The sequence below is a fragment of the Microbispora sitophila genome, assembly GCF_014892245.1.
Lineage (GTDB): Bacteria > Actinomycetota > Actinomycetes > Streptosporangiales > Streptosporangiaceae > Microbispora > Microbispora siamensis.
Map to the genome: position 1 here is coordinate 54,440 of NZ_JADBGC010000024.1, position 111,223 is coordinate 165,662.

At 69.4% G+C, this 111,223-nt stretch carries 120 protein-coding genes, 2 tRNA genes and 1 pseudogene (1 of these 123 only partly in view); 64 read left to right on the forward strand and 59 right to left on the reverse strand.

What is annotated here, in order from left to right:
- Window positions 1-87: 87 nt before the first annotated feature.
- Window positions 88-735: a copper chaperone PCu(A)C gene (locus IL992_RS34715; protein ID WP_193207551.1), complete on the reverse strand. Its 648-nt coding sequence runs from the start codon at window positions 733-735 to the stop codon at window positions 88-90.
- A gap of 257 nt (window positions 736-992) precedes the next feature.
- On the opposite strand from IL992_RS34715, the gene IL992_RS34720 reads away from it, so the two are divergent.
- From IL992_RS34720 to IL992_RS34730, 3 genes are all read left to right on the forward strand, one after another.
- Complete coding sequence (locus tag IL992_RS34720; RefSeq protein ID WP_030510364.1) at window positions 993-1,475, forward strand: CarD family transcriptional regulator; 483 nt, start codon at window positions 993-995, stop codon at window positions 1,473-1,475.
- 17 nt (window positions 1,476-1,492) lie between these two features.
- Window positions 1,493-1,954 (forward strand): 2-C-methyl-D-erythritol 2,4-cyclodiphosphate synthase, encoded by a 462-nt coding sequence (ispF, locus tag IL992_RS34725; RefSeq protein WP_079316180.1) that lies wholly within the window; start codon window positions 1,493-1,495, stop codon window positions 1,952-1,954.
- A 192-nt stretch (window positions 1,955-2,146) separates the two neighbouring features.
- On the forward strand, window positions 2,147-2,416 hold the full coding sequence (locus IL992_RS34730) for a GlsB/YeaQ/YmgE family stress response membrane protein (RefSeq protein ID WP_193207552.1): 270 nt from the start codon (window positions 2,147-2,149) through the stop codon (window positions 2,414-2,416).
- Between the two features lie 126 nt (window positions 2,417-2,542).
- Here IL992_RS34730 and IL992_RS34735 read toward each other — a convergent pair whose 3' ends face one another.
- The gene (locus IL992_RS34735) at window positions 2,543-4,057 is read right to left on the reverse strand and encodes a DUF2637 domain-containing protein (RefSeq protein WP_193207553.1); all 1,515 of its coding nucleotides are present in this window, start codon (window positions 4,055-4,057) and stop codon (window positions 2,543-2,545) included.
- A gap of 306 nt (window positions 4,058-4,363) precedes the next feature.
- On the opposite strand from IL992_RS34735, the gene cysS reads away from it, so the two are divergent.
- The 3 genes from cysS to IL992_RS34750 all read left to right on the forward strand — a co-directional run bounded on the left by cysS (window position 4,364) and on the right by IL992_RS34750 (window position 6,862).
- On the forward strand, window positions 4,364-5,758 hold the full coding sequence (gene cysS / locus IL992_RS34740) for a cysteine--tRNA ligase (RefSeq protein ID WP_193207554.1): 1,395 nt from the start codon (window positions 4,364-4,366) through the stop codon (window positions 5,756-5,758).
- Between the two features lie 22 nt (window positions 5,759-5,780).
- Window positions 5,781-6,740 carry a 23S rRNA (guanosine(2251)-2'-O)-methyltransferase RlmB gene (gene rlmB / locus IL992_RS34745; RefSeq protein ID WP_193207555.1) on the forward strand — a complete coding sequence of 320 codons (960 nt, stop codon included), beginning with the start codon at window positions 5,781-5,783 and terminating at the stop codon, window positions 6,738-6,740.
- Window positions 6,741-6,789: 49 nt separating this feature from the next.
- A tRNA-Thr gene (locus IL992_RS34750) sits at window positions 6,790-6,862 on the forward strand.
- Between the two features lie 77 nt (window positions 6,863-6,939).
- Here IL992_RS34750 and IL992_RS34755 read toward each other — a convergent pair.
- The 17 genes from IL992_RS34755 to IL992_RS34825 all read right to left on the reverse strand — a co-directional run bounded on the left by IL992_RS34755 (window position 6,940) and on the right by IL992_RS34825 (window position 15,707).
- On the reverse strand, window positions 6,940-8,175 hold the full coding sequence (locus tag IL992_RS34755) for a site-specific integrase (protein ID WP_226874291.1): 1,236 nt from the start codon (window positions 8,173-8,175) through the stop codon (window positions 6,940-6,942).
- A complete protein-coding gene (locus IL992_RS34760; RefSeq protein WP_193207556.1) occupies window positions 8,175-8,357 on the reverse strand; it encodes a helix-turn-helix domain-containing protein in 183 nt (60 codons plus the stop codon). Before IL992_RS34760 ends, IL992_RS34755 begins: the two co-directional genes overlap by 1 nt.
- Complete coding sequence (locus IL992_RS34765) at window positions 8,347-9,747, reverse strand: replication initiator (protein ID WP_193207557.1); 1,401 nt, start codon at window positions 9,745-9,747, stop codon at window positions 8,347-8,349. The genes IL992_RS34760 and IL992_RS34765 overlap by 11 nt, the downstream gene beginning before the upstream one ends.
- On the reverse strand, window positions 9,744-9,980 hold the full coding sequence (locus tag IL992_RS34770) for a hypothetical protein (RefSeq protein ID WP_193207558.1): 237 nt from the start codon (window positions 9,978-9,980) through the stop codon (window positions 9,744-9,746). The genes IL992_RS34765 and IL992_RS34770 overlap by 4 nt, the downstream gene beginning before the upstream one ends.
- A gap of 127 nt (window positions 9,981-10,107) precedes the next feature.
- Entirely contained in the window at window positions 10,108-10,248 is a 141-nt protein-coding gene (locus IL992_RS34775; RefSeq protein ID WP_193207559.1) for a hypothetical protein, read from the reverse strand.
- 100 nt (window positions 10,249-10,348) lie between these two features.
- On the reverse strand, window positions 10,349-10,474 hold the full coding sequence (locus tag IL992_RS47940; protein ID WP_264295152.1) for a hypothetical protein: 126 nt from the start codon (window positions 10,472-10,474) through the stop codon (window positions 10,349-10,351).
- 1 nt (window position 10,475) lies between these two features.
- Complete coding sequence (locus IL992_RS34780) at window positions 10,476-10,676, reverse strand: hypothetical protein (RefSeq protein ID WP_193207560.1); 201 nt, start codon at window positions 10,674-10,676, stop codon at window positions 10,476-10,478.
- 119 nt (window positions 10,677-10,795) lie between these two features.
- Complete coding sequence (locus tag IL992_RS34785) at window positions 10,796-10,969, reverse strand: hypothetical protein (RefSeq protein WP_226874292.1); 174 nt, start codon at window positions 10,967-10,969, stop codon at window positions 10,796-10,798.
- Entirely contained in the window at window positions 10,966-11,109 is a 144-nt protein-coding gene (locus IL992_RS34790; RefSeq protein ID WP_193207561.1) for a hypothetical protein, read from the reverse strand. Before IL992_RS34790 ends, IL992_RS34785 begins: the two co-directional genes overlap by 4 nt.
- A 200-nt stretch (window positions 11,110-11,309) precedes the next feature.
- The gene (locus tag IL992_RS48635; RefSeq protein WP_193207562.1) at window positions 11,310-11,816 is read right to left on the reverse strand and encodes a Pycsar system effector family protein; all 507 of its coding nucleotides are present in this window, start codon (window positions 11,814-11,816) and stop codon (window positions 11,310-11,312) included.
- The gene (locus tag IL992_RS34800) at window positions 11,813-12,511 is read right to left on the reverse strand and encodes an NUDIX domain-containing protein (RefSeq protein ID WP_193207563.1); all 699 of its coding nucleotides are present in this window, start codon (window positions 12,509-12,511) and stop codon (window positions 11,813-11,815) included. The genes IL992_RS48635 and IL992_RS34800 overlap by 4 nt, the downstream gene beginning before the upstream one ends.
- A gap of 15 nt (window positions 12,512-12,526) precedes the next feature.
- Window positions 12,527-12,685 (reverse strand): hypothetical protein, encoded by a 159-nt coding sequence (locus IL992_RS34805; RefSeq protein ID WP_193207564.1) that lies wholly within the window; start codon window positions 12,683-12,685, stop codon window positions 12,527-12,529.
- Between the two features lie 9 nt (window positions 12,686-12,694).
- Window positions 12,695-13,012 carry a hypothetical protein gene (locus IL992_RS34810; RefSeq protein WP_193207565.1) on the reverse strand — a complete coding sequence of 106 codons (318 nt, stop codon included), beginning with the start codon at window positions 13,010-13,012 and terminating at the stop codon, window positions 12,695-12,697.
- A 20-nt stretch (window positions 13,013-13,032) separates the two neighbouring features.
- Window positions 13,033-13,740 carry a DUF2637 domain-containing protein gene (locus IL992_RS34815; RefSeq protein ID WP_193207566.1) on the reverse strand — a complete coding sequence of 236 codons (708 nt, stop codon included), beginning with the start codon at window positions 13,738-13,740 and terminating at the stop codon, window positions 13,033-13,035.
- Between the two features lie 112 nt (window positions 13,741-13,852).
- The gene (locus IL992_RS34820) at window positions 13,853-15,022 is read right to left on the reverse strand and encodes an FtsK/SpoIIIE domain-containing protein (protein ID WP_226874293.1); all 1,170 of its coding nucleotides are present in this window, start codon (window positions 15,020-15,022) and stop codon (window positions 13,853-13,855) included.
- A gap of 4 nt (window positions 15,023-15,026) precedes the next feature.
- A complete protein-coding gene (locus IL992_RS46870; RefSeq protein ID WP_226874294.1) occupies window positions 15,027-15,254 on the reverse strand; it encodes a hypothetical protein in 228 nt (75 codons plus the stop codon).
- 99 nt (window positions 15,255-15,353) lie between these two features.
- Window positions 15,354-15,707: an SCO3933 family regulatory protein gene (locus tag IL992_RS34825; protein ID WP_193207567.1), complete on the reverse strand. Its 354-nt coding sequence runs from the start codon at window positions 15,705-15,707 to the stop codon at window positions 15,354-15,356.
- A gap of 145 nt (window positions 15,708-15,852) precedes the next feature.
- Here IL992_RS34825 and IL992_RS34830 point away from each other — a divergent pair, with 145 nt between their 5' ends.
- The 3 genes from IL992_RS34830 (at window position 15,853) to IL992_RS34840 (ending at window position 22,261) form a co-directional block, all read left to right on the forward strand.
- Window positions 15,853-16,617 (forward strand): GntR family transcriptional regulator, encoded by a 765-nt coding sequence (locus IL992_RS34830; RefSeq protein ID WP_193207568.1) that lies wholly within the window; start codon window positions 15,853-15,855, stop codon window positions 16,615-16,617.
- 22 nt (window positions 16,618-16,639) lie between these two features.
- A complete protein-coding gene (locus tag IL992_RS34835) occupies window positions 16,640-17,293 on the forward strand; it encodes a YdcF family protein (RefSeq protein ID WP_193207569.1) in 654 nt (217 codons plus the stop codon).
- Window positions 17,294-18,409: 1,116 nt separating this feature from the next.
- Window positions 18,410-22,261: an NACHT domain-containing protein gene (locus IL992_RS34840; protein WP_193207570.1), complete on the forward strand. Its 3,852-nt coding sequence runs from the start codon at window positions 18,410-18,412 to the stop codon at window positions 22,259-22,261.
- 28 nt (window positions 22,262-22,289) lie between these two features.
- On the opposite strand, the gene IL992_RS48640 is transcribed toward IL992_RS34840, so the two are convergent.
- From IL992_RS48640 to IL992_RS34855, 3 genes are all read right to left on the reverse strand, one after another.
- On the reverse strand, window positions 22,290-23,756 hold the full coding sequence (locus tag IL992_RS48640) for an HNH endonuclease (RefSeq protein WP_193207571.1): 1,467 nt from the start codon (window positions 23,754-23,756) through the stop codon (window positions 22,290-22,292).
- A gap of 185 nt (window positions 23,757-23,941) precedes the next feature.
- Complete coding sequence (locus tag IL992_RS34850) at window positions 23,942-24,487, reverse strand: GIY-YIG nuclease family protein (RefSeq protein ID WP_193207572.1); 546 nt, start codon at window positions 24,485-24,487, stop codon at window positions 23,942-23,944.
- Window positions 24,488-24,863: 376 nt separating this feature from the next.
- Window positions 24,864-25,346, reverse strand: coding sequence for a hypothetical protein (locus tag IL992_RS34855; protein WP_193207573.1), 483 nt, complete (start codon window positions 25,344-25,346; stop codon window positions 24,864-24,866).
- 932 nt (window positions 25,347-26,278) lie between these two features.
- Here IL992_RS34855 and IL992_RS34860 point away from each other — a divergent pair.
- The gene (locus IL992_RS34860) at window positions 26,279-26,503 is read left to right on the forward strand and encodes a DUF2283 domain-containing protein (protein ID WP_193207574.1); all 225 of its coding nucleotides are present in this window, start codon (window positions 26,279-26,281) and stop codon (window positions 26,501-26,503) included.
- 254 nt (window positions 26,504-26,757) lie between these two features.
- On the opposite strand, the gene IL992_RS34865 is transcribed toward IL992_RS34860, so the two are convergent.
- The gene (locus tag IL992_RS34865) at window positions 26,758-27,300 is read right to left on the reverse strand and encodes a hypothetical protein (RefSeq protein WP_193207575.1); all 543 of its coding nucleotides are present in this window, start codon (window positions 27,298-27,300) and stop codon (window positions 26,758-26,760) included.
- A 516-nt stretch (window positions 27,301-27,816) separates the two neighbouring features.
- Here IL992_RS34865 and IL992_RS34870 point away from each other — a divergent pair.
- Window positions 27,817-28,728 (forward strand): P-type ATPase, encoded by a 912-nt coding sequence (locus IL992_RS34870; RefSeq protein ID WP_319019019.1) that lies wholly within the window; start codon window positions 27,817-27,819, stop codon window positions 28,726-28,728.
- Window positions 28,729-29,014: 286 nt separating this feature from the next.
- On the opposite strand, the gene IL992_RS34875 is transcribed toward IL992_RS34870, so the two are convergent.
- The 6 genes from IL992_RS34875 to IL992_RS48650 form a co-directional block, all read right to left on the reverse strand.
- Entirely contained in the window at window positions 29,015-29,665 is a 651-nt protein-coding gene (locus IL992_RS34875) for a hypothetical protein (protein WP_193207576.1), read from the reverse strand.
- A gap of 556 nt (window positions 29,666-30,221) precedes the next feature.
- Window positions 30,222-30,659 (reverse strand): hypothetical protein, encoded by a 438-nt coding sequence (locus IL992_RS34880; protein ID WP_193207577.1) that lies wholly within the window; start codon window positions 30,657-30,659, stop codon window positions 30,222-30,224.
- 240 nt (window positions 30,660-30,899) lie between these two features.
- On the reverse strand, window positions 30,900-31,631 hold the full coding sequence (locus tag IL992_RS34885) for an rRNA methyltransferase (RefSeq protein WP_193207578.1): 732 nt from the start codon (window positions 31,629-31,631) through the stop codon (window positions 30,900-30,902).
- The gene (locus IL992_RS48645) at window positions 31,628-31,828 is read right to left on the reverse strand and encodes a hypothetical protein (protein ID WP_193207579.1); all 201 of its coding nucleotides are present in this window, start codon (window positions 31,826-31,828) and stop codon (window positions 31,628-31,630) included. Before IL992_RS48645 ends, IL992_RS34885 begins: the two co-directional genes overlap by 4 nt.
- 76 nt (window positions 31,829-31,904) lie before the next feature.
- Complete coding sequence (locus tag IL992_RS34895) at window positions 31,905-32,537, reverse strand: DUF1707 SHOCT-like domain-containing protein (protein ID WP_193207580.1); 633 nt, start codon at window positions 32,535-32,537, stop codon at window positions 31,905-31,907.
- Window positions 32,538-32,554: 17 nt separating this feature from the next.
- The gene (locus IL992_RS48650) at window positions 32,555-33,043 is read right to left on the reverse strand and encodes a sigma factor (RefSeq protein ID WP_404804810.1); all 489 of its coding nucleotides are present in this window, start codon (window positions 33,041-33,043) and stop codon (window positions 32,555-32,557) included.
- Window positions 33,044-33,078: 35 nt separating this feature from the next.
- On the opposite strand from IL992_RS48650, the gene IL992_RS34905 reads away from it, so the two are divergent.
- Window positions 33,079-33,459: a nuclear transport factor 2 family protein gene (locus IL992_RS34905; RefSeq protein WP_193207650.1), complete on the forward strand. Its 381-nt coding sequence runs from the start codon at window positions 33,079-33,081 to the stop codon at window positions 33,457-33,459.
- Window positions 33,460-33,532: 73 nt separating this feature from the next.
- Complete coding sequence (locus IL992_RS34910; protein WP_319019020.1) at window positions 33,533-35,050, forward strand: alpha/beta hydrolase domain-containing protein; 1,518 nt, start codon at window positions 33,533-33,535, stop codon at window positions 35,048-35,050.
- Between the two features lie 101 nt (window positions 35,051-35,151).
- Here IL992_RS34910 and IL992_RS34915 read toward each other — a convergent pair whose 3' ends face one another.
- The gene (locus IL992_RS34915) at window positions 35,152-35,796 is read right to left on the reverse strand and encodes an FMN-dependent NADH-azoreductase (RefSeq protein ID WP_193207581.1); all 645 of its coding nucleotides are present in this window, start codon (window positions 35,794-35,796) and stop codon (window positions 35,152-35,154) included.
- A gap of 83 nt (window positions 35,797-35,879) precedes the next feature.
- Here IL992_RS34915 and IL992_RS34920 point away from each other — a divergent pair, with 83 nt between their 5' ends.
- The 3 genes from IL992_RS34920 to IL992_RS34930 all read left to right on the forward strand — a co-directional run bounded on the left by IL992_RS34920 (window position 35,880) and on the right by IL992_RS34930 (window position 37,393).
- Window positions 35,880-36,368, forward strand: a complete 489-nt coding sequence (locus IL992_RS34920; RefSeq protein ID WP_193207582.1) for a MarR family winged helix-turn-helix transcriptional regulator — start codon at window positions 35,880-35,882, stop codon at window positions 36,366-36,368.
- A gap of 72 nt (window positions 36,369-36,440) precedes the next feature.
- Entirely contained in the window at window positions 36,441-37,016 is a 576-nt protein-coding gene (locus IL992_RS34925; protein ID WP_193207583.1) for a MarR family winged helix-turn-helix transcriptional regulator, read from the forward strand.
- On the forward strand, window positions 37,013-37,393 hold the full coding sequence (locus IL992_RS34930) for a hypothetical protein (RefSeq protein ID WP_226874295.1): 381 nt from the start codon (window positions 37,013-37,015) through the stop codon (window positions 37,391-37,393). Before IL992_RS34925 ends, IL992_RS34930 begins: the two co-directional genes overlap by 4 nt.
- 66 nt (window positions 37,394-37,459) lie before the next feature.
- On the opposite strand, the gene IL992_RS34935 is transcribed toward IL992_RS34930, so the two are convergent.
- Window positions 37,460-39,307 carry an FAD-dependent oxidoreductase gene (locus IL992_RS34935; RefSeq protein ID WP_319019021.1) on the reverse strand — a complete coding sequence of 616 codons (1,848 nt, stop codon included), beginning with the start codon at window positions 39,305-39,307 and terminating at the stop codon, window positions 37,460-37,462.
- 105 nt (window positions 39,308-39,412) lie between these two features.
- Window positions 39,413-39,952: a GNAT family N-acetyltransferase gene (locus IL992_RS34940; protein ID WP_193207584.1), complete on the reverse strand. Its 540-nt coding sequence runs from the start codon at window positions 39,950-39,952 to the stop codon at window positions 39,413-39,415.
- Between the two features lie 124 nt (window positions 39,953-40,076).
- Here IL992_RS34940 and IL992_RS34945 point away from each other — a divergent pair, with 124 nt between their 5' ends.
- From IL992_RS34945 to IL992_RS34960, 4 genes are read left to right on the forward strand one after another with little or no spacing between them, the layout of a single operon-like run.
- A complete protein-coding gene (locus tag IL992_RS34945; RefSeq protein WP_193207585.1) occupies window positions 40,077-43,373 on the forward strand; it encodes a BTAD domain-containing putative transcriptional regulator in 3,297 nt (1,098 codons plus the stop codon).
- A gap of 42 nt (window positions 43,374-43,415) precedes the next feature.
- The gene (locus tag IL992_RS34950) at window positions 43,416-44,060 is read left to right on the forward strand and encodes a hemerythrin domain-containing protein (protein ID WP_193207586.1); all 645 of its coding nucleotides are present in this window, start codon (window positions 43,416-43,418) and stop codon (window positions 44,058-44,060) included.
- The gene (locus IL992_RS34955; RefSeq protein WP_226874296.1) at window positions 44,060-45,046 is read left to right on the forward strand and encodes a pyridoxamine 5'-phosphate oxidase family protein; all 987 of its coding nucleotides are present in this window, start codon (window positions 44,060-44,062) and stop codon (window positions 45,044-45,046) included. Before IL992_RS34950 ends, IL992_RS34955 begins: the two co-directional genes overlap by 1 nt.
- A gap of 23 nt (window positions 45,047-45,069) precedes the next feature.
- Window positions 45,070-46,305 (forward strand): MFS transporter, encoded by a 1,236-nt coding sequence (locus IL992_RS34960; RefSeq protein WP_319019022.1) that lies wholly within the window; start codon window positions 45,070-45,072, stop codon window positions 46,303-46,305.
- 4 nt (window positions 46,306-46,309) lie between these two features.
- On the opposite strand, the gene IL992_RS34965 is transcribed toward IL992_RS34960, so the two are convergent.
- Window positions 46,310-46,753, reverse strand: a complete 444-nt coding sequence (locus IL992_RS34965) for a MarR family winged helix-turn-helix transcriptional regulator (protein ID WP_193207588.1) — start codon at window positions 46,751-46,753, stop codon at window positions 46,310-46,312.
- Window positions 46,754-46,842: 89 nt separating this feature from the next.
- Here IL992_RS34965 and IL992_RS34970 point away from each other — a divergent pair, with 89 nt between their 5' ends.
- Entirely contained in the window at window positions 46,843-47,412 is a 570-nt protein-coding gene (locus tag IL992_RS34970) for an isochorismatase family protein (protein WP_193207589.1), read from the forward strand.
- A gap of 27 nt (window positions 47,413-47,439) precedes the next feature.
- Here the strand turns inward: IL992_RS34970 and IL992_RS34975 are convergent, their stop codons facing one another.
- The 4 genes from IL992_RS34975 to IL992_RS47945 form a co-directional block, all read right to left on the reverse strand.
- A complete protein-coding gene (locus tag IL992_RS34975) occupies window positions 47,440-48,978 on the reverse strand; it encodes an FAD-dependent monooxygenase (RefSeq protein ID WP_193207590.1) in 1,539 nt (512 codons plus the stop codon).
- Window positions 48,979-49,187: 209 nt separating this feature from the next.
- Complete coding sequence (locus IL992_RS34980; protein WP_193207591.1) at window positions 49,188-49,811, reverse strand: acyl-CoA-like ligand-binding transcription factor; 624 nt, start codon at window positions 49,809-49,811, stop codon at window positions 49,188-49,190.
- 93 nt (window positions 49,812-49,904) lie between these two features.
- On the reverse strand, window positions 49,905-50,126 hold the full coding sequence (locus IL992_RS34985) for an EF-hand domain-containing protein (RefSeq protein ID WP_193207592.1): 222 nt from the start codon (window positions 50,124-50,126) through the stop codon (window positions 49,905-49,907).
- Window positions 50,127-50,227: 101 nt separating this feature from the next.
- The gene (locus IL992_RS47945; protein WP_264295153.1) at window positions 50,228-50,587 is read right to left on the reverse strand and encodes a hypothetical protein; all 360 of its coding nucleotides are present in this window, start codon (window positions 50,585-50,587) and stop codon (window positions 50,228-50,230) included.
- On the opposite strand from IL992_RS47945, the gene IL992_RS34990 reads away from it, so the two are divergent.
- Entirely contained in the window at window positions 50,552-51,166 is a 615-nt protein-coding gene (locus tag IL992_RS34990) for an SDR family NAD(P)-dependent oxidoreductase (protein WP_264295154.1), read from the forward strand. The genes IL992_RS47945 and IL992_RS34990 overlap by 36 nt on opposite strands.
- A gap of 26 nt (window positions 51,167-51,192) precedes the next feature.
- Here IL992_RS34990 and IL992_RS48655 read toward each other — a convergent pair whose 3' ends face one another.
- Complete coding sequence (locus IL992_RS48655) at window positions 51,193-53,547, reverse strand: GH1 family beta-glucosidase (protein WP_193207594.1); 2,355 nt, start codon at window positions 53,545-53,547, stop codon at window positions 51,193-51,195.
- Window positions 53,548-53,608: 61 nt separating this feature from the next.
- The gene (locus tag IL992_RS35000) at window positions 53,609-54,253 is read right to left on the reverse strand and encodes a TetR/AcrR family transcriptional regulator (RefSeq protein WP_193207595.1); all 645 of its coding nucleotides are present in this window, start codon (window positions 54,251-54,253) and stop codon (window positions 53,609-53,611) included.
- Window positions 54,254-54,339: 86 nt separating this feature from the next.
- Here IL992_RS35000 and IL992_RS49110 point away from each other — a divergent pair.
- The 9 genes and pseudogenes from IL992_RS49110 to IL992_RS47950 form a co-directional block, all read left to right on the forward strand.
- A pseudogene (locus tag IL992_RS49110) lies at window positions 54,340-54,507 on the forward strand (STAS domain-containing protein); the annotation flags it as partial.
- 59 nt (window positions 54,508-54,566) lie between these two features.
- Entirely contained in the window at window positions 54,567-56,396 is a 1,830-nt protein-coding gene (locus IL992_RS35005) for a glycosyltransferase family 2 protein (RefSeq protein WP_193207596.1), read from the forward strand.
- A gap of 75 nt (window positions 56,397-56,471) precedes the next feature.
- Window positions 56,472-57,533: an energy-coupling factor ABC transporter permease gene (locus tag IL992_RS48660; RefSeq protein ID WP_193207597.1), complete on the forward strand. Its 1,062-nt coding sequence runs from the start codon at window positions 56,472-56,474 to the stop codon at window positions 57,531-57,533.
- A 98-nt stretch (window positions 57,534-57,631) separates the two neighbouring features.
- Window positions 57,632-58,396, forward strand: coding sequence for a cobalt ECF transporter T component CbiQ (gene cbiQ / locus IL992_RS35015; protein WP_193207598.1), 765 nt, complete (start codon window positions 57,632-57,634; stop codon window positions 58,394-58,396).
- On the forward strand, window positions 58,393-59,145 hold the full coding sequence (locus tag IL992_RS35020) for an energy-coupling factor ABC transporter ATP-binding protein (RefSeq protein ID WP_193207599.1): 753 nt from the start codon (window positions 58,393-58,395) through the stop codon (window positions 59,143-59,145). The genes cbiQ and IL992_RS35020 overlap by 4 nt, the downstream gene beginning before the upstream one ends.
- 40 nt (window positions 59,146-59,185) lie before the next feature.
- A complete protein-coding gene (locus tag IL992_RS35025; RefSeq protein ID WP_193207600.1) occupies window positions 59,186-59,530 on the forward strand; it encodes an STAS domain-containing protein in 345 nt (114 codons plus the stop codon).
- 33 nt (window positions 59,531-59,563) lie between these two features.
- Window positions 59,564-60,343, forward strand: a complete 780-nt coding sequence (locus tag IL992_RS35030) for an SDR family NAD(P)-dependent oxidoreductase (protein ID WP_193207601.1) — start codon at window positions 59,564-59,566, stop codon at window positions 60,341-60,343.
- A gap of 15 nt (window positions 60,344-60,358) precedes the next feature.
- A complete protein-coding gene (locus IL992_RS35035) occupies window positions 60,359-61,156 on the forward strand; it encodes a crotonase/enoyl-CoA hydratase family protein (protein WP_319019023.1) in 798 nt (265 codons plus the stop codon).
- Window positions 61,157-61,508: 352 nt separating this feature from the next.
- Window positions 61,509-61,637: a hypothetical protein gene (locus tag IL992_RS47950; RefSeq protein WP_264295155.1), complete on the forward strand. Its 129-nt coding sequence runs from the start codon at window positions 61,509-61,511 to the stop codon at window positions 61,635-61,637.
- A 101-nt stretch (window positions 61,638-61,738) separates the two neighbouring features.
- Here the strand turns inward: IL992_RS47950 and IL992_RS35040 are convergent, their stop codons facing one another.
- A complete protein-coding gene (locus IL992_RS35040) occupies window positions 61,739-62,650 on the reverse strand; it encodes an SDR family oxidoreductase (protein ID WP_193207602.1) in 912 nt (303 codons plus the stop codon).
- Entirely contained in the window at window positions 62,647-63,249 is a 603-nt protein-coding gene (locus tag IL992_RS35045) for a TetR/AcrR family transcriptional regulator (protein WP_193207603.1), read from the reverse strand. The genes IL992_RS35040 and IL992_RS35045 overlap by 4 nt, the downstream gene beginning before the upstream one ends.
- A gap of 135 nt (window positions 63,250-63,384) precedes the next feature.
- On the opposite strand from IL992_RS35045, the gene IL992_RS35050 reads away from it, so the two are divergent.
- Window positions 63,385-64,002, forward strand: coding sequence for a rhomboid family intramembrane serine protease (locus IL992_RS35050; RefSeq protein ID WP_193207604.1), 618 nt, complete (start codon window positions 63,385-63,387; stop codon window positions 64,000-64,002).
- A gap of 12 nt (window positions 64,003-64,014) precedes the next feature.
- Here IL992_RS35050 and IL992_RS35055 read toward each other — a convergent pair whose 3' ends face one another.
- The 3 genes from IL992_RS35055 to serC all read right to left on the reverse strand — a co-directional run bounded on the left by IL992_RS35055 (window position 64,015) and on the right by serC (window position 66,530).
- Window positions 64,015-64,692 carry a hypothetical protein gene (locus tag IL992_RS35055; protein WP_193207605.1) on the reverse strand — a complete coding sequence of 226 codons (678 nt, stop codon included), beginning with the start codon at window positions 64,690-64,692 and terminating at the stop codon, window positions 64,015-64,017.
- Entirely contained in the window at window positions 64,689-65,255 is a 567-nt protein-coding gene (locus IL992_RS35060) for an RNA polymerase sigma factor (RefSeq protein ID WP_319019024.1), read from the reverse strand. Before IL992_RS35060 ends, IL992_RS35055 begins: the two co-directional genes overlap by 4 nt.
- A 150-nt stretch (window positions 65,256-65,405) precedes the next feature.
- Window positions 65,406-66,530, reverse strand: a complete 1,125-nt coding sequence (gene serC, locus IL992_RS35065) for a phosphoserine transaminase (RefSeq protein WP_193207607.1) — start codon at window positions 66,528-66,530, stop codon at window positions 65,406-65,408.
- A 122-nt stretch (window positions 66,531-66,652) separates the two neighbouring features.
- Here serC and IL992_RS35070 point away from each other — a divergent pair, with 122 nt between their 5' ends.
- Window positions 66,653-69,385 carry an ABC transporter substrate-binding protein gene (locus IL992_RS35070; RefSeq protein ID WP_193207608.1) on the forward strand — a complete coding sequence of 911 codons (2,733 nt, stop codon included), beginning with the start codon at window positions 66,653-66,655 and terminating at the stop codon, window positions 69,383-69,385.
- A gap of 130 nt (window positions 69,386-69,515) precedes the next feature.
- On the opposite strand, the gene IL992_RS35075 is transcribed toward IL992_RS35070, so the two are convergent.
- Window positions 69,516-70,622 carry a citrate synthase 2 gene (locus IL992_RS35075; protein ID WP_193207609.1) on the reverse strand — a complete coding sequence of 369 codons (1,107 nt, stop codon included), beginning with the start codon at window positions 70,620-70,622 and terminating at the stop codon, window positions 69,516-69,518.
- A gap of 143 nt (window positions 70,623-70,765) precedes the next feature.
- On the opposite strand from IL992_RS35075, the gene pdxH reads away from it, so the two are divergent.
- A complete protein-coding gene (gene pdxH / locus IL992_RS35080; protein ID WP_193207610.1) occupies window positions 70,766-71,437 on the forward strand; it encodes a pyridoxamine 5'-phosphate oxidase in 672 nt (223 codons plus the stop codon).
- A gap of 20 nt (window positions 71,438-71,457) precedes the next feature.
- Here the strand turns inward: pdxH and IL992_RS35085 are convergent, their stop codons facing one another.
- A complete protein-coding gene (locus IL992_RS35085) occupies window positions 71,458-72,069 on the reverse strand; it encodes a UdgX family uracil-DNA binding protein (RefSeq protein ID WP_193207611.1) in 612 nt (203 codons plus the stop codon).
- A 78-nt stretch (window positions 72,070-72,147) separates the two neighbouring features.
- Between IL992_RS35085 and IL992_RS35090 the strand changes: the two genes are divergently transcribed.
- Together IL992_RS35090 and IL992_RS35095 are read left to right on the forward strand one after the other, a co-directional pair.
- Complete coding sequence (locus tag IL992_RS35090; RefSeq protein ID WP_139580490.1) at window positions 72,148-72,852, forward strand: metal-dependent transcriptional regulator; 705 nt, start codon at window positions 72,148-72,150, stop codon at window positions 72,850-72,852.
- Between the two features lie 120 nt (window positions 72,853-72,972).
- On the forward strand, window positions 72,973-75,201 hold the full coding sequence (locus IL992_RS35095) for an ATP-binding SpoIIE family protein phosphatase (RefSeq protein ID WP_193207612.1): 2,229 nt from the start codon (window positions 72,973-72,975) through the stop codon (window positions 75,199-75,201).
- A gap of 38 nt (window positions 75,202-75,239) precedes the next feature.
- Here the strand turns inward: IL992_RS35095 and IL992_RS35100 are convergent, their stop codons facing one another.
- Complete coding sequence (locus IL992_RS35100; RefSeq protein WP_193207613.1) at window positions 75,240-76,130, reverse strand: hypothetical protein; 891 nt, start codon at window positions 76,128-76,130, stop codon at window positions 75,240-75,242.
- 186 nt (window positions 76,131-76,316) lie between these two features.
- Window positions 76,317-77,501: an RNA-guided endonuclease InsQ/TnpB family protein gene (locus tag IL992_RS35105; protein WP_319019026.1), complete on the reverse strand. Its 1,185-nt coding sequence runs from the start codon at window positions 77,499-77,501 to the stop codon at window positions 76,317-76,319.
- Between the two features lie 176 nt (window positions 77,502-77,677).
- Here IL992_RS35105 and IL992_RS35110 point away from each other — a divergent pair, with 176 nt between their 5' ends.
- Both IL992_RS35110 and IL992_RS35115 read left to right on the forward strand, forming a co-directional pair.
- Window positions 77,678-78,469 (forward strand): alpha/beta fold hydrolase, encoded by a 792-nt coding sequence (locus tag IL992_RS35110; protein ID WP_193207615.1) that lies wholly within the window; start codon window positions 77,678-77,680, stop codon window positions 78,467-78,469.
- Window positions 78,470-78,534: 65 nt separating this feature from the next.
- Entirely contained in the window at window positions 78,535-78,696 is a 162-nt protein-coding gene (locus IL992_RS35115; RefSeq protein ID WP_167538831.1) for a hypothetical protein, read from the forward strand.
- 9 nt (window positions 78,697-78,705) lie between these two features.
- Here IL992_RS35115 and IL992_RS35120 read toward each other — a convergent pair whose 3' ends face one another.
- Window positions 78,706-79,851 carry an acyl-CoA dehydrogenase family protein gene (locus tag IL992_RS35120; protein WP_193207616.1) on the reverse strand — a complete coding sequence of 382 codons (1,146 nt, stop codon included), beginning with the start codon at window positions 79,849-79,851 and terminating at the stop codon, window positions 78,706-78,708.
- 238 nt (window positions 79,852-80,089) lie between these two features.
- Between IL992_RS35120 and IL992_RS35125 the strand changes: the two genes are divergently transcribed.
- Entirely contained in the window at window positions 80,090-81,517 is a 1,428-nt protein-coding gene (locus tag IL992_RS35125; RefSeq protein ID WP_193207617.1) for a hypothetical protein, read from the forward strand.
- A gap of 11 nt (window positions 81,518-81,528) precedes the next feature.
- Window positions 81,529-82,422, forward strand: a complete 894-nt coding sequence (locus IL992_RS35130) for a class F sortase (RefSeq protein ID WP_193207618.1) — start codon at window positions 81,529-81,531, stop codon at window positions 82,420-82,422.
- An 11-nt stretch (window positions 82,423-82,433) separates the two neighbouring features.
- Here IL992_RS35130 and IL992_RS35135 read toward each other — a convergent pair whose 3' ends face one another.
- Window positions 82,434-83,186 carry a hypothetical protein gene (locus IL992_RS35135; protein ID WP_193207619.1) on the reverse strand — a complete coding sequence of 251 codons (753 nt, stop codon included), beginning with the start codon at window positions 83,184-83,186 and terminating at the stop codon, window positions 82,434-82,436.
- A gap of 148 nt (window positions 83,187-83,334) precedes the next feature.
- Here IL992_RS35135 and IL992_RS35140 point away from each other — a divergent pair, with 148 nt between their 5' ends.
- The 5 genes from IL992_RS35140 to IL992_RS35160 all read left to right on the forward strand — a co-directional run bounded on the left by IL992_RS35140 (window position 83,335) and on the right by IL992_RS35160 (window position 88,951).
- Window positions 83,335-84,612: a hypothetical protein gene (locus IL992_RS35140; RefSeq protein ID WP_193207620.1), complete on the forward strand. Its 1,278-nt coding sequence runs from the start codon at window positions 83,335-83,337 to the stop codon at window positions 84,610-84,612.
- Between the two features lie 273 nt (window positions 84,613-84,885).
- Window positions 84,886-85,701 carry a hypothetical protein gene (locus tag IL992_RS35145; RefSeq protein WP_193207621.1) on the forward strand — a complete coding sequence of 272 codons (816 nt, stop codon included), beginning with the start codon at window positions 84,886-84,888 and terminating at the stop codon, window positions 85,699-85,701.
- 9 nt (window positions 85,702-85,710) lie between these two features.
- Entirely contained in the window at window positions 85,711-86,625 is a 915-nt protein-coding gene (locus tag IL992_RS35150; protein WP_193207622.1) for a class F sortase, read from the forward strand.
- 80 nt (window positions 86,626-86,705) lie between these two features.
- Window positions 86,706-87,704 carry a hypothetical protein gene (locus IL992_RS35155; protein ID WP_193207623.1) on the forward strand — a complete coding sequence of 333 codons (999 nt, stop codon included), beginning with the start codon at window positions 86,706-86,708 and terminating at the stop codon, window positions 87,702-87,704.
- 101 nt (window positions 87,705-87,805) lie between these two features.
- A complete protein-coding gene (locus tag IL992_RS35160; protein WP_193207624.1) occupies window positions 87,806-88,951 on the forward strand; it encodes an acetyl-CoA C-acetyltransferase in 1,146 nt (381 codons plus the stop codon).
- Window positions 88,952-89,034: 83 nt separating this feature from the next.
- Here IL992_RS35160 and IL992_RS35165 read toward each other — a convergent pair whose 3' ends face one another.
- The gene (locus tag IL992_RS35165; RefSeq protein ID WP_193207625.1) at window positions 89,035-89,802 is read right to left on the reverse strand and encodes an SDR family oxidoreductase; all 768 of its coding nucleotides are present in this window, start codon (window positions 89,800-89,802) and stop codon (window positions 89,035-89,037) included.
- Window positions 89,803-89,907: 105 nt separating this feature from the next.
- Here IL992_RS35165 and IL992_RS35170 point away from each other — a divergent pair, with 105 nt between their 5' ends.
- The 3 genes from IL992_RS35170 (at window position 89,908) to IL992_RS35180 (ending at window position 91,383) form a co-directional block, all read left to right on the forward strand.
- Window positions 89,908-90,642: a TetR/AcrR family transcriptional regulator gene (locus IL992_RS35170; RefSeq protein ID WP_319019027.1), complete on the forward strand. Its 735-nt coding sequence runs from the start codon at window positions 89,908-89,910 to the stop codon at window positions 90,640-90,642.
- Window positions 90,643-90,783: 141 nt separating this feature from the next.
- Window positions 90,784-90,996, forward strand: coding sequence for a PDDEXK family nuclease (locus tag IL992_RS35175; protein ID WP_193207626.1), 213 nt, complete (start codon window positions 90,784-90,786; stop codon window positions 90,994-90,996).
- Window positions 90,997-91,383 carry a Uma2 family endonuclease gene (locus IL992_RS35180; protein WP_193207627.1) on the forward strand — a complete coding sequence of 129 codons (387 nt, stop codon included), beginning with the start codon at window positions 90,997-90,999 and terminating at the stop codon, window positions 91,381-91,383.
- Between the two features lie 100 nt (window positions 91,384-91,483).
- On the opposite strand, the gene IL992_RS35185 is transcribed toward IL992_RS35180, so the two are convergent.
- The 5 genes from IL992_RS35185 to IL992_RS35205 all read right to left on the reverse strand — a co-directional run bounded on the left by IL992_RS35185 (window position 91,484) and on the right by IL992_RS35205 (window position 96,679).
- Window positions 91,484-91,630: a hypothetical protein gene (locus tag IL992_RS35185; RefSeq protein ID WP_193207628.1), complete on the reverse strand. Its 147-nt coding sequence runs from the start codon at window positions 91,628-91,630 to the stop codon at window positions 91,484-91,486.
- Between the two features lie 226 nt (window positions 91,631-91,856).
- Window positions 91,857-93,734: an acyl-CoA dehydrogenase family protein gene (locus IL992_RS35190; protein WP_193207629.1), complete on the reverse strand. Its 1,878-nt coding sequence runs from the start codon at window positions 93,732-93,734 to the stop codon at window positions 91,857-91,859.
- Window positions 93,735-93,774: 40 nt separating this feature from the next.
- The gene (locus IL992_RS35195; protein WP_193207630.1) at window positions 93,775-95,160 is read right to left on the reverse strand and encodes a sensor histidine kinase; all 1,386 of its coding nucleotides are present in this window, start codon (window positions 95,158-95,160) and stop codon (window positions 93,775-93,777) included.
- Between the two features lie 10 nt (window positions 95,161-95,170).
- Window positions 95,171-95,869, reverse strand: a complete 699-nt coding sequence (locus IL992_RS35200; protein ID WP_193207631.1) for a response regulator transcription factor — start codon at window positions 95,867-95,869, stop codon at window positions 95,171-95,173.
- A 78-nt stretch (window positions 95,870-95,947) separates the two neighbouring features.
- Entirely contained in the window at window positions 95,948-96,679 is a 732-nt protein-coding gene (locus IL992_RS35205) for a class I SAM-dependent methyltransferase (protein WP_193207632.1), read from the reverse strand.
- 257 nt (window positions 96,680-96,936) lie between these two features.
- On the opposite strand from IL992_RS35205, the gene IL992_RS35210 reads away from it, so the two are divergent.
- Window positions 96,937-97,479, forward strand: a complete 543-nt coding sequence (locus IL992_RS35210) for an RNA polymerase sigma factor (RefSeq protein ID WP_193207633.1) — start codon at window positions 96,937-96,939, stop codon at window positions 97,477-97,479.
- Window positions 97,463-98,230, forward strand: a complete 768-nt coding sequence (locus IL992_RS35215; RefSeq protein WP_226874297.1) for a hypothetical protein — start codon at window positions 97,463-97,465, stop codon at window positions 98,228-98,230. The genes IL992_RS35210 and IL992_RS35215 overlap by 17 nt, the downstream gene beginning before the upstream one ends.
- 9 nt (window positions 98,231-98,239) lie before the next feature.
- Here IL992_RS35215 and IL992_RS35220 read toward each other — a convergent pair whose 3' ends face one another.
- Entirely contained in the window at window positions 98,240-99,259 is a 1,020-nt protein-coding gene (locus tag IL992_RS35220; RefSeq protein ID WP_193207634.1) for an adenosine deaminase, read from the reverse strand.
- A gap of 74 nt (window positions 99,260-99,333) precedes the next feature.
- On the opposite strand from IL992_RS35220, the gene IL992_RS35225 reads away from it, so the two are divergent.
- The 3 genes from IL992_RS35225 (at window position 99,334) to IL992_RS35235 (ending at window position 102,015) form a co-directional block, all read left to right on the forward strand.
- A complete protein-coding gene (locus IL992_RS35225; RefSeq protein WP_079319144.1) occupies window positions 99,334-99,834 on the forward strand; it encodes a SigE family RNA polymerase sigma factor in 501 nt (166 codons plus the stop codon).
- Window positions 99,831-100,841, forward strand: a complete 1,011-nt coding sequence (locus tag IL992_RS35230; protein ID WP_193207635.1) for a PASTA domain-containing protein — start codon at window positions 99,831-99,833, stop codon at window positions 100,839-100,841. The genes IL992_RS35225 and IL992_RS35230 overlap by 4 nt, the downstream gene beginning before the upstream one ends.
- 313 nt (window positions 100,842-101,154) lie before the next feature.
- Window positions 101,155-102,015: an ATP-binding protein gene (locus tag IL992_RS35235; protein WP_193207636.1), complete on the forward strand. Its 861-nt coding sequence runs from the start codon at window positions 101,155-101,157 to the stop codon at window positions 102,013-102,015.
- A 167-nt stretch (window positions 102,016-102,182) separates the two neighbouring features.
- On the opposite strand, the gene IL992_RS35240 is transcribed toward IL992_RS35235, so the two are convergent.
- The gene (locus IL992_RS35240) at window positions 102,183-103,388 is read right to left on the reverse strand and encodes a pyridoxal phosphate-dependent aminotransferase (RefSeq protein ID WP_193207637.1); all 1,206 of its coding nucleotides are present in this window, start codon (window positions 103,386-103,388) and stop codon (window positions 102,183-102,185) included.
- A 235-nt stretch (window positions 103,389-103,623) separates the two neighbouring features.
- On the opposite strand from IL992_RS35240, the gene IL992_RS35245 reads away from it, so the two are divergent.
- From IL992_RS35245 to IL992_RS35270, 6 genes are all read left to right on the forward strand, one after another.
- Window positions 103,624-103,696, forward strand: a tRNA-Trp gene (locus IL992_RS35245).
- Between the two features lie 75 nt (window positions 103,697-103,771).
- Entirely contained in the window at window positions 103,772-104,029 is a 258-nt protein-coding gene (gene secE, locus IL992_RS35250; protein WP_030510284.1) for a preprotein translocase subunit SecE, read from the forward strand.
- Between the two features lie 55 nt (window positions 104,030-104,084).
- Window positions 104,085-104,858 carry a transcription termination/antitermination protein NusG gene (nusG, locus tag IL992_RS35255; RefSeq protein ID WP_319019028.1) on the forward strand — a complete coding sequence of 258 codons (774 nt, stop codon included), beginning with the start codon at window positions 104,085-104,087 and terminating at the stop codon, window positions 104,856-104,858.
- 94 nt (window positions 104,859-104,952) lie between these two features.
- Window positions 104,953-105,384 carry a 50S ribosomal protein L11 gene (gene rplK, locus IL992_RS35260; RefSeq protein WP_193207638.1) on the forward strand — a complete coding sequence of 144 codons (432 nt, stop codon included), beginning with the start codon at window positions 104,953-104,955 and terminating at the stop codon, window positions 105,382-105,384.
- A 122-nt stretch (window positions 105,385-105,506) separates the two neighbouring features.
- Window positions 105,507-106,220 (forward strand): 50S ribosomal protein L1, encoded by a 714-nt coding sequence (gene rplA / locus IL992_RS35265; protein WP_079319151.1) that lies wholly within the window; start codon window positions 105,507-105,509, stop codon window positions 106,218-106,220.
- A 129-nt stretch (window positions 106,221-106,349) separates the two neighbouring features.
- Complete coding sequence (locus tag IL992_RS35270) at window positions 106,350-106,847, forward strand: MarR family winged helix-turn-helix transcriptional regulator (protein ID WP_193207639.1); 498 nt, start codon at window positions 106,350-106,352, stop codon at window positions 106,845-106,847.
- A gap of 7 nt (window positions 106,848-106,854) precedes the next feature.
- Here the strand turns inward: IL992_RS35270 and IL992_RS35275 are convergent, their stop codons facing one another.
- The gene (locus tag IL992_RS35275; protein ID WP_193207640.1) at window positions 106,855-108,072 is read right to left on the reverse strand and encodes an amidohydrolase family protein; all 1,218 of its coding nucleotides are present in this window, start codon (window positions 108,070-108,072) and stop codon (window positions 106,855-106,857) included.
- A gap of 179 nt (window positions 108,073-108,251) precedes the next feature.
- Between IL992_RS35275 and IL992_RS35280 the strand changes: the two genes are divergently transcribed.
- From IL992_RS35280 to IL992_RS35300, 5 genes are all read left to right on the forward strand, one after another.
- Entirely contained in the window at window positions 108,252-109,097 is an 846-nt protein-coding gene (locus tag IL992_RS35280; protein WP_193207641.1) for a LolA-like protein, read from the forward strand.
- Window positions 109,098-109,320: 223 nt separating this feature from the next.
- A complete protein-coding gene (gene rplJ / locus IL992_RS35285; protein ID WP_193207642.1) occupies window positions 109,321-109,845 on the forward strand; it encodes a 50S ribosomal protein L10 in 525 nt (174 codons plus the stop codon).
- A gap of 78 nt (window positions 109,846-109,923) precedes the next feature.
- Window positions 109,924-110,319, forward strand: coding sequence for a 50S ribosomal protein L7/L12 (gene rplL / locus IL992_RS35290; RefSeq protein WP_079319156.1), 396 nt, complete (start codon window positions 109,924-109,926; stop codon window positions 110,317-110,319).
- Window positions 110,320-110,516: 197 nt separating this feature from the next.
- The gene (locus tag IL992_RS35295; RefSeq protein ID WP_193207643.1) at window positions 110,517-111,005 is read left to right on the forward strand and encodes a hypothetical protein; all 489 of its coding nucleotides are present in this window, start codon (window positions 110,517-110,519) and stop codon (window positions 111,003-111,005) included.
- Window positions 111,002-111,223, forward strand: the beginning of a protein-coding gene (locus tag IL992_RS35300; RefSeq protein WP_319019029.1) for a hypothetical protein. 285 nt of this gene lie beyond the right edge of the window; only the first 222 of its 507 coding nucleotides appear in the window; the start codon lies at window positions 111,002-111,004; the stop codon falls past the right edge of the window. The genes IL992_RS35295 and IL992_RS35300 overlap by 4 nt, the downstream gene beginning before the upstream one ends.

Consider the following 111,223-nt stretch of genomic DNA (forward strand, 5'->3'; position numbering starts at 1 on the left):
TACGGCCTCGTACGGCTCGCGCGGACGTACGCATGAAAGGAGCCCCTGTCCGGCCGGACAGGGGCTCCTGGGCGTCTACGCGGCCCGCTACTGGGCGTCCGCGGCGGGCGACTCGGACGCGGCGCCGGTGGTCTCCGGGGTCGCGACGTCCGACGGCGCCGGGCTCCCGGTGGCGAGCGGCGAGGCCGCGGGCGCGGCCGTCGGCGCGGGCGGCAGCGTCGCGAACTCGCGGCTGCGGGCGACGACCGGCACGGTGAGCGCGACGTCGCCGGCGTTCTTGAACTGGAGCGTGAGCTTGATGCTCTCGCCGCCGCGCAGCGCCGTCTTCAGGCCCTCGACCGTGACGCCGGGGGTCTTGGCAAGCGTGCCCGGCTGAAGGTCGATGGGGCTCTGCACCTTGACCGAGGTGGCCTTCTGCTCCTCGGGGACGATGCTGGTGAGCTGGTCGGCGGTCCCCGTGCTGTTCAGGAGAGTCAGGTAGAGCGGCGCCGACCCGCCGGCGGCGAGCTGCTGGCCGGAGTCCGGCCCGAGGATGAACGCCTGCGGGATCATGACGCCGTTCTTGCCGTAGGCCTTGCCGGCGCCGTCGCCGTCGTAGAGGACACCCGCCTCGTTCGGGGCGTACGGCACATTGGTGTTGGCGTCGAAACCGGCGCCACACGCGGCCAGTGCAGGGATGGCGGCGGCGAGGAGCGCGGCAATGGCGATCGCCCTGCGACGGCTGCTGCTGGTCACGGTTCGAGGTCTCCTTGGTACGCACGTGTATGGGCAGCAATCACCTTATCCGCGCCGGTCACCGGTCCGGCGTCGGCTCCCGGTCCACGCGCCGCAGCAGTGCAGGTCACCTGCTATGTCCCATATGCCCATTCACAGAGTGAGTGGCTTGTCAAGCCCCAAAACGAGGCTTTGACCTGCAGTTATGTTCCTTTCACTGTTCCGGGAGGCGGTAACCGCGTGGTACCCTGGAGTACAGCGGAAGGGGTACTCGTCACATGACTTTCCAGGTCGGCGACACTGTCGTCTACCCCCACCATGGGGCTGCTCGGATCGAGGCCATCACGACCCGAACCATCAAGGGTGAGGAAAAGACCTACCTGGTGCTGAAGGTCGACAAGGGCGACCTGACCGTACAGGTACCAGCGGAAAATGCCGAGCTCGTCGGTGTGCGCGACGTCGTCGGCCAGGAGGGACTCGAGCGGGTGTTCGACGTGCTGCGTATGCCGCACACGGAGGAGCCCACCAACTGGTCCCGCCGCTACAAGGCCAACCTTGAGAAGCTGGCGTCGGGGGACGTCAACAAGGTGGCCGAGGTGGTGCGCGACCTGTGGCGGCGCGACAAGGAGCGCGGCCTGTCCGCCGGTGAGAAGCGCATGCTCGCCAAGGCACGCCAGATCCTCGTCAGCGAACTCGCGCTGGCCGAGAAGACCAACGAGGACAAGGCGGAGGCCCTGCTCGACGAGGTGCTGAACTCCTGAACATCACATCGCCAAGGGTGGGCGTCGGTGTCGACGTCCACCCTTTCGCATCTGGCAGGGAGCTTCACCTCGCCGGACTGTTCTGGCCGGGGGAGACCGGGCTGGCCGGTCACTCCGACGGCGACGCGGCGGCGCACGCCTGCTGTGACGCGCTGCTGTCGGCGGCCGGGCTCGGAGACGTGGGCGCGCTCTTCGGCACCTCCGATCCCCGCTGGGCGGGCGCCGCGGGCGTGACCCTCCTGGAGGAGGCGGCCCGTCAGGTGCGGGCGGCCGGATTCGAGATCGGCAATCTGGCCGTACAGATCATCGGGAACCGGCCGAAGGTCGCGCCTCGCCGCGCGGAGGCGGAGAAGGCCCTCGGGGCCGCCGCAGGGGCGCCGGTGAGCGTCAGCGCGACCACGACCGACGGCCTCGGGCTCACCGGTCGCGGCGAGGGCGTGGCGGCCATCGCGACCGCCCTGATCCTCCCGGCGGCGTGAATGGTCCGTTCCAATCGGACATGCCAACCTGAATGAGACCCGGAGCGTCTCACTAACACGTGGGCGGCGGCTCGAACCAAGGCGCGGAATCGAGCCGCCGCCCTCTTTTTTCTTTCATGGGACGCATATTTCCGTTCCGTGGGGTATCCGACAGTCCGAGGATGAAAGGGTCACCCTCATCGGGAGGTCGATATGACAATCGAGTCCATTCTCGGCGCCATCGTCATCGGTGCGGTCATCGGCGCTCTGGGCCGCCTGTTCCTGCCGGGCCGGCAGCCGATCGGCTGGCTGCTGACGATCGTCGTCGGCATCGTCGCGGCGCTCATCGGTACCGCGATCGCCCAGGTCATGGGCGTGGCCACGACGGATGGCATCGACTGGATCGAACTGGTCATGCAGGTCGTACTGGCCGTCGTGGGTGTCGGCATCGTCGCCGGCATCAAGCGAGGGTCGCGGGTGTAAGGCACTCGCTCGGTGGGGCGGCCCCCGCCCTCACCCCCTAGCGCGCAGGCCCGTCCGGCTCCCCAGCCGGGCGGGCCTTGCGCGCTGTACGGCCGGCGGCCTCACGGGTGGCTCGCAAGGGCGCTGTCAGGCGGGCGGGCGGGGCGTGCTGCGCATCCGGCCTGACGGAGGCGCCATCGGCACAGTGCTCTCCATCGGCACAGTGCTCTCCCCGGCGCTCTCCGTGCCATCCTCGGCGTTGCCGGCTTCCGGCGCGTCCTGATGGCCGCTTTCCGGGGCGTTCGGCTCGTGCCTTCCGTCCTGCTCGGCCGGGTCGGCACAGTCCTGCGCGTGGGCGGGATCCGGCACGTCTCTGATCTGGCGGAGCGGCTGGGTGTCGACGCCCGCCTCGTCCTCGGGCCGCTCCGGCTCGGCGCCGGCGGGCTCTTCCGGCTTGGGACGGGGGTGTACGAGGACGTCGCCGGTGTGCGGCCGTACGAGATCGCCCCAGCGCACGGGACGGTTCCGGCGGGGCTGCGCCGGGCGGTCAGCCGTTTCAGCGGGAGGAGGCCCCTCTGGGGCTACGGCGGGCTGTGCGGGCGTCTCGGCGGCGACGTGCTCCGCGTCGCGGGCGTGCTCGTCCGCGGCCGTCTCGACGGGCGGCTCCGTGACGGGCGGTTCTGTGGTGTGCGGCTCTGTGGTGTGTGCCTCTGGGGTGACGGGCGGGGTGCGGGGCGCCGCCGTCGGAGGTACGACAGGCAGGACCTCGGGCTCGTCCGGCTCCTGGCCCGGCGTCGTCTCCGACTCGGCCTCGGGGACGGTTTCGGGGATCGCTTCGAGAGGCAGCCGTACGCCGTCCTCGTCGGTGTCGGGGGTGAAGGCGCGCGGTCCGGCCTCGTCCTCGGCCTGCGGAGGGGTGACGGGCAGCGGCGGGGCGTACTCGGGTGGCGCCACGGTCTCGGAGACCGGGCTGACCGGCAGCGGAGGGACGTAGCCGGGAGGCGCCACGGCCTCGGGAACCGGCTGCAGAGGCGGCGCGCCGTGCTCCTCGCTGACGGCGTGCACGGGCGCGGGGCGTTCCCGCACGGCCATCGGATAGGGGGCGGTGACGGCGGCCCGGGGTTCGCGCACGCCGTCGAAGGGCACCAGGTCGTCGTCGGAGTCGTCGTCGCCGTCCAGGTCGGCCCGATTGGTGCGCACGTGCTTCAGCAGGAGCAGCAGCAGCCACAGCCCGATGGCGAGCATCACCCAGGGCAACAGCGCGACGACGAGAGCGGAGGCGTCGGGGTCGAAGGAGACGCCGACGGCGGTCGCGGCGTTCGCGGCGGCGGCCGCCGCCAGGAGCAGGAGCAGGACGAAGCCCGCCTGTAACCGGACCAGGAACCGCGCGCCCCGCAGCAACGGCACGCCGACCAGGGCGACGACCAGCAGAACGTCGAACGCCGCGGGATACAGGTAGGCGAGCCGAGGCTCGGCACGCCCGGAGACGGCCAGAGCCCGCAGGTCGTCGAAGGACAGCGCGCAGGCGACCCCCGCGAGCACCGCGAGGGCGGCGCCCGCGAGGCCGATGGCCAGGCGGCGCAGCACCAGCGGGATTCCGGAGGGGGTGTTTCGGGACGGGCGGGAGGCCGTGCCTGCCGCGCCGGGGGGAGTCACGTCCATGGCGTTTCGAGCCTACAGAATCGGAGTGACGATCGATCGCACCCGCGTGATCACCCGTTTCGTGTCGGAACCGGGGACTCCGCCGGGAACCTCCGGCGCGGTCCCGGCCCGGCGACGCTGCGTGTCCGGCCGGGCCCTGGGGGAGTCATGCGAAGGTCCCGCGGACTGCCGTACAGATCGTTACCCGTTTTGTTTGGGGTCATATCGGGACTTATGTGTCGGAAGTTTCCATGATCGACCACACCAAGCCGTTCACGGGCGCCCAAGTAGCCCTGTGCTGCGCCGTCAGGCGTTAGCCTTTCCTTCGTGAGCCTGCACCTCTACGACACCAGCACGCGTACGGTCCGTGAATTCGTACCGGTCGAGCCCGGCCGGGTCTCGATATATCTGTGTGGTGCGACCGTTCAGGCTCCGCCGCACATCGGGCACATCAGGTCGGGCGTGAACTTCGACGTTCTGCGCCGGTGGCTGACGCGGCAGGGCTACGACGTGACCTTCTGCCGCAACGTCACCGATCTCGACGACAAGATCATCAGGGTCGCCGATCAGGAGGGCGTGCCCTGGTTCGTCGTCTCCGAGCGCAACCAGCGCGCCTTCACCTGGGCGTACGACCAGCTCGGCTGCCTGCCGCCGACCGTCGAGCCCCGCGCGATGGGCCACGTGCCGGAGATGATCGAGCTGATGCGGCGGCTGATCGACAAGGGTCACGCGTACGCCGCGGGCGGTGACGTGTACTTCGACGTGGTGTCCTACGCCGACCGCTACGGCAAGCTCTCCAACCAGAAGCTGGAGAACATGCGGGCGGCCGCCGACACCGACACCGACTCGCTCAAGCGCGACCCGCGCGACTTCGCGCTGTGGAAGGGCGCCAAGCCCGGCGAGCCGACCTGGCCGACGCCGTGGGGCCGGGGCCGTCCCGGCTGGCACCTGGAGTGCTCGGCCATGGCGACCAAGTATCTCGGCGGCACCTTCGACATCCACGGCGGGGGGGTCGACCTGATCTTCCCGCACCACGAGAACGAGATCGCCCAGTCGCAGGCGGCGGGCGACGGCTTCGCGCGCTACTGGCTGCACAACGGGCTGCTGACGCTCGGCGGCGAGAAGATGGCCAAGTCGCTCGGCAACTCGCTGCTGATCCCGGACATGCTGCGCAAGGTGCGCGCGGTCGAGCTGCGCTACTACCTGGTCGCGGCCCACTACCGCTCCGTGATCGACTACTCGGACGAGGCGCTCCAGGAGGCGGCGGCCGGATACCGCCGAATCGAGGGGTTCGTCACGCGGGCGGCCGAGGTGATCCACGACGTGGATGCCGCCGCGCCGCTGCCCCAGGCGTTCGTGGACGCCATGGACGACGACCTGAACGTCTCGCAGGCGCTCGCCGTGATCCACGAGGTGGTCCGCGAGGGCAACGTCGCGCTGGCCCAGGGCAACAAGGAACAGGTCGCCCGGCTGCTCGCCGAGACGCAGAACATGCTCGACGTGCTCGGCCTCGACCCCAGGTCGGAGCAGTGGCGTACGACCGGCGACTCGGGGCTCCGGGAGGTCGTGGACGCGCTCGTGACCGTGGCGCTGGAGCAGCGGCAGGCCGCGCGTGCCCGCAAGGACTACGCGGCCGCCGACGCGATCCGCGACCAGCTCGCGGCGGCCGGGATCGTGGTGGAGGACACCCCGCAGGGTCCGCGATGGGAGCTGGCACAGTAGGCGTGGCCCTACGCTAGAGACCATGGCGGGAAGGGCTTCTGGGAAGCCGTCGAAGAAGCAGGGGCCGGCGAAGGGCTCGGGTGGCAAGGTCAGGCGCTCCCTGGAGGGCAAGGGAGCGACGCCGCCCGCGCACATGCGGCACTGGTACAAGGACAAGGCCCGGGCCGAGCGGATCGAGCGCGAGGCCCGGGGCGGCGGGGGTTCCTCCTCACGCGCGCCGAGCCGTACGCGCCGGGAGGACGCCCCGGAGGTCATCGGCGGCCGGAACCCCGTGATCGAAGCGCTGCGCGCGGGAGTCCCCGCGAACGCGCTGTACGTGGCACAGCGGGTCGACAACGACGACCGCGTCCGCGAGGCCATCAAGATCGCAGCTGACCGCGGCATCGCCCTGCTGGAGGTCAGCCGGGACAAGCTCGACCGGCTGACCGAGAGCACCGTCCACCAGGGCCTCGGCCTGCAGGTCCCGGCGTACGACTACGCGCATCCCGAGCAGCTCGTGGAGCGGGCCAGGGACGCCGCCGAAGTACCGTTGATCGTCGCCCTGGACGGCGTGACCGACCCGCGCAACCTCGGCGCCATCGCACGCTCGGCGACCGCCTTCGGCGCGCATGGGCTGCTCGTTCCGTCCCGCCGTTCGGCGGGCGTCACCGCCGGCGCCTGGAAGACCTCGGCCGGCACTCTCGCGACCCTCCCCGTCGCCCGCGCGTCGAACCTCACCCAGACCCTCCAGGCGTACCGGGAGGAGGGCCTGTTCGTGGTCGGCCTCGACGGCACCGCCACAGTGGACATCGCCGACGTCGAACTCGCGACAGAACCGCTCGTCGTGGTCGTCGGCTCGGAGGGCAAGGGACTGTCCCGCCTGGTCAGGGAGGCGTGCGACCAGATCGCCCGCATCCCCATGAACGCCGCCGCCGAGTCGCTGAACGCCGGTGTGGCCGCCGGGATCGCCCTCTACGAGGTCGCCCGCCACCGTCGCCGGTGATTCCACCGTGACGGTACGGCCCCCGGCCCACTAAACTCGTCTGCAGCAGGCCGCCTTAGCTCAATCGGCAGAGCATCTGTCTTGTAAACAGAAGGTCTGGGGTTCGATTCCCCAAGGCGGCTCGCACGTCAAAGGCCCCTCGCGATCATCGCGGGGGGCCTTTGCGATCTCTGTACAGCAGCGAAATACAGCAACGCCCTCAGGCGCCACCGTCGAGACTCTCACTGAGCCGGTCGAGAGCCTTGCGTGTGGCTGGCGAGGGAATCTGTGTGTAGACGTTCATGGTCAGCGAGATCTGCGAGTGACGCAGGATGCGCATCGCCACGCGCGGGTGAACGTCGAGCGCGGCCAGGAGCGAGGCGCACGTGTGCCGGGTGTCATGGACGCGGATCCGAGGGACGTCGGCACCTGCACAGTGGAGATCAAACGAGCGGTTGAAGTTCCGCGGCTCGATCGGCGTGCCGAATTTCGTGGTAAAGACGAGATCGGAGCCCTTCCACTTCTCGCCTGCCTGATGCCGTGCGTCCTCCTGGACGCGTTGCCGGTGTTGCAACGCCGACACGCACAAGCCGATGAGCGGGAGAGAGTTTTCGGAATCCTCCGTCTTCGTGGTGTCGCGGTGCAGCAGTTGACCGCTGACCCGAGTGAGCTGGTGGTTGATCCACAGTTCAGAGTTCTCGAAATCGACGCTGTCCCACACCAGTCCGAGCACTTCACCGCGCCGCAGGCCCAGCGCGAGGATCAGTACGTACGCGGCATAGAGCGGATCGTCCTTGCCCTTCACGTACTCCAGGAATCGCCGGGCCTCATCAACGCTCCAGACGGCATGACGCTTCTTGCGCTTGCTCTTGGCCTTCGTCGGCAGCGTGGCCAACGTCGCGACGTTCTTCAAGATCAGCTCTTCACGTATGGCATTGCCTAGCGCAGCACGCAGGACACTCCGGATGCCGGCGATCGTGCTGCGGGACGGGTAGCTCTTGCAGCACTGCCCCTTGGAGCAGCACCGTCGCTTGGACTCCGGGCGCTTGTGATCCTTCTTCTGATCACAGCAGGTGCAGAGGGTCGTCAGGCTGTTAAGCCACGTCTGTACGTCGCGGACGGTGAGCTTGTCGAGCCGTTTCTTCCCGATGCCAGGGATGATGTAAAGCCGTACAAGCGGCTCATAGGCGACATAAGTTGTGGGCTCGCGGTTGGGCTTCACGACCTCGGCTAGCCATTGCGTCAGGTACGCCGACACAGTGGGATGCTTCGTCGGCACCGGCCCCTTGCCCGCCAGCTCGTGAAGCTTGAGCCACTTCTCGTGGGTCTCCTCGCGGGTCTTTCCGTACGCCCATTTGCGGGTCCTCTTGCCCTCCGGGGTCGTGACCCAGACGTAGCCCGCCCAGCCGTCTTTGTATGGGAAGACGGAACCCTCTCCGTTGGCACGCTTGCCCATCAGGCGGCCTCCTCGCACAAGCGGGTCACGTACTCCTCCAGCGCGGCAACAGGAATGCGGCGACAGCGAGTGCGGACGACGACCGAGCGAAGCTCACCAGACCGAATCAGGCTGTAGATCGTCCACCGGCTGACCTTAAGCACGGCCATCGCTTCGGGGACGGTCAGCAGATCAGGGGCCATCGCGGTCCTCCCTACTCATCGAGACGGCCAATGCGGACTCGCCGGGGGTGTAGCCCTGGCCGGCGAAGGCCCAGTGCGCGAGTACGAGGGTGGTGTCGGGGTCGTAGGCCCAGCCGGTTTCGCGGAGCTGGGCGTGGCGATAGTCGGCACGTTCCTGCCGGATCTTGCCGAGGGTGGTGGCGTAGGCGCGGGAGCGGGTGGAGAAGTGGCCGCGGAAGCCGAGCATGTGTGCCCACTTGCGCAGCTTGAGATCGAGCAGTTCGGGGTGCGTGATGGGGTCGCCGAGGGTCCAGGCGGTGCGGATCAGTCGGGCGGCGTGTTCGCTGGCGCCCTTGTCGCGCAGGTGGATCAGGTCGTGGGAGCGGATGCGCCGGTCCAGGGTGCCGGCGGATTCGGCGGCTTTGGTGGCGTACTTGGCGACGTAGCCGGCGACCTTCTGCTCGGTGAGCTGGTCGGTCTCCCCGTCGGGGTCGAGGTCGGCGGGGTTGATGAGCTTGACGTCTACCTGATCGCCCCAGCGCAGGTCGAGGGTGGGTTGGCCGAGGTCGGGGGCGTCTATGTGGACCGCGGCGGCGGCCGAGCGGATCGCGCCGTCGAGGAGTTGCACGCTGGCCCAATCCGGCGGCGGGATGGGGGTGGTGTCGTCGGGGTCGTCGGGTCGGCCGTCGAGGCGGATGATGGCGTGGAAGTGGACGACGCCGCGGGCTTGGTATTCGGCAACCTTGGCGAAGGACACTTTGACCTGTCTGTTAAACGCTGCCTGGCTCATGCCGGCCGCTGCGGCGAGGTGGCGGCGTAGGTAGATGGTGAATCGGCGCCACAGATCCCCAGCATGGGCGTTCCACAGCACGTGCGCGACGTAGTCATAGCTGTCGGGGTCAAGCGGTTGCCCGATGCGCGGATCATCGGCGACGTGGCGTTCGAAGCAGGCCGGCCCCGTCCGGCGCGGGTGGCAGACCTGCGGGGCGCCGCTCTTGCCCGGGCCGCGGTGCACAGGACCGAAGGACGGGGCGGTCAGCGTGGCGAAGACCCGCGGATGGGTGCGGACGGTTTCGGGAACGCCCTTGGTGCCGCCGATCAGGCCGGCGCGGATCAGGTGGAAGGTGTCGGCGCGGTAGAGCTCGGCGCAGGAGGGGCAGCGGGAGGCGCGGCGGTTGCCGCAGCGGACGAGGAGCTGCCCGTGCGGCTCGCTGCTGGTGGTGTAGGTGTGCAGGACCTCACCCGTGCCCGCATCCACGGTGAGGGCTTCGCCGGTGAGGCGGATGGGTTCGGTGCAGCCGCGCAGGCGGGCGACCTGGTCGAGCCAGCGGGTGAGGTCTTTGCCCGAGCAGCGGGCCAGGTCACGGATGACCGGCCCGACCAGCTCGGCGAGCGGCGTAGGCGCGCTCAAGCGGTGATCCTCCTTACCTCGGTGACGACGATGCGGGGGCAGCAGTTGCGGCACTGTTTGTCGAGCGGGAGACGGCGCCCGCAGGCGATACGGGTGCGCAGACGGCCAAGCCGGACGAGAACCGGCGCGAGGCACGGCCCGGACTCCACGGCCAGGACCCGGTTTGTGACTGACCAGGGGCGCTCAGCGCCGGGGGCGTAGGTCTCGGTGACCTGCACCTGGTAGCGGCTCATTTGCGGCCCCGAACGTAGATGCGCCCGGTGGCGTTGCACGTGCGGCAGGGGATTGGGCGCCGGTTGGGGTCGAGGCCGGTGGAGCAGAAGCCGTTGCAGGTGGGGCAGGTGCGGTAGTGGCCGGTGCTCATTGGCCGCACCTGCCGCAGGTGGTCGAGGTGCGGGGGTTGATCCCGCCGCAGCGGCAGACCCAGGTGGAGGCGGTGCCGGGCGGCAGCCAGGGCCCGCCGGAGCGGAGTACGGGCGTGACGGGGCGAAGGTGGCGCATACTGGTGTCTCCTTGCTGTGAGGCGAGGGAGACGCCCCGCGGGACGGCGGTGCCGGCAAGCTCGTGCCGCCCCGTGGAGGCGTCGCATCCGGGATGCGGTTCAGTCGTGGTTGTCGATGCCGGTGCCGTCGCAGTCGAGGCACCGCTGGTTGTCGGCGTCGATTCCGGTGCCGTTGCAGGTGCAGCAGCGGTAGGCGTAGGCGGGGAACTGTTCGCGCGAGGTCATGTCAGCGGCCCCCCTGCTGCATCGCGGCGATGTCTTCGGGGCTGAGCTGCTCGTCTGCTTCGACCCGGTTCCGCAGTGCCTTGCGGTACGCCTTGCCGGGGGCCGAGGGGCCGTCGAACTCTCCGCGGCGTGATGCCTTGCGCTCCTCCTTGAGGTACCTCCTCTGCGCCGCGCGCCAGATGTTGATCTCCTTGTCACCCATGGCTGGGGTCTCCTTCCTGATGTCGCGAAATTGGTAGGGGGACAGCGGGTTTGCTGCGTGCCCGCCCGAGGCTCAAACTCGGGTGACCGCCTGACGGTCGGGCTGATGACTGATCACGGTCATTCGGTGCGGGGGTGGGTTCCGGTGCCGTCGCAGGTGAGGCAGGCGGCGTACTGCTCGACGGTGCGGCGGCGCAGGCCACGGCCGAGCACCATCGCGGTCAGGACTTGGCGCTCGCCGTCGCAGTCGGGGCAGGTCTCGGGCGCCTTGGGCGTGCTGGCGGTGGGGGTCACAGTTCGCCCCGTCCGGCACAGGTGGGGCAGGTCTGGCGGGTCTCGATGATGACGGTCTGGCCGCCGCGCTTGACGGACTTGAGGACACCAACGGTGCGGTAGCCGCGGCAGGTGCCGCAGGTGCGACGCTGAGACTTCACAGGGGAACTCCTTGTCACAGGTGGGCGGGATCGCAGGTCAGCAGTGCGGGACGCCGCCGGGGCAGTCGCACACGGTGTCAGCGGGGTCATCGGTGGACCATCCGCACAGCACGCACCAGGCAATGACCTGGTAGTCCTCGTGTTCACCTCGTGCCATTGCGGGGCTTCCTTTCTGCATGACTGATCGAGATCGAGGGGAGCTAAGCGGCGAGCAGCGCGGCGGCCAGGACCAGCAGCGCGACCATGAGCAGGTCCACGGCCAGGCGCAGGCGCCGGTACTTGGTCACGGCCAGGCGGGACAGCAGCCACACGTCCGCGGCCACGTCGCCGGCGGGATCGGTGGTGGTGAGGGTGTGCAGGAGCGCGGCCGGAGAGGCGGCGCGGGCGTGGACGACGAAGCCGGTGCCGCCGATTCGGGGAATGCGGGGGCGGACGGCCAGCAGCAGCACCGCGACTGCCAGCCCGAGCAGGCCGGCCGCAGCCCATAAGCCGGCCAGCGCTACGGTGGGCACACGATTGGTGGAGGTCGCCGCGGTGGTCACGCTGATGACGACGGCGAGCGCGGCGCCAGTCCACCCCAGGAGCAGACCCGCTTTCGCGTCCACCCGGGCCAGCTCAGCGCGTACCAGCGCCGCTTGCTCGTGCAGGTCGGCCAGCGTGGACGAATCGACACCCTGCGGCGTGATCAGCGGCCGGAACCTGTTCACCGCTGCCCCCTGCTGATCGAAGCCGCAGCGCTGGGGGTCAGGGCCTCAGCGAGCATGCCGCGATGGGCCGGGAAGACCTCCCCGCCGAACTTGCGGGCAAGGTAGGTGACGAGGTCGTTGTAGGCGTCGGCCAGGACCCACGCGGCGCGGGCGGCGTCATCGGCGCCGACCACGGTGGGCAGGTGGTCGCGGTGGCGGGTGCCCAGGTGAGTGCGGACCGGCACGGTGACCATCCATGCCTCGTCGCTGGCGCGGGGATCGGGCACATACCGCGGCGGCAGCGCCTCCCAGGTCGAGGTGATGCCGGTCAGTCCGGTCTCTTCGTGCAGTTCGCGGATTGCGGCGTGCGTCGGGTCTTCGCCGGGATCCACGTGCCCGCCGGGCAGCGCCCAGCCGTGGCCGTCGCGGCGCTCCACCATTACCAGCCAGCGGTGGCCGTCCTGGTCGGTGGCGGTGACGATGGCGTCAGCGGCGAGGGCCTCGCCCCAGTGGCCGAGCTCGTTGCGGCCGTAGCGGATGCCGGTGCGCTCACACGGGTTGACCGGGCGGCCGTCGATCACCCGAAACGGGATCGCAGCCTTGGCTTGACGAGGCGCCCAGTCGATCCGTGTCGGGTCGGTTTCCGGGTCGGCCCACCCCTGGCGGACGCCGATGGTCAGCACGTCGGGATGGGTGTAGGTGACTTGGTCACTCACGGGTCTCTCCTCCGGTCAGTTCAGGTGGGTGAGGAAGCCGGCGACGTTGTCCGCGGCGACATGCAGCACACGGACGGAGGCGTTGACGAGGTCGGCGGCCGAGACGGGGCGGGTGAACAGGTAGAACAGGGCGAACAGCAGCAGGGCGCGGGCGGTCAGCTTGCGCAGCATCACGAGGCCACCTCAGACGGAGACGGTGCCGTGGTAGCTCATGAGCGCGTCCCAGTCGCGGGAGGTCTGCTCCCACACCGCGACCGCGCGGTAGTTGATCGGCCCGAAGTCCCGGGCGGTGGTGTAGTTGAGTCCCTCGGAGGTGGGGGCGCCGATCAGGTCGGCGATGCGGTCGATGGTGGCTCGCTGCTGGGCGTCGGTGCCGTCCACGTGGATGGAGATGTCGGCGCCGTAGTCGGGGACGGGGACCTTGGGGTTGTCGGCCAGGAACGCGGCCAGGCGGCGCAGTCCGGCGATGAACTCAGCGCGGGCGGTGGGGTCGGTGGTCATGATGGTTCGGCTCCTTCGGTTCAGGCGGTTCCAGTGGTTGGGGTGAGCTGGTCGAGCAGCTCACGGGCGAGGTCGGGAGTGATTCGCATGCGGCGGACCAGCTCGTCAGCCGGGATCGGCGCGTTGTGCAGGCGGGCGTACTCGCCGGCGAAGTACCGGGCGTCATCGAGCACGGCCGGGTTGATCTCCGGGCGCGCCGGTGATGACGGCACAGGTGCGGGGTTGAGCTCGGCCGGTGCCTCGTGCGCGGTCGGCAGTTCCGCGCGGTCGTCGCCGGAGGTGGCCGGGGTCGAGGGGATTTGGTCGGCGACAAGCTCGCCATCCACGACCGCCGGGGCGGGGGCGTGGCCGGCCCGACGTTCCAGCATCGACATGGCGATCAGGAACGCCCCCGCGGGGGTTGCGGCGACGATCCATCCCCACGCGGAGGGTTCGGCTTCGGCGAGGTTGGCCGCCAGGGTCAGGACGATCCCGCCGGCCAGCACCAGCGACGGCCACGACACCAGACCGCGGCGGCGCCGGCCGGTGCGTTTGTCTCGTTGGATTTCGCGGGCGGCCATGACGCACATCAGGTCGATGCAGACCGCGACTGCCCACGAGCGCCAATCGCTCTGGCCGTGCTTGGCGGCCAGTTTGCTGATGTGGTCGAAGGAGCCCACGGCCGCGATCCCCGCGAGCACGACCACCGGCCCGGAATCGGCCAGCAGCGAGCGCAGACGACGCAACATCACAGGACTCCCAGCAGGTGAGAAGAAGGCGGGTTTTGACATGAGTCGGGTAGGGACCTGGCGTGATTGAGGGCTCACGCCAAGCCCGAGAAGCACTCGAAAGCGAGTGGGGTTAGACGGGGAGGTCTTCCAGGTCCGGTTCGGTGAACTCCTCCACCTCGGAGGGGTCGAGGTCACTGGTCGCGGCGGCGCCGCGGGTGAGCTGGGCCCAGGTGGGGGTCAGGTGGGCGTGCGCTGCGGCGGCGGCTTCGGCCTGTTCCTCGGTCACGTGCACGCTGCGCATGCGGTGCCAGCGGCCTTCGGAGCCGATCACGATGGCGGTTCCCGGCTTGTTCGGGGAGATCTGCCGGGCGGCGACCAGCGCGCCGGGGTCCATGTCGCCGAGCGCCATCTTGGCGGTTTCCTCGTCGTTGACCATGTGGCAGATCCGCCCGGTGAGCTGGGCACGCAGCGCGGTCACCCCCGAGCCGAGGTCGGAGCCAACTCGCTGCCCGCACACCACCAGGTAGATCCCGAAGGCGCGGCCGAGCTGGGCCACCCGCAGCAACCTGGTGGCGACCGCGGACACCTCGTCTTGTTCCTTCTTCTTGTCGGCCATGAGGAACAGTTCGGCGACCTCGTCCACCAGCACGACGATCGGGACCGGCCGCTCGGCCTCGGGCAGGCGGGGGTGCCAGATGTTCTTGACCCGGTGCCGGCGGCACAAGGCCATGCGGTCTTTGATGATGCCGACCAGGTCGGCCAGCAGTTCGGCGCACTCGGCCCGCTCGGTCGCCAGGGCGGACATGCGCGCCTCGTACGGGGTGAACTCCACCCCGCCCTTGAGGTCGAACCCGACCAGCGCGACCGGCTGCGGTGCCAGCCCGACGACGAGGTCGTTGGCGAGGTTGGATTTGCCGGACTGTGTCGCGCCGACGTTCAGCCAGTGCGGCACGGTGCGGAAGTCGACCACGAACGGCGCCCCGGTGTCGAGCAGCCCGACGCGGACCCGCAGCAGCCCATCCGACAGGACCGGGATCGTCACCGAGTCGAGGGGATCGACCAGCGTCGCGACCAGGGTGACTTTGCCGGGCTTCCAGCCGGCCAGCCGCACCGAGTGCACTTTCCAGGCGTGGGCGAGCTTGTCCAGCACCCGCGTATAGTCCTCCGGCGTCTGCCCATCATGCAGGCGGACCGTCACGCGGAAGCCCAGCGAGGTCGGGCGGATCAGCCCGAGCCGCGGAGCCCGCTCCACCTCCACCCGGCGAAGCTTGCGGCGCTGGCCCGTGAGCATCATGACCATCGGGTCAGCCCCCCAGGTAGGGGAAGCCGGGGAAGGTCCAGCGCAACCGCCGGCGACGCCGCGCCAGCCCGCACCCCGAGGCCACCGCCCGCCAAGTGCCGTAGACCATCAGCGCCTTCACCGGGAAACCCAGCACCAGCCAAAACGACACCCGGTGCAGCCGACGCCACACCAGCAGCGCCACCACCACAACCGCGGCGACCAGCGTCGCGCGGATCAGGAAGTCAGCCATACTGGAGTCCTCCTTTCCATCAGTTGATGAGCGGATCGGAGACCCCGGGACGGTCGAAGCCGCCAAGCACAGCCGTCCCGGGACCTACCTTCTGACCGTTCAGACCGCCGGCGCGGGAGCCGGGGCGGGGGCGGGCTCGTTGGCCGGGCGGATCGCCTCGCAGCGAAACCCCAGCCCTGAACGGCCGTTCATCTGCCAGTAGAAGGCCGACAGCCCCACCGGCCGCACCTGCACCCCCTCCGGGATGCGCGGGAAGTCGAGCGAGGGGAACGTGACGTTGATGACCGGGTTACGCCGGTCGTCGTTCGGCTTCGGCAGCAGCGGAATCACGTACAGGTCCCGCCCCTCCGCGTCCTTCTTCACCTCACCCGTCGCCCGATCCACGATCTTCGGCTCCGGCTCACCCGCGACCGTGAACGACAGGCCCGAGATGTCTACAGGAATGTTGCGCACTGTGCCTCCGTTGGACGTTGAATAGAGCTAGCTCTATTAGGCCCTACGGTAGCGGTCGTGCCAATAGAACCGGCTCTATTCGCTACAGGTGTCGTGTTGACGCAGGTAGCGCTAGCCTTATTACGCAAGATCGAGGAGGACCGCCGTGGGAATCGGTTACCGGGAGCTAGCTGCGCTTCTACGCTCCGCTATCGCACGGGGCGACTACCCCCCAGAGAGCACGCTCCCCAAACAAGACGAGATCGCCACCGAGCACGGCGTGAACATCAAGACCGTCCGCCAGGCGATCCAGCTCTTGGAGAGCGAAGGACTTGTAACCGCTATCCGGCGCCGTGGCACCGTCGTACGCAGCCGGCCGCCCATGAAGCGCCTCGGCATCGAGCGCTACGCCAAGAGCAAGTGGAAGTTCGGACTTGTTGCGTTTGCCGCCGACCGGGAAGCATCAGGACGGAGCTGGCAGCCAACCGACCAGACTCAGACCGTTCGGAAAGTTCAGGCAGACGCCGACGTTGCACAAGCCTTGGGCCTTTCCGAAGGCGCTCCCGTGTACGAGCGTGCGCGCCTGGTCAAGGACGGCACGACGCCGACGCACACGCTCACCAGCTACTACCGGCCCGAAGACGTCGAGGGCACGCCCATTGTCGATCCGACACCAGGCCCAGCCGGACGAGGAGGCGGCTTCGCCGTCCTAACCCTGCAAGGACTCGAACCCGACTCCATGACTGAAACCCTCTGCGCACGGATGCCCAGCCCCGAAGAAGCAGAGCAATTGCAGCTACCTACAGGCGAACCCGTCATGGTCCTCACCCGTACGACTAGCACCAGAGAAGGTCGGGTAGTCGAGTTCGCACGAGGAGTCCACGCCGCCTCACACTTCGAGTGGTCCTACTCCTTCAAGATCCCGGACTAGGCAACCGTCCTCGGGAGGACTCATGACCACTGCCATCCCCGACGATCTGCGGGCTGACGTCGAGACCCTGTGGGACTACCACGACATGCACCACGAACGAAGGCCCTGCGATGTGGGGATCGGACTGGGCAGCCACGACCTTGGCGTAGCCACGTTCACCGCCGAACTCTTTCGCGCCGAGATGTTCCCCCTCATCGTGTTCACCGGCGCCAATGCACCCACTACCATCGAGCGCTTTCCCCGAGGTGAAGCCGTCCATTATCGAGAGCAAGCCATCTCGCTCGGAGTGCCGGCCGAGGCGATCCTCATCGAGCCAGCGGCCACAAACACCGGTGAGAACATCGAACTCACTCGACGGCTTCTGACCGAGAACGGCATTCACCCGTCCTCCGTCATGTTGATCTCACGCCCCTACCAGCAGCGCCGGGCATACGCGACGTGCCGCAAGCTATGGCCTGAAGTGGACGTCATCTGCGCATCCAGGCCCCTCCCGCTTGACGAGTACGTGAAGGACATCGGCGACGCCGACCGAGTGATCAACATGATCGTTGGCGACACACAGCGGATCACCGAGTACGCGAAACGAGGCTTCGCCATTCCGCAGGACGTCTCACCAGATGTCGAGATCGCCTTCAAGCGGTTGGTCAAGGCCGGATATACGAGCAGGCTGGTCTAGCAACGCGGGCACCTGTTACAGGTTTCCCTACGTCTTCAAGCCGCCTTCGGCGGGACAGCCCGCACCAGCCTCAGGGAGGGAGAGGGGAGGGGGTGGGAGTCTCAAGAGGGTTCGCGATGGACGATTCAGAGATAGGCGGTGTCCAGAGGAGGGCACCGCCGGGAAGTGAGATCGACACTACGGGGAGCCGCGGAGGTGGGCGACGCTTGCCGGCCCCTGACAGCACCTGGTGAAGGGGCGCGGAGGGGAAAGAGGCACAACGCAGCCCCGAGAAGCCAGTCACGGCCCGCACTTCCAGAACTGCACGCGAACCACATAGCGATCCACTGGGCCGCGCGCCTCGCCTTCTCCGGCGGGCGTGCGGCCTCTTCGGGCCGACCCGCCGTCGAGGCAGGCGCGCACCGCGCCGGCAAGCGGCGCAGCGGTGTGATGGCGGCATAGACGCTAGTGCCGATGAAGAGCCCGCCCCGAGATGCGGTGAGAGTTGGGGAGATGCAGGAAGACCACGAGCAGGCAGCCCAACAAGCAGAGACAAGCCCGGAGACCAGGGGCGACGCTGGCGACAAATGGTGGGGAAGACGGAAGAAGTAGCAGGCGAAGGAGACAGTGGACCACCTTGGGGCTCCGCCCCAAACCCCGGGGCGCTCAGGCTCCGGGATGATCGACTCTGCGAGCAGGAAGCCCGTAGAGGGCTGAGGTGAGTGCCCTGATCGTCCCGCCCGCCATCGACCCGGGCAAGCCCAGCAGACCAGCTCCTACAGGTCAAGCCCGGCTGTGCACGCAGGACAACCAGCGAACGAGGAAGCTCACCGGGAGCATGTACACGCGAAGCCGAGCTTGACCCTCCGTCGCCGGCCCGCTGCCCCTGCGGGGCGGGTCGAAGGCAGACGGGAAGATCAGTAGGAACCGCTGAACTTGTCGCTCCGCTCCTACCCCGGTGGTCAGAACCTCGCCCCCATCTGCCGAGAAGGGCTGCTTGCCATAGTTCTGGAGTAGAGGACATTGCCGACTTGCCTGTAACAAGCCGTATCACTCCTCTAGGATGGGGCCTCTGGCTTTACCGTACCGCGGGCACTGTTCAGAGCTGCACATAGCTTTGCCGGACGGAGCATTAGTTTGAACTACGACCTTCAGCGACTTAGCCCCGGAGATTTCGAGGATTTGGCGCAGTCTCTGGCTATTAATTTTCTCGGTCCGCAGCTAGGTATATTTGGGAGCGGGCCCGATGGTGGTCGGGAAGCAACTTTTGATGGTCCAGTTCCTATCGAAACAGCCTGTGGCCAATGGAATGGCTATGGGGTGCTGCAGGTTAAAGCAAAGGAGGAGTTGACAACTCCTGCCGCGGACGCAGACTGGCTGATAACGGAACTGAAGAAGGAATTTCGACGCTGGAATAAGCCCACGAAATCTCGGATTCCCGAGTATTATATCATAATAACTAACATCAAGCTAAGTGCAGTCGAATTTGCTGGCGGCTTAGACAAAGTGGAACGCGCCTTGGAGTCGCTGGGAGAACCTCTCGGCCTGCGAGGGTATCAAGTTTGGCACTTCGAAAAAATCTGCCGCCTTCTGGACAACGCTGAAAGTGTGCGAAAAACTTATCGCGCTTGGATAACTCCTGGCGACATTCTGTCGAAATTACTCGACGAAATGGATGCACGCAAGGCTCACTTCTTAAGGACCATGGAATCCTTCCTTGCTCGGGAGTTCATGGAGGAACAGAACGTCAATTTGCGGGAATCTGGCTCTGTTGGAGATAATCCCACGTCTCTAGCAGACGTCATGATTGACCTCCCTTTGAAGTCCCGCAAAAAGGCGACGGTATTGAGGACCTTGATTGGTGCTGGTGACCGTTGCAGGCCAAGAGGCCGGGGTGAGGTAAACGAGAAACTCGGCCCAGCCTCATCGACGTTCGGACGATATGTTGTCGTTGGAGGACCTGGGCAAGGTAAGAGCACTGTCAGTCAGTGGCTTTGCCAGGTCTACAGAGCTGCTCTCTTACAGGACCGGCCGGAGCATTATAAGAATCTCCCGGAGCTACAGGGATACATCTCGCGGATGCAATCCCAGGTAGCTGCAGAAAATCTTCCATTCCCCTTGGCGAAGCGTTGGCCATTCCGCATCAATCTAACGCAATTTGCTGATGCAATTGCAGACAACACAGCCTGCTCTCTGCTTGACTTTCTGGCGGCTCGCATCACCAAGCGCATGAGAACGGAGATAAGTGTCTCTGACCTTCAGATGTGGTTAGAGGAATATCCATGGCTCATAGTCTTAGATGGCCTAGACGAGGTGCCGGCTAGTAGTAATAGGGCAATGGTACTTGCTTTCGTGCAAGAGTTTTGGCTCGATGTATCCGCGGTTGACGGCGACGTAATTTTTGTAGCGACAACAAGGCCGCAAGGTTATAGCCACGAATTCTCGCCTGAGTACTACACGCATCTTGAGCTCTCACCACTTGACCGTGCTAGAGCCAGTCACTATTTCACCAGGCTGATCACAGCTCGACTCACAGATACGGATCGTCGTGAGTTGGTCACACGAAGATTCGAGCGAGCCCTTGCTGAGCAGAATACTGCCCATTTGATGCGCTCTCCGCTACAGGTCACAATTATGAGTGTGCTACTGGAGAGAGTGGGTGAGCCCCCGCGAGAAAGATATTCGCTGTTCAAGGAGTACTATCGGGTAATTTACCAGCGTGAGCTGGAAAAGGGGACAATAGTTAGCTCCGCTCTTCGGGACTACCAGACCGAGGTGGACGCAATCCACCATTACTTCGGTTTACAGCTGCAGATGCGCGGGGAAGAGGGAGGCGGATCTGAAGCAGTCCTCTCCGAATCGGACTTCCGTGAGCTCGTCATGAAAAGGCTTTTAGCGGAAGAGCATGAACCGGAGGAAGCGCGGGAGCTGGCGGAAGTTCTTATTCAGGCAGCATTAGAACGCCTAGTCTTCATCGTCCCTAGCCGTGCGGATGGCTTTGGATTTGAAGTACGGTCCCTGCAGGAATTCATGGCCGCGGAGGCAATTGCAGATGGCAGGGACGACGAAATAGTAAGTCGTTTAATTAATATTGGGCCAAGTGATTATTGGCGTAATGTCGCCCTGTTCGTTGCAGGGAAGATTCTCGTTGACCGCCAAGCGCTGAGGCCGCGACTGTTGGAGGTCTTTTCTGAACTCAACACTGGGGCTACAGGCATTGGCCTACAGCGAACAGTTCACGCAGGATCAAATCTTGCTCTGGATGCGCTAGAGGATGGAGCTGCGAATAGACAGCCAGGAACCAAGAGGCTGCTCACAAATGCAGCCGTCGATGTGCTTACACTTCCCCCTAACGAGTTGCAGCGCAAGCTCGCCGCAGTCCATGAAAACCTTCATCTGGGTGTGGTGAACGCCAAGCTAAACGAGGTTCTCGGACAGCAATTCTGGGTCAGCAAACTTGGCGCCTGGAACTACTTGGCTGTATCTGCGGAACAGGGAGATAAGCATAGCCTTGAGCTACTCGAACGAGAGTATCGGCGCACCACAGGTGAATCTTCCCGCAGAGGTATGGCCGCGTTGGCCATGTACACCGGCAGCGAGGCGCTATTGGCCGTTGCGTCCTCGTATCTTGGAGAATGCTCGATAGAGGAGTTTCTGAAGCTCCTAAGTACCGGTTCGCTACGTTCTTCTCTCGACGAATCGCCTCAATATGTGATCATGTCGGACTTTCCGGTTCCTGGCTGGATACTTGAGGTGCTCACTGCCTCGGCATACTTTGTAGATAGAGATGATCTTTCATGTGCGATAAATAACTCGCTAGGCGACGCAACAGGCCTATCAATCCGGATCAATCCTTGTTTCCTTGATGATCCTACTCGGCCTGAGTCTGTGAATGAGGACTACCCCGAGAAATGGCTGCCAGCGAAGAACGCGGCTGCTTTCATTCGTGACCCTTCCGTGGAACGCCTTATTTCCGCGCTTGAATCCTTTGCTGCCTCGCCAGCTCCGTGGCAGCGCCTTCCCGGTCTATTCCCGTGGATACTGCTTGTGGGCCTAGAAGAGATGCGCCGCCGACCAGATCTTACGCCAACACAGGTTGCATCTAATCTTGGCGAGCCTTCTTTATGGCGAGAGTTGGAAAATCGGTGGAGCCTAGGGGTGCATGCTAATGATCTCTCTCGACCTGATCCGGCACTTACCCCATCACAATACGTGATAGAGCAGGGGAAGTTCCCGCTCGAAGCTCTCGTTGGTTATGCGTACACCAGTGGAGAGGAGTCGGGAATTAAAGAGGTTTACCAAGCGCTGAGCGAGAGCCAGCAGCAGACTGACGCACTTTCCTCCATTTGGCACTTTGCGGTTAGGTACTCGAAAGCTGCCCCCTCTGCCGAGCAACTTCGGCTTTCGATAGCGAGGGCATCGGAGAAATGGGCGCCGTCGCCGGACGGTGCTGTGGTGCCGTTGCTAGATATCCCAGAGGGTGTAACCCTCCTGCATGAGTTAGGGCTGAAATGTTCCCTGTATGGGGATCAGCGAGCTGGAGGAGGACTCGCTAACGAGGTCTTCGAACTGTGGATGGAACACCCGCATCTTCTTGGACTCCTGCGCCTAACTTTCTCACTGTTTGGCCCGGCTACCTCCTTAGCTCGCCCGAATAACAAGCTGCACGAGTGCGGGAGTGAGCAGAACCCGGAGATTCGTCTCATTGCTCTTCTTCTACAACTGATGAGTGGGGATGCATTGAGCGATAGGCTAGAAGAGGAGCTGACCGGTGAAATCGCAAATGGCCAGGGTGGGAATTCTGTCGCCTTACAGGCTTTTGCGCTGAAGCTGCCGCTACCTAGGACTATAGAAGAAGAGCGTACTTGGTTTCGCCTCTGTAGCAGCCAATCAGTTCCGTGGCAAGTGAGGTCTCTGCTCCTTAGCCGAGCGATGGAAGCTGTTTCTCAAGAGCGTGTGCGAGCAGCAGGTCTCAACCCTCTATTGTAGGGTAAGTTCCCGGGCTTGCCGTCGGGATCTACACCTCATGCGAAGAAGCCTCTTCGGCGAGGATTTTAGGCGTGTCGGTCCCTCCAGCGCTCCACTTCGTGTGGCGTCGCAGCGCCTCTAACTTTAGCTTGCGCCGTAAAACATGCCGGCTCTTACCCCTCGTCTTGATAGCGTGACAATTAGGGCATAAGGCGATCATTGCTTCAGGGTGATCCCGACCGCCCTTAGCAAGCTCGTCCACGTGATCCACTTCCAGGATAGGGTCACCCTTGTCGGTCAAGTCCTCCGGCTGTCCCGTGCACTCAGGATTCTCGCACCGGCCTTCAGCACGCAGAAGGACAGCAAGACGAGCTTGCGCTGAGCGGAAGTATCGATCTGATTGCTGCCGAGTCGAGCGTCCTCGGTTGTGACGTTCACGGGACGCGACCGAGTCGCAGAACTTCTGGTATCGATCGCGAGCGTCATCGGGGTTATCCGCGGCCGGCGCCTCAGTTCCCGCTGTATCGTCGTGGGTTTCACCATCGTCTTCAGCTAGGAGTTCCTGTACCTGGAGTGTCCAGGTGTCGCGGAACGGGGAGTTGACTGGCGCGAGAATCCAGGCAAATTCGCGACGCCACTTATGATCGGCGCCTTTGCCCCAGACGCGGCGGCGATCCACTACCACCGCCCACGTTTCAAAACGCCATGGTTCATCGTGAGGCTTATGCCAATACCTTACGGCGACTCGCTGTCGCTGGCATTCATAGAGAGTCGAGTTGCCACCCGTAAGCCTTTGGTCGCCAACCAACCCATCTCCGCGATACTCGATCAGGCCGGTACCGGGAATGCGCCGATCACTGTACGGCCCTTTTTCGTCCGAGAATAAACACGTCAAGCCGTCCTCAAGCGGCCCGATGCCTGCGAATCTTTGCCCGCCATGCGCCTCATATATAGCCGCACGATCATCGTATAAATCCGTGCCAGGAATTGGTGCGAGCGCTTCAACCTCATGGCCTGCTATGAGGTGAAGCAGTCCTAGGTCCGCAAGCAAGCCATCAGGAATGGGATTGAAGTAGCGAACTAGAAGGTTAGCGGCAGCCTGCGCTATCACCTCTGGCTTTGCGACGAGCAGGTCATAGGTGGCCTGCGGGAAGCCGGCGGCGGGGTTGACGGCGTCGAGAGACGCACGAGTCGGACGTCTACCGCCTGAGGTGAGGACCAGGCGTTCCGGGTCCTCGATCTCCCAGAGTCGATTGTTGGCGTGCAGGACCCAGAAGGGGTAGACGGCTGCGTCACCGTCTGCACCATTGCCATAGTTGGCTGCCAGCTTCTCAAAGGCGGGCCGTACTTCACGCCAGTAGACCAGTCGTGGGGCTCCAGAAGCAGCCCTACCCAGGAGCCAGAGCAGGAGCAACGGCCGATGAAGTGGGATGGAGTTGCCCTGACGCCGCGGGGTAAGACGCCCCACCTGCTTAATGAACTCGCGGGCTGTGATCGCTTGACTCGACACATCCACGAAGCTAGCGCCTCGCTACGACATTTCCCACAGCAAGATCCGGGCGGGGACCATCTGGGGACCACACGCTATGCATCGGGTCGAACAAACCGCATGCAACTGGACATCGATCGCGCGTGCCTGAAAGTCGTTGAGCTGCGAAAGCGCCTACTCCAACGTCCTGGGGGTCAAGAGGGCCGGCCCTCTCAAGCGAGGATAGGAAGGGCTCGGGCACGTAGCCGTGCGGTGGCTCGCAGATCGCTCAAGTATTCATGGAAGTGGTGGTGCCGGTTCTGGTCGAGGTTCAGCGGGAGGTCCAGTTGGGCGATCAGTTCTGACTCGGCGAGCCAGGGCTCGGGATGTTCGAGCCAACAGACGCGCGCGTATTCAGTCATCCATGCTGTCAGCTCTCGCTCCCCGGTTTGACCAAAGGTCAGGCGTTTCCCGCTGCCTACACGGCGGAGCTCGAGCCCAAGTAGGCAGCCCAGGGTAAGCCGCAAGGTGGAACCTTCGGCGTTTCCACGGTAGTGGTAGCGGATCCTGGTGCGCAGGTTCTGCTTGCTTGCTCGGTTTGCCATTCGACGTGGAGCGATGCCGACATAGAGAAGACGGCCGGCGGGCAACTGCGGGTCAGGTGACCGGTCGAAGTGCCACCCATAGACCCCAGGAGCGGCAGGAATGGGGCTAGGCCGGCTCAGCAACTCGTTTGCACGCCACAACTTGTCGGGCTCAAGAAGCTCAGCAGCGCCCATCGCATCTCCTACCTAGTCACTGGTGGGGAGACTAGAACACCATGACGGACCGACCCACGGCCACCGAAGTAACTCGGAGGCGTCGCCTCCCGACCGTCCGGTCACGAGAACCAGAGCACAGTCAGGCGGCAGGCGAAATGTTCGGCCGGATCCCTCGGGGTGAGGCGGTCTCGTTCGGGCGAGACCGCCTCACTCGTGGGGCTCGAGTCAGGTAAGGGTGGGTGACTAACTGGGTGCGACCGCTACGAATGACCGCGGACTTTCTCGAACGGCGGTGAACAGATCGTGGCAGCTCAGATGAATGCCTGATCAGCATGCTTACGCAATCGGACCTACCGCCCCTGACAGGTCCTGGCAGCACAGCGAAGCCGAGTATCTATTGCTGACCGTATCCTGCCGAGTCGTTGTAGATGGTGGCTATGGGTCCTGATAGTAGATCTAAGCTTGGAGGGTTGATCCCCAGAGCCTTTTGTCGCCTATCGCTGCGTTGCAGCCTATTGGCGACCACTTCTATATGCTTGTGATCATAAGTCGAGCGCACGCCCGAAATGGACATTCCTGCGGCTTTGGCTAATGCTTGTAGACGATAAGGTTCGGGCCTGACGAACTCGCGCGCATACGCGAGTATGGCTCGAGTTTCCTCTACTGCTTGTCGTCGCTGTTGCTCTAGTTCTTGCAACCTGGCAAGCACCGGGTCTCCGTCCTGCTCTAACTGGATTGACCGGAAACGCGCCTCTAAGTCATCTCTTGCCTGTTTTGTCTGTTGAAGTCGGAATTGATACTCCTTCCAATCTTCCTCATCTGATTGTGGTGGGTTGGGTCGCAAAATGTAGGCGAGATCCCTTGCGATGTCCGTCATTATTTGCTCCTAGAGGCGCTTTTTGCGGCGACAGCACTGCTGTGCGTCTGTTGCAACACCATAGCCTGGACAAACTTCGGCAGGGGTGTCGATGTAGAAAACTCTTCTACCTAGGTATAAGAAGCGGATCACCCGAAGATCGGGTTCATGTGCAGGCTTCTGGCAATATGATTGGCGAACAAGGCCAAAGGGTCGCCACAAAAACGAGCGGCCCACTGGGGTGCATCCAGTAGGCCGCTCTCGCGATCGATATCCACAGCAGGGAAAGGACCGCACAATGACTGTACCGGCTTCAGACTCCAAAGCCAAAGATCGCCGGCCACCCCTCGACCCTATGCGCGACAGTCGGAACCCTCTCGGTGCGGCTGTCGTCGTGGCCGCGCTTGCCTACGGGCTTGCGCGCGCTGGTATGGCGGCGGAAGAGATCGTCCAGGTGCTCAGCCAAGTCACCGCTCTCGTAGCCCTCTACGTCGTTCATGGTGCTCGCAAGAGCCAGTGACGCTGATCGTCGGTGAGCTTCCGATGTCGAGGAGCGCTGGCTCCTAGTGGCAACCGCGACGGACTCCGGCGAACACGGAGGACAGCGGATATCGAACCTGGAACAACACCCGATTCGATCACTGCGCAGCCGGGTTAGTTAACTTCGCATCGAAGGAGTCAGGGCTCACAAGGCAGTGTTGCTATACAGCAGCCGGTACAGCAACACTGCCTCACACGAACAGACCCCAGCGGCCTGCATCTACTGCCCGAGGAGGGCAGCGAGCCCTCAAGGAGGGGGCTGCCCTTCCCTTGTAAACAGAAGGTCTGGGGTTCGATTCCCCAAGGCGGCTCTCGTACGACAGGCCCCTGATCAACGCTCTCGCGGTCAGGGGCCTTGTGCTTGTCTGGACAATCTTGGAATCTTGCTGACACCCCTGCTGACAGGAGACCAGATGACCTTGGAAGAGCACCCGGGCACGTGGACATACGACCCCGAAGCCGGAGCGGCCTACGTTTACCTGCACGGCCGGATTCCACCCGGCGGTGTCGCTGAGACGGTGACCGTAGACAGGCCGATGGTGAATCTGGACCTGGACGAGAACGGCAGGGTGATCGGTATCGAGATCCTCGCCACGTGGCCAGGCGAACGGGCCAACAAAGAAGGCGCTCCCGGGTAGGGCCCGGAGCGCGATCGCCGGATCGAGTGACCGAGCCGGGCCGCGACGACGTGAACCGGGACGCCGGCTACGGAAGCCGCCGTCACGGACGAGTGAGCCAGGCCTGAGAAGCCGGTAACGCGGGACCATGCCCCACGCATGCCCGGGAGGCGCATCGGTGAGCGGTTACCCCAGCTCAGAGGGTGCACCGGGGCGGCGTGACGGGCCCCTTAAAAGGACTTCCTCGCCCAAACCCTGTCGCCCGGCCAGGCCGGTCAGGAGTAAGCGGCGACCATGCCGATCACGATCAGTACCAGGGACAGGGCGGTGACCGCCGATCCCGCGATTACGGCGGTCTTGCGCCCCCGCCTGGCTCTGAAGACGTACAGCACGACGTAGGGCAGGAAGGCTAGCGCGCCGAGGCCGGTGGCAGGGAGCGTCATGGCCCGCAGGACGCCCTTCGTGCCGGACGGTAGCGCCTGATCCCCCTCAGGGGTGAGCTGGGCCCGCGCCACGTCCCCCACCTCTGAGTCGGGCGATGCGGCCACCATGACCGCGTCTCCACCGCCGTCGGGGACGAATCTGCCCCTGCAGTCATACCGTCCCTGGCCGAGGGAGACGCAGGAGATGACGGTGAGGGTGCCAGAAGTGCCGATCTTCCCGGTCGCGAGCCGGAAATCCGGCACCGCGGTCACGAACGGCAGCACGCCGAGCGCGAGCCAGCAGATCAGGAGGATGCCCATACCGATCTTTCCCGGCATGCGGCGACCCGGGGTCACGGTCGTGGTGAGCGCCTCAACAGCGTCGGTCAGGTCCATTAGGCCAGCATGGTTTCGCGGACTTGGGGCTGACCTGTAACAGGCTTGCCAGGCCGAGACGACCTGACCGTCCAACCCGCCGCACCGAAGGGGTCACGGGAAGGATCTCGCTAACACGAGTGCTAACAACGGCCGTGGACGATCGTGGAAGCCCGATGGACTCGGCAACAGCCAGAGGCACCCGTGACCAAGGCCCCAGTGGCAGTGGTGGACACCTCTGGACATCCCCGATTCTCCTTGTAAACAGTCTCGTTGTCAGGGGCCTTGTGCTTCCGCGGATCATCGGGCGTGCCCGAGGACTTCGGAGTCCACGTGCAACGGGGTCCACTGGGCGGGCATGATCGAGGCGCCGAAGTGGCGGGCCGCCGGCCCCCAGGTTGTCACCGCTGCCACTGCGCCGATCGGCTACGCGTGGAGCTGGAGCGGTATGGCGTGTCCGATCAGCACACAACCGGAAAACCACTAAGCCGGCGTGCGAGACGCTACGGGTGAAGTCACGGACTCACCGCGGTCAGGGTGATCGGCGTGGTAGAGGGCCTGAGCCAGCAAACGGCGAACGTGTTCGTCGGCAGCGGTGTAGTAGACGAAGGTGCCTTCACGCCGCCCCTTGACCAATCCGGCGAGGCGAAGCCTGGCCAGGTGCTGGCTTACTGCTGTGGGGGCGGTTCGCGGCCGGTGGCATCTGCCAACTCGCCGGAGCGCCATCATGGCTGTGGTGGAGCCTCTACCTGGCCTGCTATGCCGCAGGAGGGTGGGAGCCCGGTCTTTGCAGGGCTCAAGGCGCTACGTGACAGGACACTGGATGTCGATCTGCTCATGGTGGCGGCGGCGATCGGCGCCGCGGCGATCGGGCAGGTCTTCGACGGCGCCCTGTTGATCGTCATCTTCGCCACCTCCCGCGCGCTGGAAGCGGTGGCCACCAAGCGCACCTCAGACTCGGTCCGAGGGTTGCTCGACCTGACATCGGACCGGGCGACGCGCGTGACCGATTCCGGTGACGAACACGTCGTTGAGGCCGTCGCACTGGTCGTTGGCGACATCATTGCGGTGCGGCCTGGAGAGCGGATCAGCGCTGGTAGCGAGGTGGTCGTCGGCACCAGCGACGTCGACCAGGCGTCCATCACCGGGGAGAGCCTGCCCGTCGACAAGCAGCCAGGCGATGAGGTCTTCGCGGGAACTCTGAACGGCGCCGGCGTTTTGCGTGTACGGGTGACCCGCCCAGCAAGCGAGACGGTACACAGTGCCGTACTGATGCACCTGGACGGTCAGCCGGTCGCCGTCTTGGCTCTGGCTGACCGTGTTCGACCCGGCGCCGCAGATGTGATCGCTCGTCTGAACACCATGACCGATTCCCCGCCGGTCCTGTTGACCGGTGACACCACCTGTCCTTACCGCTCGGCGTGGCCGGCCACGAAGGTTCCACAGTGATCGTCGGCCTCAACGGACTGCGACTACTGCGCAACGCGGCCTGGCGACATATACCCGCCGCCAATTTCGACCCAAGGTGAAGCCCCATGACCACACCCGGCGTGAGCCACACCTTCCCTGCCGAAATCTACCTATCAGGGCTGGGCTTCATCCTGCGCGAATGGCACGACCACGAGGTGCAAGCGACCATATTGCCGCTGCCCGTGCTCATCTTGACCAGGCGCGCCAGCAGTGCGGGCAGCGAGCGGGCCATGCGCCGGGGCCGCCGCGCTGACCCCCGACCTGCTCACGCGGGTCTGACTCGGCCCGCCCGCGCCCGCCATACGGGGTAGGCGACAACCGTCAGCAGCGGCAGGAGGGGCAGCGGGTGCCCGAGGACGTGCGCCCCGAGCAGGTAGTCGGCGACGGGGACGGCCAGGGCGAACGCGAACATCGAAGCGCTCCCGGAGGGCGTGGACGGCTGTCCGGTGCGCGTCCAGGGCGTGCGCTTCCAGGGCTTGGCGATCGACAGCCAGGCCTGGAAGGCGATCGCGCTCGCCATGAGCAGGGAGCCCGCCACCTGCACGCCCGGCGAGCCCCCGTGCCCCTCGGCGAGAGCGGCGAGGCGGGGGCTGAGCAGGAAGATGCCGAGGTACAGCTGAGAGAGCGTGATGACGAACTTCGCCAGCACCCACCAGTGACGGAAGTAGCCCCAGGCGGTGAGGCCGCAGAGCATGAGGCCGGTGAACGCAGAGGAGTTGGCCATGTAGAGGAGGACCTGGCCATCCAGCACCTCTGCGAGGGAGTAGGCGCTCGACCGCAGCGTCGGAGTGCCCGCCGTCGCTCCGGACAGGACGAGCACCGACAGTGCCAGCGCCTGGCTCATCCAGCCGAGGGACGTCACGACATGCAGCCATACCAGCAGGTCGCGAAGGCCTCGCGGACGCCTTTTCGCCATACTCCCTCCCATATGTAGGCTGTCTACATGTAGACAGCCTACACGTGAGCTCGGCACTACGGCCTCCTTCGCGTAGGTGGTTGGAAAGCCTCGCCCGAGCTTCGACATGGGATCTACAAGCAGTGCTCGAAAGCCCATGGCTCGCAAATCTGCGCCAATCGTCGTCGCCGGTCTCCATAAAACCGATGTCACCGGCATCCATGAGGTGTGGTGCGACATCCCCGTAACCCTCGCTCGCCGGCGATACGAGAAACGATCCGCTGACCGGCACCCCAATGACCGACAGGCGATCTGAGCTAGCGTGCCCAGGTGATCACATATGACGACCTCGTGCTCAACCGGCATGGCGGCCTGAACGCCGCAGAAGTGGCTCGCGTTCTCCGGCGCCGTCCCCTGGCGTATCCCCGACTTCGACCACAGGCGTTATGAACAGGCACTACGGGATCTCCACCAACGAATCTCCACGGAGGGCGGCCTTCTCACTCACGACCATCGCTTTCTCGTCGAGGCTCAGGCACCCGCGTAGAATCGCCGCAGATCACGGGGAAGGGGCATGTTATGCCTCGTTGGGAGCCGTTTTCGGGGCGGACCTGCGCGAAGCGATCAACCCTATGACCATGACCAGCCCGTACACGAGGAACGGCCAGCCGTACGGCCGACGGGGCGCCCACTCGTCAAAGGTGATCAGCACGCCGGTCAAGGTGACGACCGCCGTCAGCGCCCAGCCAACGACCTGGCCCGCCGAACGGGTACGCCGCCGCCTCAGCAGGAGCATCAGGACGATGGCCGTGACGATCCCCGGCCAGGCCATCAGGACGTAATCCCAGGCGTAGTTGTAGTTCCAGCCGTAGGTGGGGTCATCGTGTCGCTGGCCGACGATTGCGTCTTTCAGCACCCCGTACAGAGAAGTCCCGACAAGGGAGAGCGGAAAGGCCATCAGGACCATGGTCAGCACTCCGTACATGGCATCGCCGAGATAACCCTCTTCGGTCATCCATGTAAGGGTGAGCACGGCCGCCGCGTACGCGCATGCGGTCAACGCCGCCGGTAGGCCTAAGACGCCTTTTGAATCGGTCACTTCGCCATTGTGACCCTGCGCCGCGGGATACCGGGGCGAATATGCCGATCACGGGATTGGCGAATCACGGTAACGCCGTCGTGCGGGAGTCGTGAAAGTCTCTGGCCTCGATCCCGCCTCCGCCGACGGTCGGCCACCGAGCGGACCGGCGTCACCTCACGGTTGAGGCCGCAGCAGGGCGACCGTTCTGGTCCCGATTTTGAAGGACGCGCACGTACGCAGGCGGTCGGCGCGAGGTGCCTTGCGTCCGCGGACCGCCACCGCGATCACCGACTTTTCGTCGAGCACCGAGCCTAGGGTGTTGAGCATGCCTACGGTCCCGTCGGCGCCGTTGGGTCCGTGCCAGGACGTCTGCTCGCCATAGGGCACGTCCGTGATCACCACGTCCGGCCGGTGTCCGCCGAGGACATGGCGGAGCCGGTCGGCGACGAACGCGTCAGCCTGATACACGGCGTGGGGCAGGTCACCGCCGTCGGCGCTCAGCCCGGTTGCGATCCGGTGTGCCGCCTCGGCCGCCGCCGTGTAGGAAGCGCGGCCCCAGCGCTCGGCCTGCTCGGTGAGATGGGCGGCACGAGCCGCCAGACCGGCTCGTGTCAGCAGGCCCAGATTCCGTTCCGCGATCCCGACGGCGGCCGGATCGATGTCCGAGGCCAGCACGGCCGAGATCCGGGTCCGATGCAGCAGCCCGATCACGGTCAACAGGTAGCCGCTGCCGCAGCACGGATCCCACACTGTGGCGCGTCCACCGCCCCGCAGCTCCATCGCGCGCTGGAACATCTCGCTCGCCAGACGGACCGGGAAGGCGGGGAATCCCGGAGCAGAATGCAGCACCGCGCCGCCGGCCAGATCGGCATAGTCGTCCCGGATGGTCGTGTGCCGGTAGGTCACGACGCGGGGCCGTTCTCGTGAGGCCTCACCAGCCGGCCGTCCGTCCCACCGGCTGCGTCCACCGACGGATCGTCCGGCGACAACCCGATCCGCTGCCACAGCAGTTCCCGGGCTGCGTCGCCGACCTGGTGCGGGACCACCGCCTCGCCCTTGGCGAACCCGTCTGCGACGAACCGGTCGACATCGAGGATTGCCACGTTTTGGGACGATATCAGCGCCGTCTACCGGTTTTTCGGAGCTCCTCGCGCGGCGTACCCCAGGACTCAGCGGGGCTCAGCGGTCGTGGCGACGCCGGATCCTGCCGCTCACTCCACCGAACAGCGCGAGGCCCTTGACCACGACCACGGGCGCCGACGGGTCGACGTCCGGGCTGTTGTGCACGTCGAAGCCGCCGAAGACGCCGACGCCCTGGCAACGCACCTCGACCCCCTCCGGCACGATGATCTCGGCCCCGCCGAAGATCGCATTGACCGTGATCTCGACCTCTTTCGCCTCGAACTCGGCCTCGGTCAGGTCGAACCGTACGCCGCCGAAGACGGCCAGCGCCTTGGTCTGCCGTCGTACCCGCCAGCGGCCCTTACGGTCGCTGCCGCCGAAGATGGCGATGATGTTGTCGGGCTCGGCGCTCGCGCTCGACGCGTACGAGACCGGGCTCGCGCCCGGCGTGTAGGACACCGAACTCGCGGCCGGACGGTGCCGCTCGACCTGGAGGTCGTGGGTGAGGACCTCGAGCTCCCCGACGGTCTTGGCCTGGTAGAGGCTGTCCAGGCGTTCGGAGTACTCCTCGTGGCTCAGCTGACCCGTGCTCAGGGCTTCCCCGAGCAGGGCGGCGACCTGGTCCCTGTTGCTGTCCGAGGCACGCAGGTGAGACGTCGGGGAGTCCCGACGCTGGGGGGGATTTTCCATGCTGGTCACGATAGTTCTCAATCGACCCGACAGGGAGTTCGTCCCGCCTCGAAATGTTCCTGTAGCCGGCCGTCGAGGAACCGGGTGATGCCGCGAACCCGGTCGCCGCTCAGCGTGAGCACGATGACCCCGGTGGGTTCGCCGTCGAGCGAGCAGGTGAACGCCGGTTGCCCGTTGGCGCGGGTGGGACCCAGCTCCAGGCGCCGGCCGGCCCGCCACTCGGCGCTCGCCCGCAGGAACGAGGCGATCGCCACCACACCGTGGTATTCGTGCGGCGCGGGCGGCATGGACAGCCACGCATCTTGCAGCCACCGTACGTCGCCGTGGCGGCTCGGCTCCGGCGGCTGGAACGGCGGGCTGGGCGCGGGCGGCATTCGCCTGCCACGATCGCGCAGGGCGTTGAGGCACCGGTTGGTGGCGATGCGGTAGAGCCACGTCCGCGACGACGCGCGGCCCTCGAAGCCGTCCAGGCCACGCCAGGCCGCCAGCAACGTCTCCTGCAGCACGTCTTCCGCGTCGGTCAGCGAACCCAGAAGGCGGGATCGCCCTCGCCTACCACCGCGCGTGGACCGGCGGGGACCTCGACCTCGCGACCGGCTACATCGCCGACGACGTCGTGCTCGACGCCCCGGCGGGACGGCTCGCCGGGATCCAGGCGTACCGGAACTTCCTGGCGCCCTTCGCCGAACGGTTCCTCGTCAGGGCGGAGATGATCGCGGCGTTCGGGGACGACGACAGGGCCCTGATGATGTACGACGCGGAGACGATCCCGGCGAAGAGCGCGCCCGCGGCCGAGTGCGTCACGGTCCGCGACGGCAAGATCGTCTACAACCGGTTCGTCTTCGACCGCACGCCGTTCGACGAGTTCCGCCGCCGGCAGGCGCAGGCCGGCGCGCCTCAGGGCCAGTACCAAGGCAGGTGATTCCGCCGATTACCCGGCCGGGCAGAGCGGGCGACACTGTGCCTCCCCGACATTCGTCTCACGGAGGTAACCCGTGCGCGTACCCGTCCGGTCCCCCTGGCGGCGGATCACCGCCGCGGCGCTGGGGGCGGCGCTCGCCGCCGCCCTCCTCGGCGCCCCGCCGGCCGCCCAGGCCGCGGCAGCGAGCCCTGCCATCAGTGTCCCGGCCCCCGGCGACCACGGCTTCCCGTTCCTCGCCGCGGCGGAGAACCTCGGCTCGTTCGGCTTCACGGAGAGCGAGTACTTCATCGAGGGCACCGCCACCTCCTACGCCAAGTCCGGCATCTGGACCTCGGACGGCCGGTGGAACGTCCGGGCGTCCGGCCGCGCCGCATACAAGACCCGGCTCCTGGTCCGCCGGCCTGCCGACCCGGCGAGGTTCAACGGCACGGTCGTGGTCGAGTGGCTCAACGTCAGCGGCCAGATCGATCTGTCCCCGGACTACTGGTTCGAACGCGACGAACTGCTGCGCAAGGGCTACGCGTGGGTCGGCGTCTCGGCGCAGGAGGTCGGCGTCAACGGCGGCCTCGGCGAGATCCGCGGGCTCAAGGGCTGGGACCCGGCGCGGTACGGCAGCCTCGTCCACCCCGGCGACGCCTACGCGTACGACATCTTCTCCCAGGCAGGGCAGGCGCTGCGCACCCCGAACGGGCCGGACCCGCTCGGCGGCCTGCATGTCACGACGCTGCTCGCCGACGGCGAGTCGCAGTCGGCCGGCTTCATGACGACGTACGTCAACGCCGTCCAGCCTGTGTCGAAGGTGTACGACGGCTTCATGATCCACAGCAACGGTGCTGTCGGCTCACCGATCAGCGGCAACCTGCTCGACGTGTTGACGATGCCGAACCCGAGCAGGATTCGTACGGATCTGCCGGTGCCGACGTTCGTCGTGCTCACCGAGACCGACGTCCCGACGGCGTTCGTGGCCCGGCAGCCGGACACCGACCGGGTGGTGCACTGGGAACTGGCCGGTACGGCGCACGGCGACCAGTGGGCGTACGACCTCGGTGACCCGACGGTGCAGAAGTCGGCGGGCTCCGCCGCGCCGCAGGCGGACTGCGCGGCCGGGTCGGCGCCGTTCAACGACGGGCCCGGCCACTACTCCATGAACGCCGCGCTGCGTCATCTGGCCGCCTGGGCGAGGGGTGGGCCCCGGCCGCCGAGCGGGGCGGCGCTTCACCCCGAGCTGCGCGACCCGGGCACGGGCCTGGCCGTGGGCGGCATCCGGCTCCCCGACGTGGCGGTGCCGACCCGCACGCTCACCGGGGAGCGGGACACCAGCGGCAGCGGCATCTTCTGCGGCCTGTACGGGGCCCGCGACCCGTGGAACGGTGACGCCGACCCGTGGGACCGGCACAACGCGGGCGACCCGTCCGACCCGTCCCTGCCGCGTACGGCCGAGCCGGCGCTCAGCCGGCTCTACCCGACGCACGGCGACTACGTGAGCAAGGTGCGGGTGGCCGCGCAGGCGTCGGTGAACGCCGGATATCTCCTCCCGGAGGACGCGACCACGATCGTCACCGCGGCGGAGAACTCCGGCATCGGCGGCTGAACGCGGCCACCGGGCGAGGGTCCCCACGGCCGCGAAGGCACCTTCCCGCGCCCGGGAAGGTGCCTTTCGCCGGCCGGATGCCTGCTTCCGCCGGGCGGTCCTTACGCCGCGGCGGTGGCAGTCCAGAGACCGTCGATCGCCTGCTCCGCCGCGGCGAGGCTCTTGTCGGCCAGCGGAATCAGCTCGGTCATCGACGGTGTGACATAGGCGAGGGTGAGCTCTGCCGTGATGAAGCGCGGCTGCAGGCCCGTCATGGACAGGCCATGGGGAAGCCACGGCTCCGCGTGGTCCCATCCCTCGCGGGGCGTCCCCGTCCCGTAACCGCCGCCGCGACTCGCGAGGACCAGGAAGTCACGCCCGCCCAGCAGGCCCTCGCCCGTCGCGGGGTCGTACGACAGCCCGGGGGCGATGATGTGGTCGACCCAGGACTTGACGGCGCTGGGCGCCCCGTAGTTGTAGAGCGGGAGCCCGAGGACGATCGTGTCGGCCTCCCTCACCTCGCCGACCAGCTGTTCCGTCAACGCCCACGAGGCCGCCTGGGCCGGGGTGTGCTGCTCCCGCGGGACCATCCGGGCCAGGCCGTTCTCCTGGTCGAGATGCGGGAGCGGGGCGCTGCCCAGGTCGCGATAGGCGACGGTGCCCCCGGGATGCGCGGCGCGCCAGGCGGCGACGGCCCGTGCGGTGAGCTTGCGGCTGACGGAACGCTCGCCCTGGATGCTCGCGTCGATGTGCAGCAGGTGAGGCATCTCTTAACCCTCCACAGATGATTGATGCTGCACAAATGATTAGTCCTACGCCTGTCGCAGGTCAAGTCGGTTAGAGTTGGACCATGACGTCCCTGCCCGTCGTCAACCAGCCGGTGCACCGGTGTGGCGCGCTGCTCGAACACCTCGCGCGCCGGCTGCGTCTTCGTTCCGAGTCGGTGCTCGCGCCGCTCGGCCTGCGTCCCCGCCACCTCGTCGCCCTCACGGTGCTGCGGGACCGCGGCGGCAGCACCCAGCAGGCGCTCGCGAGCACGCTGGAGATGGACGGGACGAATGTCGTCGGGCTGCTCAACGACCTGGAAGCCGAGAAGCTGATCGAGCGGCGGCGGTCGCCGGAGGATCGCCGCAGGCACGTCGTCGAGCTCACCGAAGCGGGCGCGAAGCGGCTCGCCAAGGCCGAGTTCGCGCTGGCGGCGGTCGAGGACGAGGTGCTCGGCGCGCTCGACCACGACCAGCGGGAGACCCTCTACAGCCTGCTCCAGCAGGTGGCCACCGGCGGCGCCGAGGCGGCCTGTGTGGAGGTGGACGTCTGCGACGAAGCCCCGCCCTGCTGAGAGTGGGGCTGCCGGCTTCTTCCAGCAAAAGATCGCAAAATCTGGAAGTACGTACTAATCTACGTTCTTACTATGAAGGACGTAGATACCTATGAGCATGATCCTGACGGCTTCCTTTACGACCCCCGAGCCAGGGCGGCGATGGCATGGTTCGCCGGTGAAGACGGCGAAGACGGTGAAGACGGCGATCTGTGCGCGTTCGAGGCGAGCGCGGCCGTCCGCACCGCCTGTCACGCCGTCGAGCGCCTGCGCAGCCACGGCTCCGAGGGCAGAGGCGTCAGCGCGGGCGCTCTCGACCTGCTGATCCGGCTCGCCGGGAGCGGGCAGGGGATCAGCATCGGCGAGCTCGCCCGGGCCGCCGGGGTCAGCTCCCGCAACGTCACCGGCCTGGTGGACACCCTCGAACGCGACGGGCTGGTCCGTCGGGTCCCCGACCCGAATGACCGGCGCTCGGTCCTCGCCGAGATCACCCCGGCCGGTCGGGCGTGGATCGAGGACTTCCGCAAGCCGTCGAGGCTCGCCATGAAGGCGCTGTTCCAGGGGTTCGCGCCCGAAGAACTGGTCGTCCTGCGCGACCTGTGCCTGCGCCTGGCCGCCAACCAGCAGCGCCTCGCCGCCCACCTTCGTCAGATCGGATCCCAGCCGTGAACGTGGCCACTCAGGAACAGACGCGCCGCGCCGTACGCGGTTATCACGAGGCCCGCTTCCGCGGGGACGCGACCGCCGCCGCGGCGCATCTGGGGGAGCCCTTCCGGTTCCAGAGCCCGTTCTTCAGCTCCGACGACCGGGCCGGGCATCTGGCGACGTTGCCCGGATTCGTGTCGATCGTGACCGGGGTGGACCTCATCAGCGAGCTGTACGGTGAGGCCGAGGCGACGCTCGTGTACGACGTGCACACCGCGACGCCGGCCGGCACGCAGCGCACCGCCGAGCACTTCCGCCTGGACGGCGGCAAGATCGTCTCGATCATGCTGGTGTTCGACGCCTCGCCCTGGCAGCCGATGAGAGCCGAGATCGAGCCGTGACCACCAGGTCGCCTGCCCGCGTGAACCCGCGGGGCCCCGGGCACAAGGGCCCCGCGGGAGTACGGGTCAGCCGTTGACCTCCAGAGCCACGCGTACGGCCGACTCCAGCGCGCCCTCGATCCATGAGTGCTTGAGCGAGGTGTGCTCGCCGGCGAAGTGCAGCGGGCCCTCGGGGACGGCGATGGCGGGGTGGATCTCGGTCATCTGGCCGGGTGTGAAGACCGCGGCCTCGCCGAAGGCGTAGCGGTTGCGCATCCAGCTCTGGGTCTGGCCGCGGCCCGTGTAGAACTCCGTGATGCGGTCTCCGTGCACCTCCTGGAGCCCGCGCAGCGCGTAGCCGTACCGTTCCTCGTCGTCCATCGAGTCCCAGCGGGTCGCGTCGTCGGCCCACGAGTAGCTGGCCAGCACCACGCCGCCGTCGCTGCCCGGCACCGGGTGCGAGGGGAAGTAGATGAACCGGTTGGCGTTGTCGCAGACCGACCCGCCGCCCGTCACGTGCGTCACCGGCCCGGGACGGTAGCGGCCGCCGAGTTCACGCTTCCAGTCCTCCTCGGTGAACTCCCACCAGCGCTTGCGGAACTCGAGCAGCACCTTGGTGGCGGAGTCGTAGTGCAATTCCATGATCGAGCGGCGTTTGCGGTAGGACAGGGCCGGTGCGATCTCGACGTGGCGCAGCGCGGAGAACGGGACCGTGATGATCGCCACGTCGCCCTCGAACGTCTCCCGCGGCGTCTGCCGGGTGAACTCCGACTCCGTGCTGCCCGCCTCGCTGACCGTCGATATGCGCACGCCCCGGCCGGACGTCTCGATCCGTACGGCCCTGCGGTCCATGCGGATCTCGTCGCGCAGACCCGGCTCCAGCGCGTACGGCAGTTCCCTGCTGCCGCCGGCCATCTCCCAGTAGGTCACGGCCGGGTTGACGAGGCTGCGGGTGAGGAACGTGTGCATGAACGACAGCGGCAGCCGGGAGGTGAGGTTCTCCAGCGTGCCGATGGCGTCGATCGCCTCGTCGCCGAGCTTCGCGTGCTCCTTGAGGTAGGCGTACATCGAGTAGCCGTCGAAGTCGTACAGCAGCCGGGCCCAGCCCTCGATCTGCTCGGGCAGCGGCTTGTCGACCCGCTTGTCGCCCCTGCGTACGGAGAAGTAGTCCCTCGCCGGGTCCAGGGCGGTGTCGAGGATCTCGGCCGCGGTCCGGTCGTCCCTGAGGCCGAACGACGCGTTGATCTTCCGGGGATCCTTGGCGTACTCGTCGCGCCGCTGGGTGATGCCGTTGACGTGGATGAACGTGTGGTTCATGCGCGGGGGCGCCGTGAAGGCGCCCTTGGGCGGGCCGGAACGCCACACCTGTCCCGAGTATGAGGTGTAGACGACCGGCGGCACCGGACCGCGGGGCACGGCGCCGGGCGACACGTCGACGTTGTAGAAGGGCCGGCGCGTGATCCCCAGCTTGTCGATGAGCGCCAGCGTCAGCGGGTGGAAGTCCGGGATGCGCATGGCCCCCGCCTCGGCGTACTGCCGCCGGTCCTGGAACCCAGCCCGGAACGTCTTGATCCGGCCTCCGATCCGGTTGCCGTTGGCCTCGATGACGGTGACGTGGTGCCCGGCCCGCTTCAGCAGCGTCGCGGCCACCAGGCCGGAGATGCCGGCCCCCACGACCAGGACCTTCTTGGGCCTACGGGTCCTGGGCAGACCCTTGTCGATGAGCACCTGCAGGTATCGGTGCTTGAGGTCGTTGCCGTCCGTGTCGACGAGCAGGTGGTCGCGCGCCACCCGAAGGCAGGTCTGCCAGCGCTCTCCCGCGTACGGCGCGCGCGCCGCCGAGGCGGGGGCCGTGCCCAGGGACGGACTCATGACCGATCCCACCGCGCCCAGCCCGGCCAGCTTGGCGAATCCCCGACGGTCGATTGAGACCACGAACTCCTCCTCCGCGAGTCGGTTACGGAGAGTGAGTTTCGGGGTCGTGGTCATACGACGGCGCGCGACGCGCCGGGGGTGTGCAACTGGTGTCCCAGGAAATGGTCAAGACGAGGTGGTGTCGTCCAGCGTTCGCTCCCAGAACACCTCGTCATGCCATGCGCCGTCGAGGAAGATGTGGGAGTGGGCGATCCCCCAGGGGCGGAAACCGTTGGCGCGCAGCACCCGCTGCGAGGCCAGGTTCTCCATCCGGGTGTGCGCCTCAGCGCGGTGCAGTCCGAGCTCCTCGGCCATCACGCTGAGTATCTGACCCACCGCCCGGGTCGCGTGCCCCCGGCCGTTGCGGGCCGAGGCGACCCAGTAGCCCAGGAAGCCCTTGCGGAAGGGGCCGCGCAGGATGGTGCTCACGGTCACCTGACCGACGACCTCGCCGCCCGCGAGGATGACCGCAGGCCAGCGCTCGCCCCGGTCGTGCTCGTCGAGCAGCGTCTCGATGCGCCGGCGCTGGCCGGCCGCGGTGTAGAACTCGTCCGGCTGGGCCGGTTCCCACGCGGCGTACGCCCGCCTGTCGCGGGCGCGGTGGGCCGCGATCACCTCGGCGTCGTCCACCCGGATGAGCCGGATCGTGGTGTCCTCGTCCGCCATGCGGCCCTCTTCTCTGCTCGTGTACCGTCCGGGCTGCCGAGTGATCGTATCCCTGCCGTTGTCGTCCGGTGGGTCGGGAATGCAACGGCTGGACCGGTTCAAGCTGTCTCCCTACCATTGGCCCGTGCGGCTGAACGTCCTCGGTCCCATGGAACTCGTCGTGGCGGGGCAGGCCGTGCCGGCCGGGCCGCCCAAGCAGCGAGCGCTCCTGGCCCTCCTCGTGATGAACGCCGATCGGGTGCTCCCGGCGGACGTGCTGGCCGACCGGCTCTGGGGCGGCAGCCCGCCCGCGAGCGCCCAGGGCAGCCTTCAGGTGTATGTCTCCAACCTGCGCCGCCGCCTGGAGCCCGGCCGGAAGGCCGGGGCACCGGCCACGGTCCTGGTCAGCGCGGCGGACGGGTACGGCCTGATGACCGGCGGGATCGACCTCGACACGCGGGACTTCGACGCCCTCGTGTCCACGGGGTCGGGACACCTGGGCGAGGGACGGCACGAGCAGGCGGCGGCCGTGCTCACCGAGGCGCTCGCCCTGTGGCGGGGCGACGCGTACGCCGACGTGCGGTCCGAGGAGTGGGCGCGGCCGGAGATCGCCCGGCTGGAGCAGCTCCGGCTCGACGCGGTCGAGGGGCTGGCGGAGGCACTGCTGGAGCTGGGCCGCCACACGGACGTGGTCGCGCGGCTCGAACCGTTCGTGCACGACCACCCGCTGCGGGAGCGGGCCTGGGAACTGCTCGCGCTGGCCCACTATCGGTCGGGACGTCAGGCGGCGGCGCTGGAGTGCCTGCGCAGGGTGCGCGAGGTGCTGGCGGGCGAGCTGGGCATCGATCCGGGGCCCCGGCTGCGCGAGCTGGAGACCGCAGTGCTGCGCCAGGACGCCGCGCTGACTGTGGCGGCAAGGCCCGCCCCGCCGCACCCGAGACGGCCCGCCCCCGGACGACGCGAACCCAGACGATCCGACCCCCGGCGACGCGCGGATGACGGGCCGTTCGTGGGACGCGAGAGCGCGCTGGAGTTCCTGGCCGGCGCGGTGAAGGCGGCGTCCACGGCCCGGCAGGTCGTGCTCGTGGACGGCGAGCCGGGGGTCGGCAAGACGAGCCTGCTCAGGAGGTTCCGCGCGACGGCCGGCGTCCCGGTGGGGTGGGGGTCGAGCCCCGACCACGAGACGGCGCCCGCTCTGTGGCCGTGGGAGCAGGTGCTGCGCGATCTCGTGGACGCGGCACCCGGTGCCGTCCTGCCCGAGGAGGTCCGCACGTTCCTGTCGGGCGGGGTGGAGGCGATCCCGGCGTACGACGCGCAGGGGGCGCGGCTGCGGTTCTTCGAGGCGGTCGGGACGTTCCTGGCCGATCTCGGCCCGGTGGCCGTCGTCCTGGAGGACGTCCACGCGGCCGACGACGCGACGTTGCGCCTGCTGGTCCACGTCGCGTCCACCGCGCGGCCGGGCCTGCTTGTCGTGGTCAGCTTCCGGCGGCACGAGGCGTCGGCGCTGACCGCCACCCTGTCGGCGCTGTCCCGGCTCGGCGCGCGCAGGCTGGGGCTCGACGGGCTCGCGACCGAGGAGGTGCGCGCGCTCGTGCGGGAGCTGTCCGGCCGCGACCCGGGCAGCCGCAAGGCCGGGGAACTGCGCGGACGCACCGGGGGGAACCCGTTCTTCCTCGCAGAGCTGGCCCGGGCGGGCGAGGAACTGCCGCAGGGCGTGCTCGACGTCGTGCTGCACCGGGTGGCCGGGCTGGGGGAGGAGGCGGCCGCCCTGCTGGAGCTGGCCGCGGTCGCGGGCGACGAGTTCGAGGCGCGGGTCATGGCCGAGGTCGCCGGGCGCGACCTGGGCGACCTGGTGCCGTCGCTGGACGCGGCGCTCGCGGCCGGTCTGATCCGCGAGTCGGGCACGAGGCTGGGCGGATACGCGTTCGCGCACGCCCTGGTGACCGACGCGTTGCTGTCGCGCCGCTCCCGCCTGTGGCGGGCGGGCGCGCACGCGCGGCTGGCCGGCGTGCTCACCCGCGCGTACGGCGACCGGGACGACCAGGCGGCGACCATCGCGCGGCACTGGCTGGCGGCGGCCGAGCTGGGCCCCGAGCCTGCGCGCATGGCGATGGACTACGCCGCCCGTGCCGCGCGTGCGGCCATGCGCAGGCACGCCCTCGACGACGCGGCCACCTCGTGGCAGGAGGCGCTGGCGGCGGCCGAGCTCGCCGGGGCGGAGGCGGCCGAGCGGTTCGAGCTCGCGGTCGGCCTGGCCGAGAGCCGCTACGCCGCCGGGCGGTACGACGAGGGCTACGAGGCGGTCGAACAGGCGCTGGCCCTCGCCGGAGACGACCTGGAGCAGGCCGTCAGGGCCGCCGACATCGCGATGGGGCACGGCGTCTGGATCCCCTTCCGGCATGACCTGGACGTGCGGGTCCTGCAGGAGTCGATGGACCGCGCCGTGCGCGAGCTGCCGCGAGACACCCCCGCCTGGGCGTCCGCGCAGGCCGTACGGGCCGTCGTGCTGGCCCAGACCGGCGGCGAGGACCACATCGACCGGGTCTCGTCGCAGGCCGTGGCGGCGGCCGAGCGGCTGGGCGACCCCGCGCTGCTGCGGCGCGTGCTCCATCTGCGGCTGCTCGCCATGCAGGGGCAGGACTTCATCGACCAACTGGCCGAGACCTCGCGGCGCCTGCTGGCGGAGCCGGAGCTGTCGTCCCAGCTCGCAGTGATCGCACAGCTCCACCTCGTCGCCCATCTCGTCGAGTACGGCCGGGTGGCGGAGGCGCGCGAGTTGCTGACGGAGACCGACGCCCTGCTGCGCGACCTGCACAACCCGACGCTGGCGCTGCAGGCGGCGATCGCGCACGTGGGGCTCGACCTGTTCCAGGGCGTGCCCGACCCGACCCGCCACTTCGAGCCGGTCAGGGCGACGTTGTCCTTCTCCGACCTCGCGTACTTCGAGGTGGCCATGCTCGCCGTACGGGCCGAGACGCTCATCCAGGAGGACCGCCTCGGCGCGGAGGTGGAATGGATCGAGGAGATGTTCCGGCGTACGGGCCTGGCGGGGCTCGCCTACGTCCTGGCCTGCGCGCTGGCGGACCTGGGCGAGCGTGAGCGTGCTCTGCGGCTGCTGCATGAGACCCCTCTCCCGCCGCGCGACTACCAATGGGCGACGGCCACCATGTGCCGGCTGCACGCGGCGATCCGGCTCGGCGAGCTGGACGTCGTGCGGGAGGTCTACGACGCGTTCCGTCCCTTCGCCGGCCTGCTGCACGTGAACGGCTCCTGCACCACCGTCGACGGGGCGTACGACGGCCACCTGGGCGAGGCGCTGCTGGCGCTGGGAGATCGTGCGGGAGCGCGGGCCCATCTGCGGGAGGCGGTGCGCGTCCTGGAGGAGGCGGGCGCGGGCTACTGGCTGTCAAGGGCTCGACAAGCCCTCGACAAGTGCTCATAAGGGCAGGAAACGCACGCTGTTCCCCACATAGAGAGGGAACAGATGATCACACAAGAACACCTCGCCGGCTTCCTGCTGATGCACGCCGGCTTCCGGGCGGAGTTCGGCCGCCTCGCGGAGGCGTGCCGCGGCCCCCGGGACGGCGAGCACGAGGAACTCCTGGAGGAGCAGCTCGCGCTCCTGCTGGAGATGCTCCACGCCCACCACACGCACGAGGACACCACGCTGTGGCCCAAGCTCGTCGCCCACGCCCCCGAGGCGGAGGACGCGCTGGCCGAGCTGGAGTCCGAGCACGCCGTGCTCGACCCGCTCGTGACGGCCGCCGCCGACCGCGCGGTGCCCCTGCCGGAGCGCGCTCCCGCGCTGCGGCGGCTGCACGAGCTGCTCAACGAGCACCTCGACCACGAAGAGCGCACGGCCGTGCCGCTGATGCTCCGGCACCTCACTCTCGACGACATCGAGGCGGACAGGCGCCAGGCGACGGCCGACTTCGGCCGCCGCAGAATCCCCGTCATCTTCGGCTGGCTCGCCTCCAGTGCCGATTCCGCCCTGCTCACGGCCGCCTTCGCGGACCTCCCGGTCGTGGCCCGGCTGATGTTCCGCCTGTTCTGGTGGCCCGCCTACCAGCGGCGGTTCGCCCGGTTGTACGGCGCCTCCATCTCTCTGCCCGCACCCCTGGAGTCATGATGACCACCCTGACCACCTGGCCGCGCGAGGCGGCCGAGGTGTTCGGCCGCGCCGTCGTCTGCGAGTACGCCTCGCTCACCCGCGACGGGCGGCCCGTCACCTGGCCGGTCACGCCGTACGTCGGCGCGGGCGGCACACTCGACGTGAGCACCGGCCTCACCTACCCGGACAAGGCGGAGCGGGCCCGCCGCGACCCGCGCGTCGCGCTGCTGTACTCCTCCGCCGAAGGCAGCGGCCTCGACCGGCCGCCCGTCGTCCTCGTGCAGGGCCGGGCCGCCGTACGCGACGCGGACCTGCAGGCCAACACCGACAGGTACGTCCGGGACTCCCTGGCCAAGACGGGCTCCGGGTTCGCCGGGATGCCGTGGTTCCTGACGAAGCGGCTGGGGTGGTACTTCGCCCGCGTCTATGTGGAGGTCACCCCGGAGCGGATCGTCTGGTGGCCCGAGGGCGACCTGTCCGGAACACCGGAGGTGTGGACCCGGCCGGGTGAGGCGGCCGCGCCCGTCTCCGACCCCGCTCCGAAAGGTCCCCGGCTGCCGAGCCGGTCCGTCGCGCCGGCGGACTGGCGGCCCTTCGCCGGCCGCGCGGCCCGCCTGGGCGAGCCCGTCGTCACCATGGTCGACGCCGACGGCATGCCGCTGGCCGTGCGCACCCGCTCGGCCGTACGCACCGAGGCGGGCTTCGACCTGCTGCTGCCCGCGGGCGTCGAGGCCGTCGGCGGGCCGGTGTGCCTCACCTTCCATCGGCACGGCCCGGGGTTGGAGTGGCAGGAGAACGTGGTGCTCGTCGGGACCGCGGCGGGGGAGGGCGACCGGCTGGCTGTACGGGTCGAACGGGCCCTGAACGACTGGAGCCTCTCCGGGAGCCGTCGCGAGCGGAACCGCTCGTTCCTGGGCCAGGGCAGGATGCTCAGGAAGCGCCTGAAGGCCGAGGCCGCCCGCCGGGGCCAGCCCGTCCCCGTCGTCCGCCGTCCCCGCACCTGATCTACGTACGGCAGCATGGTGAGGTGGCAGAAGGATCGCAGCTGTGGCGTAACCGGGATTTCTCCGTGTTCTGGGCGTCCCAGACGCTGTCGGTCGCGGGGGACTCGTTCGCCCTCATCGCCGTTCCCCTGCTCGTGCTGCACGTGACCGGGTCGGTCGCGCAGATGGGCCTGCTGACCGGCCTGGCGAGCGCCGCGTCGGTGGGGGCGGGGGTCTTCGCCGGGGTCCTGGTCGACCGGCTCGACCGCAGGCGGCTGCTGATCTGGTGCGATGTGGCGAGGATGGTGCTGTACGGCATCGTCCCGGTCGCCTGGGCCTTCGGGCCGAAGGTCTGGCTGCTCTACGTGGTCCTGCCGGTCAGCGAGGCGATCGGCATGGTCTTCCAGGTCGCGTACGTGACGGCGGTGCGGGGCCTGGTCGACGCGGACCGGATCACCGAGGCCAACGGGCGGCTGGGCGCCACCGCCGCCGCGGCGGGGGTCGGCGGTCCGCTGCTGGCCGGGGTGGTGGCGGGCTGGTTCGGTCCCACGGCCGCGATCGCGATCAACGCGGCCAGCTTCGGGGTCTCGGCGCTGGGCATCCTGCTGATCCGGCTCAGGCGGCAGCCGGCGCCCTCGCCCTCGGCGGAGGAAGCACGGGGGCCCTGGCACGAGCTGCTCGCCGGAGCGCGCTTCCTGTGGCGGCAGCCGGTGCTGCGTGCCCTGACCGTCCTGCTGTCGTTCTTCATCTTCCTGACCCTCGGGCTGACCGACGTGCTGATCTACCACCTCAAGCACGACCTCGGCCAGTCCGACGGCGCCGTGGGGGTGGTGCTCGCGGTCGCCGCGCTGGGCACCGTCGCCGGCTCGCTCCTCGTCGGTCCCGTACGCCGCCGGCTGGGGTTCGGCGCGTCCTGGATCGGGGCGATCGCGGTCGCCGGGCTCGCCATCATGGGGCTCGGTGTGTCCACCGGCGTACCGGTGGCCGCGGCGACCGCCGCCGCCTATCTCGCCTGCGTCAGTGTGGCCGGGATCTGCTCGATGTCGCTGCGCCAGCAGGTCACGCCCGACCACCTGCTGGGCAGAGTCACCTCGGCCTTCTGGACGATCCACTTCTCGCTGGGCCCGGCGGGGGCGGCCGTGCTGACCTGGGGCGCGCAGCGCCACGGGGTCGCCGTGGTCTGCCTGCTGGCCGGCGCGGCCTGTCTGCTGATCTCGGTCGCCGCGTTCTTCACGCCCATCCGCCAGCAGAACCCGGAGCTGTCCGGCGCCACCGGCTGACGGCTCACGTCCTGCGGCCCGGCCCGGACGGCTCCCAGTCGACCAGGCGGCGAACCAGATCCACCGCGCCCGCCAGCGTCTCCCGCTCGGCGGGGGACAGCGTGTCCTCGATCGCCTCGGCGAGCCAGTCGGCCCGGCGGGCGCGCACTTGTTCCAGGGCGTCGAGCCCGGCGGCGGTCAGCGAGACGGGGGCCTTGCGGCCGTCGACGGGGTGCGTGCCGCGTTCGGCGAGCCCCTGGTCGATCAGCTGTCCGACGGTGCGGGCCATCGACTGCGGGCGCACCCGCCGGGCGGCGGCCAGTTCGCTGGTGGTCATCGGGCCCTGCCGGCCGAGCAGGCCGATCACCGCGACGACCCCCGGAGGCATCGGGTCGTCCTCGCGCACCCGCCTGACCAGTTGCCCGACCACGAGCCGCAGCTCGGCGGCGACCTCGGACGCGTCCCTCATGGGCTCAGCGTAACCGAGATGTACAGCCTTGCTGGCAATCTATACAGCAAGGCTGTACAGTTCAGCTGTCTATATCTTGAGGAGCTCACATGCCCGTGACACTGCTCGACGACCGTACGGCCGTCGTTCTGGTCGACCTGCAGAAGGGGATCACCGCCTTGCCCACCGCGCATCCGGCGGCCGAGGTGGTCGCCAACGCCGCCAGGCTGGCGGGAGCCGCCCGTGAGCGGGGCCTTCCGGTCGTGCGGGTGCGGGTGGCGTTCTCCCCGGACGGCGGCGACGTGCTGCGGGCCCGGACGGACGCGCCCGGGCCCGCGATCGCACCCGCGCCGGACTTCGCCGAGTACGACGAGCGCGTGCCGGACGGGCCGACGGACATTCGGATCACCAAGCGGGGCTGGGACGCCTTCCACGGCACCGAACTCGACCTGCAACTGCGCCGCCGGAAGATCACGGGGATCGTGCTGGCGGGGATCTCCACCAGCATCGGCGTGGAGTCCACCGCGCGCGGCGCCCGCGAGCGGGGCTACGAGATCGCGGTGGCCTCCGACGCGGTCACCGACCTGGTCGCCTCGGCCCACGAGAACTCTCTCGGGGTGATCCTGCCGCGGATCGCGCAGGTCGACACGACCGAGGCGATGCTGGCCGCCTTCGCCTGATCCGCCCGGCGCGGAGCGTCGAAAGACTCAGCGGGCCGGGCCGAAGGCGGAGGTCAGCGCCGTACGGAGGGTGTCGCGCTGCTTCGCGTCCGGGCTGAGGGAGTCCGACGCCCAGGCCACGTAGCAGTCGGGACGCAGCAGCAGCGCGGTGGGGAGGCCGTCCCGGCTCGTCTTCGCGGTGACGAGGTCCACGCGGTCGCCCCAGCCGTCGAGGGCCCCGGCCAGCGCCCCGTCCGGCGTCAGGTCGAGGAGCAGCGGCCGGGCGGCCCTGGTCAGCTCGGCCAGTCGCACGGAGCCGGTCTCCGTCTCAAGGACGAGGTCGGGGGCCGGCCGACCGGTGAGGGGGTGAGTTCCTTCGAGGTCATACCTGATGTCCGCGCCGGACATCAGGTCCGCGATGTGCTGGGTGGTCCGCTCGTCGCGCAGCAACTCGGTGAACAGCACGCGCAGCGCCGTGACCTCGGGCCCGGGGGCGATGAGCGCCGACTGCGCCTGCGTGTGCATGACGACGCGCTCTGCGGCCGGCCGCCGCTCGGTCTCGTACGTGTCGAGCAGGCCGGGCGGGGCCCAGCCGTGGATCTCGGCGGCCAGCTTCCAGCCGAGGTTGACCGCGTCCTGGAGGCCCAGGTTGAGGCCGGGGCCGCCGATCGCGCTGTGCACGTGCGCGGCGTCGCCCAGCAGCAGCACCCGGCCGTCCCGGAACCGCTCGGCCAGGCGGGTGTTGCCGCCGGTCAGGCGGCGCAACTGGTGCGGGCCCGGGCCCGCGGGCGGGCCGAACGGCAGGTCGACGCCGAGCACGCGGCGCACGCTCTCCCTCAGCTCGTCGAGGCTCATCGGCTCGTCGTCGCCGTCCTGGTTCCACTCGGTGGTGTTGACGAGCGTCCCGGTGGGGAACGGCCCGTACACGAACAGACCGTGGTCGGTGCGGTGGTGCATGAACGGGGGGATCGGCCCGTAGCCGGGCACGTTCAGCACGCCGGTGACCGGGTCGATCAGCTCGGCGGGCATGCTGACGTGCGCGCCTCGGGAGACCGAGTCGTCCCTGGTCACCCCCGGAAAGCCGATGCCGCACAGCTTGCGGGTGACGCTGTGCCCGCCGTCCGCGCCGACGAGGTAGCGGGTTCGCAGCCGATAGGGCCCCTCGGGCCCGGCGATCTCCGCGGTGACGCCGTCCTCGTCCTGGGAGAGCCCGGTCAGCTCGTGTCCCCGGCGGATCTCCACGCCGAGTTCGAGCGCGCGCTCCTCCAGCACCTGCTCGATGCGGCGCTGCGGCACCGGCAGACCGTACATCGGATTGTCGTCGAGCCTGCTCAGGTCGAGAGGAAGCGCGCCGAACACGAAGGCAGGGCTCGGCCGGGGCGGCTCGGGGCTGCCGCTCAGTCGTTCGTACAGGCCGCGCCGGTCGAGGGCGCGTACGACCTGGCCGACCAGTCCGTTGGCCCGGTTCTCCTCCGTACGCCCGGGCAGGCGTTCCAGCACGATCGGCCGCACTCCGGCCAGGCTCAGCTCGCAGGCGAGCATGAGCCCGTTCGGTCCGGCTCCGGCGATCACGGCGTCGGTGGTCATGGCGGTCCTCCTTGGGGATTCTGCGGGCATGGCGAAGTCACGGCAGGGGGAATTGCGGCATGGCGGATTCGCGGCATGGCGAATGGAAGGGACGGCGCCGGGTGCTTACGGCGCCCGCGTCAGGGCGTGGAAGGCCGAGCGGCGTGCCGGCGTGGCACGTCACATCGCGAGTTCGGGAACGCCCCGGCGGGAGCTGGGGCGTCTTTCTGTCAGGGCTCGGGCAGTCCGGCGGCGAGCCGGTCGAGCGCGTCCTCGATGAGCGGTCGAACGGGCACCGGCGGGTCGGCCCGCAACCACTGGTCCATCGCCACCCTGATCGCTGCCCCCGCCGCGCCCGCCACCAGGCGCGGGTAGAGGTCGCGGGCGACGTCGGTGCCGGTCCGTTCGGCGATGGCCGCGGCCAGCTCGTCCTCGGCGATGGCGTTGGCCTTGAGCATCTCGCCCTGCAACGAGGGTTCGCTGATCATAAGCTGGATGCCGGTCTGCCACTGCTGGTCCGGCTGCCTGGCGTCGTAGCTCTCGCCCATCGCGAGCTGGGTGACCACGGCAATCTTGATGGCCTCCCACAGGGGTTCCGACGCCGGGCGGCGGCGCAGCTCCTGTGCGATCAGGCGGGCGCGGTCGAGGTGCCTGGCGGCGATCGCCTCGCCCTTGCTGGAGAAGTAGTTGTTGAAGGTCCGCGGAGCCACGCGCGCCTCCGCGGCGATGTCCTCCACGCGTACGTTCTCCAGCCCGCGCTCCACGGCGAGCCGGATCGCCGCCCAGCTCAGCGCGATGCGCGTCTCCTGCTTCTTGCGCTCGCGCAGCTTCGGACGCTCGCCTTCCCTGCTCACAGGATCACCATACAACTACTTGCGCATGGCGCAAAGATGCGGGAGGCGTAAATTTGCGTGTGGCGCAGTTTTTGTGCGCCTCATGCGGCGCTTTCAGTCGCGCGCGCCGGTCAGGCGGATGAACTCCTCCAGGGAGAACCGGCCGTCGGCGTCCACGTCGGCGTCCCGGTCGAGCGCGCCGATCGCCTCCGGCGGCAGGTCGGGAAAGTGTGACCGCAGCTCCGCCTCGGTGATGAAGCCGTCGCCGTCGCCGTCGATCGCCTCGAATTCGCGCTTGAGGGTCTCGAACCGCTCGTGGCTGAGTTCGTGAGTCACAAAAACCTGCCTTCGCACCGGGGGACGACACCAGACAACCTATGCCGTACGCCGCGAAAGATCGATGGCAGGCAGCTACTCGGGCCAGGCGGAGCCCTGAATCACCTCGACGAAGTCGATGCGCCGGAACCCGGGCACGAAGTGCTCCAGCACGTCGGCGTTGACGGTGCCGAACGTGGTGTCGGGACGATCCTTGAACCCCTCGGTGAACGCCGCCGGATCTGCCGCTTGAAGTCGGGACGCGGATGGGCGGCGACGACCGCGGCGACGTCCTCGGGGGCCAGGTCGGCGTACCCGATGCCGAGCACGTCGGCCTCCACCCCGGCGGTCACCAGGGCCACCTCGGGCTCCAGCCGGTAGGGGATCTCCGGCGTGGTGTGCAGGGCGATGCCCTCCCACACGCGCGGCAGCTCGCCGGGCGCGGCATGACGGTGTTCGCCGGGGTACGCGACGAGAGCCACGCCCCCGAAGGCACCCGTCCCGTGCTGCTCGACGTCACCGACGACGCGATGGTCGCGAGCGCGGCCAAGCTCGTCGGAGAGGAGTTCGGGCGGCTCGACGTGCTGGTCAACAACGCCGCGATCTGCGGCGACTACGGCGTCAGCCCGGCGGACGCGACGGCCGACCACATGCGCGCCACCTACGAGGTGGGCGTGTTCGGGGTCGTCACCGTCACCCGCGCGATGATCCCGCTGCTGCGGGCGGCCGGCGAGGCCAGGGTCGTCAATATGACCACCCGGCTGGCCTCCCTCACCCTCACCCAGGCGAAGGACGACTTCAACGTGGGGTGGGCGATGCTGGCCTACAACTCGGCGAAGAGCGCGCTCAACGCGCTCACCGTGCTCTACGCGAACGAGCTGGCCGGGTCCGGCGTCCTCGTCAACGCGGTCGACCCGGGCCACTGCGCCACCGACCTGACCGGCCACACCGGCACCCGTACGGCGGCCGAGGGCGCGGCGGTGGCCGTGCGGATGGCGACCCTTCCGCCCGGCGGCCCGACCGGCACGTTCAGCTCGGAGGAGGGCCCGATCCCCTGGTAGATCATCGCAGGTGAGGGTCGCGAGGGTCACGTCGTGGCGCGGACCACCAGGCGCGTGGGGAGGACGACGGGGCCGGCGTGGCGGCCGTCGAGGCGGGACAGGAGCAGGCGCGCCAGAGCCAGGGCCTGGTCCGCGGCGGGCACCCGGACGGTCGTGAGCGCCGGGGTCGTGCAGGAGGCGGCGTGGATGTCGCCGAAGCCGACGATCGCCAGGTCTTCCGGCACCCGCAGTCCCTCCTCACGCGCCGCCTCCATGGCGCCGATCGCCAGCTCGTCCGACGTGGCGAACACGGCGTCCAGGTCCTGGTCGCCGGACAGGAGCTCGCGGGCCGCGGCGGCGCCCGACCCGCTGTCCAGGCCGGCGAGCGCGATCACCGGTCGCAGCCCGTCCTCGTGGAGCGTGGCCAGGTGCCCGGCGAGGCGGTCCTGTACGGCGACGAGGTCCATGGGGCCGCAGATCACCCCGATACGGCGGCGGCCCCGGTCGAGCAGGTGCCGGGTGGCCGCCCTCGCGCCGCCCGCGTTGTCCACGTCCACGTGCGGCACGAGGGAGGCGATCGCGGGCTTGCCGAGCAGCACGACCGGCACTCCGGTGCGGGCGAGCCGCTCGGTGAGCGTGTCCGGGCCGTCCGGAGGGACCAGCACGACCCCGTCGACCTGCCGCGCCTCCACGTGCCGGAGGATGCGCCGATGGCTCTCGGCCGTGTCGGCGAGCATGAGCGTGATCTGCTTGCCGGCTCCTTCCAGGACGCTGGTGACGTACTGGACGACGGCGGAGGTCAGCGCCTCGCCGCCGTGCCGGGGAACCGACAGGACGAGTGCGACCGAGTCGGTCCGTCGGGTGACGAGGCTCCTGGCGGCGGCGTTGGGCACGTAGCCCAGCTCCTGCACGGCGCGCAGCACGGCGGCGCGCACATCGGGGCTGACCCGCGCCTCCCCGTTCACGACCCGCGAGACCGTGGCCCGGGAGACGCCTGAGCGGGCGGCGACGGTCTCGAGAGTGGGCCGCTTCGGCCGCTCCGCGCCGAGCCCGTTGCGCTTGATGACGTCGCGATACCACAGCGCGCTGTCCTTGAGCAGTCGCCGCTGCGTGGTGAAGTCGACGTGGACGATGCCGAACTTGCGCCGGTAGCCGTCCGCCCATTCGACGCAGTCGAGCAGCGACCACAGCAGGTAGCCGCGGACCCGGGCGCCCTGGTCGATCGAGGCCCGCAGGGCCCGCAGGTGCTCCTCGACGAAGCTGATCCGGTCGACGTCGTGGATGCCGTCGCCGGTCACGACGTCCTCGAAGTCGGCGCCGTTCTCGGTGATCATCAGCTCGGTCTCGGGATACTCCTCGGACAGGCGTCGCAGGAGCAGGGACAGGCCGCTCGGCATGATGGGCCAGCCCATGGCGGTGACGGCCGTGGGCACGCTGCAGAACAGGACGCCCTCGCTGCCCGGGAAGGCCGGGTCGGCCGCGGCACTGGGCTGGGCCTGCACCGCGATGGGCGTGTAGTAGTTGATCCCCAGCAGGTCGATGGGCCGCCCGATGAGATCGAGGTCCCCGTCGTGGATGTGGTCGAGCCCGGCGGTCTTCTCGATCAGGGGCAGCAGGTCTGCGGGGTAGCGGCCGCGCAGCACCGGCTCCAGGAACTGCCGGTTGTGCAGGGCGTCGATCCTCGCCACCGCCTCGGCGTCCTCTTGGGGGATGTCGGTGGACATGTCCCCGAGTTGCGCGGGGGTGAGGACGGGGGAGAGGTTCAGCACGACGCCGGCCCTGGCGGCGCCCTGGGCGCGCAGCGCCTCCAGGCCCAGCCCGTGCGCGAGCAGCATGTGGTGGGCGCTGACGAAGGCGTCGGCCGCCGACCGCACGCCCGGGGCGTGCACTCCCGAGGCGTGGCCGAGGAAGGCGGCGACCCAGGGCTCGTTGAACGTGAACCAGGTGTCCACGCGGTCGCCGATCCTGTCGTACACGACACGGGCGTAGTCGGCGAAGTGACGGGCCACCTCGCGCGAGGTCCACCCCCCGCGGTCCTGCAGCGCCCGCGGCAGGTCCCAGTGGTACAGCGTCGCGTACGGCGCGATGCCCGCCTCCAGCAACTCGTCCACGAGCCTGTCGTAGAAGTCGAGCCCCGGGCCGTTGACGCGGCCGTGCCCCTCCGGCAGCACGCGTGGCCAGCTGACCGAGAACCGGTAGGCGGCGATGCCCAGGTCCTGCATCAGCCGGACGTCCTCCGGGTGGCGCGCGTAGTGGTCGCAGGCCGGGTCGCCATAGGCCCCGCCCGCGAAGGCGTCCCAGATGGAGGGGCCCCGGCCGTCGCGGTCGGTGGCGCCCTCGATCTGGAACGCGGACGTGGACACTCCCCAGACGAAACCCTCTGGGAACAACGCGGTGCGCATCGACGCGAAACCCCCGGTGACTCGGTGAGCGCTCAGTCTGCCGCGTCGCGCGCCGGCCCCGCTACTCGGCGGCCGCCGGCGGTCCCGCCCGTGAGAAGCGCGAAGCCTCCAATGAGCGCGCAGCGGCCTCCACCGTGTCGCCCGCGCCCACGGCGAAGTCCCGGAGCAGGGCCTCGAAGCACTGCTCGGCGAGCGAGGGAGGGAAGAAATAGCCGCCGAGTTCGAGCGCGACGAGACCATGCACGCCGCACCACGCCTGATGCGCGAGCAGCAGCGGCTCGGCGGGACGGAAGCGCCCGCTCGCGAGGCACCGCCGGATCGCCGAAAGCGGCGCCTGCAACGCCTGAGCCCCCCACCGCTGGTCGTCGGATGTGGGAGTGAAGCCGAGCATGGTGGCGTACAGGCTGGTGTTCGCCAGCGCGTTGCCCCGGTAGGCGCGGCACAGCGCCATGAGGTCCGTCACCGGATCGGCGGTCTCCGGCACGCGGGCCAGGGCTCGGCCGAGTCTGGAGTAGCTCTCCCGTACGACCTCTGTGACCAGCTCGTCCATGCCGCCGAAGTGCGTGTAGACCGCCATCGTCGACACCCCGACTTCGGCGGCCAGGCGGCGGGTGGTGAGCGCCTGACGGCCTCCGGCATCCAGCAGCCGGGCGGCGGCCTCGATCAACCGGGTGCGTACGGCCGGATCGGCGGTTCGAGGACTCATCTGGCGCCTCCCCTTCATAACGATGTTATATATAGGTGAGAGCTCATAACGCTGTTATGGCTGGTGTGGTCGAGCAGGGAGCCGTGATGGGTCTCGTACACCTCCGCGTGGTCGCGGGCGGCCACTGCACGGTCGTACGGGTCGCGGGCGAGCTCGGGTCCCGTGACGCGGACCTCCTGGAGGCGCGGGTGCTGGCGGACTGGGCCGCGGGAGGCGCGGCTCACCTCGTCGTCGACCTGAGCGACGTGCCGTTCTGTGACTCGGCGCGGCGAAGGCGGGGTTGGGGCGGGTCGTCGGCACATAATGAAGGGCGATGGATACGGAGAGTGACCAGCGCGCCGATCGGGGGATCGACGTCAGCGTCGTCGTCCCGGCGTACAACCGCCGGGCGTCACTCGACCGTTGCCTCACCTCGCTGCTCGTGCAGCGGGTCGCCAAGGAGATCATCGTGGTCGACGGCGGCTCGCGGGACGGAACCCGGGCGCTGCTCGGCCTCTACGCCGCGCACCACCCCCGGCTGATCACCGTGGTCCAGGACGCCCAGCCCGGCACGCCCGGCGGCGCCCGCAACCGCGGACTGGAACGGGCGACCGGCAGATACGTCTTCTTCTGCGACGCGGGGGACCACCTCGCCCCCGACGCGCTGGCCCGCCTGGTCGCCGCGGCCGACCGGAACGGCGCCGACGTCGTCGTGGGGAAGGTCGCCGGTATGCGCCAGGGGTTGCGGGAGAGCGCCGACAGGGCCGCCTTAACCGCCGTCTACGACGATCTGTCCTGCTTCAAGCTCTTCCGCCGGGACTTCCTGGAACGGCACGCCATCCGCTTCGATGAGACGCAGCGGCGCGGCGAGGACATGGCCTTCACCGTCCACGCGTACTGTCACGCGCGGGTGATCTCGGTGGTCGCGGACGGGGACTGCTATCACGCGGAGGGCGGGGGTGAGGCGTCCGCGCGGGATCCGCTCGGCTGGCTGCGCGTGGTCCGCACGCCCATCGAGGTCATGGCGCGGCACGTGCCGCCCGGCGCGCTGCGCGACCGTCTGCTCCTGCGGCACCTGCGCCGCGACGTGCTGGCCCAGCTCGGGGTGCCGTTCCTGGCCGCCTGCGAGGCCGAGCGCGAGAAGATCGCCGTTGAGGTGGCCGACATCTGCGGCCAGTGGCTGACGCCGGGCGTGCGCGCCGGTCTCGACGGCGTGGACGCCGCCCGCGTCGCCGCGCTCGACGACCCCGACCGGCTCGTACGGCTCGCGCGCGTCGAGGCCGCGCCGCTGCGGCACCGGCTGACCGGGGTGGAGTGGCGGGGCGACCGCCTGGTGATCGAAGGGTGGGCCGCCCTCGCCGGCACGGACAGCACCGCACTGGAAGGCCTCGTATTGGACAGCACCGTGGGCCTGGTGCTGCGCGAGCGCCTGTCGCGTGAGGAGCGCGTGCCCTCCCTGACCCGCGGCGGGCCCGGCGCCGGATCCTTCACCGCCGTGCTCGACGTGGCCGCGCTGCCGGCCGGAGTGTGGGACGTCCATGTGGCCGTCGAGTGCGAGGGCGCGCGCAGGCTCGCCCGGCTCGGCTCCCGCCGCGAACCCGGTGCCGGCGCTCCGCCCGCCCGCCTGGTGGGCGGGGTCGTCGCGGTGCCCTTCCTCACCCGATCCCACGGCCACCTCGGCCTCGACGTCGGAGGGCACGTCGTCCGGATCCCCGCCGTCGTACGGCTGACGCGGGCGTGGTGGCGGGGCAGGCGGCTTCGAGTCGAGGGCCTGGCGCTGGTGGGCGAGGAGGCCGCCGCCGCGGCGGTACGGCACCTGATCTGGCGCGAGCGGGCGTCGGGGCGGGAACACCGCGAGCGGGCCGTGTCGGTGGGGCCACGGGAGTTCGCGGCCGAGACGGCAGGCCTGCGGCCCGGCACCTGGGACGCCTATCTCGAACTCGGCCTCGGCGGCCCGCCGGCGCGCTTCCCGGTCAAGGTCGCCGACGCGGACGCGCTGGGCCGGCCCCTGCGGTGGTGGCGCGGCGCGATGCGATGGGGAGTGGTGCAGTGGACCGTCCGGCCGTACGCCACGGCGGTCAACCGGCGGCTCAGTGTGTCGGTGCGGGTGGCGACCCCGTTGACCGTGGTCAGGCGGACGGTCCGGGTCCTGCGCCGGCACTAATTGCGAATTATTTGCAACAACAACTCGGTGCTCTAAAGTGGGAGGAGATTCGCCCGTTTCGAAGGGGTTATAGCCGTGCACGTGCCCGATGGGTTCTTTGACGTTCCCGTGTCCGTCGGCGCCGGGGTCTTCGCGGCCGCCGGGGTGGCCGTGTGCCTGCGGGGCGCCAAACGGGAGCTCGACGACCGGACCGCCCCCATGGCGGGCCTGGTGGCCGCGTTCATCTTCGCGGCGCAGATGCTCAACTTCCCCGTGGCGGCCGGCACCAGCGGTCACCTGCTCGGCGGGGCCCTGGCGGCGATACTCGTCGGGCCGTACACCGCCGTGTTGTGCGTCGCGGTCGTGCTGCTCGTCCAGGGGTTCTTCTTCGCCGACGGCGGGCTGACCGCGCTGGGCGTCAACATCACGCTGATGGCGATCGTGACCGCGGTGGTCGGCTGGGCGGTGTTCCGGCTGATCACCGGGGGCAAGCCACGCGGGCGGGCGACGCTGGTGGCCGCGTCGTTCGCGGCGGCGCTGGTCTCCGTCCCGGCGGCGGCGCTCGTCTTCACGGCCCTGTTCTGGCTCGGCGGCACCGCGCCGATCGAGGTGGGCTCGGTGGCCGCCGCGATGGGCGGCGTGCACCTGCTCATCGGGCTCGGCGAGGGCTTCATCACCGCGCTCACCGTGAGCAGCGTGCTGGCCGTGCGTCCCGACCTCGTGTACGGCGCGCGCGGGATGACCAGGGCGCTGACGCTGCGCACCGCCGACGGGGATGTGCAGGTGGGTCAGCAGGGCGCACCGGCGGCTCCGGAGGCGCCCTCGGCCGGGATCGGCCTGCGCCCGGTCCTGGTGGGCGGCGCTCTCGTGGCCGTGCTGCTGGCCGGCGTCGTCTCGTTCTACGCCTCCAGCGCTCCCGACGGGCTGGAGAAGGTGGCGGCGGACAAGGGCCTGAGCACGCAGGAGAAGCCGCACGCGGCGGAGGACGGCCCGCTGGCCGGATACAGCGTCAAGGGCGTGGAGAACCAGCGGCTGTCCGGCGGCCTGGCCGGGGTGGCGGGGGTCGCGCTGACGGTCGCGGCCGGAGGCGGCGTGTTCTACGTCGTCCGCCGGCGCCGGCGCGCGGCCGACGGAATGACGCCCGCGAGCGCCCAGTGATTCCGCCGAGTCCGGCGAGCACGACGCCGACGAGGCAGTGAGCGCCCTGCCCGCATCCGGGCGGGGTGGGTCCGCGATGATGACACTGTGAGTGCGAAGTGAGCGCCGGGCACCATCACCCGATCTACCGGCCCGCCGACACGCCCGTCCACCGGCTGCCGCCCCAGTGCAAGCTGGCGGCGGTCGTCGCGTTCGCGGTGTTCGTGGTCGCCACGCCGCGCGAGCGCTTCTGGGCGTTCGCCGTCGACGCGCTGCTGCTGGCCACCGTCGCGGTCGCCGCCCGGGTGCCTGCGGGCGCGATCGTGCGGCGCATGGCGATCGAGGTGCCTTTCGTGCTGTTCGCGGTGGCGATTCCGCTGATCGGCACGGGCGAGCGGGTCCAGGTGCTCGGCCTGTCGTTGAGCGCGCCCGGCCTGTGGGCGGCCTGGAACATCCTGGCCAAGGCCACGCTGGGCGTGGTCGCCTCGATCCTGCTGGCGGCCACGACCGAGCCCCGGATGATGCTGCTCGGCGCCGAGCGGCTGCGGCTGCCCCGGCTGCTCGTGCAGATCGCGACCTTCATGCTGCGCTACCTCGACGTGATCCTCGACCAGATGCGGCGCATGCGGATCGCCAGGGAGTCGCGGGGATTCGTCGCCAGGGACCTGCGGCAGGCCCCCGTGCTGGCGAAGTCGGCGGGCGCCCTGTTCATCCGCTCGTACGAGCGGGGGGAGCGGGTCCACCTCGCGATGCTGAGCCGCGGCTACACAGGCGAGATGCCGACGATTAGGGATATATCAGCGACTGGGCGAGACTGGGCGATGGCGGGCATGCTGCCTTGCCTCGCCGCGGTGACGGCCCTACTGGCGTGGAGCACGACATGACCTCCGGCAGCCCCTCGCTCACGGTGAGCAGGCTCGCGTACGCCTATCCCGACGGGACGCAGGCGTTGTACGGCGTGGACCTGACGATCGAGCGGGGGGAGCGGGTCGCCCTGCTCGGCCCGAACGGCGCGGGCAAGACCACGCTCGTCATGCACCTCAACGGCATTCTCACGGCCGGGCACGGGACGGTGGAGGTGGCCGGGCTCGCGGTGCGCGCGGACACCCTGCGGGAGATCCGCCGCCGGGTCGGGCTGGTGTTCCAGGATCCGGACGACCAGCTCTTCATGCCGACCGTGCGGGAGGACGTCGCGTTCGGCCCGGCCAACCTCGGACTGCGCGGCGCGGAACTCGACCGCCGCGTGCACGACGCGCTGGAGCGCGTCGGCATGCTGGACGCGATCGACCGGCCGCCGCACCACCTGTCCTTCGGTCAGCGCCGCAGGGTGGCGGTGGCCACGGTGCTGGCGATGGAGCCGGAGATCCTCGTCCTCGACGAGCCGTCGTCCAACCTCGACCCGGCGTCCCGCCGTGAGCTGGCCGAGATCCTCAAGGACCTGGACGTGACCGTGCTGATGGTCACCCACGACCTGCCGTACGCGCTGGAGCTGTGCGAGCGTTCGCTCATCATGTCCGAGGGGGTGATCGCCGCCGACGGGCCGACGCACGCGCTGCTCGCCGACGAGCGGTTGCTCGCCTCGCACCGGCTCGAACTTCCTTACGGCTTCGCCGTCCCTGCTCAGCGAGGGTGATGGATAAGTAAAGTGGGCCGGAGCTGAGGAGGTCCCGACGATGAAGCTGCGGCTCGCACGCCAATCGCTTTCCAACGCCGTCGTGGTGGCTGTGGAGGGGGAACTCGACCTGTTCACGGCTCCGTTCCTGCGTGACGAGATCCGGGACGCCATACGCGACGACGGCCCGACGCTCGTGCTGGACCTCGGCGAGCTGTCGTTCATGGACTCCAGCGGGCTCAGCGTGCTCATCGAGGCGTGGCGGCTGGCCACGAGCGAGGGCGGCGGGGTGTGCCTCGCCTCACCGCAGCCTCCGGTGGCCCGCATCCTGCGCACGACCGGCCTGGACCGGCGGATCAAGGTCTACCCCGACGTCGATACCGCGATTTTGCGGCACCCCGAGTAGAACTTCATTCGGTTCGCGCGTTAAGGTCCGGCTATGGATCTGAACGGAGCAGCAGCAATCATCTCGGGCGGTGCCAGCGGCCTCGGCGAGGCGACGGCCCGCGAGCTGGCCCGTGTCGGTGCGACCGTGGTCGTGGCCGACCTCAACGCGGAGCGCGGCAAGGCTCTGGCCGACGAGATCGGCGGCGTGTTCGCCCACACCGACGTGTCCGACGAGGCGTCGGTGCAGGCCGCGGTGGAGGCGGCGGTCGCTACCGGCAAGCCGTTGCGCGCCGTGATCAGCAGCGCCGGCATCGGCTGGGCGCAGCGCACCGTCGGACGGGACGGCTCGCCGCACGACCTGGCGTCCTACCGCAAGGTGATCGACGTCAACCTGATCGGAACCTTCAACCTCATGCGCATCGGCGCGGCGGCCATGGCCAAGACCGAGCCGGCGGACGAGGACGGCGCCCGCGGCGTCGTCATCAACACCGCGTCGGTCGCCGGCATCGAGGGCCAGACGGGCCAGGTGGCGTACTCGGCGTCGAAGGGCGGCATCATCGGCATGACCCTGCCCGCCGCCCGCGACCTCGCGGCCATCGGCGTCCGTGTGCTCACCATCGCGCCCGGGATCATCGACACCCCGATTTACGGGAAGATCGGCGACAAGAACGCCGAGGACTTCAAGGCCAAGCTCATCGGGCCCGTGGCGTTCCCGAAGCGGCTCGGCAAGGCCTCGGAGTTCGGCCACCTGGTGCGCACGCTGATCGAGAACGACTACATGAACGGCGAGGTCATCCGTTTCGACGGCGGCATCCGCTTCCAGCCCAAGTAAGCCGAGTGAGGTCAGGTGTCCGAGGTGAACTCCGGGCCGGCCGCTGAGCCGGACGAGGTACTCGTAGAGATCGTCGACGGCGGCGTGGCCGTCGTCACCATCAACCGGCCCAAGGCCAGGAACGCCGTGAACGGCGCGGTGGCGCGCGGGATCGCGGCCGCCCTGGACGAGCTGGACGAAAGCCCCGACGTGTCCGCGATCGTCCTCACCGGGGCCGGTGGCACGTTCTCGGCGGGCATGGACCTGAAGGGCTTCCTCACCGGCGACATGCCGGTGGTCGAGGGCCGGGGTTTCGGCGGCATCACCGAGGCGCCGCCGAAGAAGCCCATCATCGCCGCGGTCGAGGGGTACGCGCTGGCCGGCGGGTTCGAGCTGGCCTTGTCCTGCGATCTCGTCGTCGCGTCCGAGGAGGCCAAGTTCGGCCTGCCGGAGCCCAAGCGCGGCCTGGTCGCCGGCGCGGGCGGGATCATGCGGCTGCCGCGCAGAATCCCCTACCACGTCGCCATGGAGATCGCGCTGACCGGCGACCACTACCCGGCCGTCCGGCTGTACGAGCTGGGGCTGGTCAACCGGATCACGTACCCGGGCGAGGCGCTCAACGGCGCGCTCGAACTGGCCCGCACGATCGCGGCGAACGCGCCGCTGGCGCTCGCCGCGACCAAGCGGGTCATCGTCGAGTCGGCCGACTGGTCGCTCGACGAGATGTTCCGCAAGCAGGGCGAGATCATCACGCCCGTCTTCGGCTCCAAGGACGCCATGGAGGGCGCGGCGGCCTTCGCCGAGAAACGCGCTCCCGTCTGGAAGGGCGAGTAACCCGCACACCTCGTAAGACCGCTCGGGGCGCTCCGCGCAGTGCCCACTCGGGGCGCTCCGCGCAGGGGCGCCCCGAGTCGCTGCGGTTCGGATGTGCCTCCGGCGCCTGGGCGGTCCTTGGGGCAGCGTCTCTGTCCGACTGGGACGCGTCCTGACCCGGACGGAGGACGGCGCATCCGCCGCGATGATGACGTGCGCTCCCGTCCCGCTCTCCTAATTCATCGTCGAGTGTGACGTCAGTACGCCCACGGGCGTCACTTCCGCCAGGCCGGAGCAGTCCGGCATCGGTGGGCCGGTATCGACCCTCTCGATCGCCTATTTCGTCACCGCGAAGCTGGACGCGCCCGGTCCGGTGGTTCTCACCTGCCACGCCCGCGACGAAGACCACAGCCTCCGCATCGTCGCCGAGGGCAGGCTGATGGCGACCAGCGTGCCCGAGGTCGTCGCCTGGCCGACCCCCACGCCGTCCGCCGCGTCGTAACCGGACGCGACCGCGACGCCCGCACCAGGCCGGAGGAGGGCTGCGCCCCGTCACGAGGCGCACGGCGGAGCCCGGCCGCCGTGGGCGAGAGCGAAGCCGGGTCAGAGCGGGTCGCCGAGGGGGCCGTACTCGGCTTCCAGGGCGTTCGCCCAGTGGGCGGCGAAGTCCGGCTGCGTGCCGTCCACGTCGGTGAAGCCGTACTCCTTGTACAGCCCCCAAGTGGCCAGGGCGCGTCCGGTCTTGGCCATGATGCCGGGGTCGGCGGCCAGGGCGGCGACGGCCCGTCCCACATAGGCGGGGGTCTCGGAATGGGCGAAGTTCGGATCCTTCGCCACACCGTCGCGCCAGTTGGCCTCGGTCACGCCGAAGTGCTCCAGCATGGCCTCCGAACGCAGGAAACCCGGTGTGACGGCGACGGCCGCGACGCCGTACGGCTTGAGCTCCGCCGCCTGGGCCACGGCGAGGCGGATCACGGTGGACTTGGCGATGTCGTAGAAGAACGAGCCGCGATAGCGGGCGGTGTTGCCGTCGGTGACCTCCACGACCAGGCCGCTCCGGCGGGCGACCATCAGCGGCAGTGCGAACCGGCTCGTGACGATGTGGGTATCCACCGCCCGGCGCAGCAGCCGCAGGCCGGTGTCGAGGTCCTGCTCCCACAGAGGATGCTCCCAGTCGGTCAGCGCGTCGCCGCCCCACACCGAGTTGACCAGGACGTCGAGCCGCCCGTCCTGCTCGGCGGCGATCCGGTCGACCAGGGCGCGCACCTCCTCGGGGTCGCTGTGGTCGGTGCGCACGGCGATGCCGGTGCCACCGGCCGCTGTGACCCGCGCGGCGGTCTCCTCGACGGTCTCCGGGCGGTCCAGGTCGGAGCGGCCGGCCGTGCTGCTGCGGCCGGTGACGTAGACCGTGGCGCCCGCTGCCCCGAGTTCGACGGCGATGCCGCGTCCGCCGCCCCGCGTGCCTCCTGCCACCAGGGCGACCTTCCCGGCGAGCGGCTGTCTGTCGTCGTTCATCGTTTCTCCTCGCAGCGGTTGTGGGGCGCCAGGAGGGCGGTGACCGACCTCCTGAGCCGCTCCGGCAGCGTGCCCTGCCGGTCGAGGGCCCACGTCAGCCCGGTGCCGGCGATCAGCGCCTGGACGGACTCGGCCAGCGCGGCGGTGTCGGTGCCGGTCCGTAGCTCACCCTCGGCCACCGCCTCGTCCAGCAGGGCCAGGATCGCCCTTCGCTGCGCTTCGTGGATGACCAGGGCGTACTCGTGCAGTTGCGGATCGGTGAGGTCCATGCACAGGAACGCCAGGTGATTGGCGAAGCGCTCCGGGGTGTCCATGAGAGCCATCGACTCCTCGGCCAGCGCCAGGAGCGCCTCCAGCGGGGAGGGACGCCCCTGCCGCAGCCGCTCGTGGTGTGCCTCCGCGTCGTGCGCGGACTGCCTCGCCAGCGCAACCATCAGGCCGCGCTTGGACCCGAAGCGCTGCACGAGAGTGCCGGGCACGAGCCCCACCTCGTCGGCGACCGCGGCGAGGGTCAGCCCGGCCGGACCCACCCGGCCGATCACCTCGGCCGCCGCACGCAGGATCACCGAATCGTCCACCCCGCGGGGACGTCCCGCCACCGGCCCCTCCCATTTATAAATGACTGTTCATTTATAAATACAGCCGCCCGGGCTCTTCTGGCAAACCCGACGGCATGATCCCGGCGGATCGGGGCAGTCCGCTCGTTCGTGAGCGGGACTGCGTACGGTGAAACCATGAGTGATTCCGGGCCCGGGCTGCCCCGGCCGGGCCGGTCGATGCGGGAGCGGACGTCCGCGCTGCTCACCGGAGCCCTCGGCAGCGCGATCCTGATGATCGTGCTCGTCGGGGTGATGTGGGCGATCGAGATCGTCGACTACATGGAAAGCGGTCGGCTCGACAGGTACGGCATCGTCGCCCACGAGCCGGACGGCCTGCCCGGGATCCTGTTCGCGCCGTTCCTGCACGCGGGGTTCGGCCATCTGATGGCGAACTCGCTGCCGCTGCTGATCCTGGGGTTCGTGGCCGCCATCCGGGGGATCGGCAGGTTCCTCGCGGCGAGCCTGGTCATCATCCTGGTCAGCGGGCTGGGCGTGTGGTTCACCAGCCCGCCGGACACACTGACCATCGGCGCGAGCGGCCTCGTCTTCGGATACTTCGGTTATGTCGTGGCCCGGGGGTTGTTCGACCGCCGGACCCTCGACATCGTCCTCGGCGTCGTGGTCGCCGTGCTGTACTACTCGATCCTGTGGGGGGCCCTGCCCACCCAGCCGGGTGTCTCCTGGCAGGGCCACCTGTTCGGCCTCATCGGCGGCGTGATCGCCGCCTGGCTGCTCCGCCGCCGCAGGACCTGACCGGCGAACGGCTCAGGAGCCGGGAGGCGGGGTGGCGGTCCCGATGTCGAAGGCAGCGGGATCGTCGACGACCCGGCAGGGCTTCACGGGCCCTTCCGTCAGCCGGCCGGAGAACTGCCAGGCGACCCCCGGGTGGCCGGCGTCCGGCTCCACCGGATTCTCGTTGACCTCGATCATGACGATCTGCCCCGGCTCGATGAATTCGGGGTGGATGGTGATGCCGTTCTTCGGCCGGATGGCCTTACTGGACGCGAGATTCTCCGTCGCCCTCCGGATGCGCGCCTGGACGGCCGGGTCCTTGCTCTCCAGGTCCTTCTTGGCGAAGGAGGTCCGGTCGCCCTTCACCACGGGAGCGCGCCCGTAGGCGCACCTCTTGCCGAGCGGCAGATAGGTGATGTCGGCGTGCACGCCCATCTTCGCCAGGTCCCGCTCGACCTGGTCCGGGTCCCTGAACTCGTTGATCTTGAGGTTGATCGAGCCGTCCGGGTTCTTCGTCAGCGCGTACGCCGGGGTCTGCCCGCCGATCACCAGCGGTACGGCGACGGCCGCGGCGGCGGCGGCGATCGCGGCCCCGACCAGGAACCGGGGCCGGGCGATCCGGCGCACGGCCGGCACGCGCGTCCGTGCCTCCCGGGCCGCGATCTCCGCCTTGAGTTCCGCGAGCAGTCTGTCCTCGAAAGTGTCGTTCACTTCGTTCCTCCGATCAGTTCCATGACGCCGGGAAAGCGCTGGACCTGCCGCCGGGCGCGGTGCAGCCTGACCCGGGCGGTGCCCTGCCTGATGCCGAGCGCGGCGGCGGCCTCGGCGGGGCTGAGCCCGTCCACGGCCACGAGTTCCAGCAGCGCGCGGTCGCCGTCCGGCAGGTCGGCCATCGCCTCCAGCGCGAGGCGGGCCGGCGACTCGGCGTCGACGCGTTCCTCCAGGCGGGCGATGTCGTCGGCGTCGAGCAGGCGGCGGCCGGCGATCCTGCTGGTGGCGCGTAACTCCCTCGCCGTACGGCGGCGCTGTGCCAGCACCGTGTTGCGCGCCACGCCGTAGAGCCAGGCGATCTCGCTGCCCCTGTCCGGGCGGTAGGTGTGCGCGGAATCGAGCACGGCGAGGAACACCTCGGCCGTGAGGTCGGCGACGGTGTGCGGATCGTCCGCCCGCCTGGCCAGGAACCGCGTCACGGCGTCGACATGCCGCCGGTAGAAGGCTTCGAATTCATCGGGATCACGGGCGAAGCCCGCCGGACCCGTCTGTTCACGGCGCACCGGCGCTCCCCTCGGTCGTGTGACAGAACACATCCCTGCTTGGACGAAGCGCCGCACACCGTTACAGGTCCGGAAAAACGAAAAAGCCGACGGCCCGGAGACCGTCGGCGAGATCGGCGGCCGCCGGAGGGGCGGCCGCCGGGAGAACCACTAGAGACGCTCGACCACGTAGTCGACGCAGGAGGTCAGCGCCTCGACGTCGGCGGGGTCGATCGCCGGGAACATCGCGATCCGCAGCTGGTTGCGGCCGAGCTTGCGGTAGGGCTCGGTGTCCACGATGCCGTTGGCCCGCAGCACCTTCGCGACCGCCGCGGCGTCCACGGCGTCGTCGAAGTCGATGGTCCCGACGACGTTGGAGCGCTGCGCCGGGTCGGCCACGAACGGCGTGGTGTACGACGTCTTCTCGGCCCAGGTGTACAGCCGCGAGGCGGAGTCGGCCGACCGGGCGGTGGTCCACGCGAGGCCGCCCTGGGCGTTCATCCACTCGATCTGGTCGGCCAGCAGGAACAGCGTGGCGACCGCCGGGGTGTTGTACGTCTGGTCCTTGACCGAGTTGTCGATCGCGGTCGGCAGGCTGAAGAACTCGGGGACGAACCGGCCGCTCTCGGCGATCTCCGTCACCCGGGCCAGCGCCTTCGGCGAGAACAGCGCGATCCACAGGCCGCCGTCGGAGGCGAAGCTCTTCTGCGGGGCGAAGTAGTAGACGTCGAACTCCCCGGCGGAGACCGGCAGGCCGCCGGCGCCGCTGGTGGCGTCCACGAGGACGAGCGACTCGTCGTCCGCGCCACCGCTGGTCGGCCGCTTGATGGGCATGGCGACGCCGGTCGAGGTCTCGTTGTGGGTGAGCGCGTAGACGTCCACGCCCTCCTCGGCGACCGGCAGCGGGTGGCTGCCCGGCTCCGACTTGATCACCGAGGGGTCGGCGAGCCAGGGGGCCTTCTTCGCGACCGTCGCGAACTTCGAGGAGAACTCCCCGAAGTGCAGGTGCTGCGACTTCTCCCGGATCAGCCCGAAGGACGCGATGTCCCAGAACGCTGTGGTGCCGCCGTTGCCCAGCACGACCTCGTACCCCTCGGGGAGGGAGAACAGGTCGGTGAGCCCGGCGCGGACGCGGGCGACGAGGTTCTTCACCGGCTTCTGCCGGTGGGAGGTGCCCATCACCTTCGCCCCGGCGTCGGCGAGAGCGGCGAGCTGCTCGGGGCGTACCTTCGAGGGCCCGCAGCCGAAGCGGCCGTCGGCGGGCTTGATGTCAGCGGGAATCACGATGTCAGCCACGCTTCAAGCGTAGTGAGACCTGCGGATGCTCTAGACCATGGTCCGGATCGTGAGACATCATGGTCCCGTTTTAAGATCACGCACCACCTCAAGAATGGACTCCACCCCCGGGAGACATCCGCGTGGCCGACCCGCACGCCGTCATCGAGGCACTGGTTCGCAGGCCGTTCTTCTGGCGCTCCGACCGCCCACTGCCCCTCGTTCTCGTGGTCGGTCGCGACGGCGGCGCCTTCGACACGGCCCGGGGGCTCGCCGAGCCCTTCGAGGACTCCCTCCCGCAGGCCACGGTCAGGGCGGGGGAGTACGACACGCTGCGCGAGCTCGTCGCGGCGCTGGCGGGGGAGCGCGGCCAGCTCGGCATGCCCGTCGGCGGCTCATTCCTGCCCCCGCCGCGATTTCCGCTCGTCCAGTTCGTGCTGTGGGCGCGGCGCCAGCGCGAGGAGCCGCCTCCCGGGGAGCCGGTCGACGTGCCGGGCCGGACCTGGCCGCCCGACCCCCAGTCGCGTACGGGCCAGGAGGAGTTCAAGGAGCGGCTCAAGGACTGGCGCAGGGGCAGGTACGGCGGGGACCGGGGGCGCAGGACCGCGGCGGACTTCCTCGGCCGCGCGGCCACCACCTGGGTGCCGGTGGGCACGCTCGCCGCCTGGGGGCTCGGCGGCGCCTCCGACCTGGTCGGCCTGATCCCGTGGGCGCTCGGCGTGCTCGTCGCCGTCGTCGGCACGTTGATCCAGGCGATGCTCTCGATCAGGGGATCCCTCTTCAACGGCTGGTTCAGGAAACAGCCCTACCTGACCAGGAAGCCCTTCGAGCGCCTGGCGAAGTACGCGCTGCGCATCGCCAACGCGAGCGAGGCGGAGGTCGAGCGGCTGCTCGTCCACGCGCTGTGCCGGGACCTGCGCCAGGCGTACCAGAAGTGGCTGATCCCGTGGCCGAGTTGGGGGCGCGGCCTTTACGCGATGCTGGTCCTCGACGCGCGGTGGTCCGGCGACGTCAACGAGCGGTTCCTGCGCACGCTGGAGGAGACGGTCGAGGAGACCGGGCTGTTGCCGCCGCTCCTGGTGCTGGCCGCCGTGCCCGAGTCGTACGCGCCGGGCAGCCGGCCGGTCACCGCGGGCCGGATGTCGGACCTGTCCGCGCTGGTGGCGTCGTGGCGGACGGCGGCGCGGCGGCGGGTGCCGCCGTTGCGGCTGATGGTCAGCGCGCCCGCGATCCCGCTGGACGACGACTACCGGCCGCGCCTTGTGGGCAGCCGGATGCGGGCGATCGGCTACTGGTGCGTGATGACGCTCCTGCTCATCGGTCCTGTCGTCCTGCTCGGGCGCATCCAGCAGGACCGCAACGCGCACTGCGGCGGCCTGTCCTGGGTCGAGCGCATCGGCAAGGAGTGCGTCGGCGTCCTGAACGCCGACGGGCCCACCCCGGACGGGCTCTTCCCGTCGAGCGAGATAACGAGGCTCGTCGCCCGGATCGACCGCAACAACGACCTGGCCAGGGAGGCCGGGACGTACGTGAGCGTGGTGCTGTTCGGCGAGTACTCCGTCGCGCAGGACCAGAACGACAGCGCGTTCGTCGGGGCCCGGGCGGAGCTGACGGCCGTGGAGGAGTACCAGCGCGGCGTCTCCGGCGCGCCCCGCCTCCAGGTGCTCGTGGCCAACTCCGGCACGAACTTCCGCCAGGGGCGGCGTACGGCGGAGCTGGTCAGCGAGATGGCGGCCGAGGACCCCCGCGTCCTCGGCGTGATCGGCTTCCAGCGCAGCGTCCGCGGCGTCGAGGAGGCCATCCAGACCCTGAACACGGCGAAGATCCCGATGCTGGTGACCACCGCGACCGCCGACCGGCTCGGGTATCTGGCGGACGACCCCGCTCGGTCCGGGGCCGGCTACTCCTCGCCGTACGTGTTCCGCCTGGGGCCGTCGAACCGGCGGCAGGCGCGGCTGGCCGCCAGGTTCGCCCGCTACCGGCTCCTCGGCGGTGTGCTCAAGCCGTCCGCGGTGGTCGTCCAGGACCAGACGGACGACGACAACTACACGAACAACCTCGCCGACGACTACGCGGACGAGGCCGGCGCGGTGGGGATCACGGTCAGCGACCGCGTCGCGTACAAGGACCGGGGAACGGGCATGGACCTCGCGGTGAGCCGGGCCTGCGGGCACGGGCCCGACCTGCTCCTCTACGCGGGCCGTGCGGCCGACTTCCTCGACTTCCTGCGCTACGTCGAGGGCAAGGACTGCGGCAAGGAGCAGATCAAGGTCCTCGCGGGCGACGACGTCATCAAAGCGGTGGCCAACAGCGGCGCGGTGATCGGCGACTACCGGCGCGTCCAGGTCTACTACGCGGCGCTGGCGAGCCGCGAGCTGTGGCGCGGCAACACCGTGGCGCCGACGGGCTTCGTGCGGAGCCTGCTGAGCGGACGGCACCCGAAGGAGTCCGACGACAACCTCATCCTCAGCTACGACGCCGCCAAGCTCTTCTACGAGCGCGTCAACGCGGCCTATCGTGGCGGGCTGCCCAGCAGGGGGGACATGCTCTACCAGATCTCCCTCGTCTCCCCGCGCGACAGGTGGAACGGTTCGAGCGGCGTGATCTCGTTCGGCGCCGCCGCCCACGAGCCCGAGGACAAGGCCATCGCGATCATGAAGGTGAACGGATCGGGCAGGTCCGAGGTCGCGTTCCGCTGCGGCCGCCTGGCGACCACCGAGATCGAGGACGGCAAGGAGAAGGACAGCAAGGAGAGGATCTGCCGGAACCTCGACGGGGAGCGCGCGGCCCAGGACGCCCCTGCGGTCTCGTCCGGGGTCTCGTCCGCGAGCCCGTCGGCGCCCCCGCGCAAGGACGCCGCCGACCCCGGCCGGTGACGCGTCCGGGCACGGAAACGGCCCGCCCCTCGGGAAGGGGCGGGCCGTCAAGGGTGCTGACGGTGCGCGGGCGGGCCCGGCGGCCTCTCGGAGCGTGTGGCACGCCGCAGGGCCGCGACCGCGCCGAGGCTCAGACCTTGCCGATGACCTCGGAGGCGCCGGGCACCTCGTTGATGGAGCGCTGCTTCGGGCCCACGTAGTTGGCGCTGGGGCGGACCAGCCTGCCCGTGCGCTTCTGCTCCAGGATGTGGGCGGCCCAGCCGGCGGTCCGGGCGCAGGTGAACATCGAGGTGAACATGTTCGACGGCACCTCGGCGAAGTCGAGGACCACCGCGGCCCAGTACTCCACGTTGGTCGCGAGGACCCGGTCCGGCTTGCGGGCGTGCAGCTCCTCGAGCGCGGCGGTCTCCAGCGCGGCGGCGACCTCGTAGCGCGGCGCGCCCAGCTCCTTGGCCGTACGGCGCAGCACGCGGGCACGCGGGTCCTCGGCCCGGTAGACCCGGTGGCCGAAGCCCATGAGCCGCTGGCCCTTGTCCAGCTCGCTCTGGACATACTTGCGGGCGTCACCCATCTTCTCGACGCCCTCGATCATGTGCAGCACCCGTGCGGGCGCGCCGCCGTGCAGCGGGCCGGACATCGCGCCGACCGCGCCCGAAAGGGCGGCCGCCACGTCGGCGCCGGTGGAGGCGATCACGCGGGCGGTGAACGTCGAGGCGTTCATGCCGTGCTCCGCGGCCGACGTCCAGTAGGCGTCGATGGCCTTCACGTGCTTGGGATCGGGCTCACCACGCCAGCGGACCATGAAGCGCTCGACGATGCTCTCGGCCTCGTCGACGCGCTTCTGCGGGACCATGGGCAGTCCCAGGCCGCGGGCCGACTGCGCGACGAACGACAGAGCGGTCACCGAGGCGCGTGCGAGATCGTCGCGGGCCTGGTCGTCGTCGATGTCGAGCAGCGGGCGGAAGCCGTACGAAGGCGCCAGCATGGCCAGCGCGCTCTGTACGTCTACTCGGATGTCGCCGGAATGGACGGGAAGTGGGTACGGCTCCGCCGGGGGCAGGCCCGGCTGGAACGTATTGTCGACGAGCAGGCCCCAGACGTGTCCATAGGAGACGTTGCCCACGAGCTCTTCGATGTCGACGCCCCGGTATCGCAGGGCGCCCCCTTCTTTGTCCGGTTCCGCGATCTCGGTCTCGAACGCCACCACGCCTTCGAGCCCGGGTTTGAAGTCGGACATTCTCGGCCGCCTCCCTCTCTTGTGAAGTCCAGAGCCTTGATGTCGAGATACCGGCGGGTCAATTTAACCCGCAGCGCCCGACTGTCGCGCCCCCGGCCCTACCCAACGGGGTTCTCCCAGGTAGGGGCCACCGAGCGAGACGTATGCCGAACACGCGAGAATACCTTTCCGTGGACAGCGCTTCGCACCTTCCCGGGCTCCGGCACAGTTACGAAGGTGAGCCCCTGCTCGAATCCGGCATGGCCGCCGACCCGGTGACACAGTTCGCGCTGTGGTTCGCGGACGCGGTCGCCGCGGGCCTGCCCGAACCGAACGCCATGGTCGTCGCCACCAGCTCCGCCGGTGGCCGTCCCTCCGCCCGCACCGTCCTTCTCAAGGGCTTCGACGAGCGCGGGTTCGTCTTCTTCACCAACTACGAGTCTCGCAAGGGCCGCGACCTCGGTGAGAACCCGCGGGCCTGCCTGCTGTTCCCGTGGCATCCCATCAGGCGGCAGGTCCGCGTGGAGGGCTCCGTCGTACGGCTCCCGCGCGAGGACAGCGCCGCCTACTTCCACTCTCGCCCGTACGGCTCCCGCATCGGCGCGTGGGCCTCCCGTCAGTCGGCCGTCGTGGAGTCGAGGGAGCGGCTCGACGCGAGGTTCCGGGAGTTGGCCGCGCGCTGGCCGGAGGACCCGCCGGTGCCGGACTTCTGGGGCGGCTTCCGGGTGATGCCGGCCGAGGTCGAGTTCTGGCAGGGCCAGACCGACCGCATGCACGACCGGCTCCGCTACCGGCGAGCCGGCGGATCCTGGACGCTGGAGCGCCTCGCCCCCTGAGGCGCCGCTGCCGATGGCGATCAGGGCAGCCTGGCCGCGACCTTGAGATCGGCGAGGAAGCCGGAGTACGCCTCGTCCCGGTCGGGCGCGCGCAGGATCGCCGAGGGGTGGATCGTCGCCACGTAGTACGCCCCCTCGCGCCGGGGGACCGGCTCCCCCCGATGCCTGGTGACGCGGAAGTCCGGGCCCAGCAGGGCCCGGGCGGCCGTGGCCCCCAGCACCACCGTCACCTCCGGGTCCACCAGACGCATCTCGGCCTCGAGCCAGGGCCGGCAGGCGTTGATCTCTCCCACGGTGGGCTTCTGGTGGATTCTGCGTTTGCCGCGGGGCTCGTACTTGAAGTGTTTGACCGCGTTGGTCACGTACACCGCCTCGCGCTCGATGCCCGCCTCTTCGAGCGCCTTGTCGAGCATGCGCCCCGCGGGCCCGACGAACGGCGCGCCCTCGCGGTCCTCCTGGTCGCCCGGCTGCTCGCCGACCAGCATGAACCGTGCGTCGGGAACGCCCTCGCCGAAGACCGTCTGCGTGGCGGCGCGGTAGAGGTCGCAGCCCTCGCAGTGCCGTGCGGCCTCCCTGAGCGCGGGCAGGCTGATCTCCGCCGGAAGGAATCGCTGGGCTCCGATGTTTCCCATCCTGGGTCGCTTCCCCAATAGGGTCGGCTGCGAACACGGGGGAGGTCGTAGCATCGATTTACAAGGACTGGAGGAGCCTTGACCGCACACGGCCTGATCGACACGACGGAGATGTACCTCCGGACGATCTTCGAGCTCGAAGAGGAGGGCATCGTCCCGCTGCGCGCCCGGATCGCCGAGCGACTGCAGCAGAGCGGTCCGACCGTCAGCCAGACGGTGGCGCGCATGGAGCGCGACGGCCTGGTCAAGGTCGAGGGGGACAGGCACCTCAGCATGACCGCGCTGGGCCGCACGCTGGCCATCCGCGTCATGCGCAAGCACCGCCTCGCGGAATGCCTGTTGACGCAGGTGATCGGCATGCCGTGGGAAGAGGTCCACATCGAGGCGTGCCGCTGGGAGCACGTGATGTCGGAGTCGGTGGAGACCCGGCTCGTGAACCTTCTCAAGAACCCCCGGGTGTGCCCGCACGGCAACCCGATCCCCGGTCTGGACGAGCTGGGGGTGCCGCAGTCCGGTTCGGCCGGGGATGAGATGGTGTCTCCCATGGTGACCCTCGCGGGACAGGCCCCCGTGCCCGTTGTAGTGCGCCGAATCAGCGAACAAGTGCAAAGCGATCCCGCCGTGATGCTTAAACTCAAGCAAGTTGGGATACAACCCGGACGCGAGGTGACGCTCGCGGCGAGTGACAACGGTGTAACGGTGACTGGTGATGGTGAGGTGGGAACCACGACCGCGGACCTTCCGAGGGACGTCGCCTCACACGTTTTTGTCACCAGACGATGACGGAATGAGTTGTGCCTGGTTGAATCCCCTAGGGAGTCCTTTCATTTCTCGCGACCCAGCCTTCGCAGGAGCGCCCGTGCCCGGCATAGCGAATCCACCTCGTCAAGGGACGGTCGTGGCATGAGGCGATGGGGAGATCTGTCACAGGACGCCGACGACCACCTTTCCGCCGGTTCCGTTCTCGACCACGCGGAGATGGCCGTGGTCGTGACCGACCGGTTCAGCAATGTCCTGTACTGGAATCCCTTCGCCGAGCAGCTGTTCGGCCGTGTGGGCGCGTCTCCGGGCAAGGAGTCGCTGCACACCCTCGGGATCTCGGAGAAGGACCATCCGCTCGCGGCCGAACTGGCCAAGCACGTGCTGCGCGGCGGTGTGTGGGAGGGCACGTTCGACGTGGCCCGCGGCGACGGCACGACGATCTACGTGCGCGCGCAGGCCGTGCCGCTGCGGCACCCCTCCGGCTCCGTGAGCGGCATCGTGATCACCGCGCGCGAGGCGATGCGCAGCAACGAGCGTGAGAAGGACCGCTTCGGCCTGCTCGAGCGGATCGGTGAGCGGCTCGCCGGCTCCCTGTACGTCGAGGAGACGCTCAACCGGGTCGCGGAGATGCTCGTCCCGCAGTTCGCCGACCACTGCTTCATCGAACTGAACGAGGGCGACCGCCTGGTGCGCAAGGTCTCCACGCACGTGAACGGCTGGACGCCGCCGCCGGACACCTGGCGGCCGGTCGGCGCGGAGATCAGATACCCCCTCGGGCACTACGCCGAGACCGCCCTGCGTCGCCAGGAGACGATCCTCGTCGAGGACTTCTCCCAGGTCAGCTACCCGGCGGCGAGCGAGGGCGCGGCCCGGCTGTGCGGCGAGATCGGGATGACCTCGGCCATCGCCGCCCCCTTGTGCGTGCGCGGCGAGACGCTCGGCCTGATGTACCTCGGCCTGTCGAACCTCACGAACCGCCGTTCGCCCCACTACGACACCTTCGACCGCGACTTCGTCGGCGCCATCGCCACCCGCGTCGCGCTCGCCGTCGACAACGCGCTGCTGTTCGAGGAGGAGCGGCACACCGCCGAGTCGTTCCAGAAGCACCTGCTCCCGCGTCAGCCGCTGCCCTCGCTCGACGGCCTGGAGATCGCGGTCCGCTACTACCCGGCCGCTCCGCTCGCCTCGCACGGCCAGGGCATCCAGACCCAGGTGGGCGGCGACTGGTACGACGTGATCCCGCTGTCGGCCGGCCGCGTCGGCATCGTGATCGGCGACGTCGAGGGCCGGGGGGCCAAGGCGGCGGCGGTCATGGGCCAGCTCAGGGCCGCGTTGCGGGCCTTCGCCCAGGACGACAAACCGCCCGCCGACATCCTCGCCCGGCTGGACGAGTGGACCAGGATCGTCGCCGCGCCCGAACACGACGACTTCGGTGCCGACATCACCAACCCGCCGATCGTCACCTGCCAATACATGGTGTACGACGCGTGGTCGAGGCAGCTGTCGTTCGCCAACGCCGGGCACGCGCCGCCGCTGCTGATCGTGGACGGCGAGGTCAGGGACCTGGACATCACCGAGGTCGGCCAGCCGCTGGGGGTGCGGGCCAAGGGCATGCACGCCGACCTGGTCTACAAGGAGGAGACGAGGGAGCTGCCGCCCGGCGCGACCCTGCTCCTCTACACCGACGGCCTGGTCGACCGCAGGCCGCCACGCGACTCCGCCACGGGCGTCCCCGGCGACGACGAGGCGCTCGACGTCCTGCGTGAGAAGCTGGCCAAGGCGTCGGGGGAATCCGTCGAGCGCATCGCCGACCTGGCCACGGTGGCCGTTCCCGGCGAGATCGACGACGACATGGCCATCCTCGTCGTCCGCTCGGCGGGAACGGAGCTGCAGTCCCAGGAGCGTACGTTCCCGGCCCAGCCGATCATGGTGAGCGAGGCGCGGCGGATGGCGTCCGAGGCGTTCGCCGGATGGCAGGTGCCCGAGGAACGCGCGGAGCTGGCCTGCCTGCTCGTGTCCGAGGTCGTGACCAACGTGGTCCTGCACGCCGCCAGCGCCAGCGTGCCGCGCCGCGAGCTGGTGCTCGACGGGCCGCCGCTGCCGTTCGACGAGTCGTGGGACGTGCCGGGCTTCGAAGAGGAGATCGCGGGCGACAAGGAGTTCACCCTGCGGCTGCGCAGGGGCGCGGAGTCCGTCTGGGTCGAGGTCTTCGACCAGGACCTCCGCCTGCCCCGCATCCGCAGCGCGGGGGAGAACGACGAGGGCGGCCGTGGCCTCTACCTCGTCGACCAGCTCGCGCGACGCTGGGGCTCCCGCCCGACCCGCGAGGGCAAGGCGGTCTGGTTCGAGATCCCCATCGGCGGTCGTTAGTTCCGTGACACGCCCCCGGCGCGGGGGGCGTGTCACGGTCAGTTCTTCTGCTTCATGCAGCTGTAGCCGCTCGGCCGGTCGGGTTCGAGTGTCACCTGCCGCAGCACGGTCGCTTCCATGGAGATGCGGAAGGTCTCCTGGTGCGCGCAGTCGTACAACGCGTACGCGCCCTCGCGTTCGCCGAGCAGCAGCACCTGCACGCCGCCGCGCAGCACCTTGCCGCTTTCGCGGTCGTTGAGCACCACCCACTGGTCCTGGAAGCCCACCATCGACAGGAGCATGCTGGCGGGCCTGCCCTTCTCGGCGACGGCGAGCGCGTCGCTCTCCATCTGCCCCATCAGCGCGAAGCCCAGCCCGATGCCGGTGAACGCGGCCACCACGATCTTCATGCCCGCGCGGCCGGTCGGACGCCGCCGCAGCAGCCGGAACGGCACGAGGAAGGCCAGGGCGCCGATCACCACCGCGGTGATCACGATGCCGGCCAGCGACGTGCCCTCGCCCAGCCCGAGGTAGCCGAGGAAGCCCCAGTAGCTCGCCCCGCACCACAGCGCGCCGGCGGTCGCGGCGGCCCACGGGCGCACGCGTACGGCCTGGGCCAGGCGGAACAGACGGCCGAGAGTGGCCTTGTCGAGCAGCCAGACGGCCGCCACGACGATGCCCGCGATCAGCGCGCCGCCGATGATGAGCAGGATCAGCGTCCCCACCAGGCGGCCGAACATGGTGGCCTGGTCGATGCCCGCCTGCTCCGGACTGATGTTGAAGATGCCGTACACCTGCTGGATGCCGAGATAGAGCAGCGCGTACAGGGCGATGCCGATCGGCACCACGACTGATCCGCTGCGTTCCAGCAAGTCGACGACGCCGGCTTTCACGTCCAGCTCCGGCGGGTCGGCGAGGCCGGTGTGCTCCTCCGGCTTGGTGATGGTCATTTATCGGTTCATTTCGTCTTTGGTCGTCGGACGGAACATGATTGCAGCCCGAGCGGACGAGCACGCATCGGATCCGCCTCGACGGCCGGGGAGCGGACACCACGCGCTGCGCGCTTCTTTCCGGACGTCCCGGGTGCTTGACTCGGACGCGTGACTCCTCCGCTACCGGAAGGGCGCGGCTTCTCGCTAGGCCGCTTCCGCAGCGTCGCGAAGGGCAAGCCCTGCCCTGAGAATGTTGGTGGCCGCGTTCACGTCGGCGTGCGCCTCGTGGCCGCACGCCTGGCATCGGAACCGGGCTTTGGTGAGGCGGTTGTCCTTCGCGCGGTGCCCACAGCGGGCGCAGGTGCGGGAGGTGCCGGCGGGGTTGACCGCGATCGGCTCGCGACCGGCGCTTTCAGCCTTGTGCGCGAGCACACGCAGGAACACCCCCCAACCCGCGTCCAGGATGCTCCGGTTCAGCCCCGTCTTGGCCGCGACGTTTCGCCCAGGCTGGACGATCGTGCCCGACGCGGACCGGGTCATGTTCGCGATCCGCAGGTCCTCGTGCACGATCACGTCATACGCGCGGACCAGCGAGAGCGCCTGCTTGTGCGCGTAGTCCAACCGCCGGCGGCGCACCTTGGCATGCAGCGCGGCGACGCGCGCCACGGCCTTACGGCGACGCGTGGACCCACGCCTTTTACGGGCGAGATCCCGCTGAGCGGCGGCCAGCCGGTCAGCGGACGCGGCCGGGTGCCGCTGGTTTTCGATGCGGTCGCCCTCGGATGTGGTGGCCCGCGACGCAACGTCCATGTCGATGCCCACGACCGCGCCCGTCACGGGCAGGGATTCGGCCGGTACCTCGTCGCACGACAGCACGACGAACCAGCGGGCGCCTTCCCGCTTGACGCTGATCGTCTTGACGGTGCCGAGCACACGGCGGTGCCGGTGGACCCGGACATGCCCGATGCCCTGCAACCGCACGTAGATCGCGGCCGGGTGTTCGGGCTGACGATCCCACCGGCAGCCGTCGCCGTCCTTGGGCCACTCCACCGTGTCGAACCGGCCCCGCCCCTTGAACCGGGGAAACCCCGGCGTGCGCCCGGCCTTCACACGGGCGAAGAACGCCGCGAACGCCTTGTCCAACCGGCGGAGCGTGGCCTGCTGGGAGGAGAACGACCACCGGCTCTGACCGGCGGGGTCATCGGCGCGGATGTGCTTCAACTCGCCCGACTGGTCGCCGTACCGGACCCTCACCCCGGCTCTGCGGTAGGCCGTACGGCGGTGCTCCAAAGCGGCGTTGTAAAGCTCCCGATGGTCGTGCAGGCACTGCGTGAGCGCGGCGGCATGCCTACGGGTGGGGCGCGGCAGGAACTTGAACGACCTGCGCACACCCACCTCCCACGTTCGGTAATTAGATCATCACGCTACTGGAAGGCACCGAAAAAACCCGGAAGGAAATCTGTGATGCGCAGACCACGCAGGTCAGGGCACGCTCGGGCTCTGGCGGCCCTCCCGCTCCCGATTCCCCCGTCCCCTCAAGGCGACGGTCCCCACGGGAGACTTTGATGGAGCTCGCCCACGACCGCCGCGGGAGCGGCCCGCCGCTGGTCCTCCTCCACGGCATCGGTCACCACCGGCACGGCTGGCTGCCGGTCCTCGACCTGCTCGCCGAGCGGCACGACGTCATCGCGGTGGACCTGCCCGGCTTCGGTGAGTCCCCGCCGCTGCCGTACGGCACGCCGTACAACGTGGAGACGCTGGGGCGGGCGGTGCGGGAGTTCTGGACCGGGCGCGGCCTGAGCCGGCCGCACGTCGCGGGCAACTCGCTGGGCGGTTACATCGCGCTCGACCTGGCGTCCTCCGCCGACGTCCGCACGGCCGTCGCGCTGTCTCCCGCCGGGTTCTGGTCCCGGCCCGAGTACGCGTACGCGCGGGCCGTGCTGCGCCTGCTGCGGCTGGCGGCGCGGGCCGACGGGCTGCCCACGCTCGCGACCGGCACGGACGAGGGGAAGGCGCTGGCCTTGGGGCTGTTCGTGGCCCGTCCGGAGCGGCTGTCGCGTGAGGCCGTGCTCGCGGCGGCCACGGCCATGCGCGAATGCGTGGGGTTCGAGGAGACGCTGGACTCGCTGGCGTGGGTCGCGCCGCCCGCGCCGCCCCAGGTGCCGGTCACCATCGCCTGGGGCGACCGCGACCGGCTGCTGCCGCGCCGGCAGGCCGTACGGGCGGCGCGGTGGGCGGGGCAGCGGGCGCTGCTGCTGCGGGGCTGCGGCCACGTGCCGATGAGCGACGACCCGGAACTGGTCGCGCGGGTGATTCTCGAAGGCGGCATCCGCGAAGGCAGCGAAGACCCGCGCTGAGTCTCCCTGTGCCGCTTGTGCCGACGGGCGCGCGGGGGCGGGGAAACCCACGCATACTGATCCGTGTGGACACCGGACTCATCCTTCTGGTCTTCCTGGCGCTCCTGTTCGCGTGGCTGCTGAACAAGGTGCGCCGGTTCTTCCGGCTGAGCCCGGTGGCCTACGGAGGCGTGATGGTCGTGTTCGTGGTGGCCATGCTGCTGATCTGGGGACAGCAGCACAGCTGATCTGTGGCTCTAGAAGCCGAAGGACCGGCCGATGATCTCCTTCATGATCTCGGTGGTGCCCCCGTAGATCGTCTGTACGCGGCTGTCCAGCCAGGCCTTGGCCACCGGATACTCCAGCATGTAGCCGTAGCCGCCGTGGAGCTGGACGCACCGGTCGACAACCTTGTTCTGCAGCTCGGTCGTCCACCACTTGGCCTTGGCCGCGTCCACCGCCGTGAGCTCCTTGGCGTTGAGCGCCCGGACGCACTTGTCCACGTAGTGGCGGGCGATCTCCACCTCCGTGGCCAGTTCGGCCAGCAGGAACCGGGTGTTCTGGAACTTGCCGATGCTGCGGCCGAAGGCCGTACGGTTGCGGCAGTACTCGATCGTCTCCTCCAGCACCGTCTCCGCCGCGGCCACGGCCGCCACCGCGATCGACAGCCGCTCCTGCGGCAGGTTGTTCATGAGCTGGAAGAAGCCCTGGCCCTCCTCGCCGCCCAGCAGATTGGCCACCGGCACCCGGACGTTCTCGAAGAACAGCTCGGCGGTGTCCTGCGCGTGCATGCCGACCTTCTCCAGGTTCCGGCCGCGGGTGAAGCCCTCCATGCCGCGCTCCACCACCAGCAGCGAGGTGCCGCGCGCGCCCGCCGAGGGGTCGGTCTTGGTCACGACCACGACGAGGTCGGAGTTGATGCCGTTGGTGATGAAGGTCTTCTGGCCGTTCACCACGTAGTGGTCGCCCTCGCGGACGGCGGTGGTGCGGATGCCCTGCAGGTCGCTGCCGGCCCCCGGCTCGGTCATCCCGATGGCCGTGATCAGCTCACCGGACGCGAAGCCGGGCAGCCAGCGCTGCTTCTGCTCGTTGTTGGTCAGCTCGACCATGTACGGCGCCATGATGTCGTTGTGCAGGCCGAATCCCAGGCCGCTGGCGCCGACGCGGATGATCTCCTCGACGATCACCATGTTGTAGCGGAAGTCGGTGATCCCCGAGCCGCCGTACTCCTCCGGCACCGAGAAGCCGAACATGCCCAGCTCGCCCGCCTTCTTCCACACCTCGCGGGGGACGATGCCGTCCTTCTCCCACTGCGCGTGGTGGGGGACGACCTCACGGGCCATGAACTCACGGACGGTCTCGCGGAAGAGGTCGTGCTCCTCGTCGAAGAGGTCTCGCCGCATCGGGTACGCCTTCCGGCTCAGAATCTGTTGGCCGCACCAGAATACGATTCTGGTCCTCCGCTGGTCGATCGGCTTCAAGTCGTACGGAGGGTCACAACTCCGAAACCATCGCGATAACGACCCCTTTGACCGCTTCGGTTACCCCTAAGATCTACCTTCGGTTTGCTATAGGCCCGCCAGGGCGGACCTGTGATCGGAGTATGCGGTGATTCGGTGGAAAGCTGGTCTTCCTAGGACCATGGCCGCCTTGGCCCTCGGCCTGGCCGGTACGGCAATTGTCGTCGTGCCGTCGATGACAGCACAGGCCAATACCGCCGACCTCGTCGTCGACTACGCCTGCCAACAGGGCATCGCCACCTCGGGTTCGGGCACCGTCTATCTTCGGACGAAGCTCACCGTTCCCACGACGCTGAACGTCGGCGATCCGCTCAACGTGGCGTGGAAGCTGAACTACAAGGACGCGACGCGCTTCGGAGCGCCCGCGCGGCTGCCCAACGGCGGCCGGATCGAGGTGACCGGGCGGGTCAATCTGACCGGCAGCTGGATCGGGCAGCTTCAGCCCAAGGGGTCCGTGGACCAGCCGGGCGCGATGATCAAGGGCACCCCGCTCAATCTTCCCGACGGCATCGCCGACTTCGCGTACACGGACCGGGAGGGCACCCTCACGGTCAAGCCCGGCAAGCTGTTCGTCGACTTCCGTCCCCCCGCCTCCGAGGTCATGGTCAACGACGACGACCCGGCGATCACCTACAGCGGCGGCTGGGAGAACCTCGAAGGGCAGCCGAGCGGGGACAACGACTACCACCTGGACCTGCACCGGACGACGGTGGCCGGCGCTTGGGCGTCCTTGACCTTCACCGGCACCGGAGTGGACTACGTCGCGCAGCGGGACCGGCGTGCGGGACCGATCGACATCGCCATCGACGGTCAGCCCGGCACTCCGCCCCGGATCGACCCCTCGACGAACGACGACGGCACTCCGGTGAACGACGCCAACAAGGGCGGGCAGACGCTGTGGAAGTTCCGCGGTCTCAAGTACGGCGAGCACACGATCACGATCAAGAACGTCGAGGACGCCAAGTGGGGCCAGCTCGACGCGTTCCGCGTGGTCACTCGGGAGCTGGTCAACCCGCCGCAGGAGTACCGCGCCGAGTGCACGCTCATCAGCGCACCGGTCGGCATTGAGGTGACGATCGGCGGTGGCGACAACCCGGCCAGCCCGTCGCCGGACAGCTCGCCGGACACGTCCGCCTCGCCCGACAGCTCGGCCAGCCCTTCGGGGAGCGCCTCGGCGAGTCCTTCGGCCACGCCCTCGGCCACGCCTTCCCCGTCGCCGAGCGGCGATCAGTCGCCCTCGCCGTCGCCCTCCCCTTCGGCGAGCAGAAGTCCGAACCTGGCGCCCACGCAGAACTACGTGGTGGCGGTGGTCACGCAGGGCAGTCCTTCGCCGACGGCGACGAAGACGGTGACACTGACCGCGACGCCGACCGTGGCGCAGGTGGCGATCACGCCTCAGGGCGGCGCGCAGACCGGTGAGGCTCCGGAGCGTGTGTCGTCCTCGGGCATGCTGCTGATCGGCTCGGGCGGCGCGCTGTTGATGATCGGCATGCTCAGCGGTGTGGCAATGCTCCGGCGCAGGGCGGCGCACTCGGGCGAGCGGAGCTGAGAAGGATGACGATGAACGACACTCCTGACGGTGGCGCTCCCGAGCAGGGCGGCGCGGGCACCGACGCCAAGAAGACGCGTAAGCCGCTGCCCCAGCCGGTCCTCGCGACCCTGCTCGTGGCCGGGTCGTTCGGCGGCATCGCGGCCGTGATGGCCGGGATGCTCGCCGTGCTGAGCCCCTCGGACCCGCCGCAGGAGAGCGGACCGGTCCCGGGTGCGGTGAACGTCCAGGACGCGGGCAACGTGGCCTTCCTGCCGCCCACCGTGGGGCCGGGCGGGCCGGGTGTGCCGCTCACGGCGGCGGACCCGACCGCGCCGCCGCCGCTTCCCGCGATGAAGCCGATCGCCCCGCTGACCTTCACGAGCGCGGCATCGTCATCCCAGACGCCGCTCTCGTCGTCCTCGTCGTCGACCGCCAAGAAGACGACGACGACCAAGAAGGCCACCGGCAGGCCGCTCAAGATCAGCATTCCGGCGATCGGCGTGAAGGCCACGGTGGGCTCGGTGGGCGTGGACAAGACCGGTGCCATCCAGACGCCCCCGCTGAGCAAGCCGAACCTCACCGGCTGGTACCGCTTCGGACCCGCCCCCGGCGACCAGGGGCCGGCGATCATCCTCGGGCACGTGAACACCCGCAAGGGCGCCGCCGTCTTCAGCCGCCTGCGCGAGCTGAAGCGCGGCAACAAGATCGCCGTTCTCCGTGCGGACGGCAAGATGGCGATCTTCACGGTGGACGGGATCGAGCAGGTCAGCAAGTCGACGTTCCCGACGAAGCGGGTCTACAGCAACACGATCACGTCCTCGCTGCGGCTGATCACCTGTGGCGGGGTCTACAACGCCAAGCAGCACCACTACACCGACAACATCATCGTCTACGCGACGCTGACGGAGACAAAGGGCAAGTGATCGCGAGGTGATCAGCCCATGCTGATCACTTCTTCGCCCTCCCGCGTCTCGTGCTCGGGCGGATCGTGCGGCCTGCGCCGTACGGCCGTCCGAGCCGCGCGCTGGACCAGGAGCGTGCCCACCACCGCCGCCACCGCGACGGCCATCAGCGCGTACGGCTGACGCCACGGCGAGGAGTCACCGCCGGCCGCAGAAACCTTGGCCGGCTGAGCGGCCCGGACCGGGCGCGCGGACGCGGCGGGTGTCGCGGCCGGAAGGCGGTTGGGGATGACGGCCGTCGCCTTCCACGGGAATCCTGGCGGCTTCACCGGACCCCAGTAATCCATGACCTCGACGCCGGCGGGCACCGGGAACTGCGGCGGAGCCGCCTTCAGCCCGCCCGGCACCGTGAGCGTGCCGATCTCGTACGGCGCGAACATGCCCTGCACGCCCTGCACCCGCCACCGTCCGGCCGGGACCTTGATCGACGTGGCGAAGTGGGCGGGTTCCGGCAGCCGCGTCCCGTCGAACGTCAGGGCCGTGCCGTCCTCCCCGGTCAGGCGCAGGCCGACCGGTTCGAGCCCGCCGGGGCCCTCGTACGGATGGGTGCCGTGCTGGAGCACCCAGAAGCCCACCGTGTAGGAGACATCGGGCCGCACCTTGGCAGGGAGCGGGTCGAGTTCGGTCACGGCCCAGAATCCGGCCCGCGCGTGAGCGGGCAGGGCCGGTGCGAGGATCGCCGCCATCGCCGCCATCGCCGCGAGCGCCACGAGCAGTCGTCTCACGTCAACACCTCCACCCTCCCTACCGTGGGAGGGCCATGAAGGTTCCCTGAGAATTTCCTGACATGAGACGCTCGACGGTTATGTCGATGGTCAACTGCTGGGAGACTGTTGGCTACGTGTACGTGACTGTGGTGGCAGGAGAGACGTCGTGCCCGACCCCAGTGCCCGGCGCAGGAGCGCCCGGCGTCGCATCGCGGCCCGGTCGGCGGCGGGAGCGACGGCCGCCCTGGCCCTGATGACGTGGCCGGTGCTCGCGGCGACCGAAACCACGACCGTGTCGTACTCCTGCATTCCGGCGGGCGGCGCCGCGGGGACCTACCCCGTGAGCGTGACTCTGGTCGCGCCCGACGACCCGGTGGTGAGCAGCGCGGCGACCGTGACCTGGCGGATCGCTCCAGCCACGCCGTCGGCCGGCCAGAGCGCGATGGTGGCACCGGCGACGGGCATCGCGGCGAACGACGTGGTGATCGCCGAGGGCCTGATGGAGGTGACCGGCGCTCCCGTCGTGAGCGAGTCCGCCACTCCCAGCGCATCGCCGACCCCCACGCCCTCACCGTCGGCGTCGCCTTCCGCGTCGGCCACCCCGTCCCCGTCGGCCTCGCCGTCTCCGGACGACAACGACGACACGGGCGGCAGGGAGTCTCAGGTGGCGACGGACACCTCCGCGACACCGTCCCCGAGTGCGACACCGTCCCCGAGTGCGACGCCGTCCCCGAGTGCGACGCGCTCTCCCAGCGCGACGCCGTCCAGCGACGAGACGGGCTCGCCCACGGACGACACGACGACCGGCACACAGGAGGAGACCCCTTCGGCCGTCACGCTGAGCCCGTCCGCGTCCACGGCGGTTCCGGTCTCCCTCTCACCGTCGGCCACGCTGACGCCGATCCCCGAACTGCTCGTCACGCTGACCCCGACGGCGGAGGGTACGGTCGGAGTCGCGGCCGGCGATTTCACGCTGAAGCTGCGGCAGGCCGGGGACACCACCGGCACGGGGCAGGCGCTCTACACGTGCACGCTGCCGGACTCCGCGACCCGGGCGTCGCTCGCGCTCACCGTGGCCGCATCCTCGTCCGCCTCGCCGTCCCCCTCACCGTCCGCTTCGCCCTCCCCGTCGCCGAGCCCGACCGGCAGCGACGACGCGAGCAGCTCGCCCACTCCCAGCGCCACGGCGACGAGGACTCCGAGCCCTACCCCGACCAGGACCAGGACGGTCACGGCGACCGCCACCGCGGCGGTCTCCCGCACGGCGACCAAGCAGATCAAGACGACACCGCTCGGCGGAGCGCAGACCGGGTCCGGGGGCGACGCGGGCCCGGACGCCCGGCTCGTCGTGCTCACCGGCCTGGCGCTGATGGCCGCGGCGGCGGTCGGAGGGCTGCTGCTGCGGCGCTTCGGCCCGAACCCCGGTTCATACGGCAGGCACTAGCGTCCGGTTGGCGCGGACATGCCGAGAACGCGAGAAAGTTTGAGCAACCGGAGGCGGTCTTGGGGTTTTTGTCCGTAAGATCTCTACCTGACTGTGACCGTATGCTGGAATGCTGGTACGCCTGTTGACTGCGAGCATCGAAGTGGAGAGAAGTCAGTGCTGAAGTCAAAGGCGCGGGGCCGTGTCGCCGGAAGGGCCGCCGCGGCCGGAGTGGTCAGTGCGGGCCTTCTCCTGGGCCTGAGCGCACTCAGTGCGCGAGCCGACACGAAGACCGTGACATACACCTGCACCCCCGGAACGGGCGGCACCGCCGTCACGCACGATTTCACGGTGACGCTCACCGCGAGCACCACGGCGGTGACCGGCACCCAGTACACCGCGACCCTGAGCATCCAGCCGCTCACGACTTCGGCGTTCCCCGCGCCGGTGCAGATCGCGAGCGGCGCGGCGATCGAGTTGCAGCCCACCGTGTCGGCGTCGGCGCTGCCGGCCGGTATGACCGCGGGCGTGTCCACGCCTTCGCCGACCGGTGCGGCGCTGACCTCGGCCGTCGCGGCCCAGGGGACGATGCCGCCGCTCCCCATGGCGACGCTGACCGTCACGCCGTCGACCGGGGCCACCTCCGTCGTGCTGACGGCGAAGGACTTCAAGGTCAGCATGGTCGCGCCCGCCGGCACTGGCACGACCACGACGCCCACCACGCTCTACAACTGCGTGGTCGCGGCGACGGGTGCCAACACGGCGCCTGCCGTGGCGACGATTCCGGTGACGAGCGCCTCGGCGTCCCCGAGCGCGAGCGCGAGCGCGAGTGCCAGCCCCAGCGCCAGTGCCTCCGCGAGCGTCTCGCCCACGCCGCGTAACACCCGGACGGTGTACGAGACGGTTTTCGCGTCGCCCACGCCGTCCAAGACGAAGAAGACGAAGTCCGCCCAGGTCGAGAACACGCCCGGGGGTGGCGCGGCCACCGGCGGCGGAGGCGACGCGGGCCCCGACGCCCGGCTCTTCGTCCTCACCGGCACCGCGCTCATGCTGGCGGCGGGGGCCGGCGGACTCGTGCTCCGGACCCGGCGCCGCCCGGTGAGGCAGTAGGACGAAGCCATGACCACCCCGCCACCTGGACAGTACCCGCCGGGCCAGCCGTACGGCGTGCCTCTCGGGCCGGGCGGGCAGGGCTACCCGCAGCCGGTTTACGGCCAGCCGGTCTTCCAGCCGGTCATGCTGCCCCAGATGCAGCCCGTGCAGCCGGTGCCCCCGCCGCAGCCGCCGGAGGAGAAGCCTCCCGGCGACGGCGCGGCGGCCATCCGGCGGGTGCTGATCACGGCGGCCATCCTGGGCCTGGTCATCGTGATCGTGGGCGTAGTGACCATCGTGAACAACCCCGACGAGTATGCGCCGACCCGTCAAACGCTGAAGCTCGCGGCGCCGCAGAACGGGCTCGCCCCCTCCGTGGGACCGGGCGGCGCCGGGCAGCCGCTGACGCAGGCGGTCGCCGACGCGCCCCCGCCGCTTCCGAAGATCCCGGCCGCCCCGGCCATGCAGCCGTCCACGCCCAAGCGCCTGGTCATTCCCAAGATCGGCGTCAATGCGCCGATAAAGTCGCTCGGCCTCGACCGCAACGGCGCGATCCAGACGCCCCCGATCAGCAACCCGAACCTGGTCGGCTGGTATCGCGGCGGCCCGACGGCGGGTGAGGCGGGTCCGGCCGTCATGCTCGGACACAAGGACACCACCACGCGCAGCGCCGTCTTCACCCGTCTGCACGAACTGGCGTACGGGGACAAGATCGAGGTATACCGCCTCGACGGGACCGTCGCCATCTTCACCGTGGGTGGCGTCGAACAGGCGAACAAGCAGACATTTCCCACCAACCGGGTGTACGGCCACGCCGACAACGCCGAACTCAGGCTGATCACCTGCGGCGGCACCTACAACCACTCGACCGGCCACTATGTCGACAACGTCATCGTCTATGCCCTCATGACGGGTTCGCGGCTCGCGAAGTCCAAGTCCTGAGCCCGGGCACCTCGCCGGAAGGGCTCGTCGCCGGCGGCCGTCGGAGCTATGGTCTCTTCTACCGATCATGAGGAGGGCCTGTGGGCTGGTTCTCGAAACTCCTGCTGCCCGGTCGGCTGCGCACGGGCCCCACGGCGCTGCTGCCCGCCCGGCCGGATCCGAAGACACTGCTGGCGGTCGCGCAACTCGCCGATCCCGAGGCGAGGACCGACGGCGACGACATACTCGCGGGCGGGTCGCGCATCCAGTCGCCCGTCGAACTGACCGGAGACGTCCTCGCCAAGCTCGGCGTGCCCGACGAGGACAGGCTCTGGGCGTGCCGGATCGCCGCCGAGGGCCCGCTGCCGGTGGACTTCTTCGACAAGAGCCTGGCCGAGGGCATCGCGTACCGCCTGGGCGGCTGGTCACTCTGCCAGGGCGAGCCGCTCGATCCGGCGGAGGACGGCGGTGACCCGCTGGTCTACCTGCCGGCCGTGCCGGAGCCCGAGGAGATCCTGCCGATCCTGCGCGGGCTACTGGGTCTCGTCGAGGCCGTGGACACCGAACAGTGGCCCGAAGGGGAACTCGTCGACGGCGTCGTCCACGTTCCCGTACGCCGTGGCCGGGTGGCCGACGTCTACGCGGGCGCCGACGTGCTGGTCACGATCGAAGAGGGGCATCGCATGCCGCCCGCCGCCCAGACCCGCTGGCCGTACCTCACGGAGATCGCCATCGCCCGGGTCTCCCCAGTCGCGCGTAGGGAGGAGACGCGAGGCGAGGACGCGGGACATGCCGGTGCGGCCTCCGGGGAAGCGGCCGACGGCCCGGCGGAAGACGTGACGAGCGCGGCCGCGGCCGAGAGCACGCCGGACGCCGGCACCGACGTGGAGGAAGCCGGCGCCGACGCCTCAGAGGACCCCCTCATCGCCGCCGGCATCGTGGATGGGGACATGGTGCGTGAGGACGACAAGCGGGTGGAACTGGTGGGGCGAGCGGCCATCGCGGTGACGCTCGCGAACGGCCTGCGGGGAATCGCTGCCGACAGCCGGGGTTTCCAGCTAGTCGAGCCCGCCGACGTGCTTCCCGGAGGTTATGCCTGAGCCCTGCCCGTCAACCATGCCCATACCGTCGCCTCCCCCGACGAAAGTTCTGATGTAACCTCTCACTAACCGAACATTGCTCGGTTTCCTATGGAGGCACTGTGGCAGAGGCGTACATCGTCGGGGCGGTCCGCACGCCGGTCGGCAAGAAGAAGGGCGGGCTCTCCACGGTCCACCCGGTCGACCTGGCCGCCCACACTCTCTCCGCGCTCGTCGAGCGCACCGGCGTCGACCCCGCCGCCGTGGACGACGTGATCATGGGCTGCGTCATGCAGTTCGGCCCGCAGTCCATGGACATCGCACGCAACGCGTGGCTCAGCGCGGGCCTCCCGGAGACCGTGGCCGGAGTCACGATCGACCGGCAGTGCGGCTCGTCGCAGCAGGCCATCCACTTCGCCGCGCAGGGGGTGCTGTCGGGCACGCAGGACCTGGTCGTGGCGGCCGGCGTCGAGTCGATGTCGATCGTCCCGATGGGATCGAGCATCTCGGCGGCCTTGGAGAAGGGCATGCCGTTCCCGTTCGGCGACAAGTGGGTCGAGCGGTACGGCAAGCAGGAGATCTCCCAGTTCCGCGGCGCGGAGCTGATGTGCGAGAAGTGGGGCCTGGAGCGTGACGAGCTGGAGCGCTACGCCTACGAGAGCCACCAGCGGGCCGCGAAGGCGATCGCCAACGGCCACTTCAAGGACCAGATCGCCCCGGTCAACGGCGTGACCGACGACGAGGGTCCCCGGCCGGACACCACGCTGGAGAAGATGGCCGAGCTGAAGACCCTGCGCGAGGGCGGCAAGATCACGGCGGCCACCTCTTCGCAGATCTCCGACGGCTCCGGCGCGCTGCTCATCGCCTCGGAGCAGGCGGTGCGCGACCACGGCCTGGTCCCGCGCGCCCGGATCGTGACGCTGACGCTGGTCGGCGACGACCCGGTCTACATGCTCACGGCACCGATCCCGGCCACCCGGAAGGCGCTGGCCAAGGCGGGGCTCTCGATCGGGGACATCGACGTCATCGAGATCAACGAGGCGTTCGCCCCGGTGCCGCTGGCCTGGCTCAAGGAGATCGGGGCCGATCCGGCACGGACCAATCCCAACGGCGGCGCGATCGCGCTGGGGCACCCGCTGGGCGGCACCGGCGCGATCCTCATGACCAAGCTCCTGCACGAGCTTGAGCGCACCGGTGGGCGGTACGGTCTGCAGACGATGTGCGAGGGCGGCGGCCAGGCCAACGTCACGATCATCGAGCGTCTCTGACCGTTCGCGCGAAAAGGGCACCCCGGATCATTCCGGGGTGCCCTTTCTGCGTGGTCGGCTACTACGGCTCTCGGCGTCCGTCCTCAGATGCGGGGGCCGAGGAAGGTGCCGCCGGTGGCGTCGATGATGTCGCCGGTGATCCAGCGGGCGTCGTCGGAGGCGAGGAAGGCCACGATGTCGGCGATGTCGGACGGCTGGCCGATGCGGTTGAGCGCGGAGGCCGTCGCGGTGAGCGCCTCGATCTCCGGGCTGGAGTGGATCCAGGCGTTCGGTTCGGTGTCGGTGACGCCGGGCGCCACCGTGTTGACGGTGATGCCTCGTTCGCCCACCACATGGGCCAGCGTCCTGCCGAGCACGTTGATCGCGCCCTTGGCCATCGAGTAGGCGAGTTCGTGGGCGATGGCGATGCGGGTGTCGGCGGAGGAGATGTTGATGATGCGGCCGCCGTCGCGCAGCCGGGGCAGAGCCCGCTGGATGATGAAGAACGGCGCGCGCACGTTGAGCGCGATCAGCCGGTCGAACTCCTCGGGAGTCGTCCGGTCGATCGAGCCGGTTCCCATCGCGCCGCCCGCGTTGTTGACCAGGATGTCCAGCGGCCGCCCGGCCAGGCCCTCCTCCAGCCCGGCGAACAGCGTGTCGACGTCGCCGGGCAGGCCGAGTTCGGCCCGGACGGCGAAGGCGCGGCCGCCCGCCTGCTCGATCGTCGCGACCGTCTCCTTGGCCGCGGGCTCGTTGCGGCCGTAGTGCACGGCGACGTACGCGCCGTCCGCCGCCAGTCGCTGGGCGATCGCCCGGCCGATTCCCCGCGAACCACCGGTGACCAGCGCCGTCTTACCCGCGAGCTTGCTCATTTCGTCCATCTCCTCAGCTCATGCGCAAACTGTTTATGCCGCACACTGTTTTGTCTATGTTATATACAGTTCCGGGAAGAGGGTCAAGGCGAATCGGGAGGGCCGGTGGCGGCGAAGGGTGACAAGGGCGGCGGCGATCTCGCCCGCGGCATGGACCTGCTCTGGGGGACGGCCGACAGACCCAGCCGGGGCCCGAAACCGAGCATGTCCGTGGAGCGGATCACCGGGACCGCGATCGAGATCGCCGACGCCGAGGGGCTGGCGGCCGTCTCCATGCAGCGCATCGCCGCCGCCTTCGGCTTCACGACGATGTCGCTGTACCGGTACGTGCCGGGCAAGGCGGAGCTGGTCGCCCTCATGATCGATACGGCGATCGGCGACCGCCCCGATCTGGAGTCGGTGCCGGGCGGATGGCGTGACCGGCTGGCGGAATGGGCCCGGCAGTGCCTGCGGCTCTTCGTGCGCCATCCCTGGCTGCTCGAGGCCACCGGCGGGCATCGCCTCATGGGGCCGAACGAGCTGGGCTGGCTCGACGCCGCGCTCGCCGTCCTCGCGGACGCCGGTTTCCCGCCGGTCGAGCAGCACGACGCGTTCGTGCTGCTCAACGGGCACGTCCGCAGCGTCGCGCAGAACATCGCGGGAGCCGATCGGCTACGCGTCGACGAGTGGTCGGCCGCCCTCGGGGAACGGCTGCGCCGGCATGGCGACCGCTATCCGGCCCTCGTCGCGGCCATGCGGGGCGGCGGCTACTCCCAGCCGGCGGCCGAGCCCCTGGAATTCGGGCTGCGCTGCCTGCTCAACGGGCTCGAGAAGCTCCTGACCGAGACGCCGGGCCGCTGACGTGAAGAAAGGGCGCCCCGGCTCATCCCGCGGTGCCCTTTCTGCGTGGCCGGCGTCGTACGGTGCCGAGGCCCGGTCCTCGTGGGCTCGCTGGGTTACGCTGAGTCGTGACGCGTGGGAATCCGGGGCGAAGGAGGCGGGATGAGCGTCGCTTATGATGACCGAGAGCACTCCTATCACCACGGTCCGTACACGATCGCCGACCTGGATCGCATGCCCAGGGACGCTCGGTACGAGCTCGTCGACGGATGGATCGTCATGTCCCCCTGGCCCAGCATTCGTCACGACCACGCGGTCCGGAATTTGCGGTCCCGGCTGGAAGCGGCGGTCGCGCATGCCGATGCCGATCTCTAAGTGAACGGCCCGGTCGACGTGTTCACGTCGACCGGGATACGCGTGCCCGATGTCGCGGTCGTCGACGGCAAGGCCGTCCGGCGCGCGGTCGAGCGAGACGAACGCGCATATCAGGGAGTGGACCTGCTTCTCGTGGTCGAGGTCGTCTCCCGGGAGAGCGCCGGTGAGCGTACCGACAGGTACGAGAAGCCCAGCGAATACGCCAAAGCGGGGATCCCCCAGTATTGGGTGGTGGACCTGGAGCCCAAGCCGAACATCACGGTCTGGACGCTGGCGCCGGGTCATGGCGTCTATCGGCGGGTCGAGCGTGTCTTCGCCGGGGACCTGCTGGAGGTGCGTGCCCCGGTCGAGCTCGCCATCGATCCGGCGGTGCTCCTTTCGGTCTGAGCCGGGGCCTCGTCACCCCTGCAACCGAGAGGACGGCAGGCATGGACGCCAAAAGGGCACCCTGGATCACTCCCGGGGTGCCCTTTTGCCGCGAAGCGGCTTACTTGGCTCTCGGCAGCCGCCGCGGCTGCCGCACCGGCCGCATGGGCGGGGCGGGGATCTGACGCGGCGGCGGGAAGGAACGCTGGGGCTGCGGCGTGCGCGGGTTCTGCTGCTTGCCGCCCTTGCTGGACGCGCGAGTACGCATACGGGATCTCCTTGTACGTCGGGAACGCGGCACCGAGGTGCCATCACTCAGCTGCCGCGTCGGATGGACAGGGCCGGAAAGCTGAGCGGATCAGCGGCTCAGAGGGCTGATCAGCGGTCGCCGTACAGAATCCACATGCCGGTGACCCTAACAAGGCGCCGCGTCCCCGGACAAAGGGTTTTTCGTGCGCACGGCCCCGCCCCGAACCGGGACGGGGCCGTGGCGTTCAGCCGATGCGCCGGTGGACGTCCTCGAACATGGACGGCCCGGTGCGCTGGGGGGCGATCCACGGGCCCTCCAGCGACGGATCGACGATGCCCTCCTCCATGAACGTGTAGCGCCCGTCGAGCACCCGCCGGGCCAGCCGTACGTCCATGGCGTCGGTGTTGTCCCACAGCCGGTCGAACAGCGCCTCGGCCCGCTGCCGGGCCTGGTGGCAGAAGGTGTCCGCCAGCTCGTACGGCTTGCGCCCGAACTCGGCCGAGTCCTCCTGGGCGCGCACGCAGACCGCGGTGATGGCGAACAGTTCGGCGCCGATGTCCACGATCCGCGACAGGAAGCCCTGCTTGTGCTCCAGCCGCGCCTGCCAGCGGGACATGCCGTAGAACGTCGACCTGGCGAGCTTGCGGCTCGTCCGCTCGACGTAGCGCAGGTGCTGGGCCAGCGGGCCGAACTCGGCGTACGACGTGGGCACCTGGCCGGGCCCGGTCACCAGGCTCGGCAGCCACCTGGCGTAGAAGGCGCCGGCCCGGGTGGCCGCCCGCCCCTTGGCCCGCAGACCGGCCTTCGGATCGACGAGCCCGCCCGCGACCGACAGGTGCGCGTCCACCGCCTCGCGGGCGATGAGCAAATGCATGATCTCGGTCGAGCCCTCGAAGATCCGGTTGATCCGCAGGTCGCGCAGCATCTGCTCGACGGGCACGCCGCGCTCGCCGCGAGCGTGCAGCGACTCGGCGGTCTCGTAGCCGCGACCACCTCTCATCTGCACCAGTTCGTCCATCACCCGCCAGGACATCTCCGAGCCGTACAGCTTGGCGAGCGCGGCCTCGATACGGATGTCGTTGCGTTCGTCGTCGGCCATCCGGCTGGCGAGGTCCACAACGGACTCCAGCGCGTACGTGGTGGCGGCGATGAAGGCGACCTTGCGGGCCACCGCCTCGTGCTGGCCGACCGGCCGGCCCCACTGGACCCGCTCGCGCCCCCACTCGCGGGCGATCTTGGTCGCCCACTTCGCCGCGCCGACGCAGGTGGCCGGCAGGGAGAGGCGCCCGGTGTTGAGCGTGGTCAGAGCGATCTTCAGGCCCTGGCCCTCGCGGCCGATCAGGTTCTCCACCGGCACGCGCACCTGGTGGAAGCGGGTGACGCCGTTCTCGATGCCGCGCAGGCCCATGAACTGGTTGCGGTGCTCGACGGTGATGCCGGGGGAGTCGGCCTCTACCACGAAGGCCGAGATCTTGGTGCCGGTCCTGGCCATCACGACCAGCAGGTCGGCCACCACGCCGTTGGTCGTCCACAGCTTGACGCCGTTGATCACGTACGCGTCGCCGTCACGGACGGCGGTCGTGGACAGCCGGGCGGGGTCGGAACCGACGTCCGGCTCGGTCAGCAGGAAGGCGGTGATCTCGCCCCGGGCGCAGCGGGGCAGGAAGCGGCGCTTCTGCTCGGGGGTGCCGAACAGCCGCAGCGGCTGCGGAACCCCGATGGACTGGTGGGCCGACAGCAGCGCGCTGAGCGCGGGGGAGCACGACGTGACGAGTCCCAGCGCCCGGCAGTAGTACAGGTGGCTCAGCCCCAGCCCGCCGTACTCCTCCTCGATGGTCATGCCGAACGCGCCGATCGCCGCCAGGCCCTTGATCACCTCGTCCGGAATCACGGCGGTGCGCTCGATGAGCGCGGGATCGACCTTCTCCTGCAGGAACGCCCGCAGGGCCCGCAGGAAGTCGTCGCCCTTCTTGATCTCCTCCTCGGTGAGGCGGGGGGCGGGATGCACGAGGTCCAGCCGGAAGTCCCCGAGGAAGAGCTGTTTGCCGAAGCTCGGGCGGGTCCACTCCGTCTCGCGCGCCTGCTCGGCCACCTCCCTGGCCTTGGCGTAATCGGTCGTCATCGTCGACCTCCTCGGCGGTGAAACGAGCTGTGCCCGTTTACTACCCGCCAGTAGCCTCTTGCATCGCGGGGAGCGCGATGTGTACGGCCGTCCCTTCGCCGGGGGAGGAGACGATCCGGCATCGGCCGCCGTGTGCCTCCACGATGGCCTTCACGATCGACAGGCCGAGCCCCGCCCCGCCGGACAGGTGGTCCTCTCCGCGCTGGAAGCGGTCGAAGGCGCGTTCGGCCTGCTCCGGGCTCATCCCCGGCCCGGTGTCGCGCACCTCGATCGTCACCGACTGCGGGGCGCGCAGCAGCCGTACGGTGGCCCGGGTTCCCTCGGGCGTGTGCGCCCGCACGTTGCTCAGCAGGTTGACGAGCACCTGGCGGACCCTGGCCTCGTCCACCGTCGCGACCAGGGACGGCGGGGCCTCCACCGTGACCGGGTGCGCGGGGTCGATAGCGGCCGAGTCGGCGGCCACCTCACGGGCCATCTCGGCCAGGTCGGTCTCGTCGAGCGCGAGGGCGGCGCCCCGGTCGAGCCGCGCGAGTTCCAGCATCTCGCCCACCAGGCGGCCCATGCGGTCGGCCTCGGCCTCGATCCGTCCCATGATCTTGGGCATGTCCTCGGCCGGGATCGCCCCGGCCCGGTACAGCTCCGCGTACCCGGAGATGGTCGACAGCGGGGTGCGCAACTCGTGGGAGGCGTCGGCGGCGAACCGGCGCACGCGGTCCTCCGACGCCTGGCGGTCGCGGAAGGCGTCGGCGATCCGGTCGAGCATGAGGTTGATCGCGGCGCCGAGCCTGCCGACCTCCGACGGCCCCTCGGGCATCCGTGCCGACAGGTCGCCTCCCTCGGCCACGAGGTGCGCGGTCCGCGCCATCTTGCCGAGTGGCGCAAGGCCGCCGGCGATCAGCAGCCGGCCGCCCGCGGCCAGCAGCAGCATCAACACCCCGCCGGTCGCCAGTTCGCTGATCAGGAGGTGGCGCACCGGATCGTCGACCGCGTCCAGGGGCACCGCGATGACCGTCAGCCGCAGACCGCTCGGCGACAGGGCCGCGGCCGCGAGCAGGTCGTGCCCGCCGCTCGGGTCGAGGTCGAAGGTGCGGCCCTGCGCGGCGTACGCCAGCAGCCTGTCCTTGCCCAGCGCCTCGGCCAGGTTGGGGACGGCCCCGGCCTCGTCGGCGTCGCCGCCGACCAGATGCGCGTGTCCGGCTGACAGGTTGTAGACGGCGACGGCGTAGGTGGAGCCGGTCAGCGCCTGGTCGAGCGGGTCCCCCTCGACCACCCGGCGCGCCGCCGTGACGGTCGCCGCCACCACCTGCCCCTCCAGCCGCGTACGCAGGTGCCCGCGCAGGACGACGACGCTGACGAGGGAGAACACGACGAGCAGGACCGCGCTCACCCCGAGCAGCCCGGCGAGCAGGCGCGTCCTGAGCGACATCATGGGTCCGTCACATGTCCTGGGGCGGGCGCAACGAGTATCCGATGCCGCGCTGGGTGTGGATCAGCGGTGGGCCGAGCGGGTCGAGCTTGCGGCGCAGGTAGGAGATGTAGGTCTCCAGCACCTGCGAACTCCCGCCGTAGCCCCAGACCTCCTCGAGCAGGCGCCGCTTGGTGAGCACCAGGCCGGCGTTGGCCATCATGAAGGCCAGGAGGCGGAACTCGGTCGGCGACAGGTCCACGGGGACGCCGCCGCGCCGCACCTCCCAGCGCGCCTCGTCGAGCTCCAGGTCGGCGACCCGGAGGATCGGCCCGTGCGCCCGCTCGGCCGCCTCCGGCACGGTCGTACGGCGCAGCACGGCGCGGATCCGCGCGACCAGCGCCTCGACGGAGAAGGGCTTGGTGACGTAGTCGTCCCCGCCGAGGGTCAGCCCGCGCACGGTGTCGGCGACCGCGTCGCGGGCGGTGAGGAAGATCACGGGAGGGTGCACGCCGTCGGCCCGGATCCGCCGGCACACCTCGAAGCCGTCGATGTCGGGCAGCATGACGTCGAGGACGACCAGGTCGGGCTGGTTCCTCAGCACCTCGCCGAGCGCCGCGGCCCCCGTGCCCACGGCCGTCACCCGGAAGCCGTGGAACCTGAGGGCGACTTCCACGATGTCCCGGATGTTTGGCTCGTCCTCGACGACGAGGATCCTGGTTTCACTCATGGGGGACCCATTGTGCAGGTAGGAGGCATTTGTCGCACAATTTGGGTCTCCGTGGCCGCTCCGCGCGGCCCTCGCGCGTCAGCGCGGGACGCGGGCCACGCAGAACACGGTCTGGCCGAACGGCGGGCGGACGAACCGCTCGATGAGCCGGGTCAGCGGCACGACGGTGCGGTCGTAGATCTTGACGAGCCGGGGGTCGGGGTAACCCACGCCGCCCCGCCGTACGGCCGCCCACCAGGCGATGCCGCCGAGGAAGTTGATCGGTTTGAGCACCTGGACGTCGAGGCCGGCGTCGGTGACGGTCTTGCGCAGCGTGGCGGGGGTGTAGCGGGTGACGTGCCCCACCTTGCGGTCGAAGTCCCCGTAGAGCTGCATGTAGCCGGGCACCCAGATGATGATCCGGCCGCCGGGAACGGTCACCCTGGCCAGCGACCGCAGCGCCTCGGCGTCCTCCTCGATGTGCTCCAGGACGTTCATCATCACGACGGTGTCGACCGGGTCGGCCAGCGGGATCTCGGTCGGCAGGCCGAACTGGAGCACCGACACGTCGTCGCGGTCGGCGAACCTCTTGCGCAGCTGCTCCACGCAGTAGGGATCGAAGTCGCTCACCACGAGCCTGTCCAGGCGCGGCAGGAACTGCTCGGCGAAGTGTCCGAGCCCCGAGCCGATCTCCAGGAGCGACCGACCGACGTGCGGCGCGACCATGTCGAACTCGTATTGCCGGTAGTTCTTGGCCTCGTCGCCGCCGAGGTGGTTCTCCAGAGCCTCGTCCCCGGCCGCCGGCTGGACTACTCGGTCATACCCAGACATAGGATCCTCGATCTGCACGCTGACGGTCGTGGAAAGTGTAGTGCCCGCCCCATCGGCGGGTGTCCGCTTCGCCGGAGGGGCCGCCGATGAGGGCTTCGGGCGGCGCTGTTCTTTCGGTGGCGCTGTTCTTCAGACAGCACCGGTTCTTCAGACAGCACCGGTTCTTCAGGCAGCACCGGTTCTTCAGGTAGCACTGTGGACGGGATGCCCACCTGATCGTAGGCTTCACCTCCGTTCCGATCCCCCGATTGCCCCTGATGGACGACGACGAGGCAGTGACCCGCGCCCTGGCCGGTGACCTTGACGCCTACGAGGTGCTGGTCACCCGATACAGCGCGCTCGCCCACCGTACGGCGAGCCTGCTCGGTGCGGCCGACGAGGCGGAGGACGTCGTCCAGGAGGCCTTCGTCAAGGCATTCCGCCACCTCAGAAGCTTCCGCCGAGGCTCGGCCTTCCGCCCCTGGCTGCTGCGCATCGTGGCCAACGAGACCCACGACCTCACCCGGTCGCGCGGCCGCCGCTCCGACCTCGCCGTACGGCTGGGCCGCGAGCGGGAGCCGTACGGACCGGAGGACCCGCTGAGCGCGGCCGTGGACGCCGACGGCAGGACCCGCCTGCTGGAGGCCGTGCGCGCGCTGCCCGAAGGGGAACGCGAAGCCGTGGTCTGCCGGTATTTCCTGCAGTTGTCCGAGGCGGAGACGGCCGAGGTCCTCGGCGTGCGGCTCGGCACGGTGAAGTCGCGGACGTTCCGGGCCCTGCGGCGCCTGCGGGAGGAGGTGGGCCGTGAGCACCTCGGATGACGACGCTCCGATCCCACCGGAGGACCTTGAGGCGCGGCTGCGGGCCCTCGGCGCCGGCCTGGCCGTGCCCCCCGCGCCGCCTCCCGCCGACGTCGCGCGTGCCGTACGCGCCCGCCTCGAAGACGGCAGGGCTCAAGACGGCAGGGCTCAAGACGGCAGGGTTCAGGAACACAGGACATGGCGGCCGTCGCCGCGCGTGGCGGCAGCGGCGGTGGCGGTGCTGATGGCCGTGCTGCTCGGGGCCACCCCGCAGGGCCGGGCCGCGGTCGTGTCGGTGCTGCGCTTCGCGGGCGTCGAGATCCACGTCGGCGGAGCCGGGCCGCTGCCCACGGGAGTGCCGAGCCCGTTGCCCGGCGAGCGCCGGGTGACGCTGGAGGAGGCGCGGCGGACCGCTCGCTTCCCCGTCGCCGTGCCGTCCGCGCTCGGCGAACCGGCCGACGTCCGCCTCGCCGACGGTGGCCGGGTGGTGACACTCCTGTGGCCGGGTGTCCGGCTCGACGAGTTCGACGGCACGCTGGGCGTCGTCTGGCGTAAGGAACTCGGAGAACCGTTCCCGGAGCAGGTGAGCGCTCTCGGCGGCTGGTGGATCCAGCAGCCCCACGGGGTGTCGTACGTGCCGTCGGGTGGCGGCGCGCCGCGGGAGGAGCGGGTGGCCGGGCCGACGCTCATCTGGCAGCACAGGCTGGTCGGCCTGCGGCTGGAGGGACCGGACCGCGCCGAGGCCGTGCGGATCGCCTCCTCGGTCCGATGAACCGGAGATTCACTCGGGGGAGGCGAGCCAGGCGTCGATCTCGCTGAGCAACTCCTTCTTGAGCGCGTCGGGCGCCGTCGACGACCGGATCGACTGCCGGGCGAGTTCGGCGATCTCCGCGTCGGCGAAGCCGTAGACGTCCCTCGCGAGCTCGTACTGCGGCAGCAGCCGGGCGCCGAACAGCAGCGGGTCGTCGGCGCCGAGGGCGATCGGCACTCCAGCCTCGAACAGCCGGCGCAGCGGCACGTCCTCGGGGTGTTCCGCCACCCCGAGACCCACGTTGGACAGCGGGCACACCTCGCAGGTGATCTGCCGGTCGGCCAGCCGCTCCATCAGGCGGGGCGACTCGGCCGCGCGCACCCCGTGACCGATCCGGTCGGCGCCCAGGTCGTCGAGGCACTCGGCGACGCTCGCCGCGCCCAGCAGTTCTCCGCCGTGCGGCACCGCGAGCAGCCCCGCGCGCTTCGCGATGCGGAAGGCGTGCTCGAAGTCCCTGGCCCGGCCGCGCCGCTCGTCGTTCGACAGGCCGAAGCCCACCACGCCTTTGCCCTCATAGTGTGCCGCCAGGCGGGCCAGCGTCCTGGCGTCGAGCGTGTGCCGGGTGCGGTTGGCCGCCACGATCACCGCCATGCCGATCCCGGCCTCCCTGGCCGCCTTCTCCGTCGCGTCGAGGACGAGTTCGAGGGTCTCGGTCAGCCCGCCGAAACGCTGGGCGTACCCGGACGGGTCGACCTGGATCTCCAGCCAGCGCGACCCCTCCCGGGCCTCGTCCTCGGCGGCCTCACGCACCAGGCGGTAGACGTCCTCGGGGCGGCGCAGCACCGACCGCGCGATGTCGTACAACCGCTGGAACCTGAACCAGCCGCGCTCGTCGGTCGCCCGCAGTTTCGGCGGCCAGTCCTCCACCAGCGCGTCGGGGAGGTGGACGCCCTGCTCCCGGGCGAGCTCGATCAGCGTCGAATGCCGCATCGAGCCGGTGAAGTGGAGGTGCAGATGTGCTTTGGGGAGCGTGTCTAGTGGACGTGCCATCTCCATATGTTGCCGCATGCCGCTCTCAACCCGTCGCCGGGTTGGCGCGTTGGGGAGGGACGAAAGGGGAGCTCATGACCGAAGAAGACGAGGCGGCCTTCGACGAGTTCCTGGCCGCGCGCAGCACCGCCCTCCTGCGCACCGCGATCCTGGTCTGCGGGGCCTCGGCGTCCGACGCCGAGGACATGGTCCAGAACGCGCTGGAGAAGGTCTACCGGCACTGGCCGCGCATCCGGCACGACAACCCCGAGGCGTACGCGCGCCGGGTCGTGGTGAACGGCGCGATCAGCAAGGCCAGGCGGCGCAAGGTGCTCCAGGAGATCACCTTCGCCCAGCCGCCGGAGACGCCCGTGGAGTCGCCCGACCTCGGCCTGCGGGACGTGCTCGTCACCGAACTCAGGAAGCTGCCGGCCCGGATGCGGGCCGTACTGGTCCTGCGCTACTGGGAGGACCTGTCGGAGGCCGAGACCGCGGCGCTGCTCGGCTGCTCGGTCGGCACCGTCAAGAGCCAGGCCGCCCGAGGTCTGGCACGCGTGCGCGCACGCATGGAGAACCTGGAAGGAGCGTCCGCATGAACGTCGAAGAGGCGCTGAAGGATGCCATGGCCGCTCAGGTCGCCGGCGTGCACGCGTCGCCGTCGCTGGGCCAGGCCGTCCGGCGGCGCAACCGCCGCCACGTGGTCAGGTTTCGTACGGCAGGCGCGGCCGTGCTCACCGCGGCGGTCGCCGTGGGCGTGCCCGTGGCGTTGACCGCCCGGCCCGACACCGCCCCGGCCGCCGGCAGCCTCGCCGGGACCGGCGCCGCGGGCCCGGGAGCCCCGGCCGGCCCCGCGACAGGCCCCGCGACGGGCTCCGACGACATGATCGCCACGCCGGGAGGTGTCGTCCCCGACGTGGTCGGCAAGAGCGCCGCGGAGGTCAACGCCCTCCTGAAAGAGGCCGGCTACACGGTGAGAGTCACGAAGGTCGTCACCGACGAGGCCCCGGCGGGGACGGTCTTCGCCCAGATGCCGCAGCCCGGGACGGCCGCTCCCGCCGGGGCGGCGGTCACGATCACGATCGCCACGGCCGCCGCCCCGACTCCCGCCGACACGACGGGCACCAAGGACCCGCAGGTGCCCCAGGACCTCGGCGACCTGGGGGACGGCCGGACGCTCGGCGGTGTGCACGTCGGCTACCTGCCCGAGGGGCTCGAATGGGGCAAGTGGTCCGGCAAGGACGGGTTCGGCAAGCGGAGCTACACCACGAGCTGGGTGGAGCCCGGACTCGAACCCGGCATGTACAGCGTCCAGATGATCGTCTATCGGAAGGACGCCGCGAGCGTGCTGACCAAGCGCATGCAGGGCTACGCCGCGCAGGGCGCCAAGCCGATCGAGGCCGGCGGCAGGAAGGCGTACCTGGTCAGCCTGTCGGAGGGCGGTGACCAGATCAACGAGGGCGGCACCCGGACGATCGTGTGGACCCTCGCCCCCGGCGTCGGGGTCGAGGTCATGATCAGCCCTGACTACGCGGCCAAGCTCGGCGAGGCCGCGGCAGACAAGGAGCTCAAGAAGATCGCCGCCGGAGTCGCCCTGGACAAGTGACACCGGTCCGTCCCCACGCCTCCGCGCCCGCCCGTGGGCCCGGAGGCGTCGGTCGTACCGGGTCACCGCAGTGGGTCGTCTTTGTACTGCAGCCTGGGTCATCTTTGTACTGGGGTGCTGGGTCGCATTGGTAGCGGGCCCCAATGAGCCGCGATTCCTACATCCCGCGGATGGTAGATCCGATCATCGAAGGCGTCTTCGGGTCGCTGCCGGCGATCATGTTGGTCGGTCCGCGGGCCACCGGGAAGACCACGACGGCGATTCGCCACGTCGAAACGGTGGTGCGGCTCGACCGGGACAGTGAGAACGTCGGATGGGGCTGGCGGTCAAGGAGGTCGAGCGCAAGACCGGGAGACCTCCTTTCGCCGACCTTCTCGCCCAGGGGCGGGTGGAGGAACTCGCCGCACCGGCTCAGCCGCCCGACCTGGCCGGCTACATCGGCTTCGCGTTGCGCAGCGGCTTCCCCGAGGCCCAGCGGATGCCCGCTTCCGTGCGAGTGCGGTGGCTGGACAGCTACATCGAGCAGACCCTCACGCGGGGCATCGAGACCCTCGGCGGACGGCGCGACCCCGTCCGTCTCCGGTCCTATCTGGAGGCGCTGGCTCTCAACACCGCGGGTGTGGTCACGGACAAGACGCTCTACGACGCGGCGGCCGTCAACGCCCGCACGGGAGAGGCGTACGAGCGCCTCCTTCGAGACCTCCTCATCGTCGACAAGGTTCCCGCGTGGTTCAGCAACCGGCTGAAGCGGCTGATCCGCGGGCCCAAGCGATATCTCGTCGACCCGGCCCTGGTCGCTGCCCTGCTGCGGGTGGACGGACAGGCGGTTCTCAATGACGGCGATTTACTCGGCCGGTTGCTCGACACCTTCGTGGTCCAGCAACTCCGCGCGGAGGTGCCGGTGTGCGACAGCCGGCCCCGCATCCACCACCTGCGTCAGGACCAGGGACGGCACGAAGTCGACATCGTCCTGGAGCTCGGCATGGGACGAGTGATCGGGATCGAGGTCAAGGCGGTCGCCACCCCACGCCACGACGACGCCAAGCACCTGCGGTGGCTGCGCGACGAACTGGGGGACCGCTTCGTGGCCGGCGTCGTCCTGCACACCGGTCCGCACATCCATCAGATGGACGAGAAGATCGTCGCCGCTCTCATCTGCGTCCTCTGGTCCTGAAAACATCCCTGTGCCGACTGCCGGAGATGTCCGCAGCTACACAGTGCCAGGTCATCGGCATGACGAAGGCCCGGTCCCGCTTCTGGGGATCGGGCCTTCGCGTGGGTTCGTGACGTCCTGGCGGCCTCGACGCTCGGTGCGCCTCGATGCTCGGTGGGCCTCGGTTTTCAGTGCGCCTCGGCCAGGAGCTTGGCCACCCGGCTGACGCCCTCGACGAGGTCGTCGTCGCCGAGCGCGTACGACAGGCGGAAGTAGCCGGGGGTGCCGAACGCCTCGCCGGGCACCAGCGCGACCTCGGCCTCCTCCAGGATGAGCTCGGCCAGCTCGGCCGAGGTCTGCGGGCGCTTGCCGCGGATCTCCTTGCCCAGCAGCGCCTTGACCGACGGGTACGCGTAGAACGCGCCGAACGGCTCGGGGCAGACCACGCCGGGGATCTCGTTGAGCATCCGGACCATGGTCTGGCGGCGCCGGTCGAACGCCGCGCGCATCTGGGCGACGGCCGACAGGTCGCCGGAGACGGCGGCGAGCGCGGCGGCCTGGGCGACGTTGGAGACGTTCGAGGTGGCGTGGGACTGCAGGTTCGTCGCCGCCTTGACCACGTCGGACGGACCGATCAGCCAGCCCACCCGCCAGCCGGTCATCGCGTACGTCTTGGCCACGCCGTTCAGCACGACGACCCGGTCGCGCAGCTCGGGCACGGCGGTGGCGATGCTGGAGAACTTCGCCTCGCCGTAGACCAGGTGCTCGTAGATCTCGTCGGTCACGACCCACAGGCCCTTGCCCAGCGCCCAGCGGCCGATCTCCTCGACCTGGGCGGGGGAGTAGACGGCCCCCGTCGGGTTGGACGGCGAGACGAACAGCAGCACCTTGGTGCGGTCGGTCAGCTTCTCCTCGAGCTGCTCGACCGAGGCCAGGTAGCCGGTCGTCTCGTCGGTGACCACGTCGACCTGGACGCCGCCCGCGAGCTTGATCGCCTCCGGGTACGTCGTCCAGTAGGGGGCCACGACCAGGACCTCGTCACCGGGGTCGAGCAGCGTGGCGAACGCCTCGTAGACCGCCTGCTTGCCGCCGTTCGTCACCAGGACCTGGGCGGCCTCGACCTGGAACCCGCTGTCGCGCAGCGTCTTGTCGGCGATCGCCTGCTTGAGCTCGGGCAGGCCCCCGGCCGGCGTGTACTTGTGGAACCTGGGGTTCCGGCACGCCTCGACGGCCGCCTCGACGATGTAGTCGGGCGTGGGGAAGTCGGGCTCGCCGGCGCCGAAGCCGATGACCGGGCGACCGGCCGCCTTCATCGCCTTGGCCTTGGCGTCCACGGCCAGAGTCGCGGACTCGGAGATCGCGGATATACGTGCGGAGATGCGAGGTCGGGTCATGCCTCCATCGTTCCAGACGCGCCACGCGGTTTCGTCTCCATATCCAGGATGCGGACCGGTTCGCACGGTAGCTTTAGACCGCACACGAACGGGACTCGGGCCGCCTCCGGGCGGTGCGGCGACCACGTGGTTCGACGGAGTGGTGAATCCCGCGTACACTTCACCGACTAGTGGGCCACGTGAACGGCGCGACGGACGCTTCAGGGCGTTTCTCGGGTATCGTGGTGCACGGCTTAGGGCACTAGCGCAATTGGTAGCGCACCGGTCTCCAAAACCGGCGGTTGGGGGTTCGAGTCCCTCGTGCCCTGCGGAGTGCGGTCCGCGCAACAATGGCGTGAAAGCGCGCCGCAACTGCGACGGACACGACGGATCAGGTGAGGACTGTGGCGATCGACACCCGCGGTGAAACCGCTGGCAAGCCAGGCAAGCCGACCAGTGAGAAGAAGGCAAAGCGCACCTCGCCCGCTCTGTTCTACCGGCAGGTCGTCGCCGAGCTGCGCAAGGTCATCTGGCCCCGGCGCAATGACCTGATCTCGTACACCGTAGTTGTCCTGGTCTTCGTTGTGATCATGGTTGGGCTCGTGTTCGGGATCGATACGCTGCTGGGTAAGGCAGTGCTCTGGCTCTTCGGCGGATCCTGATCCCGCCCGAGACGTCACAGCACGTCAAGACACCAAGCGAAGAAGGAAGAGTCCCGTGTCCGAGTCCCCGATGCCGGCCGACCGCTCCCATGACGAGCATGACGAGTGGGGCACCGAGCAGGACGAGGCCGTAGCAGAGGTCGAGGAGACCACGGTCGCCGACTCAGACGGCGGTGACGGCGGCGAAGACTCGGCCGAGGCCGCCGCTCAGGTCGACGAGGACGGTGACGTCCTCCCGGATGTCGACCCGGTCGAGGAGTTCAAGCGTCAGCTTCGCGGCCAGTTCGGCGAGTGGTACGTCATCCACTCGTACGCCGGTTACGAGAACCGCGTGAAGCAGAACATCGAGAGCCGTATCGGGTCCCTCAACATGGAGGACTACATCTTCCAGGTCGAGGTGCCGACCCACACGATCACGGAGTTCAAGGGCGGCAAGAAGACTCCGATCAAGGAGCGTGTGCTTCCCGGTTACGTCCTGGTCCGGATGGACCTGACCGACGAGTCCTGGGCCGCGGTGCGCAACACGCCCGGTGTGACCGGCTTCGTCGGCCTGTCCAACAAGCCGAGCCCGCTGAACCTCGACGAGGTCGCCAAGCTGCTCGCCCCGGAGCCTTCCGAGGAAGTCAAGAAGGCCACGACCAAGACGACCACCGCGACCGTCGACTTCGAGGTCGGCGAGTCCGTGACGGTCATGGACGGGCCGTTCGCCACGCTGCCGGCCACGGTCAGCGAGATCAGCGCCGAGTCGCAGAAGCTCAAGGTCCTCGTCTCGATCTTCGGCCGAGAGACCCCGGTCGAGCTGTCGTTCAACCAGGTCTCGAAGATCTGACCGCCTCGCGTAGACTCGATAGCCGTCCTCACGCACGCCCTGCTTCGGCGTGCCTGTGAGGCTTTTGTAGGACAAAGGACCCGGAGAAGGACAAATGCCTCCAAAGAAGAAAGTCGCGGCACTGGTGAAGGTCCAGCTTCCCGCTGGACAGGCCACGCCCGCGCCGCCGGTCGGTACCGCGCTCGGTCCGCACGGCGTCAACATCATGGACTTCGTCAAGCAGTACAACGCGGCGACGGAGGCCCAGCGGGGCAACATCATCCCCGTTGAGATCACCATCTTCGAAGACCGCACCTTCACCTTCGTCACGAAGACGCCGCCGGCGCCCGAGCTGATCAAGAAGGCCGCCGGTCTGCAGAAGGGCAGCGCGAACCCGCACAAGGACAAGGTGGGCAAGCTGACGCGCGAGCAGCTTCGCCAGATCGCCGAGACCAAGATGCAGGACCTCAACGCGAACGACGTCGAGGCCGCCGAGAAGATCATCGCCGGCACCGCCCGCTCCATGGGCATCACCATCGCCGACTGACTCTCAGCGATATCGCGAGGGCCCATGGGAGCCCGGAGCCGCCTTGCCGCAGGTGAGGCAATCAAACGCAGTGGGAGGGCCGAAGCGCGGGCCCGGACCACGATCTCCACGAGGAGTATGAAGTGAAGCGCAGCAAGAACTGGAAGAACGCGGCGGCCGAGGTCGACCGTACGGCCCTGTACGCCCCGCTCGACGGCGTGCGGCTGGCCAAGAAGACCGCCACCACGAAGTTCGACGCCACCGTCGAGGTCGCCCTGCGGCTGGGCGTCGACCCGCGCAAGGCCGACCAGATGGTCCGCGGCACCGTCAACCTCCCGCACGGCACCGGCAAGACCGCCCGGGTCCTGGTCTTCGCGACCGGTGACCGTGCCGAGGAGGCCCGCGCGGCGGGCGCCGACATCGTCGGCTCCGACGAGCTGATCGACGAGGTGTCCAAGGGCCGTCTCGACTTCGACGCGGTCGTCGCCACCCCGGACATGATGGGCAAGGTCGGCCGTCTGGGCCGCGTGCTCGGCCCCCGCGGCCTCATGCCGAACCCGAAGACCGGCACCGTCACGCCCGACGTGGCCAAGGCCGTCAGCGACATCAAGGGCGGAAAGATCGAGTTCCGGGTCGACCGGCACGCGAACCTGCACTTCATCATCGGCAAGGCGTCCTTCGACGACCGTCAGCTCGTGGAGAACTACGCCGCGGCGCTGGACGAGGTGCTGCGTCTCAAGCCGTCGGCGGCCAAGGGCCGTTACCTCAAGAAGGTCACCTTCACCACGTCCATGGGCCCGGGCATCCCGGTCGACCCGAACGTGACGCGGGCGATGACCGCCGAGATCGACGCCTGAGCCGTTCGTCTCGGCCGATACGACGAAGGAAGCCCCTGCCCTCTCCGGGCGGGGGCTTCCGTGCGTCTTGGACGGATCACGAGGCTTTCGTACGTCTTCCGATGATCAGACGGCGAATAAACTCGGCGCGTGACCGAAGAGCGCAGGGATTCCGTCGATCACATCCTCGAGCAGTGGCGGCGCGAGCGGCCCGACCTGGACCTGTCGGCCATGGGGATCTTCGGTCGTGTCGCCCAGGTGACCCGGGTGGTCGAGGGAAGGGTCGAGGAGGTCCTCGACCGGCACGGCCTGCGCTCGGGGGACTTCGACGTGCTGGCCGCGCTGCGCCGTTCCGGTCCGCCGTACACGCTGATTCCGTCCGAGCTGTCGGACATGGTGATGATGTCGCGCGCGGGCATGACCAGCCGGCTCGACCGGCTGGAGGCCGCCGGGCTGGTCGAGCGCAGTCTCGACCCGGCCGACCGGCGCAGCTTCAAGATCACCTTGTCGGAGAAGGGACGCGAGGTCATCGACGCGACGCTCACCGACCATGCGGCGAACCTCGCCCGGCTTGCCTCGGGATTGGCCCCGCAGGACGCCGCCACGCTCGGCCGGTTGCTGCGCGACCTGCTGACCGCCCTCGCGTAGGCCGTACTCAGCCCCGGCTCTGCCGGACGCCCCGGCGCCAGACCGCCGCGATCGCACGGGTGGCGGTGATGTCGCGGGTCGGGTCGCCGTCCACCAGCAGCAGGTCCGCGCGCATGCCCGGTGCGATCCGCCCCCGGTCGTGGAGCCCGAAGTGCCGGGCGGGGACGCTGGTGGCCGTCGCGAGCGCCTCCTCGGGCGTGAGACAGGCCTCAATGAGGAGCGGCAGTTCGCGATGCATGCTCGCGCCGTGCAGCGGGGTGAAGAAGTTCGCGTCCGTGCCTGCCAGCAGGGGCACGCCCGCGCGGTGCAGGGCCAGGGCCGCGTGCGCGGCGTTCACCACTCCCTGGGGGTGCACGGGCACGGCGCCGGGGTCGTCGCGGACGGCCGCCCGCGCGTGCTCGGGCAGCCGTGACGCGACCCGCTCGTCTCGGACGAGTTCCGCCCCGCCCGTCCCGCCGGTGATCGCCTCGATGTAGCTCAGCGTGCTGACCACGAACACCCCGCGGGCGGCGGCCTGCGCCGCAAGCTTCTCGACGGCGGGATCACCGGGCGGGGCGTCGTGGACGACGTGCGCCAGGCCGTCGACTCCCGCCTCGATCGCGACAGTGGCGTCTCGTACGGTCGCCACGTGGGCGATGGTCGCCAGGCCCGCGGCGTGCCCGGCCTCGACGAGCGCGGCGACGACATCCGGGCCGAGGACCGGCAGGTCGAGCCCCGCCGCTGAGCCGTCGTCCACGACGATTTTCAGGTAGTCGATGCCCTCCGCCAGCCGGGCCTCGACGAACGCCTTCGCCTGCCCGGCATCGGCGATCGTGTCGAAGGGGCCCACGGCGTCGCCGAGGTGGGCGACGGCCGCGGCCTCGGCGGCCATGATCTGGCTGGGGTGGCCGTTCGGTGCGGTTGCCAGGACGCCGGCGCTGCGCAGGTCGGCCACGTCGTCCCGCTCGGCGGCGAGCCTGCGCTGCCTGGCGAGGTTGGACGGCAGGCAGAACATGTCGAGCTCCGTCGTCACCCCGAAGGCCAGCGCCTGGGCGAGCATGCCGTCGGAGACGTGGGTGTGCGCGTCGATCAGGCCGGGGAGGACCGTCCTGCCCGTTCCGTCGATCTCGACGTCCACCCGTCGTCCGTCGTACTCGGCGATGAGGTCGTCCTCGACGAGCACGTTCGTCCGGGGGATCGTCCGTTCGCCGTCGAAGACGCGCACGTCCCGAATCAGGGTACGCATGTGTGCCCTCTTCCCGTTCGACTCCAGATAGTACGAACTTTAACTATCGCGCCTCAAACTACCTTGATTGTGCAGGGATTGTGTAGGGCTCATGGTGGTTTGCCCGGCTGGAACGCGCTCGCGGCGTTAGGCGCATAGGGTCAAGGGCAGGTAAAGGGGGACACGAAGGGATGGACACAATGCGACGACTACTGGTGGCCGCGGGGGCGGTGGCCGCGATCACGGTCGCGGGATGCGGGACGACCGCGACTCCGTCTCTCCAGAACGCACAGCTCTCGGCGGCCGAGGTCATCCAGCAGACCGCGCAGAAGGCCGACGACGTCAACACCTATGCCGCGGACCTCGTGGTGAACGTCACCGACGCCAAGGGCGGTCAGGGTGGGGTCGTGCAGGGCACGATGCTCTACCAGAAGACCCCGCAGATCGCCTCCGACATCAACCTCAGCCGGGTGGCGTTCAACGGGCAGAACGTGCCCGGCGGCGTGCGGGTGATCGTCCAGGGCGACGTGGCGTACGTGAAGCTCGACATGCTCAAGACCCTGGTGGGCGCCACCAAGCCGTGGATCAGGCTCGACCTGAAGCAGCTCGGGTCGCAGGCCGGCGTGAACATCGACCAGTACCTCGCCCAGGCCCAGCAGTTCGACCTGAAGACGAGCGTCGCCATGCTCACGGCGTCCAAGGACGTCAAGTCGGTGGGCAGCGAGCAGGTCGGCGGGGTGGACACGACCCACTACTCGGGCTCGTTCCCGGTGGACGAGGCGGTCAAGCAGCTTCCCGAGGACCAGCGCGGCCGTCTGCAGGGCGAGCTCGCGAACGCCAAGGACGTCAAGTTCGACGCCTGGATCGACGCCCAGGGCCTGCCGCGCAAGGTCGAGCTGAACGGCGGCAAGCCGGACGCCGGCACGTTCAAGGCCACGGCGATGTTCAAGTCGTTCAACGAGCCGGTCTCGATCGAGGCGCCGGCCGCCGACCAGGTCGGTGAGCTGCCGCAGACGCTGCGGCAGCCGTCCGCCGCCGGAAGCTGATTTGGCGTCCTGCCGGTTGACAACGTAGTCTGTCTCCTGCCGAAGACCGCCGGTCGTCGCCGGGCGTATAGCCCGGTGACCGAAGGATCCACGTGAGTGGACGGCCCGCGTAGGTGTGGAGACGCTTGAGGACGTTTGACGTCCGTCCAAGCCCCGTGCGCCTGCGCCGGGGCTTGTCTGTTTTCTGAGGGCCTTCGCCGGCGGCACATCTGGAAGGAGGCCCATGGCGAAGGCGGAGAAGAGCGTCGCGATCGCCGAGCTCGAGAGCGAGTTCGAGGGATCCAGCGCCGCCGTTCTGACCGAATACCGCGGTCTCACCGTCGCTCAGCTCAAGCAGCTGCGCGTTTCTCTCGGTGGGAATGCGAAGTTCGCCGTGGCGAAGAACACGCTTACCAAGATCGCGGCCAACAACGCCGGGATCACCGTCCTGGACGACCTGTTCCAGGGCCCGACCGCCATCGCGTTCGTCAAGGGCGACGTCGTGGAGGCGGCCAAGGGTCTGCGTGACTTCGCCAAGGCCAACCCCCTCCTGGTGATCAAGGGCGGCGTCGTCGACGGCAAGTCGATGACCCCCGACGAGATCACGAAGCTTGCCGACCTTGAGTCCCGCGAGGTGCTCCTCGCGAAGCTGGCCGGCGCACTGAAGGCCAAGCAGTCCCAGGCTGCCGCCACCTTCGCCGCGCTGCCCACCACGATGGCTCGACTGGCCGAGGCTCTGCGCGCCAAGCGCGAAGAGGCCGGCGAGTAGGTCCGCGCAGCGGACGGGGGAAGCGCGCACCGCGGTCCCTTTACACGTTTTTTGCTAGATCCACTGGAGGAACACATCATGGCGAAGCTCAGCACCGACGAGCTGCTCGAGACCTTCAAGGAGATGACCCTCCTTGAGCTGTCCGAGTTCGTGAAGGTCTTCGAGGAGACCTTCGACGTCAAGGCCGCCGCTCCGGTCGCCGTCGCCGCCGCCCCGGCCGCCGGTGGCGCCGGTGCCGCCGCCGAGGAGGCCGAGGAGCAGGACGAGTTCGACGTCATCCTCGAGGCCGCCGGCGACAAGAAGATCCAGGTCATCAAGGAGATCCGCGCCCTGACGAGCCTGGGCCTCAAGGAGGCCAAGGACCTCGTGGACGGCGCTCCGAAGCCGGTCTTCGACGGCAAGGTCAACAAGGAGCAGGCCGAGAAGGCGAAGGCTGCCCTCGAGGGCGCCGGCGCCACCGTCACCGTCAAGTAAGACGGTCTCGTAACACGCTTCACCGAAGGGGCGGGTCCATCCAGGTGCCGGATGGGACCGCCCCTTTCGCATGCCCGGAAGTCGTACGGAATCCAGACCCTATGGGCAGGGCGGGGCCCGTTGATCTATCGTGCGGAATAGGATCCGCGCGACGTGAACGGGCCGAGACGACTACCGGGTGCTCAGGAGGTGCGGCGATGCGGCGCGCGCTGACCGTCGGGCTCGTCCTCCTCGTGGCCGCGCCGGCCCTTGCGGTCCACTATCTCGCCCGGGCCCGTACGGAGGCTCTCGCGGCGGCGGAGGACCGGGAGATGGCCGTACGGGCCGCCGCGGCGCATGCCGTGAGCCTCATGTCGATCGACCACCACCGCATCGACGACGACATCAAACGCGCGTTGGCGACCTCCACGGGTCCTGAGCGGGCGCAGTACGCCGCCGGGCAGGCGGCCCTTCGGGCTGCCACGCTGAAGAACAAGGCCGTCCAGACGGGGGTCCTGCGGGCCTCCGCGCTCGCCTCTCTCGACGGCGACCGGCGTACGGCACAGGTGCTGATCGTCGGCGACGCGGTGATCCACTGGGAGGACGGCAGGAAGGCCCCTCCGGAGGAGCGCTTCTTCCGCTGGCGCATGGACGTCACGAAGGCCTCGGGCCTGTGGCTGGTCTCGCGGGCGGAGCTGGTGCAGTGAGGCGCCTGCTGCGGGCGCTGACGGTCCTCGTGGCGGCCGGGCTGGCCGTCGCCGCCGTGTGGCTGCTGCTCGACCTACGCCGCCTCCAGGCCGCCGAGAGGGCGTCAGGGGAGGCGCTCTCGGCCGCCCGATCCTACGCGCCGGACATGTTGTCGTACGACTACCGTACGATCGAGCGGGACATGCTGAGGGCGGGCGCGCACGCCACCGGGGAGCTG

Bases quoted from the DNA above. Each gene is read 5' to 3' on its own strand.
- IL992_RS34720 (WP_030510364.1), top strand. From the start codon at position 993: ATGACTTTCCAGGTCGGCGACACTGTCGTCTACCCCCACCATGGGGCT.
- IL992_RS34730 (WP_193207552.1), top strand. From the start codon at position 2,147: ATGACAATCGAGTCCATTCTCGGCGCCATCGTCATCGGTGCGGTCATC.
- IL992_RS34735 (WP_193207553.1), bottom strand. From the start codon at position 4,057: ATGGACGTGACTCCCCCCGGCGCGGCAGGCACGGCCTCCCGCCCGTCC.
- rlmB (WP_193207555.1), top strand. From the start codon at position 5,781: ATGGCGGGAAGGGCTTCTGGGAAGCCGTCGAAGAAGCAGGGGCCGGCG.
- IL992_RS34755 (WP_226874291.1), bottom strand. From the start codon at position 8,175: ATGGGCAAGCGTGCCAACGGAGAGGGTTCCGTCTTCCCATACAAAGAC.
- IL992_RS34760 (WP_193207556.1), bottom strand. From the start codon at position 8,357: ATGGCCCCTGATCTGCTGACCGTCCCCGAAGCGATGGCCGTGCTTAAG.
- IL992_RS34770 (WP_193207558.1), bottom strand. From the start codon at position 9,980: ATGAGCCGCTACCAGGTGCAGGTCACCGAGACCTACGCCCCCGGCGCT.
- IL992_RS34775 (WP_193207559.1), bottom strand. From the start codon at position 10,248: ATGCGCCACCTTCGCCCCGTCACGCCCGTACTCCGCTCCGGCGGGCCC.
- IL992_RS47940 (WP_264295152.1), bottom strand. From the start codon at position 10,474: ATGACCTCGCGCGAACAGTTCCCCGCCTACGCCTACCGCTGCTGCACC.
- IL992_RS34780 (WP_193207560.1), bottom strand. From the start codon at position 10,676: ATGGGTGACAAGGAGATCAACATCTGGCGCGCGGCGCAGAGGAGGTAC.
- IL992_RS34810 (WP_193207565.1), bottom strand. From the start codon at position 13,012: ATGACCACCGACCCCACCGCCCGCGCTGAGTTCATCGCCGGACTGCGC.
- IL992_RS34815 (WP_193207566.1), bottom strand. From the start codon at position 13,740: ATGTTGCGTCGTCTGCGCTCGCTGCTGGCCGATTCCGGGCCGGTGGTC.
- IL992_RS34820 (WP_226874293.1), bottom strand. From the start codon at position 15,022: ATGGTCATGATGCTCACGGGCCAGCGCCGCAAGCTTCGCCGGGTGGAG.
- IL992_RS46870 (WP_226874294.1), bottom strand. From the start codon at position 15,254: ATGGCTGACTTCCTGATCCGCGCGACGCTGGTCGCCGCGGTTGTGGTG.
- IL992_RS34835 (WP_193207569.1), top strand. From the start codon at position 16,640: ATGACCACTGCCATCCCCGACGATCTGCGGGCTGACGTCGAGACCCTG.
- IL992_RS34850 (WP_193207572.1), bottom strand. From the start codon at position 24,487: ATGGGCGCTGCTGAGCTTCTTGAGCCCGACAAGTTGTGGCGTGCAAAC.
- IL992_RS34855 (WP_193207573.1), bottom strand. From the start codon at position 25,346: ATGACGGACATCGCAAGGGATCTCGCCTACATTTTGCGACCCAACCCA.
- IL992_RS34860 (WP_193207574.1), top strand. From the start codon at position 26,279: ATGACCTTGGAAGAGCACCCGGGCACGTGGACATACGACCCCGAAGCC.
- IL992_RS34865 (WP_193207575.1), bottom strand. From the start codon at position 27,300: ATGGACCTGACCGACGCTGTTGAGGCGCTCACCACGACCGTGACCCCG.
- IL992_RS34875 (WP_193207576.1), bottom strand. From the start codon at position 29,665: ATGGCGAAAAGGCGTCCGCGAGGCCTTCGCGACCTGCTGGTATGGCTG.
- IL992_RS34880 (WP_193207577.1), bottom strand. From the start codon at position 30,659: ATGACCGAAGAGGGTTATCTCGGCGATGCCATGTACGGAGTGCTGACC.
- IL992_RS34895 (WP_193207580.1), bottom strand. From the start codon at position 32,537: ATGGAAAATCCCCCCCAGCGTCGGGACTCCCCGACGTCTCACCTGCGT.
- IL992_RS34915 (WP_193207581.1), bottom strand. From the start codon at position 35,796: ATGCCTCACCTGCTGCACATCGACGCGAGCATCCAGGGCGAGCGTTCC.
- IL992_RS34920 (WP_193207582.1), top strand. From the start codon at position 35,880: ATGACGTCCCTGCCCGTCGTCAACCAGCCGGTGCACCGGTGTGGCGCG.
- IL992_RS34925 (WP_193207583.1), top strand. From the start codon at position 36,441: ATGAAGGACGTAGATACCTATGAGCATGATCCTGACGGCTTCCTTTAC.
- IL992_RS34940 (WP_193207584.1), bottom strand. From the start codon at position 39,952: ATGGCGGACGAGGACACCACGATCCGGCTCATCCGGGTGGACGACGCC.
- IL992_RS34950 (WP_193207586.1), top strand. From the start codon at position 43,416: ATGATCACACAAGAACACCTCGCCGGCTTCCTGCTGATGCACGCCGGC.
- IL992_RS34955 (WP_226874296.1), top strand. From the start codon at position 44,060: ATGACCACCCTGACCACCTGGCCGCGCGAGGCGGCCGAGGTGTTCGGC.
- IL992_RS34965 (WP_193207588.1), bottom strand. From the start codon at position 46,753: ATGAGGGACGCGTCCGAGGTCGCCGCCGAGCTGCGGCTCGTGGTCGGG.
- IL992_RS34970 (WP_193207589.1), top strand. From the start codon at position 46,843: ATGCCCGTGACACTGCTCGACGACCGTACGGCCGTCGTTCTGGTCGAC.
- IL992_RS34975 (WP_193207590.1), bottom strand. From the start codon at position 48,978: ATGACCACCGACGCCGTGATCGCCGGAGCCGGACCGAACGGGCTCATG.
- IL992_RS34990 (WP_264295154.1), top strand. From the start codon at position 50,552: ATGACGGTGTTCGCCGGGGTACGCGACGAGAGCCACGCCCCCGAAGGC.
- IL992_RS48655 (WP_193207594.1), bottom strand. From the start codon at position 53,547: ATGCGCACCGCGTTGTTCCCAGAGGGTTTCGTCTGGGGAGTGTCCACG.
- IL992_RS35000 (WP_193207595.1), bottom strand. From the start codon at position 54,253: ATGAGTCCTCGAACCGCCGATCCGGCCGTACGCACCCGGTTGATCGAG.
- IL992_RS35005 (WP_193207596.1), top strand. From the start codon at position 54,567: ATGGATACGGAGAGTGACCAGCGCGCCGATCGGGGGATCGACGTCAGC.
- IL992_RS35020 (WP_193207599.1), top strand. From the start codon at position 58,393: ATGACCTCCGGCAGCCCCTCGCTCACGGTGAGCAGGCTCGCGTACGCC.
- IL992_RS35025 (WP_193207600.1), top strand. From the start codon at position 59,186: ATGAAGCTGCGGCTCGCACGCCAATCGCTTTCCAACGCCGTCGTGGTG.
- IL992_RS35030 (WP_193207601.1), top strand. From the start codon at position 59,564: ATGGATCTGAACGGAGCAGCAGCAATCATCTCGGGCGGTGCCAGCGGC.
- IL992_RS35040 (WP_193207602.1), bottom strand. From the start codon at position 62,650: ATGAACGACGACAGACAGCCGCTCGCCGGGAAGGTCGCCCTGGTGGCA.
- IL992_RS35050 (WP_193207604.1), top strand. From the start codon at position 63,385: ATGAGTGATTCCGGGCCCGGGCTGCCCCGGCCGGGCCGGTCGATGCGG.
- IL992_RS35075 (WP_193207609.1), bottom strand. From the start codon at position 70,622: ATGTCCGACTTCAAACCCGGGCTCGAAGGCGTGGTGGCGTTCGAGACC.
- pdxH (WP_193207610.1), top strand. From the start codon at position 70,766: ATGCCGAACACGCGAGAATACCTTTCCGTGGACAGCGCTTCGCACCTT.
- IL992_RS35085 (WP_193207611.1), bottom strand. From the start codon at position 72,069: ATGGGAAACATCGGAGCCCAGCGATTCCTTCCGGCGGAGATCAGCCTG.
- IL992_RS35095 (WP_193207612.1), top strand. From the start codon at position 72,973: ATGAGGCGATGGGGAGATCTGTCACAGGACGCCGACGACCACCTTTCC.
- IL992_RS35100 (WP_193207613.1), bottom strand. From the start codon at position 76,130: ATGACCATCACCAAGCCGGAGGAGCACACCGGCCTCGCCGACCCGCCG.
- IL992_RS35110 (WP_193207615.1), top strand. From the start codon at position 77,678: ATGGAGCTCGCCCACGACCGCCGCGGGAGCGGCCCGCCGCTGGTCCTC.
- IL992_RS35120 (WP_193207616.1), bottom strand. From the start codon at position 79,851: ATGCGGCGAGACCTCTTCGACGAGGAGCACGACCTCTTCCGCGAGACC.
- IL992_RS35125 (WP_193207617.1), top strand. From the start codon at position 80,090: ATGGCCGCCTTGGCCCTCGGCCTGGCCGGTACGGCAATTGTCGTCGTG.
- IL992_RS35130 (WP_193207618.1), top strand. From the start codon at position 81,529: ATGAACGACACTCCTGACGGTGGCGCTCCCGAGCAGGGCGGCGCGGGC.
- IL992_RS35150 (WP_193207622.1), top strand. From the start codon at position 85,711: ATGACCACCCCGCCACCTGGACAGTACCCGCCGGGCCAGCCGTACGGC.
- IL992_RS35165 (WP_193207625.1), bottom strand. From the start codon at position 89,802: ATGAGCAAGCTCGCGGGTAAGACGGCGCTGGTCACCGGTGGTTCGCGG.
- IL992_RS35175 (WP_193207626.1), top strand. From the start codon at position 90,784: ATGAGCGTCGCTTATGATGACCGAGAGCACTCCTATCACCACGGTCCG.
- IL992_RS35185 (WP_193207628.1), bottom strand. From the start codon at position 91,630: ATGCGTACTCGCGCGTCCAGCAAGGGCGGCAAGCAGCAGAACCCGCGC.
- IL992_RS35190 (WP_193207629.1), bottom strand. From the start codon at position 93,734: ATGACGACCGATTACGCCAAGGCCAGGGAGGTGGCCGAGCAGGCGCGC.
- IL992_RS35195 (WP_193207630.1), bottom strand. From the start codon at position 95,160: ATGTCGCTCAGGACGCGCCTGCTCGCCGGGCTGCTCGGGGTGAGCGCG.
- IL992_RS35200 (WP_193207631.1), bottom strand. From the start codon at position 95,869: ATGAGTGAAACCAGGATCCTCGTCGTCGAGGACGAGCCAAACATCCGG.
- IL992_RS35205 (WP_193207632.1), bottom strand. From the start codon at position 96,679: ATGTCTGGGTATGACCGAGTAGTCCAGCCGGCGGCCGGGGACGAGGCT.
- IL992_RS35210 (WP_193207633.1), top strand. From the start codon at position 96,937: ATGGACGACGACGAGGCAGTGACCCGCGCCCTGGCCGGTGACCTTGAC.
- IL992_RS35220 (WP_193207634.1), bottom strand. From the start codon at position 99,259: ATGGCACGTCCACTAGACACGCTCCCCAAAGCACATCTGCACCTCCAC.
- IL992_RS35225 (WP_079319144.1), top strand. From the start codon at position 99,334: ATGACCGAAGAAGACGAGGCGGCCTTCGACGAGTTCCTGGCCGCGCGC.
- IL992_RS35230 (WP_193207635.1), top strand. From the start codon at position 99,831: ATGAACGTCGAAGAGGCGCTGAAGGATGCCATGGCCGCTCAGGTCGCC.
- IL992_RS35235 (WP_193207636.1), top strand. From the start codon at position 101,155: ATGGGGCTGGCGGTCAAGGAGGTCGAGCGCAAGACCGGGAGACCTCCT.
- IL992_RS35240 (WP_193207637.1), bottom strand. From the start codon at position 103,388: ATGACCCGACCTCGCATCTCCGCACGTATATCCGCGATCTCCGAGTCC.
- rplK (WP_193207638.1), top strand. From the start codon at position 104,953: ATGCCTCCAAAGAAGAAAGTCGCGGCACTGGTGAAGGTCCAGCTTCCC.
- IL992_RS35275 (WP_193207640.1), bottom strand. From the start codon at position 108,072: ATGCGTACCCTGATTCGGGACGTGCGCGTCTTCGACGGCGAACGGACG.
- IL992_RS35280 (WP_193207641.1), top strand. From the start codon at position 108,252: ATGCGACGACTACTGGTGGCCGCGGGGGCGGTGGCCGCGATCACGGTC.
- rplJ (WP_193207642.1), top strand. From the start codon at position 109,321: ATGGCGAAGGCGGAGAAGAGCGTCGCGATCGCCGAGCTCGAGAGCGAG.
- rplL (WP_079319156.1), top strand. From the start codon at position 109,924: ATGGCGAAGCTCAGCACCGACGAGCTGCTCGAGACCTTCAAGGAGATG.
- IL992_RS35295 (WP_193207643.1), top strand. From the start codon at position 110,517: ATGCGGCGCGCGCTGACCGTCGGGCTCGTCCTCCTCGTGGCCGCGCCG.